The 115,343-nt window shown below is 40.7% G+C and carries 114 protein-coding genes, 1 pseudogene and 2 other annotated features (2 of these 117 only partly in view); of the genes and pseudogenes, 96 read left to right on the forward strand and 19 right to left on the reverse strand.

Translation table 11 applies throughout. From position 1 onward, the window contains the following. The 19 genes from D8801_RS01100 to D8801_RS01190 form a co-directional block, all read left to right on the forward strand. A protein-coding gene (locus D8801_RS01100) for a hypothetical protein (RefSeq protein ID WP_093584949.1) crosses the window boundary here: on the forward strand, nt 1–836 show its 3' portion. 349 nt of this gene lie to the left of the window's left edge; only the last 836 of its 1,185 coding nucleotides appear in the window; its start codon lies beyond the left edge, outside the window; its stop codon occupies nt 834–836. A 157-nt stretch (nt 837–993) separates the two neighbouring features. Beyond that, nucleotides 994–1,125, forward strand: a sequence feature (ribosomal protein L20 leader region). Between the two features lie 15 nt (nt 1,126–1,140). Next, nucleotides 1,141–1,671, forward strand: a complete 531-nt coding sequence (gene infC / locus D8801_RS01105; RefSeq protein WP_000848184.1) for a translation initiation factor IF-3 — start codon at nt 1,141–1,143, stop codon at nt 1,669–1,671. Nucleotides 1,672–1,703: 32 nt separating this feature from the next. Then, entirely contained in the window at nt 1,704–1,904 is a 201-nt protein-coding gene (rpmI, locus tag D8801_RS01110; RefSeq protein WP_001125942.1) for a 50S ribosomal protein L35, read from the forward strand. 51 nt (nt 1,905–1,955) lie between these two features. Then, on the forward strand, nt 1,956–2,315 hold the full coding sequence (gene rplT / locus D8801_RS01115; RefSeq protein ID WP_000124830.1) for a 50S ribosomal protein L20: 360 nt from the start codon (nt 1,956–1,958) through the stop codon (nt 2,313–2,315). A gap of 58 nt (nt 2,316–2,373) precedes the next feature. Beyond that, complete coding sequence (gene gloA / locus D8801_RS01120) at nt 2,374–2,754, forward strand: lactoylglutathione lyase (RefSeq protein WP_061416641.1); 381 nt, start codon at nt 2,374–2,376, stop codon at nt 2,752–2,754. 247 nt (nt 2,755–3,001) lie between these two features. After that, a complete protein-coding gene (locus D8801_RS01125; RefSeq protein ID WP_093584952.1) occupies nt 3,002–3,802 on the forward strand; it encodes a dihydroorotate dehydrogenase electron transfer subunit in 801 nt (266 codons plus the stop codon). After that, the gene (locus D8801_RS01130; protein ID WP_180364029.1) at nt 3,765–4,751 is read left to right on the forward strand and encodes a dihydroorotate dehydrogenase; all 987 of its coding nucleotides are present in this window, start codon (nt 3,765–3,767) and stop codon (nt 4,749–4,751) included. The genes D8801_RS01125 and D8801_RS01130 overlap by 38 nt, the downstream gene beginning before the upstream one ends. Nucleotides 4,752–4,882: 131 nt before the next feature. Continuing rightward, nucleotides 4,883–6,892 (forward strand): glucosaminidase domain-containing protein, encoded by a 2,010-nt coding sequence (locus D8801_RS01135; protein ID WP_093584958.1) that lies wholly within the window; start codon nt 4,883–4,885, stop codon nt 6,890–6,892. Between the two features lie 171 nt (nt 6,893–7,063). Further along, complete coding sequence (locus D8801_RS01140) at nt 7,064–8,107, forward strand: DNA/RNA non-specific endonuclease (RefSeq protein ID WP_093584962.1); 1,044 nt, start codon at nt 7,064–7,066, stop codon at nt 8,105–8,107. Between the two features lie 98 nt (nt 8,108–8,205). Next, a complete protein-coding gene (locus tag D8801_RS01145) occupies nt 8,206–9,132 on the forward strand; it encodes an aldo/keto reductase (RefSeq protein WP_093584966.1) in 927 nt (308 codons plus the stop codon). A 99-nt stretch (nt 9,133–9,231) separates the two neighbouring features. After that, nucleotides 9,232–9,468 (forward strand): DUF2829 domain-containing protein, encoded by a 237-nt coding sequence (locus D8801_RS01150; protein ID WP_000141913.1) that lies wholly within the window; start codon nt 9,232–9,234, stop codon nt 9,466–9,468. After that, on the forward strand, nt 9,461–10,159 hold the full coding sequence (locus tag D8801_RS01155; protein ID WP_125847238.1) for a 3-oxoacyl-ACP reductase: 699 nt from the start codon (nt 9,461–9,463) through the stop codon (nt 10,157–10,159). Before D8801_RS01150 ends, D8801_RS01155 begins: the two co-directional genes overlap by 8 nt. Before the next feature lie 9 nt (nt 10,160–10,168). Beyond that, a complete protein-coding gene (locus D8801_RS01160; RefSeq protein WP_125847240.1) occupies nt 10,169–10,648 on the forward strand; it encodes an NUDIX hydrolase in 480 nt (159 codons plus the stop codon). 7 nt (nt 10,649–10,655) lie between these two features. Beyond that, nucleotides 10,656–11,384, forward strand: coding sequence for a GNAT family N-acetyltransferase (locus D8801_RS01165; protein WP_125847242.1), 729 nt, complete (start codon nt 10,656–10,658; stop codon nt 11,382–11,384). A gap of 41 nt (nt 11,385–11,425) precedes the next feature. Then, nucleotides 11,426–12,274 (forward strand): putative PEP-binding protein, encoded by an 849-nt coding sequence (locus D8801_RS01170; RefSeq protein ID WP_125847244.1) that lies wholly within the window; start codon nt 11,426–11,428, stop codon nt 12,272–12,274. Next, on the forward strand, nt 12,271–12,711 hold the full coding sequence (locus tag D8801_RS01175) for an ASCH domain-containing protein (RefSeq protein ID WP_125847246.1): 441 nt from the start codon (nt 12,271–12,273) through the stop codon (nt 12,709–12,711). The genes D8801_RS01170 and D8801_RS01175 overlap by 4 nt, the downstream gene beginning before the upstream one ends. Before the next feature lie 121 nt (nt 12,712–12,832). Further along, nucleotides 12,833–15,379, forward strand: a complete 2,547-nt coding sequence (locus D8801_RS01180) for a M1 family metallopeptidase (RefSeq protein WP_125847248.1) — start codon at nt 12,833–12,835, stop codon at nt 15,377–15,379. 109 nt (nt 15,380–15,488) lie between these two features. Beyond that, on the forward strand, nt 15,489–16,163 hold the full coding sequence (gene ciaR, locus D8801_RS01185) for a two-component system response regulator CiaR (protein WP_000590630.1): 675 nt from the start codon (nt 15,489–15,491) through the stop codon (nt 16,161–16,163). Then, a complete protein-coding gene (locus D8801_RS01190; protein WP_093584981.1) occupies nt 16,153–17,490 on the forward strand; it encodes a sensor histidine kinase in 1,338 nt (445 codons plus the stop codon). Before ciaR ends, D8801_RS01190 begins: the two co-directional genes overlap by 11 nt. Before the next feature lie 66 nt (nt 17,491–17,556). On the opposite strand, the gene D8801_RS01195 is transcribed toward D8801_RS01190, so the two are convergent. After that, nucleotides 17,557–17,841 (reverse strand): DUF3270 domain-containing protein, encoded by a 285-nt coding sequence (locus D8801_RS01195; protein ID WP_093584984.1) that lies wholly within the window; start codon nt 17,839–17,841, stop codon nt 17,557–17,559. A gap of 386 nt (nt 17,842–18,227) precedes the next feature. Here D8801_RS01195 and D8801_RS01200 point away from each other — a divergent pair, with 386 nt between their 5' ends. The 10 genes from D8801_RS01200 to D8801_RS01245 all read left to right on the forward strand — a co-directional run bounded on the left by D8801_RS01200 (nt 18,228) and on the right by D8801_RS01245 (nt 27,654). After that, on the forward strand, nt 18,228–19,283 hold the full coding sequence (locus tag D8801_RS01200; protein ID WP_125847250.1) for an ABC transporter permease: 1,056 nt from the start codon (nt 18,228–18,230) through the stop codon (nt 19,281–19,283). A gap of 13 nt (nt 19,284–19,296) precedes the next feature. Continuing rightward, complete coding sequence (locus tag D8801_RS01205) at nt 19,297–19,977, forward strand: ABC transporter ATP-binding protein (RefSeq protein ID WP_125847252.1); 681 nt, start codon at nt 19,297–19,299, stop codon at nt 19,975–19,977. A gap of 128 nt (nt 19,978–20,105) precedes the next feature. Beyond that, the gene (locus D8801_RS01210) at nt 20,106–21,035 is read left to right on the forward strand and encodes a peptidase U32 family protein (protein WP_125847254.1); all 930 of its coding nucleotides are present in this window, start codon (nt 20,106–20,108) and stop codon (nt 21,033–21,035) included. 105 nt (nt 21,036–21,140) lie between these two features. Then, complete coding sequence (gene rpiA / locus D8801_RS01215) at nt 21,141–21,824, forward strand: ribose-5-phosphate isomerase RpiA (RefSeq protein WP_125847255.1); 684 nt, start codon at nt 21,141–21,143, stop codon at nt 21,822–21,824. A 23-nt stretch (nt 21,825–21,847) separates the two neighbouring features. Further along, nucleotides 21,848–23,059: a phosphopentomutase gene (locus D8801_RS01220; RefSeq protein ID WP_125847257.1), complete on the forward strand. Its 1,212-nt coding sequence runs from the start codon at nt 21,848–21,850 to the stop codon at nt 23,057–23,059. A gap of 1 nt (nt 23,060) precedes the next feature. Next, entirely contained in the window at nt 23,061–23,621 is a 561-nt protein-coding gene (locus D8801_RS01225) for a DUF1697 domain-containing protein (RefSeq protein WP_125847652.1), read from the forward strand. Then, a complete protein-coding gene (locus D8801_RS01230) occupies nt 23,618–24,427 on the forward strand; it encodes a purine-nucleoside phosphorylase (protein WP_125847259.1) in 810 nt (269 codons plus the stop codon). Before D8801_RS01225 ends, D8801_RS01230 begins: the two co-directional genes overlap by 4 nt. A 2-nt stretch (nt 24,428–24,429) precedes the next feature. Then, nucleotides 24,430–25,713 carry a chloride channel protein gene (locus D8801_RS01235; protein ID WP_125847261.1) on the forward strand — a complete coding sequence of 428 codons (1,284 nt, stop codon included), beginning with the start codon at nt 24,430–24,432 and terminating at the stop codon, nt 25,711–25,713. Nucleotides 25,714–26,067: 354 nt separating this feature from the next. Beyond that, nucleotides 26,068–26,778 (forward strand): purine-nucleoside phosphorylase, encoded by a 711-nt coding sequence (gene deoD / locus D8801_RS01240; RefSeq protein WP_000022080.1) that lies wholly within the window; start codon nt 26,068–26,070, stop codon nt 26,776–26,778. Nucleotides 26,779–26,922: 144 nt separating this feature from the next. Beyond that, nucleotides 26,923–27,654, forward strand: a complete 732-nt coding sequence (locus D8801_RS01245) for an NAD-dependent protein deacylase (protein ID WP_125847263.1) — start codon at nt 26,923–26,925, stop codon at nt 27,652–27,654. A 200-nt stretch (nt 27,655–27,854) separates the two neighbouring features. On the opposite strand, the gene pavA is transcribed toward D8801_RS01245, so the two are convergent. Beyond that, nucleotides 27,855–29,510: an Rqc2 family fibronectin-binding protein PavA gene (gene pavA, locus D8801_RS01250; RefSeq protein WP_125847265.1), complete on the reverse strand. Its 1,656-nt coding sequence runs from the start codon at nt 29,508–29,510 to the stop codon at nt 27,855–27,857. Nucleotides 29,511–29,614: 104 nt separating this feature from the next. On the opposite strand from pavA, the gene ybeY reads away from it, so the two are divergent. The 30 genes from ybeY to D8801_RS01400 all read left to right on the forward strand — a co-directional run bounded on the left by ybeY (nt 29,615) and on the right by D8801_RS01400 (nt 59,237). Next, nucleotides 29,615–30,112: an rRNA maturation RNase YbeY gene (ybeY, locus tag D8801_RS01255; RefSeq protein WP_093585018.1), complete on the forward strand. Its 498-nt coding sequence runs from the start codon at nt 29,615–29,617 to the stop codon at nt 30,110–30,112. Then, complete coding sequence (locus D8801_RS01260; RefSeq protein ID WP_125847267.1) at nt 30,093–30,488, forward strand: diacylglycerol kinase family protein; 396 nt, start codon at nt 30,093–30,095, stop codon at nt 30,486–30,488. The genes ybeY and D8801_RS01260 overlap by 20 nt, the downstream gene beginning before the upstream one ends. A gap of 16 nt (nt 30,489–30,504) precedes the next feature. Beyond that, entirely contained in the window at nt 30,505–31,404 is a 900-nt protein-coding gene (era, locus tag D8801_RS01265) for a GTPase Era (protein ID WP_125847269.1), read from the forward strand. 48 nt (nt 31,405–31,452) lie between these two features. Next, entirely contained in the window at nt 31,453–32,277 is an 825-nt protein-coding gene (mutM, locus tag D8801_RS01270) for a DNA-formamidopyrimidine glycosylase (protein ID WP_125847271.1), read from the forward strand. Beyond that, complete coding sequence (gene coaE / locus D8801_RS01275; RefSeq protein ID WP_125847273.1) at nt 32,277–32,882, forward strand: dephospho-CoA kinase; 606 nt, start codon at nt 32,277–32,279, stop codon at nt 32,880–32,882. Before mutM ends, coaE begins: the two co-directional genes overlap by 1 nt. Further along, on the forward strand, nt 32,869–34,068 hold the full coding sequence (locus D8801_RS01280; protein ID WP_125847275.1) for a multidrug efflux MFS transporter PmrA: 1,200 nt from the start codon (nt 32,869–32,871) through the stop codon (nt 34,066–34,068). The genes coaE and D8801_RS01280 overlap by 14 nt, the downstream gene beginning before the upstream one ends. Continuing rightward, entirely contained in the window at nt 34,068–34,217 is a 150-nt protein-coding gene (rpmG, locus tag D8801_RS01285; RefSeq protein WP_084943637.1) for a 50S ribosomal protein L33, read from the forward strand. The genes D8801_RS01280 and rpmG overlap by 1 nt, the downstream gene beginning before the upstream one ends. A gap of 39 nt (nt 34,218–34,256) precedes the next feature. Then, entirely contained in the window at nt 34,257–34,490 is a 234-nt protein-coding gene (gene secG / locus D8801_RS01290; protein ID WP_007519515.1) for a preprotein translocase subunit SecG, read from the forward strand. Between the two features lie 94 nt (nt 34,491–34,584). Continuing rightward, a complete protein-coding gene (rnr, locus tag D8801_RS01295) occupies nt 34,585–36,939 on the forward strand; it encodes a ribonuclease R (RefSeq protein ID WP_125847276.1) in 2,355 nt (784 codons plus the stop codon). Beyond that, nucleotides 36,902–37,369, forward strand: a complete 468-nt coding sequence (gene smpB, locus D8801_RS01300; RefSeq protein ID WP_125847278.1) for an SsrA-binding protein SmpB — start codon at nt 36,902–36,904, stop codon at nt 37,367–37,369. The genes rnr and smpB overlap by 38 nt, the downstream gene beginning before the upstream one ends. A gap of 14 nt (nt 37,370–37,383) precedes the next feature. Next, on the forward strand, nt 37,384–38,244 hold the full coding sequence (tehB, locus tag D8801_RS01305) for an SAM-dependent methyltransferase TehB (RefSeq protein ID WP_125847280.1): 861 nt from the start codon (nt 37,384–37,386) through the stop codon (nt 38,242–38,244). A 177-nt stretch (nt 38,245–38,421) separates the two neighbouring features. Further along, nucleotides 38,422–39,570 carry a PDDEXK family nuclease gene (locus D8801_RS01310; protein WP_125847282.1) on the forward strand — a complete coding sequence of 383 codons (1,149 nt, stop codon included), beginning with the start codon at nt 38,422–38,424 and terminating at the stop codon, nt 39,568–39,570. A 76-nt stretch (nt 39,571–39,646) separates the two neighbouring features. Next, nucleotides 39,647–40,603: a competence protein CoiA gene (locus tag D8801_RS01315; protein ID WP_125847285.1), complete on the forward strand. Its 957-nt coding sequence runs from the start codon at nt 39,647–39,649 to the stop codon at nt 40,601–40,603. A gap of 18 nt (nt 40,604–40,621) precedes the next feature. Further along, a complete protein-coding gene (gene pepF, locus D8801_RS01320) occupies nt 40,622–42,424 on the forward strand; it encodes an oligoendopeptidase F (protein ID WP_125847286.1) in 1,803 nt (600 codons plus the stop codon). Nucleotide 42,425: 1 nt separating this feature from the next. Continuing rightward, nucleotides 42,426–43,139: an O-methyltransferase gene (locus tag D8801_RS01325; RefSeq protein ID WP_125847288.1), complete on the forward strand. Its 714-nt coding sequence runs from the start codon at nt 42,426–42,428 to the stop codon at nt 43,137–43,139. 65 nt (nt 43,140–43,204) lie between these two features. Next, a complete protein-coding gene (gene prsA, locus D8801_RS01330) occupies nt 43,205–44,146 on the forward strand; it encodes a peptidylprolyl isomerase PrsA (RefSeq protein ID WP_125847290.1) in 942 nt (313 codons plus the stop codon). Nucleotides 44,147–44,335: 189 nt separating this feature from the next. Further along, a complete protein-coding gene (gene ftsW / locus D8801_RS01335) occupies nt 44,336–45,559 on the forward strand; it encodes a cell division peptidoglycan polymerase FtsW (RefSeq protein WP_125847291.1) in 1,224 nt (407 codons plus the stop codon). A 23-nt stretch (nt 45,560–45,582) separates the two neighbouring features. Beyond that, entirely contained in the window at nt 45,583–48,279 is a 2,697-nt protein-coding gene (gene ppc / locus D8801_RS01340) for a phosphoenolpyruvate carboxylase (RefSeq protein ID WP_125847293.1), read from the forward strand. Nucleotides 48,280–48,374: 95 nt separating this feature from the next. Then, nucleotides 48,375–48,590: a binding site (T-box leader), on the forward strand. 113 nt (nt 48,591–48,703) lie between these two features. Next, a complete protein-coding gene (trpX, locus tag D8801_RS01345; protein WP_125847295.1) occupies nt 48,704–49,699 on the forward strand; it encodes a tryptophan ABC transporter substrate-binding protein in 996 nt (331 codons plus the stop codon). Nucleotides 49,700–49,764: 65 nt separating this feature from the next. Further along, complete coding sequence (locus D8801_RS01350; protein WP_000637255.1) at nt 49,765–50,631, forward strand: ABC transporter permease; 867 nt, start codon at nt 49,765–49,767, stop codon at nt 50,629–50,631. Further along, a complete protein-coding gene (locus D8801_RS01355; protein WP_125847297.1) occupies nt 50,628–51,386 on the forward strand; it encodes an ABC transporter ATP-binding protein in 759 nt (252 codons plus the stop codon). The genes D8801_RS01350 and D8801_RS01355 overlap by 4 nt, the downstream gene beginning before the upstream one ends. Before the next feature lie 196 nt (nt 51,387–51,582). Beyond that, nucleotides 51,583–53,343: a DNA primase gene (dnaG, locus tag D8801_RS01360; protein WP_125847299.1), complete on the forward strand. Its 1,761-nt coding sequence runs from the start codon at nt 51,583–51,585 to the stop codon at nt 53,341–53,343. 2 nt (nt 53,344–53,345) lie between these two features. Continuing rightward, nucleotides 53,346–54,455, forward strand: a complete 1,110-nt coding sequence (gene rpoD, locus D8801_RS01365) for an RNA polymerase sigma factor RpoD (RefSeq protein ID WP_000201893.1) — start codon at nt 53,346–53,348, stop codon at nt 54,453–54,455. Between the two features lie 14 nt (nt 54,456–54,469). Beyond that, nucleotides 54,470–54,799, forward strand: a complete 330-nt coding sequence (locus tag D8801_RS01370) for a metal-sulfur cluster assembly factor (protein WP_000331932.1) — start codon at nt 54,470–54,472, stop codon at nt 54,797–54,799. A 113-nt stretch (nt 54,800–54,912) separates the two neighbouring features. Beyond that, on the forward strand, nt 54,913–55,956 hold the full coding sequence (locus D8801_RS01375; protein ID WP_185758479.1) for a glycosyltransferase family 4 protein: 1,044 nt from the start codon (nt 54,913–54,915) through the stop codon (nt 55,954–55,956). An 8-nt stretch (nt 55,957–55,964) separates the two neighbouring features. After that, nucleotides 55,965–57,281: a glycosyltransferase family 4 protein gene (locus tag D8801_RS01380; RefSeq protein WP_061416721.1), complete on the forward strand. Its 1,317-nt coding sequence runs from the start codon at nt 55,965–55,967 to the stop codon at nt 57,279–57,281. A 22-nt stretch (nt 57,282–57,303) separates the two neighbouring features. Further along, nucleotides 57,304–57,495 carry a PspC domain-containing protein gene (locus tag D8801_RS01385; RefSeq protein ID WP_185755603.1) on the forward strand — a complete coding sequence of 64 codons (192 nt, stop codon included), beginning with the start codon at nt 57,304–57,306 and terminating at the stop codon, nt 57,493–57,495. A gap of 43 nt (nt 57,496–57,538) precedes the next feature. Continuing rightward, nucleotides 57,539–57,673 (forward strand): DUF4044 domain-containing protein, encoded by a 135-nt coding sequence (locus tag D8801_RS01390; protein ID WP_000863854.1) that lies wholly within the window; start codon nt 57,539–57,541, stop codon nt 57,671–57,673. A gap of 70 nt (nt 57,674–57,743) precedes the next feature. Then, complete coding sequence (gene obgE, locus D8801_RS01395) at nt 57,744–59,054, forward strand: GTPase ObgE (protein WP_125847301.1); 1,311 nt, start codon at nt 57,744–57,746, stop codon at nt 59,052–59,054. 9 nt (nt 59,055–59,063) lie between these two features. Further along, entirely contained in the window at nt 59,064–59,237 is a 174-nt protein-coding gene (locus D8801_RS01400; protein WP_125847303.1) for a hypothetical protein, read from the forward strand. A 55-nt stretch (nt 59,238–59,292) separates the two neighbouring features. Here the strand turns inward: D8801_RS01400 and D8801_RS01405 are convergent, their stop codons facing one another. Together D8801_RS01405 and D8801_RS01410 are read right to left on the reverse strand one after the other, a co-directional pair. After that, nucleotides 59,293–59,763, reverse strand: a complete 471-nt coding sequence (locus D8801_RS01405; RefSeq protein WP_001043007.1) for an arginine repressor — start codon at nt 59,761–59,763, stop codon at nt 59,293–59,295. Nucleotides 59,764–59,779: 16 nt separating this feature from the next. Further along, complete coding sequence (locus tag D8801_RS01410; protein ID WP_125847305.1) at nt 59,780–62,053, reverse strand: Xaa-Pro dipeptidyl-peptidase; 2,274 nt, start codon at nt 62,051–62,053, stop codon at nt 59,780–59,782. 166 nt (nt 62,054–62,219) lie between these two features. Here D8801_RS01410 and D8801_RS01415 point away from each other — a divergent pair, with 166 nt between their 5' ends. The 9 genes from D8801_RS01415 to sdbB all read left to right on the forward strand — a co-directional run bounded on the left by D8801_RS01415 (nt 62,220) and on the right by sdbB (nt 73,518). Continuing rightward, nucleotides 62,220–65,321 carry a DNA polymerase III subunit alpha gene (locus tag D8801_RS01415; protein WP_125847307.1) on the forward strand — a complete coding sequence of 1,034 codons (3,102 nt, stop codon included), beginning with the start codon at nt 62,220–62,222 and terminating at the stop codon, nt 65,319–65,321. Nucleotides 65,322–65,401: 80 nt separating this feature from the next. Further along, nucleotides 65,402–66,409: a 6-phosphofructokinase gene (gene pfkA / locus D8801_RS01420; RefSeq protein ID WP_125847309.1), complete on the forward strand. Its 1,008-nt coding sequence runs from the start codon at nt 65,402–65,404 to the stop codon at nt 66,407–66,409. A gap of 64 nt (nt 66,410–66,473) precedes the next feature. Then, nucleotides 66,474–67,979 carry a pyruvate kinase gene (gene pyk / locus D8801_RS01425; protein ID WP_125847311.1) on the forward strand — a complete coding sequence of 502 codons (1,506 nt, stop codon included), beginning with the start codon at nt 66,474–66,476 and terminating at the stop codon, nt 67,977–67,979. A 174-nt stretch (nt 67,980–68,153) separates the two neighbouring features. After that, nucleotides 68,154–69,413, forward strand: a complete 1,260-nt coding sequence (locus tag D8801_RS01430; RefSeq protein ID WP_125847313.1) for a UDP-N-acetylglucosamine 1-carboxyvinyltransferase — start codon at nt 68,154–68,156, stop codon at nt 69,411–69,413. Nucleotides 69,414–69,428: 15 nt separating this feature from the next. Then, nucleotides 69,429–69,980: a GNAT family N-acetyltransferase gene (locus D8801_RS01435; RefSeq protein WP_125847315.1), complete on the forward strand. Its 552-nt coding sequence runs from the start codon at nt 69,429–69,431 to the stop codon at nt 69,978–69,980. Beyond that, on the forward strand, nt 69,973–71,250 hold the full coding sequence (spxR, locus tag D8801_RS01440; protein ID WP_125847317.1) for a CBS-HotDog domain-containing transcription factor SpxR: 1,278 nt from the start codon (nt 69,973–69,975) through the stop codon (nt 71,248–71,250). The genes D8801_RS01435 and spxR overlap by 8 nt, the downstream gene beginning before the upstream one ends. A gap of 15 nt (nt 71,251–71,265) precedes the next feature. Then, nucleotides 71,266–72,126 (forward strand): methionyl aminopeptidase, encoded by an 861-nt coding sequence (locus tag D8801_RS01445; protein WP_061453536.1) that lies wholly within the window; start codon nt 71,266–71,268, stop codon nt 72,124–72,126. A 127-nt stretch (nt 72,127–72,253) separates the two neighbouring features. Next, nucleotides 72,254–72,961, forward strand: coding sequence for a thiol-disulfide oxidoreductase-associated membrane protein CcdA2 (gene ccdA2, locus D8801_RS01450; protein WP_125847319.1), 708 nt, complete (start codon nt 72,254–72,256; stop codon nt 72,959–72,961). Between the two features lie 11 nt (nt 72,962–72,972). Then, the gene (sdbB, locus tag D8801_RS01455; protein ID WP_125847321.1) at nt 72,973–73,518 is read left to right on the forward strand and encodes a thiol-disulfide oxidoreductase-associated lipoprotein SdbB; all 546 of its coding nucleotides are present in this window, start codon (nt 72,973–72,975) and stop codon (nt 73,516–73,518) included. A 40-nt stretch (nt 73,519–73,558) separates the two neighbouring features. On the opposite strand, the gene pbp3 is transcribed toward sdbB, so the two are convergent. After that, nucleotides 73,559–74,803, reverse strand: a complete 1,245-nt coding sequence (pbp3, locus tag D8801_RS01460) for a D-alanyl-D-alanine carboxypeptidase PBP3 (RefSeq protein WP_125847323.1) — start codon at nt 74,801–74,803, stop codon at nt 73,559–73,561. A gap of 104 nt (nt 74,804–74,907) precedes the next feature. Here pbp3 and D8801_RS01465 point away from each other — a divergent pair, with 104 nt between their 5' ends. From D8801_RS01465 to ffh, 4 genes are all read left to right on the forward strand, one after another. Then, complete coding sequence (locus D8801_RS01465) at nt 74,908–76,023, forward strand: AI-2E family transporter (RefSeq protein ID WP_125847325.1); 1,116 nt, start codon at nt 74,908–74,910, stop codon at nt 76,021–76,023. Nucleotides 76,024–76,256: 233 nt separating this feature from the next. After that, complete coding sequence (gene tuf, locus D8801_RS01470) at nt 76,257–77,453, forward strand: elongation factor Tu (RefSeq protein ID WP_093585106.1); 1,197 nt, start codon at nt 76,257–76,259, stop codon at nt 77,451–77,453. Between the two features lie 141 nt (nt 77,454–77,594). Then, nucleotides 77,595–77,927: a putative DNA-binding protein gene (locus D8801_RS01475; RefSeq protein WP_125847327.1), complete on the forward strand. Its 333-nt coding sequence runs from the start codon at nt 77,595–77,597 to the stop codon at nt 77,925–77,927. 11 nt (nt 77,928–77,938) lie between these two features. Beyond that, entirely contained in the window at nt 77,939–79,510 is a 1,572-nt protein-coding gene (gene ffh, locus D8801_RS01480) for a signal recognition particle protein (protein ID WP_061409165.1), read from the forward strand. Nucleotides 79,511–79,592: 82 nt separating this feature from the next. On the opposite strand, the gene D8801_RS01485 is transcribed toward ffh, so the two are convergent. The 6 genes from D8801_RS01485 to guaA form a co-directional block, all read right to left on the reverse strand. Continuing rightward, entirely contained in the window at nt 79,593–80,591 is a 999-nt protein-coding gene (locus D8801_RS01485; RefSeq protein WP_125847329.1) for a sensor histidine kinase, read from the reverse strand. Then, entirely contained in the window at nt 80,581–81,264 is a 684-nt protein-coding gene (locus D8801_RS01490) for a response regulator transcription factor (RefSeq protein WP_125847331.1), read from the reverse strand. Before D8801_RS01490 ends, D8801_RS01485 begins: the two co-directional genes overlap by 11 nt. 32 nt (nt 81,265–81,296) lie before the next feature. After that, nucleotides 81,297–83,174, reverse strand: a complete 1,878-nt coding sequence (locus D8801_RS01495; protein WP_260468131.1) for an ABC transporter permease — start codon at nt 83,172–83,174, stop codon at nt 81,297–81,299. Between the two features lie 166 nt (nt 83,175–83,340). Beyond that, on the reverse strand, nt 83,341–84,114 hold the full coding sequence (locus tag D8801_RS01500) for an ABC transporter ATP-binding protein (RefSeq protein ID WP_125847335.1): 774 nt from the start codon (nt 84,112–84,114) through the stop codon (nt 83,341–83,343). Nucleotides 84,115–84,624: 510 nt separating this feature from the next. Beyond that, complete coding sequence (locus D8801_RS01515; protein WP_125847337.1) at nt 84,625–85,398, reverse strand: class I SAM-dependent methyltransferase; 774 nt, start codon at nt 85,396–85,398, stop codon at nt 84,625–84,627. Nucleotides 85,399–85,672: 274 nt separating this feature from the next. After that, a complete protein-coding gene (gene guaA / locus D8801_RS01520) occupies nt 85,673–87,235 on the reverse strand; it encodes a glutamine-hydrolyzing GMP synthase (protein WP_125847339.1) in 1,563 nt (520 codons plus the stop codon). A gap of 140 nt (nt 87,236–87,375) precedes the next feature. Between guaA and D8801_RS01525 the strand changes: the two genes are divergently transcribed. The 11 genes from D8801_RS01525 to D8801_RS01575 all read left to right on the forward strand — a co-directional run bounded on the left by D8801_RS01525 (nt 87,376) and on the right by D8801_RS01575 (nt 96,391). Beyond that, nucleotides 87,376–88,074: a GntR family transcriptional regulator gene (locus D8801_RS01525; RefSeq protein WP_125847341.1), complete on the forward strand. Its 699-nt coding sequence runs from the start codon at nt 87,376–87,378 to the stop codon at nt 88,072–88,074. A 137-nt stretch (nt 88,075–88,211) separates the two neighbouring features. After that, nucleotides 88,212–89,498, forward strand: a complete 1,287-nt coding sequence (locus D8801_RS01530) for a peptidase U32 family protein (protein WP_000169099.1) — start codon at nt 88,212–88,214, stop codon at nt 89,496–89,498. A 14-nt stretch (nt 89,499–89,512) separates the two neighbouring features. After that, nucleotides 89,513–89,824, forward strand: a complete 312-nt coding sequence (locus tag D8801_RS01535; RefSeq protein ID WP_125847343.1) for a CHY zinc finger protein — start codon at nt 89,513–89,515, stop codon at nt 89,822–89,824. Between the two features lie 234 nt (nt 89,825–90,058). Beyond that, on the forward strand, nt 90,059–90,259 hold the full coding sequence (locus D8801_RS01540; protein WP_001054552.1) for a F0F1 ATP synthase subunit C: 201 nt from the start codon (nt 90,059–90,061) through the stop codon (nt 90,257–90,259). A gap of 35 nt (nt 90,260–90,294) precedes the next feature. Continuing rightward, complete coding sequence (gene atpB, locus D8801_RS01545) at nt 90,295–91,011, forward strand: F0F1 ATP synthase subunit A (RefSeq protein ID WP_125847345.1); 717 nt, start codon at nt 90,295–90,297, stop codon at nt 91,009–91,011. A 13-nt stretch (nt 91,012–91,024) separates the two neighbouring features. Beyond that, entirely contained in the window at nt 91,025–91,519 is a 495-nt protein-coding gene (atpF, locus tag D8801_RS01550) for a F0F1 ATP synthase subunit B (RefSeq protein ID WP_125847347.1), read from the forward strand. After that, nucleotides 91,519–92,055 carry a F0F1 ATP synthase subunit delta gene (locus tag D8801_RS01555; protein WP_125847349.1) on the forward strand — a complete coding sequence of 179 codons (537 nt, stop codon included), beginning with the start codon at nt 91,519–91,521 and terminating at the stop codon, nt 92,053–92,055. The genes atpF and D8801_RS01555 overlap by 1 nt, the downstream gene beginning before the upstream one ends. A 14-nt stretch (nt 92,056–92,069) precedes the next feature. Then, nucleotides 92,070–93,575 (forward strand): F0F1 ATP synthase subunit alpha, encoded by a 1,506-nt coding sequence (atpA, locus tag D8801_RS01560; protein ID WP_125847351.1) that lies wholly within the window; start codon nt 92,070–92,072, stop codon nt 93,573–93,575. A 15-nt stretch (nt 93,576–93,590) separates the two neighbouring features. Next, nucleotides 93,591–94,469: a F0F1 ATP synthase subunit gamma gene (locus D8801_RS01565; protein ID WP_125847353.1), complete on the forward strand. Its 879-nt coding sequence runs from the start codon at nt 93,591–93,593 to the stop codon at nt 94,467–94,469. An 85-nt stretch (nt 94,470–94,554) separates the two neighbouring features. Continuing rightward, a complete protein-coding gene (gene atpD / locus D8801_RS01570) occupies nt 94,555–95,961 on the forward strand; it encodes a F0F1 ATP synthase subunit beta (RefSeq protein ID WP_125847356.1) in 1,407 nt (468 codons plus the stop codon). A gap of 10 nt (nt 95,962–95,971) precedes the next feature. Further along, the gene (locus D8801_RS01575) at nt 95,972–96,391 is read left to right on the forward strand and encodes a F0F1 ATP synthase subunit epsilon (RefSeq protein ID WP_093585147.1); all 420 of its coding nucleotides are present in this window, start codon (nt 95,972–95,974) and stop codon (nt 96,389–96,391) included. Nucleotides 96,392–96,433: 42 nt separating this feature from the next. Here D8801_RS01575 and D8801_RS01580 read toward each other — a convergent pair whose 3' ends face one another. Then, the gene (locus D8801_RS01580; protein ID WP_125399424.1) at nt 96,434–97,447 is read right to left on the reverse strand and encodes a lactonase family protein; all 1,014 of its coding nucleotides are present in this window, start codon (nt 97,445–97,447) and stop codon (nt 96,434–96,436) included. A 143-nt stretch (nt 97,448–97,590) separates the two neighbouring features. Here D8801_RS01580 and D8801_RS01585 point away from each other — a divergent pair, with 143 nt between their 5' ends. The 5 genes from D8801_RS01585 (at nt 97,591) to D8801_RS01605 (ending at nt 102,261) form a co-directional block, all read left to right on the forward strand. Next, nucleotides 97,591–98,757, forward strand: a complete 1,167-nt coding sequence (locus tag D8801_RS01585) for an AI-2E family transporter (RefSeq protein ID WP_125399425.1) — start codon at nt 97,591–97,593, stop codon at nt 98,755–98,757. Beyond that, nucleotides 98,747–99,976 (forward strand): tetratricopeptide repeat protein, encoded by a 1,230-nt coding sequence (locus D8801_RS01590; protein ID WP_185758480.1) that lies wholly within the window; start codon nt 98,747–98,749, stop codon nt 99,974–99,976. Before D8801_RS01585 ends, D8801_RS01590 begins: the two co-directional genes overlap by 11 nt. A 149-nt stretch (nt 99,977–100,125) precedes the next feature. Then, complete coding sequence (locus D8801_RS01595; protein ID WP_000120844.1) at nt 100,126–100,767, forward strand: amino acid ABC transporter permease; 642 nt, start codon at nt 100,126–100,128, stop codon at nt 100,765–100,767. A 9-nt stretch (nt 100,768–100,776) separates the two neighbouring features. Continuing rightward, nucleotides 100,777–101,406: an amino acid ABC transporter ATP-binding protein gene (locus D8801_RS01600; protein WP_125399426.1), complete on the forward strand. Its 630-nt coding sequence runs from the start codon at nt 100,777–100,779 to the stop codon at nt 101,404–101,406. A 15-nt stretch (nt 101,407–101,421) separates the two neighbouring features. Next, nucleotides 101,422–102,261, forward strand: a complete 840-nt coding sequence (locus D8801_RS01605; protein ID WP_125399427.1) for an amino acid ABC transporter substrate-binding protein — start codon at nt 101,422–101,424, stop codon at nt 102,259–102,261. A gap of 73 nt (nt 102,262–102,334) precedes the next feature. Here D8801_RS01605 and lysS read toward each other — a convergent pair whose 3' ends face one another. From lysS to D8801_RS01630, 5 genes are all read right to left on the reverse strand, one after another. After that, complete coding sequence (gene lysS / locus D8801_RS01610) at nt 102,335–103,825, reverse strand: lysine--tRNA ligase (RefSeq protein WP_061416767.1); 1,491 nt, start codon at nt 103,823–103,825, stop codon at nt 102,335–102,337. A 138-nt stretch (nt 103,826–103,963) separates the two neighbouring features. Then, entirely contained in the window at nt 103,964–104,587 is a 624-nt protein-coding gene (locus D8801_RS01615) for a histidine phosphatase family protein (protein WP_125847358.1), read from the reverse strand. Beyond that, entirely contained in the window at nt 104,587–105,069 is a 483-nt protein-coding gene (locus D8801_RS01620; protein ID WP_125847360.1) for an aminoacyl-tRNA deacylase, read from the reverse strand. Before D8801_RS01620 ends, D8801_RS01615 begins: the two co-directional genes overlap by 1 nt. Continuing rightward, nucleotides 105,069–105,911, reverse strand: coding sequence for a DUF368 domain-containing protein (locus D8801_RS01625; RefSeq protein ID WP_125847362.1), 843 nt, complete (start codon nt 105,909–105,911; stop codon nt 105,069–105,071). Before D8801_RS01625 ends, D8801_RS01620 begins: the two co-directional genes overlap by 1 nt. Before the next feature lie 106 nt (nt 105,912–106,017). Next, a complete protein-coding gene (locus D8801_RS01630; RefSeq protein ID WP_125847364.1) occupies nt 106,018–106,818 on the reverse strand; it encodes a glycoside hydrolase family 25 protein in 801 nt (266 codons plus the stop codon). A 158-nt stretch (nt 106,819–106,976) separates the two neighbouring features. Between D8801_RS01630 and glmU the strand changes: the two genes are divergently transcribed. From glmU to D8801_RS01665, 7 genes are all read left to right on the forward strand, one after another. Next, on the forward strand, nt 106,977–108,356 hold the full coding sequence (glmU, locus tag D8801_RS01635) for a bifunctional UDP-N-acetylglucosamine diphosphorylase/glucosamine-1-phosphate N-acetyltransferase GlmU (RefSeq protein WP_125847366.1): 1,380 nt from the start codon (nt 106,977–106,979) through the stop codon (nt 108,354–108,356). 9 nt (nt 108,357–108,365) lie between these two features. Further along, entirely contained in the window at nt 108,366–108,911 is a 546-nt protein-coding gene (locus D8801_RS01640) for an NUDIX hydrolase (protein ID WP_125847368.1), read from the forward strand. An 11-nt stretch (nt 108,912–108,922) separates the two neighbouring features. Further along, nucleotides 108,923–109,234, forward strand: coding sequence for a cell wall synthase accessory phosphoprotein MacP (gene macP / locus D8801_RS01645; RefSeq protein ID WP_125838666.1), 312 nt, complete (start codon nt 108,923–108,925; stop codon nt 109,232–109,234). A 15-nt stretch (nt 109,235–109,249) separates the two neighbouring features. Further along, nucleotides 109,250–109,942, forward strand: a complete 693-nt coding sequence (locus D8801_RS01650; protein WP_125847369.1) for a 5'-methylthioadenosine/adenosylhomocysteine nucleosidase — start codon at nt 109,250–109,252, stop codon at nt 109,940–109,942. Between the two features lie 76 nt (nt 109,943–110,018). Further along, nucleotides 110,019–110,513, forward strand: a complete 495-nt coding sequence (rocS, locus tag D8801_RS01655; protein ID WP_000021247.1) for a chromosome segregation protein RocS — start codon at nt 110,019–110,021, stop codon at nt 110,511–110,513. Between the two features lie 81 nt (nt 110,514–110,594). Next, nucleotides 110,595–111,185, forward strand: coding sequence for a 3'-5' exonuclease (locus D8801_RS01660; protein ID WP_125847371.1), 591 nt, complete (start codon nt 110,595–110,597; stop codon nt 111,183–111,185). A gap of 8 nt (nt 111,186–111,193) precedes the next feature. Continuing rightward, complete coding sequence (locus D8801_RS01665; protein WP_125847372.1) at nt 111,194–112,957, forward strand: glycerophosphoryl diester phosphodiesterase membrane domain-containing protein; 1,764 nt, start codon at nt 111,194–111,196, stop codon at nt 112,955–112,957. A 46-nt stretch (nt 112,958–113,003) separates the two neighbouring features. On the opposite strand, the gene D8801_RS01670 is transcribed toward D8801_RS01665, so the two are convergent. After that, complete coding sequence (locus tag D8801_RS01670) at nt 113,004–113,303, reverse strand: YbaB/EbfC family nucleoid-associated protein (protein WP_000981527.1); 300 nt, start codon at nt 113,301–113,303, stop codon at nt 113,004–113,006. Between the two features lie 71 nt (nt 113,304–113,374). Further along, a pseudogene (locus tag D8801_RS01675) lies at nt 113,375–113,772 on the reverse strand (site-specific integrase); the annotation flags it as partial. Nucleotides 113,773–114,744: 972 nt separating this feature from the next. Between D8801_RS01675 and cas6 the strand changes: the two are divergent. Beyond that, nucleotides 114,745–115,343 carry the 5' portion of a CRISPR-associated endoribonuclease Cas6 gene (cas6, locus tag D8801_RS01680; RefSeq protein ID WP_125847374.1) on the forward strand. The gene runs 130 nt beyond the window's last position, so the window shows 599 of its 729 coding nt (coding positions 1–599); the start codon lies at nt 114,745–114,747; its stop codon lies off the right edge, out of view.

The raw sequence follows: 115,343 nt of genomic DNA on the forward strand, positions 1-115,343 counted from the left end.
CTGAGGAAAAGAGTTATGAAATTGTATCGAAGCAACCGACTTCTAGCTCTGACTTTAAAATGGCGGTTGACCGCCAACGGAAGATTTATCAAGCCCTGTATCCCCTGAACATAAAAGCACATACTTTGGAGTTTCCGACCCACGGGATTGATCAGATTGTCTGGATTTTAGAGGTTATCATCCCAACCTTATTTGTGATTGGTATTATTTTTATGCTAACACAACTGTTCGCAGAAAGATATCAAAATAATCTCGATACAGCTCAGTTATATCCTTTTTCAAAAGTGACATTTGCCATGTCCTCTCTTGGAGTTGGGGTGAGTTATGTAACCGTGCTGTTTATCGGAATCTGTGGATTTTCTTTTCTAGTGGGAAGTCTGATAAGTGGTTTTGGACAGTTAGACTATCCCTACCCGTTCTATAGCTTAACCAATCAAGAGGTAACTATTGGGAAGATACAAGATGTGTTATTTCCTAGCTTGCTCTTAGCTTTCTTAGCCTTTATCGTCATTGTGGAAGTCGTCTACTTGATTGCTTACTTTTTCAAGCAAAAAATGCCTGTCCTCTTTCTTTCCCTCATTGGGATTGTTGGCTTGTTGTTTGGTATCCAAACGATCCAGCCTCTTCAAAGGATTGCACATCTGATTCCCTTTACATACTTGCGTTCAGTGGAGATTTTATCTGGAAGATTACCTAAGCAAATTGATAATGTCAATCTAAATTGGAGCATGGGGCTAGTCTTACTTCCTTGCCTGATTATCCTTTTGTTAGCGGGGATTCTATTTATCGAAAGATTGGGAAGTTCACGTAAAAAGGAAGTTTTTAATAGGTCTTAGCGTTTCTATACTGAAGGTGAGGAAAAAACTAACACAGGGAGGGAACCAACTAGGTTCTCTCTTTTTGATGCGGACATCAAGAAGAAAACAGAAAGTTTTTTTTAAAAATAACTTTTTATCTTGACAAGGGATAGAAAACTTGGTATCATATAAAAGTTGAGAAAAGCAGAAGTGAGAGCTTCTCGCCTTGTGACATCAAGTTGCCTGGCCCTACGGATGAAAAGTTTCTAAGAAACGCTATCATAACGTGCGGGCTTGTATTATTACGAGCCCGCTCTTGTTTTTCTCTAATAATAAAAAAGAGGTGAAAACCATAGCAAAGCAAGACTTATTCATCAATGATGAAATTCGTGTACGTGAAGTTCGCTTGATCGGTCTTGAGGGAGAACAGCTAGGCATCAAGCCACTCAGTGAAGCGCAAGCATTGGCTGATAGTGCAAATGTTGACTTAGTATTGATTCAACCCCAAGCCAAACCGCCTGTTGCTAAAATTATGGACTACGGCAAGTTCAAATTTGAGTACCAGAAAAAGCAAAAAGAACAACGTAAAAAACAAAGTGTTGTTACTGTGAAAGAAGTTCGTCTGAGTCCAACTATTGACAAGGGAGACTTTGACACAAAACTTCGCAATGCACGTAAATTCCTTGAAAAAGGAAATAAAGTTAAGGTATCTATTCGCTTTAAAGGGCGTATGATCACCCATAAAGAGATTGGTGCAAAAGTTTTAGCCGAGTTTGCTGAAGCAACACAAGATATTGCGATCATCGAACAACGAGCTAAGATGGATGGACGCCAAATGTTCATGCAGTTGGCGCCAGCAACTGACAAAAAATAATTGTCAGAAAGTTAAATAAAGGAGAAAAAATCATGCCAAAACAAAAAACACACCGCGCATCAGCTAAACGTTTCAAACGTACAGGTTCTGGTGGACTTAAACGTTTCCGTGCTTACACTTCTCACCGTTTCCACGGAAAAACTAAGAAACAACGTCGTCATCTTCGTAAAGCATCTATGGTGCATTCAGGAGATTTCAAACGTATCAAAGCAATGCTTACTCGCTTGAAATAGTAGCCTAACAGTAAGTAAACAATTCTAGGAAATATTTGGAGGAAATAAAACATGGCACGTGTTAAAGGTGGCGTTGTATCACGCAAACGTCGTAAACGTATTCTTAAACTAGCAAAAGGTTACTATGGAGCTAAACACATCTTGTTCCGTACTGCAAAAGAACAAGTAATGAACTCTTACTACTATGCATACCGTGACCGTCGTCAGAAAAAACGTGACTTCCGCAAATTGTGGATCACTCGTATCAACGCGGCAGCTCGTTTGAACGGACTTTCATACTCACAATTGATGCATGGTTTGAAATTGGCTGAAATCGAAGTTAACCGTAAAATGCTTGCTGACTTGGCTGTTAACGATGCAGCAGCTTTCACAGCTCTTGCAGATGCAGCTAAAGCAAAACTTGGTAAATAATTACTTTTAAGACTGGAACAGGATTGTCCCAGTCTTTTTAGAAATAAAGGAGAAAGCTATGGCTTCAAAAATGCTACACACTTGCTTGCGAGTAGAAAACCTTGAAAAATCAATCGCATTTTATCAAGACGCTTTTGGTTTTAAAGAATTACGTCGCAAGGATTTTCCAGATTATGCCTTCACCATTGTCTATCTAGGACTTGATGGTGACGACTACGAGTTGGAATTGACCTATAACTATGACCACGGCCCTTACGTGGTAGGTGATGGCTTTGCCCATATCGCTCTCAGCACACCTGACCTCGAGGCACTTCATCAAGAACATAGCGCCAAAGGCTATGAGGTTACAGAGCCAAAAGGCCTACCAGGAACCCCACCAAACTATTACTTTGTCAAGGATCCTGATGGCTACAAGGTTGAAGTCATTCGTGAAAAATAATCCCGTACAGTCAAGTAGAATGTTCGTTTTCTACTTGACTTTTTTACTTTGAAAGAGTATACTAATACAAATTTAACCTTTAAGGGGAGTCCAGAGAGACTCACAAGGTGTCAGATAAAAGGGATAGGGGGTTCTCTGTGGGGACTTTTTAAGTGTGCGCATGAGTTCTAGCCTAACCCAACTGAGGCCTTGCATTAGCAAGGCCTTTTCTTTATCTGGTCCCCTTAAAATTTAAGGAGGAAAAGTCATGAATCCCACATGTAAGAAGCGTTTGGGTGCCATTCGTTTGGAAACCATGAAGGTGGTCGCACAAGAGGAAATTGCGCCAGCAATCTTTGAATTAGTCCTAGAAGGGGAGATGGTTGAAACCATGCGAGCAGGTCAATTTCTACATCTGCGCGTGCCTGATGATGCCCATCTCTTGCGCCGTCCTATTTCAATTTCGTCTATCAATAAGGATAAGAAGCAGTGTCATCTCATTTATCGGATTGAGGGTGCTGGGACCGCCATTTTTTCAACATTAAGTCAGGGTGATACTCTTGATGTGATGGGGCCTCAGGGAAATGGTTTTGACTTGTCTGACTTGGACGACCAGAACCGAGTTCTCCTCGTTGGTGGTGGGATTGGTGTTCCACCCTTGCTCGAGGTAGCCAAGGAATTGCATGCGCGTGGGGTGAAAGTAGTGACAGTCCTCGGTTTTGCCAACAAGGATGCTGTTATTCTCGAAACCGAATTGTCCCAATATGGTCAGGTCTTTGTAACGACAGATGATGGTTCGTATGGCATCAAGGGAAATGTGTCAGTCGTCATCAATGATTTAGACGGTCAATTTGATGCTGTTTACTCATGTGGGGCTCCGGGAATGATGAAGTACATCAATCAAAGATTTTATGATCATCCAAGAGCCTACCTATCTCTGGAATCTCGTATGGCTTGTGGGATGGGGGCTTGCTATGCCTGCGTCCTAAAAGTTCCAGATAGTGAGACTGTCAGTCAACGCGTCTGTGAAGATGGCCCTGTTTTCCGCACAGGAACAGTTGTATTATAAGGAGAAAGTCATGACTACAAATCGCTTACAAGTTTCTCTACCAGGCTTGGACTTGAAAAATCCTATCATACCAGCATCAGGCTGTTTTGGTTTTGGTCAAGAATATGCCAAGTATTATGATTTAGACCTTTTAGGCTCTATTATGATCAAGGCGACGACACTTGAACCCCGTTTTGGCAATCCTACTCCTAGGGTGGCAGAAACAACTGCTGGTATGCTCAATGCAATCGGCTTGCAAAATCCTGGTTTAGAAGCTGTTTTAGCTGAAAAGTTGCCTTGGTTGGAAAGAGAATACCCAAATCTTCCTATCATCGCAAATGTTGCAGGCTTTTCAAAACAAGAGTACGCTGCTGTTTCTCGAGGAATTTCCAAGGCTACAAATGTAAAAGCTATCGAGCTCAATATCTCTTGTCCGAATGTGGATCACGGCAATCATGGACTTTTGATTGGGCAAGATCCTGACTTGGCTTATGAAGTGGTAAAGGCAGCTGTGGAAGCTTCCCATGTGCCAGTTTATGTCAAGTTAACCCCTAGTGTGACGGATGTTGTCACCATTGCCAAAGCCGCAGAAGATGCAGGAGCAAGTGGCTTAACCATGATCAATACCCTTGTTGGTATGCGCTTTGACCTCAAAACTAGAAAACCAATCCTAGCCAATGGAACAGGTGGAATGTCAGGTCCAGCAGTCTTTCCAGTAGCCCTCAAACTCATCCGCCAAGTCGCCCAAACAACAGGCCTTCCCATCATTGGAATGGGGGGAGTGGATTCGGCTGAAGCAGCCCTAGAAATGTATTTGGCAGGAGCATCTGCTATTGGTGTTGGAACAGCCAATTTTACCAACCCTTATGCTTGTCCTGATATCATCGAACATCTGCCAAAAGTCATGGACAAATATGGCATTAGCAGTTTGGAAGATCTCCGTCGAGAAGTTAAAGCCAGTCTGAGATAAACTAGGTCTTCCTTATCGTCAACAAGACATAGAATCTTCATCAATTTGTAATATTTTCGTTAGTCAACTATGTTACAATAGGTTTTATAAAATAGTAATAGTGTAGATAGTTTTCTACTGAGGAGAATAAAATGAAGAAGATACTACTTGCAAGTACTGTTGTTCTTTCTATGGCAGGATTTGCAAAGACATCTGTACATGCTGAAGAATCTCAGGTTACGAAAAAAACTCAGACCACAGATGTAGTCGAGAAAAAAGAGGAAGCTGCTCCCAAGAAAGAAGTTCCTAAAGTCGAGGCGAAGAAAGAGCCAGCTGTAAAAGAGGAAAATCCTTCCAAAAAGGAAAAAAAAGAGGAAGTTATTAAGGAAGGTTGGAAAAAAGAGCAAGGAAACTGGCGTTTTTATGAAAATAACCAGCCTGTCGTAAACTGGAAAAAAATTAGTGGTACTTGGTATTACTTTGACAAAAACGGTATTATGCTCAGCAATACTATAGTTGATGGTTACCTTATCAAAGGTAACGGTACTATGGCAGAAAATGTTTGGGTGAAAATATCTGACAAGTGGTACTATGCTACAGCTTCGGGAAAGATTTCTCGCGACAAATGGGAAAATATTGAAGGTAGCTGGTACTATTTTGATAAAAACGGAATCATGCTTAGTCGCACCATCTATAATGACTATCTCTTCCAAGGTAGTGGCGCAATGGCAGAAAATGATTGGGTAAAAATATCTGACAAGTGGTACTATGCAACAGCTTCGGGCAAGATTTCTCGCAATAAGTGGGAAAAGATTGAAGGTTCTTGGTATTACTTTGATAAAGATGGTGTCATGCTTAGTCGCACCATCTATAATGACTATCTCTTCCAAGGTAGTGGCGCAATGGCAGAAAATGATTGGGTAAAAATATCTGACAAGTGGTACTATGCAACAGCTTCGGGCAAGATTTCTCGCAATAAATGGGAAAAAATCAAAGGAACATGGTACTATTTTAATAGCGATGGTGTGATGGCAAGTAGCCAGTGGAAAAGTGACTACTTTCTGAAAGATAGTGGCGCTATGGCGGAAAAAGAGTGGATTTTTGATAAATCCTACAATAGCTGGTTCTACTTGAAGTCAGGTGGGGCCTACGCTTCCCGTGAATGGATTGGCTCATACTACCTTAAATCTGGTGGCTATATGGCCAAAAATGAATGGATTTTTGACAAAGATTACGATGCTTGGTACTATCTAAAAGATGATGGTCGATATGTAACAGGTACTTTTAAGATCAAAGGTAAAGAGTATTCCTTTCAGAATAATGGGAAGTGGATCTCAGAGGCAAAATATTACAAAGTAAAACCGATTACTGCTTATGTTTATAGTGCTTCTGGTGAAAGATTGAGTTATGTATCACAGGGAACCATCGTCTCGCTTGGAGATGCCCAATCTAAAAAAGATAGTCAAATACCAGTCAATATTTCTGGTTTATCCGGCTTCATGAATAAAAGTGATTTAGTAGCTATTGATAAAGATAGTGAATTTGTCCCTCATTATACAAGTGATGGCAAGTATTTTTACCATGAGTTATCACCTTATGTAAGTCTCCGTGTTGCGCCACATAGCTCAGCTATGACTATTGGTAAGAAATATTATTCAACTGATGGAATTCATTTTGATGGTTTCACCATTGAAAATCCCTTCCTCTTTAGAAATTTAACTAAACCAAGTAATTACAGCGCAGCTGAATTGGATAAAATTTATTCTTTGATGAATATTCGGGATAGTCGCCTCGCTGGTAAGGGAGCTGTTTTTAAGGAAGCTGAGGAACGATATGGTGTAAATGCTCTTTACCTAATGGCTCATAGTGCACTTGAGAGTGCTTGGGGGCGGAGCCAGATTGCCAAGGATAAGAATAACTTCTTTGGAATTGCGGCTTATGATTCGAGCCCATATGCCTCAGCCAAAAAATTTGACGATGTGGACAAGGGAATTCTCGGAGCGGCCAAGTGGATTCGTGAAAATTACATTGACTATGGCAGAGACCACCTTGGAAACAAAGCGACAGGAATGAATGTTCGCTATGCTTCTGATCCATACTGGGGTGAGAAAATAGCCAGCATCATGATGACCATTAACAGCAAACTTGGTGGGAAAGACTAATCAAAAGAAATCAACGGTAACTACTGAAAAGTGGTTATCGTTTTTGTTTTGGACATTGGAAGAAAAATAGTATAATAACGGCCTCTTTATTCTTGAATAATTAACAAAATGATAGTAGAATGAAAGAGGAGATGTTAATCTAATTACTATATGAAAACAAAGGAGACTTTCATGAAAAAGTTACTATCCTTCTCAATTGCCTTGCTTTCGATTACAACACTAGTTGCATGTTCTGGACATAAGGTAGAATCAAAGGTTCCAGAAGAAAAAATTGAACAGAAGCAAATTAAGTTCGATGAAAAGTTATTTAAAGAAGCTGGACTCTTGCCTTTTAAAAATGAAAAGCAACTAGAACTTGGGGAATTGGATTCTAAATCACGCGCGACGGGTGCTCATATTCAACTCAAGGACAGCGATGAACCAACTGAGAAGAGAGAGCCTAAGATAAGTTATAACCCAGTTGGTTGGCACAATTATAATTTTTATTATGGAGATGGCTCTAAAAAGGCTTGGTTGATGAATCGTGGTCATTTGATTGGGTACCAGTTTAGCGGATTGAACGATGAAAAGAAAAACTTGGTTCCTATGACTAACTGGCTCAATGCTGGTACATATTATGGTACAGATAACACAAATCAAGAAAGCATGCTTTATTACGAAAATCGATTGGACTCTTGGTTGGCCAATCATCCGAACTACTATCTTGACTACAAGGTGACCCCAATCTATCAGAAAGATGAATTGATTCCGAGACAAATTGAATTGCAGTATGTGGGAATTGATGAAAATGGCAAACTCTTGGAAATCAAGTTGGGTGGTAGTAAGGAAAAGATTGATCAGTATTCTGTGACGCATGTCGTTTTAGACAATGTTTCAGCTAATGCGGAAATCAATTACTTGGACGGTACGGCTAAAAATACAGTTGAAAACAAAGAAGAAAAAGCTAAAAAAGAAGCTGAAGAAAAGGCCAAGAAGGAAGCTGAGGAAAAAGCCAAGAAAGAGGCTGAAGAAAAAGAAGCAGCTGAAAAGAAAGCAAAAGAAGAAGAACAGGAAAAAGCACGTCAGGCCGCACAAGAAAAGGAAGAAAGCCAAGAATCAAACTCGCAATCAACTAATTCAGGTGGCTACTTTAGAGATAAAAACGGAAGATGGCACAGACCAAATGGTAAATTTGCTTCTAAGAAAGAAATTAGAGAAGCGGGATTGCAGTGGTAGGAAGAATTTAGTAGATATACAGTCAAAAAGCCGTTGGAAAACGGTTTTTTGTTATAATTAATTAAATGAAGAATTTAGCATTAAAGGAGAAAAACTTGATGAGATACATAACTCTTGGTCAAGATGACAAAGAATTATCAGAAATTGTTCTCGGAATGATGAGAATAAAAGATAAGTCTGTAAAAGAAGTTGAAGAGCTTGTAGAAACAGCACTTTCTGTTGGAATCAATGCTTTTGACTTGGCTGATATTTATGGTCGTGGTCGTTGTGAAGAACTGTTAGGTATTGTCCTAAAAAATCGTTCAGATTTAAGAGAAAAGATGTGGATTCAGTCCAAATGTGGCATTCGCATTGAAGAATTTACCTATTTTGATTTTTCTAAGGACTATATTATAAAATCAGTTGACGGAATTTTGCAAAGATTGAAGATTGATCATCTAGATAGCTTGCTTCTTCATCGACCAGATGCTTTGATGGAATCTGACCAAGTAGCAGAAGCCTTTGATCTTCTTTATAAACAAGGTAAGGTCCGAGATTTTGGAGTTTCTAATCAAAATCCTATGATGATGGAGTTGCTTAAAAAAGATGTCAAGCAGCCGTTAGCTGTTAATCAACTACAATTGAGTGCGGCTTTTACTCCAGGATTCGAATCAGGTTTTCATGTTAATATGGAAGATAGTCAAGCAACTATGCGAGATGGCAGCGTTTTTGAATATTGCAAATTACACGATGTGGTCATTCAAGCATGGTCTGTCTTACAATTCGGGTATTTTAAAGGGAACTTTGTTGGTAATGAGAAATTTCAAGCTTTGAATCAAGTACTTGATCGTCTAGCTTTTAAATATGGAGTAACCCCTTCAACTATTGCCATTTCTTGGATATTGCGTTATCCAGCAAAAATGCAGGCAGTCGTAGGTACAACAAATCCTAAGCATTTGAGAGAAGTTAGCCAAGCGGCAAACTTTAGCTTAACAAGAAAAGAATGGTATGAAATTTATCTTGCAGCAGGGAATAATTTGCCGTAAGTAGAAGCAGATTTAAATAAATCACAGTCAAAAAGCCGTTGTAAAGCGGTTTTTTTGTTATAATGAAGGGGAGAATTATTGATATTAAAGGAGAAAAACATGACTTTTGAAGAAATCCTGCCTGGCTTAAAGGCTAAGAAAAAATATGTACGTACTGGTTGGGGAGGGGCTGAAAACTATGTCCAACTTTTTGATACCATTGAGCAAAATGGTGTAGCTCTTGAGGTGACGCCCTATTTCCTAATCAATGTGTCTGGAGAAGGGGAAGGCTTTTCCATGTGGAGTCCGACACCTTGTGATGTTTTGGCGACGGATTGGGTAGAAGTGCATGACTAGACGCGTTTTAATCACGGGAGTGAGTTCAGGTATTGGACTAGCTCAAGCTCGCCTCTTTTTAGAGAATGGCTATCAAGTTTATGGTGTGGATCAAGGAGAAAAGCCAGATTTAGATGGTGGTTTCCACTTTTTACAGAGAGATTTAACTCTTGATTTAGAGCCAGTTTTTGACTGGTGTCTTCAGGTGGATGTTTTGTGCAATACTGCTGGAGTTTTGGATGATTACAAACCCCTTTTGGAACAATCAGTCCAGGAAATTCAAGAGATTTTTGAAATCAATTACGTGACTCCAGTTGAGCTGACTCGACATTATTTGACACAAATGCTGGAAAGTAAAAAGGGAATCATAATCAATATGTGTTCTATTGCTTCAAATCTAGCAGGAGGTGGTGGTCACGCCTATACTTCCTCTAAGCATGCCTTGGCTGGATTTACCAAGCAGTTGGCTCTAGACTATGCTGAAGCTGGGATTCGGGTCTTTGGGATTGCTCCCGGAGCAGTCAAGACAGGTATGACTACTGCGGACTTCGAACCCGGTGGCTTAGCAGACTGGGTAGCTAGTGAAACTCCTATCAAGCGCTGGATCGAGCCAGAGGAAGTAGCAGAGCTTAGCCTTTTCTTAGCAAGTGGAAAAGCAAGTGCCATGCAAGGACAAATCATTACAATAGATGGTGGTTGGAGTTTGAAGTAGGGGGATCTGATGGAAATCAAAAATCACTTTGGTGTCTATGGCGTTTGCTTTGAAAATGGGAAGTTACTCTGCATTGAGAAAACGAGAGGTCCTTATCGACATCGTTTTGATCTACCTGGTGGTAGTCAGGAAGTAGGTGAAGGGCTGACAGAAACCCTTAAGAGAGAAGTTCTGGAAGAGACAGGATATAAGCTTAAAGGTTACGCTAATCCTAGGATTTATGATGTGCTGGTTCAAGAAGATGGGCAAGACTTTGCAGTACATCATATCATGGCCTTTTATGATATAGTACTCGATTTTGAACACTCTCAAAATTCAATTTCTCAGGAGGTTCTTGATGGAAGTAATGATTCAGCAAATGTACTTTGGTTGAATTTGGAAGAAATTACTACAGAAAATGCTTCTCCTTTAGTGTTGCAGGTTAAGGCAGAGTTACTAGGATTTCCAGAATTAGATATGACAAGCTATAGAAATTGGAAGGTGAAGTAGGGGGATAATGGAACTATTTAAAACATGGAAGAAAAATATGGTTCTCTATGGTCTTAAATCTCAAATCGGAACTGTCTACCGAAATAGTGATAGGACAACAAGCTTTTATGATGTTGGGAATTTTCTATACCTAGCAGGGGAGTTGGATTCCAGGTTTTGGGAAGATTTTGTTAGAAAATATGGTTTAGATTATAAGATTATTATTTCAGAAAATACCAATTGGCAAGATTTTCTGCATCGGAAAGTAGGGCTAAATTCTTTTACTCGCTATTCTTTTAAAGATAAGGCAAATTTTCAAGTTGAATTTCTAAATGATCTAGTTACTCATTTAGAGGAAGGTTACAATCTTGTGCCTATTGATAATCATATTTATAACTGCTTTTCTGAGGAAGAATGGTCACAAGATTTACAGGGGGATTTTGAGTCCTATCAGGATTTTGTTTTAAAAGGTGGATTTGGCTTTGTGATTCTTAAAAATAATGAACTGATTGCTGGGATTTCCTCAGGGTTAGTTTACCGTGGAGCAGTTGAAGTGGAAGTTGCAACTAGACCAAACGAACAAGGGAATGGATTTGCTAAAAACCTTGGTGCTGCAATGATTCTAGAGAGTTTAAATAGAGATATGTTTCCACTTTGGGATGCTCATAACGAGGCTTCCAAAAAAGTAGCAGAATTTTTAGGATATGAGTTAGTTGAACCTTATGAAGCTTTTGAACTAGAGGAAAGTTTCATATAATGATATTTGATATTGTATCTTTTAAGACGAGGTGAATGGCTATGAAAAACCAGTTAGCCCTTAGTGGCGAGAAAATCGCTGAAAAAGTTTACCCACAACTATTTCACCATGTTGGTATGATTCGTGGGGAATACTTGTTGAGAGAGCTCAATCAAAACATACTATTACCAAGTTGTCAGCAATTTGTGAAAGATTATCTGAACTCTATTTGCTCCTTGTACTCAGACGATGAGGTCTGGTATCGTTTTTCAGAATTAACGAATATAGAAGCAAATTTTTTAGAGGGGACTAAAGAGCATTTTGATGAAAATCATCCCTTGTTTGGTTATAGAGGAACTAGGCGCTTGCTGGCGTGTCCGGATGAATTTCAGGCTGAAGTACATGTCGTTACAGAAGTTTATCAAACAAATCCCAATCTGTCTGTTATCTTTCCTTTTGTCAATGATGCTGAGCAGTTAAAGCAAGCTATTAGAGTATTGCGTCAGCAGGGTTTTACTGGGAAAATTGCCACGATGATTGAATTGCCGTCAGCTTATTTTGACTTGGATAGAATAATAGAAACGGGTATTTCAAAGATTATAGTTGGAATGAATGATTTAACTTCTTTTGTTTTTGCGACTGTGAGAAATAGTCAATGGCATGATATGGAAAGTCCAATAATGTTAGATATGCTAAGACAGATGCTGGATAAAGCAAGTATGAAAAAGATTGACTTTGCTGTAGCAGGCTATCTGAATGCTTCTTTCATACAAAAAATGAATCAGATGGGTATCAAATGCCTTATCCACTACAGTTCTATTCCAGAGATTTTTGATTTAGAGATTGACCATCCAGACCACCTCAAAAGTATAAAAGAAGTAAGTAAAAAATTACAAAGGAGCAACCCATGACACCGCAAGAAATGTGGAATGCGTATAAGCAAATTAACCCCTCTATCGGAGATGAGATAGATGCCTGGGCTTTTGGAGTGGAAGCAGATACCTTGGCAGATTTGGTTTTAAAAGGCGAAAAGACAGCAACTGCCTCAGCCTATGACCTCTATGCACTAGAAGCCGAACCTCTTCCGCGAGAAGGTACCTTTGACGTCATTTTAGACAGTCAAGATCAGGCTGTCTGCATTGTCGAAATTACAAAGGTTTCTGTTCAGCCTTTCAATCAAGTTTCTGCTGACCATGCCTACAAGGAAGGGGAGGGGGACAAATCTTTGACCTATTGGCGTCAGGTTCATGAGGACTTTTTCACCGAGTGGATGAGGGAAGCCGGACTGACTTTTTCCCCTGACAGCAAGGTTGTTTTAGAAGAATTTTGCAAGGTCTACCCACTCTAGGCTGCAGAAGGAAGAAAGTTTTGGAAATTACCGTCCAATCCTTTTTTCTTAAGCAAAACATGATATAATAAGTTTGTTTGAAGAAGAGTAGCAGCTCTTAAACTTAGAATAGGAGAAAACTATGCAAGCAGTTGAACATTTTATTACGCAATTTGTTCCTGAACACTATGATTTATTTTTAGACTTGAGTCGTGAGACCAAAACGTTTTCTGGTAAGGTGACCATTACTGGTCAAGCACAGAGTGACCGTATTTCCCTTCACCAAAAAGACTTGGAAATCACTTCTGTAGAAGTCGCGGGTCGGGCTCGTCCATTTACAGTTGATCATGACAATGAAGCACTTCATATCGAATTAGCTGAGGCTGGTCAAGTTGAATTAGTCATTGCTTTTTCAGGAAAAATCACAGACAACATGACAGGGATTTACCCTTCTTACTACACAGTAGATGGTGTCAAGAAGGAAGTCTTGTCTACTCAGTTTGAGAGCCATTTTGCGCGTGAAGCCTTTCCGTGTGTAGATGAGCCAGAAGCCAAAGCAACCTTTGATCTCGCTCTTCGTTTTGATCAGGCAGAAGGTGAGTTGGCCTTGTCAAACATGCCTGAAATTGATGTTGAAAACCGCAAGGAAACAGGTATCTGGAAGTTTGCGACAACACCTCGTATGTCTTCCTACTTGTTGGCTTTTGTTGCTGGTGACTTGCAAGGGGTGACCGCTAAAACTAAAAATGGTACCCTCGTAGGAGTATACTCAACCAAAGCACATCCACTTTCTAACCTTGATTTCTCATTGGACATCGCCGTTCGCTCGATTGAGTTCTACGAAGATTACTACGGAGTTAAATATCCAATTCCTCAATCACTCCACATCGCCCTTCCTGACTTCTCAGCTGGTGCCATGGAAAACTGGGGTCTGGTAACCTACCGTGAAGTTTACTTGGTTGTGGATGAGAACTCGACCTTTGCCAGCCGTCAACAGGTAGCCCTTGTCATCGCACACGAGCTTGCCCATCAATGGTTTGGTAACCTCGTTACTATGAAATGGTGGGATGACCTCTGGCTCAATGAAAGCTTCGCTAACATGATGGAATACGTCTGTGTCGATGCCATCGAGCCAAGTTGGAATATCTTTGAAGACTTCCAAACAGGTGGTGTGCCGGGAGCACTTAAACGTGATGCGACTGATGGCGTTCAGTCTGTCCACGTCGAAGTCAAACACCCAGATGAAATCAATACCCTCTTTGACGGAGCTATCGTCTATGCCAAAGGAAGCCGTCTCATGCACATGCTTCGTCGTTGGCTAGGTGATGCTGATTTTGCTAAAGGTTTGCATGCTTACTTTGAAAAGCACCAATATGGAAATACCATTGGTCGTGATCTATGGAATGCTCTCGGACAAGCGTCAGGACGTGATGTTGCAGCCTTCATGGACTCTTGGTTGGAACAGCCTGGTTATCCAGTTCTCACTGTCAAAGTTGAAAATGATGTCTTGAAGATTTCACAAAAACAATTCTTTATCGGTGAGCACGAAGACAAGAACCGTCTCTGGGTGGTGCCACTGAACAGCAACTGGAAAGGTTTGCCAGATACACTCGAAACTGAAAGTATTGAAATCCCTGGCTACGCAGCTCTTCTTGCTGAAAATAAAGGAGCCCTTCGTCTCAACACTGAAAATACAGCCCACTACATTACCGACTATCAAGGAGACTTGTTAGAAGCTGTTCTTGCTGAGCTAGAGACACTTGATAACACAAGCAAACTGCAAATCGTTCAAGAACGTCGTTTGTTGGCTGAAGCAGGGCACATTTCTTATGCTGACTTGCTCCCAGTCCTTGATAAACTTGCTAAGGAAGAGTCTTACCTTGTCGTTTCAGCTGTTTCTCAAGTTATTTCTGCCCTTGAGCGCTTTATCGATGAAGGAACAGAAACTGAGAAAGCCTTTAACTGTCTGGTTGCTAAATTGGCTCGTCACAACTATGATCGTCTTGGTTTTAAAGCCAAAGATGGTGAATCAGATGAGGATGAATTGGTTCGTCAGTTAACTATTTCCATGATGGTTCGCTCCAATGATGCAGGAGCTAGTCAAGTCGCTAGCCAAATCTTTGCAGCTCACAAGGAAAATCTTGCAGGACTTCCAGCAGCCATCCGTGCACAAGTTCTCATCAATGAAATGAAACACCATGAGACCAAGGACTTGGTCGCAACTTATCTGGACCTCTACACTCATGCGACAGATGCTGTTTTCAAACGCCAGTTGGCAGGAGCTCTAGCATACAGTACAGATGCTGACAATATCCAAACCTTGATTCGTTCATGGAAGGATAAGTTTGTTGTGAAACCACAAGACTTGTCTGCTTGGTATTACCAGTTCCTAGATCATCAAACAACTCAAGAAACTGTTTGGGTCTGGGCGCGTGAAAACTGGGATTGGATCAAGGCAGCTCTTGGAGGAGATATGAGCTTTGATAGCTTTGTTATCCTACCTGCCCATGTATTTAAGACAGAGCAACGCTTGGCAGAGTACAAGGAATTCTTTGAGCCACAGCTCTCTGACCTTGCTCTTAGCCGTAACATTCGCATGGGGATCAAGGATATCGCAGCGCGTGTTGACTTGATTAAGCGTGAGAAAGCAGCAGTAGAAGCTGTTGTAGCACAATATGCTAAAGCTTAATTCGTTCGAAATGTAAATAAAAACTCAACTTTCTATCTGAAAACAAGAGAGAGTTGAGTTTTTTTTAAGGCAATTTTGGTATAATAATTATAACAAGGAGGAGTTTCTGATGATAAAAATCTTATTAGTAGAAGATGACCTAGGTCTGTCAAACTCAGTATTTGACTTTTTAGATGATTTTGCAGATGTCATGCAGGTCTTTGATGGAGAAGAAGGTCTCTACGAAGCTGAAAGTGGCGTCTATGACTTGATTTTGCTTGACCTGATGTTGCCTGAAAAAAATGGATTCCAAGTCTTGAAAGAGTTGCGCGAAAAAGGAATTACGACACCAGTCCTGATCATGACTGCTAAGGAAAGTTTGGATGACAAGGGACATGGTTTTGAGTTGGGAGCGGATGACTACCTCACCAAACCTTTCTACCTAGAAGAACTCAAAATGCGGATTCAAGCTCTTCTCAAACGTTCAGGTAAGTTTAACGAAAACACCTTGACCTATGGAGATATTGTCGTCAACCTTTCAACGAATGAAGTTAAGGTGGAAGACACTCCTGTGGAACTGCTCGGAAAAGAGTTTGAGTTATTGGTTTACTTCCTTCAAAATCAAAATGTCATTCTTCCCAAGACACAAATTTTTGATCGTCTATGGGGATTTGATAGCGATACGACTATTTCCGTTGTAGAAGTCTATGTCTCAAAAGTTCGTAAGAAATTGAAGGGAACAGCCTTTGCTGAAAATCTTCAAACCTTGCGTAGTGTCGGGTATATTTTAAAAGATGTTCAATAAACTAAAAAAAACATGGTATGCGGATGATTTTAGCTATTTCATTCGAAACTTTGGAGTGTTCACCCTGATCTTCTCTGCTATGACCTTGATTATCCTTCAGGTCATGCACTCGAGTCTCTACACTTCTGTAGATGAAAAACTACAAGCCCTTAGTAGTAGTCCCCAAGCGGTTATCCAGTTAGCCCTTAATCGGGCAACCGAAGAGGTCAAGGATATTCAACCAGCAACAGCGGATGCAAGCAAGGCTGAAATCAAGCCCAATGTCAGCTCCAATACGGAAGTCTTGCTCTTTGACAAGGATTTTAACCAGCTCTTATTGGGCAATCGCTTTTTAGGCTTGGACAAGATCAAGCTGGACAAGAAAGAGTTGAATCATATTCGGCAAATCCAAGTTGTCAATAGCTACGGTCAGGAAGAAACCTACCGGATGATCTTGATGGAAACAAATTCGTCCACTGTTTCAAGCAACGTCAAATATGCGGCGGTTTTAATCAATACCAGTCAGCTTGAGCAAATCAGCCAAAACCATGAGCATTTAATCGTAGTGGTCATGGCCAGTTTCTGGCTTCTGTCTTTAATTGCTAGTGTTTACCTTGCCCGTGTCAGTGTCAAACCCTTGCTGGAAAGTATGCAAAAGCAGAAGTCCTTTGTTGAAAATGCGAGCCACGAACTGAGAACGCCTTTGGCTGTTTTACAAAATCGTTTAGAAAATCTCTTTCGAAAACCAGAAGCGACGATCATGGAATCCAGCGAAAGTATTGCTTCTAGCCTCGAAGAAGTTCGCAACATGCGCTTCCTTACAACCAACCTTCTCAATTTAGCACGTCGAGATGATGGACTTAAGCCAGAAATAGCAGAAGTTTCTCCACAATTCTTTAAAACCACCTTTACAAACTATGAGTTAATTGCTTCTGAAAATGATCGAGTTTTTGACTATGAAAATCGGATTTATCGTCCCTTCATGACCGATCAGTTGCTCTTAAAACAACTCATGACCATCTTGTTTGATAATGCCATCAAGTATACCGAAGAAGATGGAAAAATTGAGTTTGTGGTTTATGCTACAGATCGCCACCTCTATCTAACAGTAGCGGATAATGGGATTGGAATCTCAGCTGCTGACAAGAAGAAAATCTTTGACCGTTTTTACCGTGTAGACAAGGCGAGAACCCGTCAGAAAGGTGGCTTTGGCCTTGGATTATCTTTGGCCAAGCAGATTGTTGATGCTTTACGAGGAACGATTAGCGTCAAAGATAACAAGCCTAGAGGAACGATTTTTGAAGTTAAAATCGCTATCCAATCTCCTCCAAAACGAAAGAATAAATAAAAAAGACAGTTTTGAGAAACTGTCTTTTTAGATAACAAGAAAAGAGGTTGGTAGTAGTACCAACCTTTATTTTGAAAGTTTTCGTTTAATCATCTTTCGTTGAAGTTGTAAGAGGACGAAACTTGTTCCCATTGCAGCGATAAAAGATAAAGCTGTATTTAATTTTAAGGCTAAAAAGATAAAGCTAAAAAGTGCCATAAAAATACAGAAACAAGCGATATTTACAAAAAATAAAATCTCTTTTAGGTTAGGGCCGACTGGGGCTTCAGGTGTGTAATCTTGGTAAAGCGGAGTTTGTTTCGATTCGGGAATTTGTTCAAACTCATAAGCTTCTAATTTTCTTGCGGGCATGATTCTCTCCTTAACAGTACCTAACTATTTTATCATTTTTTATGCAGAGAATTGTTACAGAATGGTTACAAAACTACTAAAGTCTCTTATCATCTTCTAAGTCACTCTTCTTGACACCTACTAGGGAAAGTGATAGCATGGATGTTACACTTAAAACAGATGACCTAACCTTCTCTATTATAAATATACTGAGAAAGGAAAGGATAACTTATATAAATTGATAGCAAGCTGAGGCTTTTTCCTAAGATGATTTGTTGAGTTGCTACCTGGATACTTTTGAAGAGTTTTGGTAGAAGTTGTTTTGAATGGATGGAAGGACAGCGATTCTGTCTATTGGTCTGGGTGGCTTTTAAACTACCTCTGGGGAAAAGTTAAAGGAGATAAGCATGTATCTTGCTATCAAAGAAATAGTACGAAATAAACTTCGATATAGTTTGATTCTAACTACCATTTTTCTTATCGCTTTCATGGTCTTTTTTATGACCAGTTTAGCTCTTGGGCTTGTGCGGAACAACCGGGCCGCTATTGATAATTGGCAAGCAATGGGTGTCGTTTTATCCGACTACGCAAATGATAATTTGACAGCATCCTTTATTCCTGAAAAGGACTACAAGGATAAGAGTTCTGAAGAGGCTGCTCCATTGGGCTATATGTTCGCTGTGACCAATCTAGTCGATGGTAGTGAAAAGGTCAATGTTTCCATTTTTGCTCAAGACTGGGACGCTTTTATCTCTCCTAGTTTGACGGAGGGTCGTTATCCTGAAGGAGATGATGAGGTTGTCGTGGATCAGTCTTTTGAAAACTATGGGATTAAGCTAGGCGATGCCATTCAGCTCAATGGAAGCGAGGCAAGTTACAAGATTGTAGGCCTGACTCAAGGAAATAAATTTTTCACTGAGCCTGTTGTCTTTACGAGTCTGACAACTTACTGGACCTTACAAGGAACCTTGAAAGCCAATCGTTCTATCTCTGCCTTGGTATTGAAAAATGATATAGAAGTGGTCGGGGATGGACTGAAACAGATTTCTATTCCAAGAATGATATCGAAAATTCCTGGTTACACACCTCAGGTTAATGTATTTTCAGGGATGATTCTCGCTATGATTGTTATCACAGGCTTGATTGTGGGTATTTTTGTTTATATCATTACTATCCAAAAACTAGGTCTTTATGGAATAATGCGGGCTCAGGGAATACAGACCAAAACCATTGTATGGTCCCTTTTCTGTCAAATCTTCCTCCTAGCTGGTATGGGGATTGCTTTAGCCTTGCTGGCAATCGGAGGAGTGATTTTAGTCTTACCAGCTACCTTCTTTTTCTACCCGAGTTGGATAGCCTACTCTGTCCTAAGCTTGGTAATTTCCTTGATGGCCCTTCTAGGTGGTGTCATTTCACTTCCACGCTTGCTAAAGGTGGACCCGATTACTGCAATTGCAGAATGATAAGGAGAATAGTATGACAGCATTGATTGAAATGAATCAAGTGACAAAAACCTACGGGGAAGGAAAGATGAAAGTCGTTGCCCTGCATGAGACGCATTTTCAGCTAAATGCGGGAGAGTTCGTAGCTATCGTTGGGCCCTCAGGTTCTGGAAAGACGACCTTTCTAACAACTCTAGGACAACTACAGGAAGCATCGAGTGGAAAGATTTTGGTAAAGGGGAAGGAAACAGGCAGTTTGACGGAGAAGGAAAAAACAGACCTCCGTTTTAGAGAGTTTGGTTTCATTCTCCAGGCTTCAAACCTAATTCCTTTTCTAACAGTCAAGGAACAGCTGGATTTGATTGACAGACTGGATAAGGGAAAAAATAGTAAAAGTGACCGAAAAGAGCTCTTTGACTTGTTGGATTTGGAAAAAGTACAAGATCATTATCCCAAGGCTCTATCAGGTGGCGAACGTCAACGTGCCGCGATAGCTAGAGCGCTTTATAACAATCCAAGCATCGTGCTTGCAGATGAGCCGACAGCCAGTCTGGATACCGAGCGTGCTTACCAAGTAACGGAAATGTTAGCTGCCATTGCCCATGAACAAGGTAGAGGAGTTGTCATGATTACACATGATACTCGTCTTCTTGATAAGGTTGACCGTATTTATGTTATGAATGATGGCCACCTAGTTGAAGAAAAACACGCATAAAAAAGAAAGTGGACGGTGCTGCTTACTGTTCACTTTTTTGATTGCAAACTTTAAAAAATGACGTTGACTTTTTATAAAATTCCTGGTATTCATAGCTGATTTTTGAGAATTGTGGTATAATTTTTCTTATGGAAAAGATTATCATTACAGCAACTGCTGAAAGTATTGAACAAGTTGAACAACTACTCGAAGCTGGCGTAGACCGTATCTATGTCGGTGAGAAAGATTTTGGTCTTCGTCTGCCAACAACCTTTAGTCATGACCAATTGCGTGAGATTGCTAAGTTGGTTCATGAAGCAGGCAAGGAATTGATTGTTGCGGTTAATGCCCTCATGCACCAAGATATGATGGACCGAATCAAGCCCTTTCTAGACTTTTTGGAAGAAATCAAGACAGACTATATTACTGTTGGGGATGCAGGTGTCTTTTACGTGGTCAACCGTGATGGCTATTCCTTTAAGACCATCTACGATGCTTCAACCATGGTGACAAGCAGTCGTCAGATTAACTTCTGGGGTCAAAAGGCTGGCGCATCCGAAGCTGTTTTAGCACGTGAAATTCCATCTGCTGAACTCTTCAAGATGCCCGAGATTTTGGAAATTCCTGCTGAAGTCTTGGTTTACGGAGCTAGCGTCATTCACCATTCTAAGCGTCCGCTCTTACAAAACTACTACAACTTCACGCACATCGATGACGAAAAGACGCGTAAACGTGATCTCTTCTTAGCAGAACCAAGTGATCCAGAGAGCCATTATTCCATCTTTGAAGATAATCATGGTACCCATATCTTTGCTAACAATGACCTTGATTTGATGACCAAATTGATAGAATTGGTGGAGCATGGTTTTACCCATTGGAAGCTAGAAGGGCTCTACACACCAGGTCAAAACTTTGTTGAGATTGCTAAACTCTTTATCCAAGCGCGTAGCTTGATTCAAGAGGGGAATTTCAGCCATGACCAAGCCTTCTTTTTAGATGAGGAAGTGCGCAAGTTACACCCTAAAAACCGTTTCCTCGATACAGGATTCTATGATTACGATCCTGATATGGTTAAATAGGACACGAAAACCCGAAATAAAAATGTTCGGGTTTTTCAAGTGTATTCATGAAATAAAAACGGATACATGTTATAATAAAAGTAGCTCTTTAATGGAGGTGCTTAAGTGGAGAATCTGAAAAAGATGGCAGGTATCAAGGCTGCTGAGTTTGTCAAGGATGGTATGGTTGTCGGACTGGGAACTGGCTCTACTGCCTATTATTTCGTAGAAGAAATCGGTCGTCGTATTAAGGAAGAAGGATTGCAGATTACTGCTGTAACGACTTCCAGTGTGACCAGTAAACAGGCTGAAGGTCTTAAAATCCCGCTCAAGTCGATTGATCAAGTAGACTTTGTCGATGTGACAGTCGATGGAGCAGATGAAGTGGATAGCCAGTTTAATGGGATCAAAGGTGGTGGTGGTGCCCTTCTGATGGAGAAGGTTGTGGCAACGCCCTCAAAAGAATACATTTGGGTGGTTGATGAAAGCAAACTAGTAGAGAAACTAGGTGCTTTTAAATTGCCAGTAGAAGTGGTTCAGTATGGATCAGAACAGGTCTTTCGTCGGTTTGAGCGAGCTGGCTACAAACCAAGTTTCCGTGAAAAAGACGGCCAACGTTTTGTGACAGATATGCAGAACTTTATCATTGATCTAGCCTTGGAAGTCATCGAAGACCCAATTGCTTTCGGACAAGAATTAGACCATGTCGTTGGTGTCGTGGAGCATGGCTTGTTTAACCAAATGGTGGATAAGGTCATCGTAGCGGGACGGGATGGGGTTCAGATTTTAACTTCAACAAAAGCAAGATAACTAAAATAATAAGGAGACAGATTATGTCAAAATTTAATCGAATTCACTTGGTGGTACTGGATTCTGTCGGAATTGGTGCTGCACCAGATGCTAATAACTTTGTCAATGCAGGGGTTCCAGATGGAGCTTCTGATACACTGGGACACATTTCCAAAACAGTTGGTTTGAATGTTTCAAACATGGCTAAAATCGGTCTAGGAAATATTCCTCGTGAAACGCCTTTGAAGACTGTACCAGCTGAAAGTAATCCAACAGGTTATGCAACGAAATTGGAAGAAGTATCTCTTGGTAAGGATACTATGACTGGACACTGGGAAATCATGGGACTTAACATTACGGAGCCTTTCGATACTTTCTGGAATGGATTCCCGGAAGAAATCTTGACAAAAATCGAAGAATTTTCAGGACGCAAGGTCATTCGTGAAGCCAACAAACCGTACTCAGGAACAGCTGTTATTGATGACTTTGGACCACGCCAAATGGAAACTGGCGAGTTGATTATCTATACTTCAGCTGACCCTGTCTTGCAAATCGCTGCCCACGAAGACATCATTCCTCTGGATGAACTATACCGTATCTGTGAATATGCTCGTTCGATTACTCTTGAGCGCCCAGCACTTCTAGGTCGTATCATTGCCCGTCCTTATGTAGGTGAGCCTGGTAACTTCACTCGTACAGCTAATCGTCGTGACTTGGCAGTTTCGCCATTTGCACCAACTATTTTGGATAAATTGAACGAAGCAGGTATTGATACTTATGCTGTTGGAAAAATAAATGATATCTTTAACGGTGCTGGTATCAACCATGACATGGGTCATAACAAGTCAAATAGTCATGGAATTGATACACTTTTGAAGACTATGGGACTTGCTGAGTTTGAAAAAGGATTCTCCTTCACAAACTTAGTTGACTTTGATGCCCTTTATGGCCACCGTCGTAATGCTCATGGTTACCGTGATTGCTTGCATGAGTTTGATGAACGCTTGCCTGAAATTATCGCAGCCATGAGAGAGAATGACCTTCTCTTGATTACAGCGGACCATGGAAATGACCCAACCTATGCAGGAACAGACCACACTCGTGAATATATTCCACTTTTAGCTTACAGTCCATCCTTTAAAGGAAATGGTGTCATTCCAGTTGGACATTTTGCAGATATCTCAGCGACTGTTGCGGATAACTTTGGTGTTGAAACAGCCATGATTGGGGAAAGTTTCTTAGATGAATTGGTATAATATTACGCGATATGCTTTACTTGTTCGGGGGATTAATGTCGGTGGGAAAAATAAAGTTGTCATGGCGGATCTTCGTCAAGAATTGACAGAGTTGTGTTTGGAGAAGGTTGAAACCTACATCAACAGTGGCAATATTTTCTTTACTTCGACAGATCCCAAAGCCCGATTGGTTGAAAAGTTAGAGGCTTTCTTTGAAGTCCATTATCCATTTATTCAGAGCTTTTCTTTGCTGAGTCTAGAGGACTTTGAGGCGGAACTTGAAAATCTGCCAGAATGGTGGACCAAAGATTTGGCACGAAAGGATGTCCTCTTTTACACGGAGGGCTTGGATGTGGGTCAAGTCATTGAGAAAGTTGAAAGTTTAGAACTGAAAGATGAAGTGGTTCATTTTGGAAGACTTGGGATTTTCTGGGGGAAATTCTCTGAAGAATCCTACTATGCAACTGCCTATCACAAGTACTTGCTCAAGATGCCTTTTTATCGCAACATCACCATTCGCAATGCCAAAACCTTTGACAAAATCGGTCAAATGCTAAAAAATAATAAAGGAGACACACAATGACATTTTTAGATAAGATCAAGGAAACAGCTGCTTTCCTGAAAGACAAGGGAATCCAAGCACCTGAGTTTGGTTTAATCCTTGGATCGGGTCTTGGAGAACTTGCAGAAGAAATCGAAAATCCTGTTGTAGTAGACTATGCTGAGATTCCAAACTGGGGCCGCTCTACAGTAGTTGGTCATGCTGGTAAATTGGTATATGGTGACCTTGCAGGTCGCAAGGTCTTGGCTCTTCAAGGTCGTTTCCATTTCTACGAGGGAAATCCTCTGGAAGTGGTGACTTTCCCAGTACGTGTGATGAAAGTTCTCGGATGTGAAGGTGTCATTGTAACCAATGCAGCTGGAGGTATTGGATTTGGTCCTGGTACCTTGATGGCTATCTCAGACCATATCAATATGACGGGGCAAAACCCATTGATGGGTGAAAACTTAGATGATTTTGGTCCACGTTTCCCAGATATGTCTAAAGCCTACACTCCAGAATATCGTGCTACTGCCCATGAAGTGGCTAAAAAACTCGGTATCAAGCTTGATGAAGGTGTCTATATCGGTGTAACTGGTCCGACTTATGAAACACCTGCAGAGATTCGTGCCTATAAGACATTGGGAGCAGATGCAGTTGGTATGTCCACTGTTCCTGAAGTTATTGTGGCAGCCCACTCAGGCTTGAAAGTTCTAGGAATTTCATGTATCACTAACCATGCTGCTGGTTTCCAAGAAGAACTCAACCACGAAGAAGTTGTAGAAGTGACTGAACGTGTTAAAGGCGACTTCAAAGGCTTGCTTAAAGCGATTCTTGCTGAATTGTAATCATGTTAATAGAATTGAGGAGTATTTTTCGAAAAATCCCTTATAATTTTAGATTATTCATAGCAGTAATTCTGCAAGGAATAGTTTCGGGTTTATCTGGTATATTTCTCCATTATCTTTTAGAGATGGTGGAGGGGCTAGCTTTTGGTCAGTCAGAGCATCATAGTGGATTTTTGACAGATGGAGTTTCCTCCTCACGGATAGGACTAAGTTTAATAATCGTGGGTCTTAGCTCGTCCTTAGTCTGGTACTTCTTGCAAAAAGGGTCGAAGATTTATTCCATCAAAGCTCAGATGAAGGATGAGACTTCACAATACAAGCTTCATTTTTTAAGACAGCTATTTCATTCAATTTGGCAGATTATTGCAGTTGGAGGGGGAGCACCTATTGGCAAAGAAGCTGCGCCACGAGAGATTGGAACTCTATTTGCCGGGCCAATTGGAAAAATATGTATACTGTCTATGAAGGATCGCATCTTTCTCCTTGCTTGTGGTGCTGGTGCTGGTTTAGCGGCTGTCTATCAGGTTCCATTAACAAGTGTTTTCTTCGTTTTTGAGACTCTAGGAATTACTCTATCTATCAAGCGATTTGTCTTAGTCGGTTTGACTACCTATGTGTCAACCTATACAGCAGGATTGGTTATTTCAGATCATGCTCTCTACCAGATTCCAGCTATTGCATGGTCATTAAAGGAAGTGTGGTTTGTCCCTTTATTAGTTCTTTTCTTAACCCCCCTAGCTTGGCTTTTTGGTCGTTCAAGTAAAGAAGTGTCTTCAAACAGGATAAAAGATCAACGAATACTTCTCACATTGCCCTCAGCTTTTCTTTTTCTTGTTGGTCTGGCAAGTTACTTTCCGCATCTACTTGGCAATGGACGCATGATGGCTCAGGAAATTTTAAATGGTAGCAGTGGTCAAACAGTGCTTCTCATGTTTTTCCTAAAAGCAGTGGTCGTTCTTATTTTCCTTTGGGCAGGGGCCTATGGTGGTACTCTTACGCCATCTTTTGCCTTGGGGATGGCTGGAGCTGCTCTCTTGGGCATGATTCTAGGTTTGGACAGCCAGCCAAGCATTTTGCTTTTGGGATCGGTTTGCTTTTTATCTGTGACCTTGAGGGCACCCATTTCTGCAACCGGATTAGTTATAGGTTTCACTGGGCTAGGTATAGATTCTCTTCCGTATCTCTTAGTATCTGCTTTCCTAGCTTATGGTTTTGCAAAAGTGTTAGACCGTTTTCCTTGGGCTAGCATACTGTGTAAGATGTCAAAGAATAAAGTAATTAGGTAGGAAATGCCCGTTTCTTCTAATCAAGGATTTATCTTAAAAGATTAAAAAGTATTGTCAGTTTATCAATAACTGTTTTAAATAAAAATGTAGTAGGCTTATCGGAGTCATGATTGAATACGATTTTTCCTAGCTATGAAATATAAAAATAAAAAAAAAGAAAGGTAGAGCGTGTGTTCTGATTTGAACACGAGCGGAAAACTTTTCATAACAATAAAAGAAAGGATGGGTAAACCGTATTTGCTGAACTGAATACGGGCGGAGAACTGTGTAAAAAAGATAAACTGTCTAGCATCTGCGATGCTTCGTCAGTTTCCTATTTTTACTTTGTTCTCTGTCGCCCTTTATATCTTAATTATGTCTATCCATATTGCTGCTAAGCAGGGTGAAATTGCTGATAAAATTCTTCTTCCTGGGGATCCTCTTCGTGCGAAATTTATTGCGGAGAACTTCCTTGAAGATGCTGTTTGTTTTAACGAAGTGCGTAACATGTTTGGTTACACTGGTACTTATAAAGGCCACCGTGTATCTGTCATGGGAACTGGGATGGGAATGCCGTCTATTTCGATTTATGCACGTGAGTTGATTGTGGACTATGGTGTGAAAAAATTGATCCGCGTGGGAACTGCTGGTTCGTTAAACGAGGATGTCCATGTCCGTGAATTGGTTTTAGCGCAAGCAGCTGCAACCAACTCAAACATCATTCGCAATGACTGGCCACAGTATGATTTCCCACAAATCGCTAGCTTTGATTTGCTTGACAAGGCCTACCATATCGCCAAAGAACTTGGTATGACCACCCACGTTGGAAACGTCTTGTCATCTGATGTCTTTTACTCAAACTACTTTGAAAAGAACATCGAGCTTGGTAAATGGGGAGTCAAAGCTGTGGAAATGGAAGCGGCAGCTCTTTACTACTTGGCTGCCCAACACCACGTTGATGCACTTGCTATCATGACCATCTCCGATAGTTTGGTCAATCCAGATGAAGACACTACTGCAGAAGAACGCCAAAATACCTTCACTGATATGATGAAGGTTGGTTTGGAAACCTTGATTGCAGAGTAATCAGAGAATAGATTTTCAATTACATTAGTTACAAGAACTGTTGTAAGTGATTTATTTTCAATATCTTAGCAATGATAAAGAAAGAGTTGAAAATCCAACTATTGATTTTCAACTTTTTTAGAACTCAGCTTAAGGAGAGATGTGATGGATAAAATAGAACTATTACAAGACTTGATAGATCAAAGCCAACGGATTGTTTTCTTTGGAGGGGCAGGAGTGTCAACCGAGTCTAATATCCCAGATTTTCGTAGTTCAGATGGTCTTTATAGTCATCAGTTAGGCCGTCATTTTACGGCAGAGCAACTCGTTTCTCGCACCATGTTTGAGCGCTATCCAGAAGATTTTTTTGACTTCTATAAAAAATACCTGATTTATCCAGAAGCCAAGCCTAATGCTGCTCACACTTATCTAGCTGCTTTGGAAAAGACAGGTAAGCTAAAGGCTGTTGTGACACAAAATATCGATAGTCTTCATGAAATGGCTGGCTCCCAAAAGATCTTTAAATTGCATGGGAGTGCGGACCGGAATTACTGCCTAGGTTGTCAACGTTTCTATGACTTAACTGCTTTTCTGGCCCTCGAGGGACCTGTTCCCCATTGCTTAGACTGTGGCAAGGTGGTCAAGCCTGACGTGACCTTGTATGAAGAATCACTTGACATGGATGTCTTTAGTCAAGCTGCACAAGCTATTCGGCAAGCAGACTTGCTGATTATTGGTGGGACTTCCTTGGTTGTTTATCCTGCAGCTAGCCTAGTAAACTATTTTTCTGGAACAAATCTGGTCCTTATCAATAAAACCAGTATTCCACAAGACAGCCAAGCTACATTGGTCATTGAAGGCAAGATTGGGGAAGTCTTTTCGAAATTGAGACAATAAAAGAATTTTAGAAGATAGCAACAAAACCTTGTTACTTGAAAGAGAAAACTATCTCATTTATTGACCAAAATCTCGCTCTTTAAGAGTTACTAAAAACTGGCTGAGAAAATCAAAACACCTTCACTGATATGATGAAGGTCGGCTTGGAAACCTTGATTGCAGACTAAAATTGTAATAGAAAATCCTGATTTCAAGTTGAATCAGGATTTTTTCATAGATGCGATTTTTTCTGGGTCTGGTGTGACACGGAGGGTCTTTTGTCCAGTGTAGGTCACAAAGCCAGGTTTTCCACCAGTTGGTTTGTTGAGTTTTTTGACTTCTATCATATCCACTTGCACGAGATTTGACAAGCGCCCTTTGGAGAAGTAGGCAGCTAGTTCGGCCGCATCCGTCTTAACTTCATCAGATGGGTCAAGATTTCCTGAGATGACGACATGGCTTCCAGGGATGTCCTTGGCGTGGAACCAAAGTTCCTCCTTGCGAGCCATTTTAAAGGTTAGTTCCTCGTTTTGCAGGTTATTGCGTCCGACATAGATGATAGTCTTGCCATCGCTCGCCAGATATTGTTCTGGTTTTTTGCGTTTCTGGATTTTTTCACGTTGGCGTCTTCTAATAAAGCCAGTTTGGATCAATTCTTCACGGATTTCAGCGATTTCTTCCAGTCCAGCTTGATTGAGGACGGTTTCCACACTTTCCAGATAGAGAATGGTTGCCTTGGTTTCTTCAATCAGATCAGTCAAGTATTTGACAGCTTCTTTGAGTTTCTGGTAACGTTTGAAATAGCGTTGGGCATTCTGGCTGGGAGTTAGAGCTTTATCAAGAGCAATGATGATAGGCTGGTTGGTGTAGTAGTTATCCAAGACAACCTGGTCTTGGTCATTGGGAACTTGGTGGAGGAAGGTTGTCAGCAATTCGCCTTTTTGGCGAAACTCCTCAGCGTTGTCTGTGGCCAGTAATTCTTTTTCTTGTTTTTTGAGTTTGTGGCGGTTTTTCTGAAGCTCATTTTCAACGCGCCGAATCAGTTCACTAGCTTGCTGTTTGACACGATCGCGCTCAGCCTTGTCCTTAAAGTAGCTATCCAAGAGCTCTGATAGGCTGGCAAAAGGCTCTCCCACCTGATTTGCAAAAGGAACTGGACTAAAAGAAGTCTCAGTCAAGAATGGCTTGGTTTCTTGACTGAAAAAGTTTCGGAAGGTGGACAGTTTATCATGAACCAATAGACTTTCCAGTTCGTTTGCCGTATCGCGTCCTAGACCTTGAAAGAGACTTTGAAGATTTTTAGCTGTTAGTTCCTGTGTTTGCAGGATTTCAAAGAGTTTCTCGTCCTTGACTGTGAAAGGATTGAGAGACTCGGTGGTTGGCGGAGCGATATAGGTCGAGCCTGGCAGCAAGGTGCGGTAGCTATTCTGTGAAAAGCCAACGTGTTTGATGACTTCGAGGATTTTATGGTTACTTTTATCCACGAGGAGAATATTGCTGTGTTTGCCCATGATTTCGATAATTAAGGTAGCCCGGATATGGTCTCCAATCTCATTTTTATTGGAAACCGTAATTTCCACGATACGGTCATTTTCGATTTGCTCGATGGACTCAATTACGGCGCCCTGTAAATACTTTCTCAAAACCATGATAAAAGTAGAAGGTTGGGCTGGGTTTTCAAAGGTCGTTTGGGTCAGCTGAATGCGCCCAAAAACTGGATGAGCAGAGAGGAGCAGGCGATGGCTTTGGCGATTGCTGCGGATTTGCAAGACCAACTCTTGTTCAAAAGGTTGATTGATCTTCTGAATGCGACCATTGACCAACTCTCTTCGCAACTCCTCAACCATGTGGTGTAAAAAAAATCCGTCAAATGACATCGTTCTCTCCTTGTGATTGTATTCCATAGTATTATATCAAAAAGGTAGAATAAAATCATGGAAATATGGTATAATAAAGCCAAGTAAAGAGAATCGAGAAGTACATGTATATTGAAATGGTAGATGAAACTGGTCAAGTTTCACAAGAAATCTTGCAACAAACCCAAGAAATTTTGGAATTTGCAGCCCAAAAAATAGGAAAAGAAGACAAGGAGATGGCAGTCACTTTTGTGACCAACGATCGTAGCCACGAACTCAACCTCGAGTACCGTGATACGGATCGTCCGACAGATGTCATTAGCCTTGAATATAAGCCAGAATTGGATATTGCCTTTGATGAAGAAGATTTGCTTGAAAATCCTGAATTAGCAGAGATGATGTCTGAGTTTGATGCCTATATTGGGGAGCTTTTCATCTCTATTGATAAAGCGCATGAGCAGGCTGAGGAATATGGCCACAGCTTTGAGCGTGAGATGGGCTTCTTGGCGGTACACGGCTTTTTACATATCAACGGCTACGATCACTACACTCCGGAAGAAGAAGCGGAGATGTTCGGTTTACAAGAAGAAATTTTAACAGCCTATGGACTCACAAGACAATAAACGAAAATGGAAAAATCGTGACCTGGTATCCAGTTTAGAATTTGCCCTTACAGGAATTCTGACTGCTTTCAAGGAAGAACGCAATATGCGAAAACATGCAGTGACGGCTCTAGTAGTCATCCTTGCAGGTTTTGTTTTTCAGGTGTCACGGATCGAATGGCTCTTTCTCCTAATGAGCATTTTCTTGGTAGTAGCGTTTGAAATTATTAATTCTGCTATCGAAAATGTGGTGGATCTAGCCAGTCACTATCACTTTTCTATGTTGGCAAAGAAAGCCAAGGACATGGCGGCAGGAGCCGTGCTGGTGGTCTCTCTTTTTGCTGCAGTGACAGGTGCACTTATCTTTCTCCCACGCATTTGGGATTTATTATTTTAAACACTAAGAGGAAATTATGACATTTAAATCAGGCTTTGTAGCCATTTTAGGGCGTCCCAATGTTGGGAAATCAACCTTTTTGAATCACGTCATGGGACAAAAGATTGCTATCATGAGTGATAAGGCGCAGACAACGCGCAATAAAATCATGGGGATTTACACAACGGATAAGGAGCAAATCGTCTTTATCGATACACCGGGGATTCACAAGCCTAAGACGGCTCTTGGAGATTTCATGGTGGAATCAGCCTACAGCACCCTTCGTGAAGTAGACACTGTTCTATTCATGGTGCCAGCTGATGAGCCACGTGGTAAGGGCGACGATATGATTATCGATCGTCTGAAAGCTGCCAAGGTTCCTGTGATTCTGGTGGTGAATAAGATTGACAAGGTCCATCCAGACCAGCTTTTGGCTCAGATTGATGACTTCCGTAACCAGATGGACTTTAAGGAAATTGTTCCTATCTCAGCCCTTCAGGGAAATAACGTTTCTCGACTAATCGATATTTTGAGTGAAAATCTGGAGGAAGGTTTCCAGTACTTTCCGTCTGATCAAATCACAGACCACCCAGAGCGATTCCTAGTTTCAGAAATGATTCGTGAGAAGGTCTTGCACCTAACTCGTGAAGAGATTCCTCACTCAGTTGCCGTAGTAGTCGACTCTATGAAGCGTGATGAGGAGTCTGACAAGATTCATATCCGTGCAACCATCATGGTGGAACATGATAGTCAAAAAGGGATTATCATCGGAAAAGGTGGCGCTATGCTCAAGAAAATTGGAACTATGGCTCGTCGTGATATCGAACTCATGCTAGGAGATAAGGTTTTCTTAGAAACTTGGGTTAAGGTCAAGAAAAACTGGCGTGATAAAAAGCTAGATTTGGCTGACTTTGGCTATAATGAGAAAGAATACTAAGTAGAGGTGGGCTCATGCCTGCTTCTTGTTTTTACAGAAGGAGGAACTATGCCCGAATTACCTGAGGTTGAAACGGTTCGTCGTGGCTTAGAAAAATTGATTTTAGGAAAGAAGATTTCTAATATAGAGATTGCCTATTCTAAGATGGTCAAGACGGATTTGGATGAGTTTCAAAAGGAATTGCCTGGTCAGATTGTTGAGTCCATGGGGCGCCGTGGAAAATATTTACTTTTTTACCTGACAAACAAGGTCTTGATTTCCCATCTGCGGATGGAGGGCAAGTATTTTTACTATCCAGACCAGGTTCCTGAACGCAAGCATGCCCATGTTTTCTTCCAGTTTGAGGACGGGGGAACGCTTGTATATGAGGACGTACGCAAGTTTGGTACTATGGAACTATTGGCGCCTGACCTTTTGGAAGCCTACTTTGTTTCTAAAAAACTAGGGCCTGAGCCAAGAGAGCAGGACTTTGATTTGCAGGTCTTTCAAGTTGCTCTATCCAAGTCTAAAAAGCCTATCAAATCCCATCTCCTAGATCAAACCTTGGTAGCTGGCCTTGGCAATATCTATGTGGATGAGGTCCTCTGGCGAGCTCAGGTTCATCCATCTAGACTTTCCCAGACTTTGACGGCAGAAGAAGCGTCAGCTATTCATGACCAGACCATTGCTGTTTTGGGACAGGCAGTTGAAAAGGGCGGCTCTACCATTCGAACCTATACCAATGCCTTTGGGGAAGACGGAACTATGCAGGATTTTCATCAGGTCTATGATAGGACTGGTCAAGCATGTTCACGCTGTGGTACCATCATTGAGAAAATCCAGCTTGGTGGACGTGGAACTCATTTTTGTCCTCAGTGTCAAAGGAGGGGCTGATGGGAAAAATCATTGGAATCACAGGAGGAATTGCCTCTGGGAAGTCAACTGTGACAAATTTTCTAAGACAAAAAGGCTTTCAAGTTGTGGATGCTGATCAACTTGTTCACCAGTTACAAAGACCTGGTGGGCGTCTATATCAGGTCTTAGTTCAGCATTTTGGACAGGAAATTATCTTAGAAAATGGAGAACTCAATCGCCCTCTCCTAGCTAGTCTTATCTTTTCAAATCCTGAAGAGCGGGAATGGTCTAAGCAAACCCAAGGAGAGATTATTCGTGAGGAATTGGCTGCACTGAGAGAACAGTTAGCCCAGACAGAAGCGATTTTTTTCATGGATATTCCTCTGCTTTTTGAACAGAACTATGCCAACTGGTTTGATGAAACGTGGCTGGTCTATGTGGACCATGATATCCAATTAGAACGTTTCATGAAACGGGATCATCTTTCTAAGGAAGTAGCTGAGTCCCGTCTGGCAGCCCAGTGGTCTTTAGAAGAAAAGAAAAGTTTGGCGAGTCATATATTAGATAATAATGGCAGTCGTGACCAGCTTGTGGGGCAAGTAGTGAAGTTACTTGAAGGAGGAGATAGCTGTGCAAGAGATTAGTTGGAAAGATAATCTTCGTGTCGCCTGGTTCGGTAGTTTTCTAACGGGAGCCAGTATTTCCTTGGTCGTCCCTTTTATGCCTATCTTTGTAGAGCAGTTGGGAATCGAGAGTGACCAAGTTGCTTTCTATGCTGGATTAGCCATCTCAGTTTCGGCTGTTTCAGCAGCTTTGATTTCTCCTATCTGGGGTATTCTTGCTGACAAGTACGGTCGTAAACCCATGATGATTCGAGCTGGCCTTGCCATGACCATCACTATGGGAGGTTTGGCCTTCGTGCCGAATATCTATTGGTTAATCTTTCTTAGATTACTAAATGGCGTATTTACAGGTTTCGTACCGAATGCGACAGCTTTAATAGCCAGTCAAGTCCCCAAGGATAAGTCTGGCTATGCTTTGGGGACTTTATCAACTGGAGTAGTAGCTGGAACCCTAACCGGCCCCTTTGTAGGTGGCTTGATTGCTGAAATTTTTGGTATTCGCAATGTTTTTTTATTGGTAGGTGGCTTCTTGTTTTTAGCCGCAATCTTAACCATTTTCTTTATCAAGGAAGATTTTCAGCCAGTAGCTAAGGAGAAGGCAATACCAACAAAAGAGTTGTTTAGTTCTATTAAACACTCTCATCTTTTGATTAATTTGTTTTTAACCAGCTTTGTCATTCAATTTTCAGCTCAATCAATTGGTCCTATCCTGGCTCTCTATGTGCGGGACTTAGGGCAGACTGAAAATCTCCTCTTTGTATCTGGTTTGATCGTATCCAGCATGGGATTTTCTAGCATGATGAGTGCTGGAGTGATGGGAAAACTAGGAGATAAGGTGGGAAATCATAGACTTTTAGTTGCAGCGCAGGTTTATTCAGTCATCATTTACCTTCTTTGTGCCCATGCAACCAGCCCCATTCAACTTGGCTTGTATCGTTTTCTATTTGGTTTGGGAACGGGTGCTCTGATACCAGGTGTTAATGCATTGCTTAGTAAGATGACTCCCAAAGCAGGCATTTCAAGGATTTTTGCCTTTAACCAAGTCTTTTTCTACCTTGGGGGTGTTGTTGGTCCCATGACTGGTTCAGCAGTAGCAGGGCAATTTGGCTACCACTCTGTTTTTTATGCGACAGCAGCCTGTGTGGCTTTCAGTTGTTTATTTAACTTAGTTCAATTTAGATCATTATTAAAAGTAAAGGAAATCTAGTGCGAGTAAAAATTAATCTCAAATGCTCCTCTTGTGGCAGCATGAATTATCTAACTAGTAAGAACTCAAAAAACCATCCAGATAAGATTGAAGTTCTAAAATATTGTCCCAAGGAAAGAAAAGTAACCCTACATCTTGAATCTAAGTAGAATTTATGGTAAAATAATAGGGATTTTAAGGAGTTTGATATGTACAACCTATTATTAACCATTTTATTAGTATTATCTGTTGTGATTGTGATTGCGATTTTCATGCAACCAACTAAGAACCAATCCAGCAATGTATTTGATGCCAGCTCGGGTGATTTGTTTGAACGTAGTAAAGCGCGTGGTTTTGAAGCCGTGATGCAACGTTTGACAGGTGTTTTAGTCTTTTTCTGGCTAGCCATTGCCTTAGCATTGACGGTATTATCAAGTAGATAAGAAATGGGCGAGACTAGGTCTTTGCCTATTTTTATTTTTAACGACACTTATAAAGTTATCAATCAAAAAAATTATAAAAATCTAGAAAGAAAACATGAAAGATAAAATTAAAGAATATTTGCAAGAGAAGGGGCGAGTGACGGTAAATGACCTGGCTCAGGCTCTCGGAAAGGATGGATCCAAGGATTTCCGTGAGTTGATTAAAACCCTGTCTCTGATGGAAAGAAAGCACCAGATTCGATTTGGAGAAGATGGTAGCCTCACCTTGGACCAGAAGAAGAAACATGAAATTACCCTCAAAGGGATTTTTCATGCCCATAAAAATGGCTTCGGCTTTGTCAGTCTGGAAGGCGAGGAGGATGATCTTTTTGTTGGAAAAAACGATGTCAACTATGCCATTGATGGCGATACCGTTGAGGTGGTCATCAAGAAAGTTGCTGACCGTAACAAGGGAACAGCTGCAGAAGCCAAAATTATTGATATCCTAGAACATAGCCTGACGACGGTTGTCGGCCAAATTGTTCTGGATCAGGAAAAGCCCAAGTATGCCGGCTATATCCGTTCCAAAAATCAGAAAATCAGCCAACCTATTTATGTGAAGAAACCAGCCCTCAAACTTGAAGGAACAGAAGTTCTAAAGGTCTTTATCGACAAATACCCAAGTAAGAAACATGATTTCTTTGTTGCTAGTGTGCTGGACGTGGTGGGACACTCGACTGATGCTGGGATTGATGTCCTTGAAGTCTTGGAGTCTATGGATATTGTTTCAGAATTTCCAGAAGCTGTTCTCAAGGAGGCGGAAAGTGTGCCTGATGCTCCCTCAGAAAAGGATATGGAAGGGCGTCTGGATTTAAGAGATGAGCTTACCTTTACCATTGACGGCGCGGATGCCAAGGACTTGGACGATGCAGTTCACATCAAGCCTTTGAAAAATGGCAATATCGAACTCGGAGTTCACATTGCGGATGTTTCCTACTATGTGACAGAGGGTTCTGCCCTTGACAAGGAAGCCCTTAATCGCGCGACTTCTGTCTATGTGACAGACCGAGTGGTTCCAATGCTTCCAGAGCGCTTGTCAAACGGTATCTGCTCTCTCAATCCTCAAGTAGATCGCTTGACCCAGTCTGCCATTATGGAGATTGATAAACATGGTCGTGTGGTTAATTACACCATTACCCAAACAGTTATCAAGACAAGCTTTCGTATGACCTATAGCGCTGTTAATGATATTCTAGCAGGTGACGAGGAAAAGAGACAAGAGTTTAAGAAAATTGTTCCTAGTATCGAACTCATGGTCAAGCTTCATGAAATTCTAGAAAATATGCGAGAGAAACGTGGTGCTCTTAATTTTGATACCAGTGAAGCTAAGATTTTGGTGGATCAAAAAGGCAAGCCTGTGGATATCGTTCTTCGCCAACGAGGCATTGCAGAGCGCATGATTGAGTCCTTCATGTTGATTGCCAACGAAACGGTTGCTGAGCACTTTAGCAAGTTGGATCTACCTTTCATCTATCGGATTCACGAGGAGCCCAAGGCTGAAAAAGTTCAGAAGTTTATTGATTATGCTTCGAGCTTTGGTTTGCGAATTTATGGAACTGCCAGTGAGATTAGCCAGGAGGCCCTCCAAGACATCATGCGTACTGTTGAGGGAGAACCCTATGCGGATGTATTGTCCATGATGCTTCTTCGCTCCATGCAACAGGCTCGCTATTCGGAGCACAATCACGGTCACTATGGACTAACAGCTGACTATTACACTCACTTTACTAGTCCGATTCGCCGTTATCCTGACCTCCTTGTTCACCGTATGATTCGAGACTATGGGCGTTCTAAGGAAGTAGCAGAGCATTTTGAGCAAGTGATTCCAGAGATTGCGACCCAGTCTTCCAACCGTGAGCGTCGTGCCATCGAGGCGGAGCGTGAAGTCGAAGCCATGAAAAAAGCTGAGTACATGGAAGAATACGTGGGTGAAGAGTACGATGCAGTTGTATCCAGCATCGTCAAATTCGGTCTCTTTGTTGAATTGCCAAATACAGTCGAAGGCTTGATTCATATCACTAATCTGCCTGAATTTTATCATTTCAACGAGCGTGACTTGACACTCCGTGGGGAGAAATCGGGTACAACCTTCCGTGTAGGACAGCAGATTCGCATTCGGGTTGAAAGAACCGATAAGATGACAGGTGAGATTGATTTCTCTTATATTCCAAGTGAGTTTGATGTCATCGAAAAAGGCTTGAAACAAGCTAGTCACAAAGACAGAAGTCGTGGCATAAGTCGTCGTTCAGATAAGAAGGAAGATAAGAGAAAATCAGGACGCTCAAATAATAAGCACAAGCATTCACAAAAAGACAAGAAGAAAAAGGGCAAGAAACCTTTTTACAAAGAAGTAGCTAAGAAAGGAGCCAAGCATGGCAAAGGGAGAGGGAAAGGTCGTCGCACAAAATAAAAAAGCGCACCACGACTATACAATCGTAGATACGCTAGAGGCAGGGATGGTCCTAACCGGAACTGAAATCAAGAGCGTTCGAGCCGCTCGAATCAATCTCAAGGACGGCTTTGCCCAAGTAAAAAATGGGGAAGTCTGGCTGAGCAATGTTCATATCGCTCCTTACGAAGAGGGCAATATCTGGAACCAGGAACCAGAACGCCGTCGTAAACTCCTGCTCCATAAGAAGCAAATTCAAAAATTGGAACAAGAGACCAAAGGGACAGGAATGACCCTTGTTCCCCTTAAAGTCTATATCAAAGATGGCTACTCCAAACTCCTTTTAGGACTTGCCAAAGGGAAGCACGACTATGACAAACGAGAGTCGATCAAGCGACGTGAACAAAACCGCGACATCGCGCGTGTCATGAAAGCTGTCAACCAGCGTTAAGAAGAGGAAGTGAAATGGAAAAACTAATTGCCTATAAACGGATGCCCTTGTGGAATAAACAGACCATGCCAGAAATTGTCCAGCAAAAACACAATACCAAGGTCGGCACTTGGGGAAAAATTACTGTCTTGAAGGGGACACTCAAGTTTATTGAGTTGACAGAAGATGGTGAGGTTCTAGCTGAACATCTCTTTGAAGCAGGAGCCGACAACCCTATGGCGCAACCACAAGCCTGGCACCGAGTAGAGGCTGCCACTGATGATGTAGAATGGTACTTGGAATTTTATTGTAAATCTGAGGATTATTTCCCTAAGAAATACCAGACCAATCCAGTCCATTCAGAGGTTCTAGAAGCCATGCAAACGGTGAAACCAGGTAGAGCCCTGGATTTGGGTTGTGGTCAAGGCCGTAACTCTCTCTTTCTTGCTCAGAAAGGTTTTGATGTGACAGCTGTGGATCAAAATGAATTGTCCCTTGAAATCTTGCAAAGCATTGTGGAACAAGAGGATCTAGACATGCCTGTCGGACTTTATGATATCAATTCAGCCAGTATTAGCCAAGACTATGATTTCATCGTTTCAACAGTTGTTTTAATGTTTCTACAAGCGGACCGCATTCCAGCTATTATCCAAAATATGCAGGAGCACACCACGGTCGGTGGCTATAATCTTATCGTCTGTGCTATGGACACGGAGGATTATCCTTGCTCAGTCAACTTTCCATTCACCTTTAAAGAAGGGGAGCTGGCCGACTACTACAAGGATTGGGAATTAATTAAGTACAATGAAAACCCAGGACATCTGCACCGTCGTGATGAAAATGGCAATCGCATTCAACTACGCTTTGCGACCATGTTAGCCAAAAAAGTCAAGTAAATCAAACATCTACAAGCGAATAGTAACCACTTTGCAAGGTTTCTATTCGTTTTTATTTGCGTTGGTTGATTGGGGCGAGCAGGATTTTATGCTATACTAGAAGTAGGAAAAGCGAGCAGTAGAAGTGTGTTACTGCCTCTTTCAGCGCAAGAAGTTGTATATGATGGAGGTGATCCAATGACGAGTCTTTTGGTGGAGCTGTATGATCGGCATGTATTGGAAAAGAATGTCTACCAAGCTTTTGTCAGTGATTGTGACGAGATTCTTTTTCTATCTTTGACGAAAATAAGTAATAACGATAAACTTTCACTGCGCCATTTTATCCTGGATGAAGTCCCCCATATCCAACGAGTGACCTTTCGTCAGTTATCCTTAGAACAACTAGCAAACCAGTTAGATTATTGCTTGGCTGAGTATGACCAGGTTCTTCTTGATGTTTTTGGTGGGGATTCGCTACTCGCCCTATCTCTCTATCAATACGGCTTGGATCGCCACCTTCCCATCGTTGCAATGGATGTCGAGCGGGGAAAACAATACAAGTGGGTAGCTGGTCAGTTGGAAAAAGAAGATTTGGACATTCCTACCCTAAGCATCCAACAGCTGATAGCCTTGCGTGGTGGAAAAATACTCAAATCAAAACGCCCTATCCACTCAGTTCAGCAAATTGCTGCCATCAAAAAACTAGCCAGCTCGGCTATTACCAATCCAGCCCACTGGTATCAAGTGACCCAATTTTTCTCTCTAGCTAAGACCAATGACCTTCATGCTGAGACAGAAAAGATTCTGGAAAACAACGGCAAGTATTATCACTATCCAGAATCCCTTATCCCCTTACTAGTGGAAGCGGGGATGCTTCGCATTGAAGGCGAGGACAAGGAGCGAGTAAGCTACAGCTTTCCAACTCAAGAAGCTCAAATCTTTTGTCGCAACAAAGGGCACATTTTAGAATTGTATCTCTATCTCTTGGCGCTTGAATCTCAGCTGTTTGATGAATGCATGATAGGTGGTGAGATTGATTGGAATGGTATCTTTCCAGAGGCGGACAATGTTCAAAATGAGATTGATGTCATTCTGAGAAAGGGGCGCTCGATTACCTTTATCTCTTGCAAGATGACAGATTTGTCAGTTGAAGCCATCAACGAACTAGAAGTCTACGCCAATCATTTTGCTGGGGAGAGTTGCCTCAAGTTAATTGTCTGTACGGGGAAAATCAATCCTGTTTATGCCAATCGCTGTCAGGAATACGGCGTGCTGGTCATTAGAAGTGAGCAGATTTCCAATCTCATTCCCATGCTAAAAAAATATTCTAAGAGACAAAAAAGATAAGAAATAATATCATGAAAGGCTGGCATTCCAGTCTTTTTTACTTATTTTTCGAATAAATGAGAAAAGGAGGTAGACCATGTTTGTAGCCAGAGATGCCAAGGGAAATTTGGTGAATGCCCTCGAAAAAGAAGTGACCAAGCAAGCTTATACTTGTCCAGCCTGTGGGGGCGGACTACGATTACGCCAAGGACAGAGTATTCGAACGCACTTTGCCCATGAAAGGTTAAGGGATTGTATAGCTATTTTTGAAAATGAAAGTCCAGAACACTTGGGCAACAAAGAGGCCCTTTATCACTGGGCCAAGAAGGACAATCAGGTCGCCTTAGAATATAATCTGCCCGATATTCAGCAGATAGCGGATGTTCTCGTCAATGAGAAACTAGCGTTGGAGGTTCAGTGCAGCCCTTTGTCTCAAAAGCTTTTAGGCGATAGAAGCCAAGGCTACCGTAGTCAGGGATACCAGGTTATCTGGCTACTGGGAGAAAAACTCTGGTTAAAAGAGCGATTAACACAACTGCAAAGGGGATTCCTCTATTTTAGTCAAAATATGGGATTCTATGTTTGGGAACTAGATCTCAAAAAGCAAGTTTTGAGACTCAAATATCTTCTGCATCAGGACCTACGTGGCAAGCTTCATTTTCAGGTTAAGGAATTTCCCTATGGACAAGGAAATCTCTTGGAAATTCTACGATTTCCTTATCAAAAACAAAAAATGCCTCGTTTTGCAGTTGTCCAAGATCCCACTATCTGTCACTATATTCGCCAGCAGTTGTACTACCAAACGCCTTACTGGATGAAGAAGCAGGAGGAAGCATATCATCAAGGAAACAATCTATTAAACCGTCAACTGGACGATTGGTATCCCCAAATCAGACCAATAGAGTCAGGTGATTTTTTGCAGATTGAAACGGATTTGACTAGCTATTATAGAAATTTTCAGGCTTACTATCAAAAAAATCCGAAAAATAATCGCCAAAAGCTCTATCCACCAGCTTTTTATCACTTATATTTCTCAAAAAATGTGGTAAAATAGAAAGGATGGAGGAATCTTATGGTATTACAACGACATGAAATAAATGAAAAAGATACATGGGATCTTTCGACAATCTACCCAACAGACCAGGCTTGGGAAGAAGCCTTGAAAGACTTAACTGAAAAAGTACAAACAGCATCTCAGTATGAGGGGCATCTCTTGGATAGCGCGGACAGTTTGCTTGAGATTACAGAATTCTCACTTGACTTGGAACGCCAAGTTGAAAAGCTTTATGTCTATGCACATATGAAAAATGACCAGGACACGCGTGAAGCCAAGTATCAAGAGTACTATGCTAAGGCAATGACCCTATACAGTCAGTTAGAACAAGCCTTTTCATTTTATGAACCTGAGTTTATGGAGATGAGTGAGGAGCAGTATGCGGCCTTCCTAGAAGCTCAACCAAAACTCCAAGTTTACAAGCACTTTTTTGACAAGCTCTTGCAGAAGAAAGACCATGTTCTTTCGCAACGTGAGGAAGAATTACTTGCTGGAGCAGGAGAGATCTTTGGCGCTGCTAGTGAAACTTTCGCTATTTTGGACAATGCGGATATTAGCTTCCCATATGTTCTTGATGATGAAGGCAAGGAAGTGCAACTCTCACACGGTACTTACATCCGTTTGATGGAGTCTAAAAACCGTGAAGTGCGTCGTGGTGCCTATGAAGCCCTTTATGCGACATACGAGCAATTCCAACACACTTATGCTAAGACTTTGCAGACAAATGTTAAGGTGCAAAACTACCGCGCAAAAGTTCGCAACTATAAGAGTGCTCGCCATGCAGCTCTCGCAGCAAACTTTGTTCCAGAAAGTGTCTATGACAATCTAGTAGCAACAGTTCGCAAGCATTTGCCACTCTTGCATCGTTACCTTGAACTTCGTTCTAAAATCTTGGGGATTTCTGATCTCAAGATGTACGATGTATACACACCACTATCTTCAGTAGAATACAGCTTTACTTACGAAGAAGCCTTGAAAAAAGCAGAAGAGGCCTTGGCGGTCTTGGGTGACGACTACTTGAGTCGTGTCAAATGTGCCTTTAGCGAGCGTTGGATTGATGTCTATGAAAACCAAGGCAAGCGTTCTGGTGCCTACTCTGGTGGTTCTTATGATACTAATGCCTTCATGCTTCTCAACTGGCAGGACAATCTAGATAATCTCTTTACCCTTGTCCATGAAACAGGTCACAGTATGCACTCAAGCTATACTCGTGAAACGCAGCCTTATGTTTACGGAGATTACTCTATCTTCTTGGCTGAGATTGCCTCAACGACCAATGAAAATATCTTGACAGAGAAATTGTTGGAAGAAGTAGAAGACGATGCGACACGCTTTGCTATTCTCAATAACTTCCTAGACGGTTTCCGTGGAACAGTCTTCCGTCAAACTCAATTCGCTGAGTTTGAACATGCCATCCACCAAGCAGACCAAAATGGAGAAGTCTTGACCAGCGATTTCCTCAATAAACTCTACGCTGACTTGAACCAAGAGTACTATGGACTCAGCAAGGAAGACAATCCTCAGATCCAATACGAGTGGGCGCGCATTCCACACTTCTACTATAACTACTATGTTTATCAGTATTCAACAGGTTTTGCAGCTGCTTCAGCCTTAGCTGAGAAGATTGTCCATGGTAGTCAAGAAGATCGTGACCGCTATATCGACTACCTCAAGGCTGGTAAGTCTGACTATCCGCTCAATGTTATGAGAAAAGCGGGTGTTGATATGGAAAAAGAAGACTATCTTAACGATGCCTTTGCAGTCTTTGAACGTCGCTTGAACGAGTTTGAAGCTCTTGTTGAAAAATTGGGATTAGCATAAGATGGTAGAGTCTTATAGTAAAAATGCCAATCACAATATGCGACGTCCAGTCGTCAAGGAAGAAATCGTAGAACTCATGCGCCAGCGTCAAAAGCAGGTGACAGATTCCTTGAAAGAATTGGAAATCTTCGCTCGCAAGGAAAACATTCCCATCATTCCCCATGAAACGGTCGCTTACTTTCGATTTCTCATGGAGACCATACAGCCCAAGAACATTTTGGAGATTGGAACGGCAATTGGCTTCTCAGCTCTCCTGATGGCGGAACATGCCCCAAATGCTAAGATTACAACTATTGACCGTAATCCTGAGATGATAGGCTTTGCCAAGGAAAACTTTGCCCAGTTTGACAGTCGTAAGCAAATCACTCTTTTAGAGGGGGACGCAGTCGATGTCCTATCAACCTTGACAGAAACCTATGATTTTGTCTTTATGGATTCGGCCAAGTCCAAATACATCGTCTTTCTGCCTGAAATCCTCAAGCACTTGGAAGTCGGTGGAGTAGTGGTCTTGGATGATATTTTCCAAGGAGGCGATGTTGCCAAGGATATCATGGAAGTCCGTCGGGGTCAACGCACCATTTATAAAGGTTTGCAGAGACTTTTCGATGCAACTTTGGACAATCCAGGTCTAACAGCAACTCTAGTTCCGCTCGGGGATGGGATTCTCATGCTGAGAAAAAATGTAGCAGATGTCCAACTTCCTGATAGTGGATGATTTTTAGAAAAATTTAAGACAATTTAGTAAAATAGAGAAGGTAACTTACCATAAAAGGAGTAAACATGAAGAAAAAACTATTGGCAGGAGCCATTACCTTATTATCTGTAGCGACTTTGGCTGCTTGTTCAAAAAGTTCTGAAGGAGCTGACCTCATCAGCATGAAGGGTGATGTCGTCACTGAACATCAATTTTATGAACAAGTCAAAAATAACCCAACTGCGCAACAAGTTTTGCTTAATATGACCATTGAAAAAGTTTTTGAAAAACAATATGGTTCAGAAGTGACTGACAAAGAGGTGGATGATGCTGTTGCTGAAGAGCAGAAGAAATACGGTGATAGTTATCAAAATGTTCTTTCACGTGCGGGTATGACTCCTGAGACTCGTAAAGCTCAAATTCGCACAAGTAAGTTGGTCGAATTGGCAGTTAAAAAAGCAGCAGAAAATGAACTGACTGACGAAGCTTACCAAAAAGCTTTTGAGTCTTATACACCAGATGTAACAGCTCAGATCATCCGTATGGATAATGAAGCCAAGGCAAAAGAAGTGCTTGAAAAGGCAAAAGCCGAAGGAGCTGACTTTGCCCAGTTGGCAAAAGACAACTCAAATGATGACAAGACAAAAGAAAATGGTGGCGAAATCACTTTTGACTCTGCTTCAACAGAACTTCCAGAACAAGTCAAGAAGGCGGCCTTTGCCTTGGATGTGAATGGTGTCTCTGATGTTATCACAGCGACTGGAACACAAGCCTACAGTACCCAATACTACATTATTAAGCTAACCAAGAAAACAGAAAAATCATCAAACCTAGATGACTACAAAGAAAAATTGAAAACGGTCATCCTGACTCAGAAACAAAACGATTCATCTTTCGTTCAGAGCGTTATCGGAAAAGAATTCCAAGCTGCCAATATTAAAGTGAAAGATCCTGTTTTCCAAAATATCTTTGCCCAATACGTTGGTGGTGCAGACTCAAACTCAAGCAGTAGCTCATCAGCAGAATAAAAAAGAAAATACAAACTTTGTCTTGAAGTTTGTATTTTTTAGTAATCAGTTTCGGCCAAATAGCAAAATTCGAAGGATTGGAGGATAAGAGTTTTTTTCTTTCTGAAAAAATGGTATAATAGCAATCAAAACTAGAAAATAAAACGGAATTAGGAACAGTTTTCTCTGTTTCTATTAGAGTGGTGACATATGAAAATTAGTAAAAGGCACCTATTGAACTATTCCATTTTGATTCCTTACCTCCTTTTATCGATTTTGGGTCTAATTGTTGTTTACTCAACGACGAGTGCTACCTTGATCCAAGAAGGGAAAAGTGCTCTTCAGTTAGCTCGGAACCAAGGAATGTTTTGGGTAGTTAGTTTGGTTTTGATTGCCTTAATTTATAAACTGAAACTTGGTTTTTTAAGAAATGAACGCTTGATTTTTATCGTTATGTTTGTAGAGATGATTCTCCTAGCTTTGGCTCGGCTAATTGGAACACCCGTCAATGGTGCCTACGGTTGGATTTCTGTAGGACCTGTAACGATTCAGCCTGCAGAGTATCTTAAGATTATCATTATTTGGTACCTAGCCCATCGATTCTCAAAACAGCAAGATGAGATAGCTGTTTATGATTTCCAAGTCTTGACTCAGAATCAGTGGTTGCCTCGAGCTTTTAACGACTGGCGTTTCGTTTTACTGGTTTTGATTGGTAGTTTGGGAATTTTCCCTGACTTGGGAAATGCGACCATTCTGGTCTTGGTGTCGCTGCTTATGTACACAGTTAGTGGAATCGCCTATCGTTGGTTCTCGACTATTCTAGCTCTCTTAGCAGGAAGTTCCATTTTAGCCTTGTCTGTCATTCGTCTTGTTGGGATTGAGAAGTTTTCTCAAATTCCGGTATTTGGTTACGTTGCTAAACGTTTCAGCGCCTTCTTTAATCCTTTCAATGACTTGGCAGGCGCAGGGCACCAGCTTGCAAATTCTTACTATGCCATGGTTAATGGTGGTTGGTTTGGACTAGGTTTAGGAAATTCCATTGAGAAACGTGGTTATTTGCCAGAAGCCCATACGGACTTCGTCTTTTCGATCGTCATCGAGGAGTTTGGATTTGTAGGAGCGAGTATGATTTTGGCACTCCTCTTCTTCTTGATTTTGAGAATCATCCTAGTCGGTATTCGAGCTAAGGATCCCTTTAACTCTATGGTTGCTATCGGTGTCGGAGGGATGATCCTTGTTCAGGTCTTTGTCAATATCGGTGGGATTTCCGGTTTGATTCCTTCTACAGGGGTAACCTTCCCCTTCCTTTCACAAGGGGGGAATAGCCTCCTAGTCTTATCTGTAGCCATTGCCTTTGTACTAAATATCGATGCTAGTGAAAAACGTGCCAAACTTATCAGAGAATATGAAGGTCAAACTTCTGTTACTCTATAAGGATTGAATGGAAAGGAAAGTTTATGTCACTTCAAAAATTAGAAAACTATAGCAATAAAGCCGTCGTCCAAGAAGAAGTCTTGATTTTGACAGAGCTGTTAGAAGACATCACTAAAAATATGCTAGCGCCAGAGACTTTTGATAAAATCATGCAGTTGAAGGACTTGTCTACAAGCGAAAACTATCAAGGACTCAATAAATTGGTGACCAGCCTTTCAAACGAGGAAATGATCTATATTTCTCGCTATTTCTCAATCCTTCCACTCTTGATCAATATCTCTGAAGATGTGGATTTGGCTTATGAGATCAATCACCAAAATAATGTGGACCAAGACTATCTAGGAAAACTGTCAACAACGATTAAGATGGTAGCTGAAAAAGAAAATGCAGCCGAAATTTTAGAAAAGTTAAATGTCGTTCCTGTCTTGACCGCCCATCCAACGCAAGTACAACGTAAGAGTATGCTGGACTTGACCAATCATATCCACACTCTCCTACGTAAGTACCGTGATGTCAAACTTGGCTTGATTAATAAAGAAAAGTGGCACACAGATCTTCGTCGTTACATTGAAATTATCATGCAAACCGACATGATTCGTGAGAAGAAATTGAAAGTAACCAACGAAATCACCAACGTGATGGAGTACTACCAAAGTTCTTTCCTGAATGCTGTTCCACGTTTGACGGCTGAGTATAAAAAATTAGCTAAAGAACAAGGTATCGAGCTCCAACATCCAAAACCGATTACAATGGGGATGTGGATCGGAGGAGACCGTGATGGAAATCCTTTCGTAACAGCGGAAACCCTCAACAAATCAGCCTTGACTCAGTGCGAAGTCATCATGAACTACTACGATGAGAAGATTTATAACCTCTATCGTGAATTCTCACTTTCAACCAGTATTGTGAATGTTAGTGACAAGGTTCGTGAGATGGCGCTCAAGTCTCAAGATAATTCCATTTATCGTGAAAAAGAACTCTATCGTCGTGCTCTTTTTGACATCCAAGCTAAGATGCAGGCAACCAAGACCTATCTTATCGAAGATAAGGATGTTCATCCAAGATATGCTACCGCAGATGAATTTTACCAAGATTTATTGGCCATCCGAGATTCTCTATTAGAGAACAAAGGTGAGTACCTGATTTCAGGAGAATTTGTAGAGTTGATGCAGGCGGTTGAAATCTTTGGCTTCTATCTTGCCTCTATCGACATGCGCCAAGATTCTAGTGTTCATGAAGCCTGTGTGGCAGAATTGCTAGCATCCGCAGGTATCAACGACCATTATAGTGATCTTTCTGAAGATGAAAAATGTAGCCTCCTTTTAAAAGAGTTGGAAGAAGATCCTCGTATCCTCTCAGCCACTCATGCTGAAAAGTCAGAACTGCTTGAAAAAGAACTGTCTATCTTTAAAGCTGCGCGCAAGTTGAAGGATAAACTGGGCGAAAATGTCATTCGTCAAACGATTATCTCTCATGCAACCAGTGTGTCCGATATGCTAGAATTAGCCATCATGCTCAAGGAAGTTGGCTTGGTGGATGCCCAAAAAGCCCGTGTTCAAATCGTTCCCCTCTTTGAAACAATTGAGGACTTGGATCACTCGGAAGAAACCATGAGAAGATATTTCTCTCTTCCTTTGGCTAAAAAATGGATTGCTTCAAAAGACAACTACCAAGAAATCATGCTAGGCTACTCTGATAGCAACAAAGACGGTGGTTACCTGTCATCATGTTGGACTCTATATAAAGCGCAACAGCAACTGACTGCTATCGGTGACGAATTTGGTGTTAAAGTTACCTTCTTCCATGGTCGTGGTGGTACTGTGGGTCGTGGTGGTGGACCAACTTATGAAGCTATCACATCCCAACCACTCAAGTCTATTAAGGACCGCATCCGTCTGACTGAGCAGGGAGAAGTGATTGGAAACAAATACGGAAACAAAGACGCTGCCTATTATAACCTTGAAATGTTGGTTTCTGCAGCTATTAACCGTATGATTACCAAGAAGAAGAGTGATACTAACACATCAAATCGTTATGAAGCTATCATGGATCAAGTAGTGGACCGCAGCTACGATATCTACCGTGATTTGGTCTTTGGAAATGAACATTTCTATGACTATTTCTTTGAATCAAGTCCAATCAAGGCTATTTCAAGCTTTAATATCGGTTCGCGTCCAGCAGCTCGTAAGACTATTACAGAAATCGGTGGTTTGCGTGCCATCCCTTGGGTCTTCTCGTGGTCACAAAGTCGTGTCATGTTTCCTGGATGGTACGGTGTGGGATCAAGCTTTAAAGAATTTATTGATCAAGATCCAAAGAATATTGAGATTCTCCGTGACATGTACCAAAACTGGCCTTTCTTCCAATCTCTGCTCTCTAATGTGGACATGGTCTTGTCTAAGTCCAACATGAACATTGCCTTTGAATATGCCAAGCTCTGTGAGGATGAAGAAGTGCAAGCCATCTATTACACCATTTTAGATGAATGGCAATTGACCAAGGACGTTATTCTAGCCATCGAAGGTTATGACGAACTCTTGGCGGAGAACTCTTACCTAAAAGACAGTCTAAACTATCGTATGCCTTACTTTAATATCCTTAACTACATCCAGTTGGAGTTGATCAAACGTCAACGTCGTGGTGAATTGTCAGCAGACGAAGAAAGACTGATTCATACAACTATTAACGGAATTGCAACCGGTTTGCGTAATTCAGGCTGATATTCTACAAACTTTCTCTTTTTCAAGGGGAAGTTTTTGAATTGTTTAAAAAATTCTAAAAATAAGCTTGACAAGTAGTTGAAAAATGATATAATTTAAACATTCAGAAAGTAATCATGCTCATTTTTTAGAGAGTCTGTGGTTGGTGAAAGCAGATAGATGAAATTGATGAAATTGGGCTGAATGTACTTAAGAATTTGAAATCATAAAAATTCGGTGAGCACACCTTATAGTGCAACTCGTGAATGCGAGAAAGAGCGATAGGGATATTCCCTATAATTGAGGTGGCACCGCGCATCGACGTCCTCACACAAGTTTTTTGTGTGAGGACTTTTTGTTGGAGGAGACTTATGGAATTTAAACGATGGCGTCGCTTGTTTTGTTTAAAAGAGCATTATACAAGTGATTTAAAAGGAGAAAAAATATGAAAAATAAACGTTTAATTGGAATTATCGCTGGATTAGCAGTATTGGTAGTAGCTAGTTTGATCTATTCATCTATGAACAAGCCAGCAGCTAAGGTGGAGCAAAAAGTTGCTAAGGTTGGTGTCCTTCAGTTTGTTAGCCACCCCTCTTTAGACTTGATTTACCAAGGAATTCAAGATGGACTAGCTGAAGAAGGCTATAAGGACGACCAAGTAAAAATCGACTTTATGAACTCTGAAGGTGATCAGAGCAAGGTTGCAACCATGAGTAAACAGTTAGTAGCAAATGGAAACGACGTTGTTGTTGGGATTGCGACACCAGCTGCTCAAGGACTCGCTAGTGCTACAAAAGACCTACCTGTTATCATGGCTGCTATTACAGACCCAATCGGTGCTAACTTGGTCAAAGATTTGAAAAAACCAGGTGGCAACATTACGGGAGTATCAGACCACAACCCAGCTGAACAACAAGTAGAGTTGATAAAAACTCTCACACCAAATGTCAAAACAATCGGAGCTCTTTACTCAAGTAGCGAAGATAACTCAAAAACACAGGTAGAAGAATTCAAGGCTTATGCTGAAAAAGCAGGTTTGACAGTCGAAACCTTTGCTGTTCCATCAACAAATGAAATTGCTTCAACAGTCAATGTTATGACCAGCAAGGTCGATGCGATTTGGGTTCCAATTGACAACACCATCGCATCAGCATTCTCAACAGTTGTTTCAAGCAACCAAACAGCTAAAAAGCCAATCTATCCAAGTGCCACTGCCATGGTAGAAGCAGGAGGATTAGCATCTGTAGTAGTTGACCAACACGATCTTGGAGTGGCTACTGGTAAAATGATTGCCAAAGTTTTGAAAGGTGAAAAACCAGCTGATACGCCAGTTAATGTCTTTTCAACTGGTAAGTCAGTGATTAATAAAAAACTAGCGCAGGAACTTGGTATCACCATTCCTGAGTCCGTTCTAAAAGAAGCAGGACAAGTGATTGAATAAAGATAAAGGAGGAGCTGGGTACATCTCCTCCCATTTTTACTAAAGAAAGAAATGAGTGAAAGATTATGATAGTATCCATTATTTCTCAGGGGATGGTCTGGGCGATTTTAGGTTTGGGAATCTTTATGACTTTCCGAATTTTGAATTTCCCTGATATGACTACTGAAGGTTCTTTTCCTCTTGGGGGAGCAGTAGCTGTAACCTTGATAACACAGGGAGTCAATCCATTCTTAGCGACCTTAGCTGCAGTAGGAGCGGGATGTCTAGCTGGAATGGCGACGGGACTCTTATATACCAAAGGAAAAATCCCAACCCTCTTATCAGGGATTCTGGTCATGACTTCCTGCCATTCCATCATGCTCATGATTATGGGGCGTGCCAATCTGGGGCTTCTTGGAACCAAGCAAATTCAGGATGTCTTGCCTTTCGATTCAGACCTTAACCAACTCCTGACTGGATTAATCTTTGTAGCTCTTGTTATTGGTCTCATGCTCTTTTTCCTAGATACCAAACTAGGTCAGGCCTACATCGCTACAGGTGACAATCCCGATATGGCACGTAGCTTTGGTATCAATACGGGACGTATGGAACTCATGGGCTTGGTTCTCTCAAATGGGATTATCGCGCTTGCAGGAGCCTTAATTGCTCAACAAGAAGGATACGCGGATGTTTCTCGAGGAATTGGCGTGATTGTCGTAGGGCTTGCTAGCTTGATTATTGGTGAGGTTTTGTTCAAGAGTTTGACCCTGGCAGAGCGACTCATGACCATCGTTGTAGGGTCTATTGCTTATCAGTTCCTCGTTTGGGGAGTGATTGCTCTTGGGTTTAATACAAGTTATCTTCGTTTGTACAGCGCCTTGATTTTGGCAGTTTGCCTCATGATTCCAACCTTCAAAAGCAAATACCTGAAAGGAGTCAAGTTTAGCAAATGACAGCAATTGTAGAATTAAAAAATGCTACCAAAGTCATCACGAATGGCTTTGATGAGGAAAAAATCATTCTGAATGATGTTTCTCTTGAAATTTTCGAACATGATTTCATTACCATCCTAGGGGGAAATGGAGCAGGGAAATCAACGCTTTTTAACACTATTGCAGGTACCTTGCCTTTAACAAGTGGAAGTATCCGTATCATGGGCGAGGACGTGACGCATTTTTCACCTGAAAAGCGGGCTAAGTACTTGTCTCGTGTCTTTCAGGATCCTAAGATGGGTACGGCTCCCCGTATGACGGTGGCGGAAAATCTCTTGATTGCCAAGTTTCGTGGTGAGAAGAGAGGACTCCTTCCTAGAAGGCTATCAAGTCATCGGGAAGAGTTTCAGGCTACCATTGAAAAAGTGGGAAATGGTCTTGAGAAACATCTCGACACTCCGATTGAGTTTCTTTCAGGTGGACAACGTCAGGCCTTGAGTCTCTTGATGGCAACCTTGAAGCGACCAGAGTTGCTCTTGTTGGATGAACACACAGCGGCTCTTGACCCAAAAACAAGTGTGGCCTTGATGGAGTTAACTGATGAATTTGTCAGCAAGGATTATCTGACAGCCTTGATGATTACCCACCATATGGAAGATGCACTGAAGTATGGAAATCGTCTGATTGTCATGAAGGAAGGTCGTATCATCCAAGACCTCAATAAAGAAGAAAAAGCTAAGATGAAAATCTCAGACTACTATCAATTATTTGAATAGATGAGTTAAATAATCATCAAAAAATAGTGAAAATTAACTTAGAAACATGGAAGTGTTTCTGAGTTTTTTATCTCCTCTTTCTATATAGAAGAATAAGGCAAAGAGAATTACGGAAAGCGTATGAAATGGTTTACTTTTTTTCAGAAATAAGCTATACTAGTTTACGTGAAACTATGATAAGATGGAGGTATTGTGTATGGTTGACAAGCAAGTCATTGAAGAAATCAAAAACAATGCCAACATTGTGGAAGTCATAGGTGATGTGATTTCTTTACAAAAGGCTGGACGGAACTATTTAGGGCTCTGTCCTTTTCATGGTGAAAAGACCCCCTCTTTCAATGTTGTGGAAGACAAGCAGTTTTATCACTGTTTTGGCTGTGGGCGCTCAGGAGATGTCTTTAAGTTCATTGAAGAATATCAAGGTGTGTCCTTTATGGAAGCCGTTCAGCTCTTAGGTGAGCGCGTCGGTATTCAACTGGCTATGCCCGTACAGTCTCGTCCTCATCAGGCTTCCCCTCATCAAGCTCTATATGATATGCATGAAGAAGCTGCTCGTTTTTACCATGCAATCCTCATGACGACCAAGATGGGAGAAGAAGCAAGGGCTTATCTCTACAAACGTGGATTGACAGATGATGTTCTGAAGCACTTCCAGATTGGATTGGCTCCAGCAGAGAGAACTTATCTCTATCAACGTTTGGCTGACAAGTTTGAGGAAAAGGATTTATTGGATTCGGGCTTGTTTTATCTGTCAGATGGTAATCAATTTTATGATACTTTTTTTGGACGGATCATCTTTCCTTTGACCAATGACAAGGGACAGGTTATTGCATTTTCAGGTCGTATCTGGCAAGAAACTGACAGTCAGACTGCCAAATATAAAAATAGTCGCTCGACTGCAATTTTTAACAAGAGTTACGAATTGTATCATTTGGACAAGGCAAAAAAGGGAACAGGTAAGATTACAGAGCTCTATCTGATGGAAGGCTTCATGGATGTGATCGCAGCCTACCGTGCTGGTATAGAAAATGCTGTGGCTTCCATGGGGACAGCCTTAAGCAAGGAGCATGTTGACCACCTTAAACGCTTTACCAAAAAAATTGTTCTCAGCTATGATGGTGACAAGGCAGGACAGGCAGCGACAGCCAAAGCTCTGGAAGAATTAAAAGATTTCTCAGTGGAAGTTGTCCGAGTACCTGATGCCATGGACCCAGATGAGTATTTACAAAAGAATTCTCCTGAAGATCTGGCCTACCTCTTAACCAAGACACGTATCAGTCCCATAGAGTTCTATATTCACCAACTCAAACCTGAAAATAGTGATAACTTACAAGCGCAAATCGAGTTCATTGAAAAGATTGCGCCCTTAATTGCCAAAGAAAAGTCGATCACTGCCCAGAATTCTTACATCCACATTCTGGCGGATAACCTACCTTCCTTTGATTACCAGCAGGTAGAACAGATTGTAAATGAAAGTCGCATTGTTCAAAGGCAGGAGAGGGTCAAGGAGCAACCTACACCAGTAGCGATTAGTTTACCTGTGACGCGGCAACTAACAGCAGTCATGAGAGCAGAGGCTCATCTCCTTTATAGAATGGCTGAGAATCCACTTGTTTTGAATGACTATCGATTAAGAGAAGATTTTTTCTTTGATACCCCAGAATTTCAGATTCTTTACGAATTATTAAGTGTAGAGGGAGAAATCGGCTCAGAGGAGCTTTCTCATCAGACACCTGAGGTTGAAAATGCTTGGTACCACGTGCTTAGTCTGGATTTGCCAGCTGAGATGTCGCCTCAAGAGCTAGCGGAAGTCGAAGCGACTCGAAACCGTTCCCTCCTCAGCAAGGACAATTTAAGAATTAAAAAGAAAGTGCAGGAAGCTAGTCATGTAGGAGATACAGACACAGCCTTGGAAGAATTGCAACGATTGATTTCCCAAAAGAGAAGAATGGAGTAATAATGGCAACAAAACAAAAAGAAGTAACTACATTTGATGTGCAAGTAGCAGACTTTATCCGTAACCACAAAAAAACAGGAACAGCAACAGACGACGAAATCAATTCAAGTCTGGTTATTCCTTTTACCCTAGATGCAGACGGCATTGAAGACCTTTTGCAACGGATTCAAGATGCTGGAATTTCTATCACAGACAACGAAGGAAATCCAAGTGCGCGTGTTCTTAGTACAGAAGAAGAACCAGAACTCAGTGATGAGGACTTGATTGGCTCAACTTCTGCCAAGGTTAATGACCCTGTCCGTATGTATTTGAAGGAAATCGGGGTTGTTCCTCTCTTGACCAACGAAGAGGAAAAAGAATTGGCCTTAGCAGTTGAGGCAGGTGATATCGAAGCCAAACAACGTCTTGCCGAAGCCAACCTTCGTTTGGTGGTTTCTATCGCTAAGCGCTATGTAGGGCGTGGCATGCAGTTTCTTGACTTGATCCAAGAAGGAAACATGGGCTTGATGAAGGCTGTTGACAAGTTTGACTATTCAAAAGGTTTTAAGTTTTCAACTTACGCAACTTGGTGGATTCGTCAGGCGATCACTCGTGCCATCGCTGATCAAGCTCGTACCATCCGTATCCCTGTTCACATGGTTGAAACTATCAATAAATTGGTTCGTGAACAGCGTAATCTTCTTCAAGAATTGGGACAAGATCCAACACCTGAACAAATCGCTGAGCGTATGGATATGACACCTGACAAGGTACGCGAAATCTTGAAAATCGCCCAAGAGCCAGTATCGCTTGAAACACCGATTGGTGAAGAGGACGATAGTCATCTTGGGGACTTTATCGAAGACGAAGTGATTGAAAATCCAGTAGACTACACAACTCGTATCGTTTTGCGTGAGCAGTTGGATGAAGTCTTGGATACTCTTACAGACCGTGAAGAAAATGTCTTGCGCTTGCGTTTCGGTTTGGACGATGGGAAAATGCGTACTCTTGAAGATGTTGGTAAAGTCTTTAACGTGACTCGTGAACGTATTCGTCAGATTGAGGCTAAGGCTTTGAGAAAACTACGTCAACCAAGTCGCAGTAAACCCCTTCGTGATTTTATTGAAGACTAAGAGTGAGGAATAACATGGCTTATACAGAAGAGCAAATTGAAACAATTAAAACACGTATTTTAAATGCCTTGGAAGAAGTAATTGACCCTGAGTTGGGGATTGATATTGTCAACCTAGGTTTGATTTATGAAATTCGTTTTGATGGTGAAACTGGTCACACTGAAATTGATATGACCTTAACAACTATGGGCTGCCCACTGGCTGACCTCTTAACAGACCAGATACACGATGCGATGACAGAGGTGCCTGAGGTAACCAATACCGAAGTTAAATTGGTCTGGTATCCAGCTTGGACGGTTGAAAAAATGAGCCGATATGCACGTATCGCCCTAGGAATTAAATAAAGACTAAGAAAAATGCGAGAGACGATTGGAAAATGAGGAAATTCCCTTCTTTTTCCTCTGGTCTCTTCTTTCTTTTGCTGATTTTCTGGAAATAAAATGGTATAATGAATGGTATGGAAAACGAAAAATTGCGTGTCAATATGCTAAGTTCAAGTGAAAAAGTGGCTGGTCAGGGAGTATCAGGTGCCTACCGTGAGTTGGTACGCCTTCTACATCGAGATGCCAAAGACCAGTTGATTGTTACAGAGAATCTTCCTGTAGAGGCAGATGTAACCCACTTTCACACCATTGATTTCCCCTATTATTTATCTACATTCCAAAAGAAGCGATCTGGGAGAAAAATTGGCTATGTGCATTTCTTGCCTGATACGCTTGAGGGGAGTTTGAAAATTCCATTTTTCTTAAAGGGAATTATCAAACGCTATGTATTTTCTTTTTACAACCGAATGGAACACTTGGTAGTGGTCAATCCCATGTTTATCGAGGATTTGGTGGCAGCTGGTATTCCACGTGAAAAAGTGACTTATATTCCAAACTTTGTAAATAAAGAAAAATGGCATCCACTGCCAGCTGAACAAGTTGCTCAACTCCGTAAAGAAATGAATCTAGCGGAAGATCAGTTTGTCGTAGTCGGTGCAGGTCAGGTTCAGAAACGTAAAGGAATTGATGACTTTATCCGCCTTGCGGAGGAATTGCCAGAAATTACTTTTATCTGGGCTGGTGGTTTTTCATTTGGCGGGATGACAGATGGTTATGAACGCTATAAAAAAATCATGGAGAATCCACCTAAAAATCTAATTTTCCCAGGTATTGTTCCTCCAGAGCGAATGCGGGAGCTCTACGCTTTGGCGGATCTGTTCTTGCTACCAAGTTACAACGAATTATTCCCGATGACTATCCTAGAGGCAGCTAGTTGTGAAGCACCGATTATGTTGAGGGATTTAGATCTATACAAGGTCATCCTTGAAGGGAATTATCGTGCTACAAGTGATGTTTCAGAGATGAGAGAAGCCATTCTCGAATACAAAGATCATCCTGAAAAGTTGAAAGACTTGAAAGAAAAAGCTAGAGAGATTTCTAAAGAGTATTCCGAGGAGCATTTATTGGAAATCTGGTTGAAGTTCTATCGGGAGCAGGCGGCTCTAGGCAAAAAGTGAGGTAATCTATGCGAATTGGTTTATTTACTGACACCTATTTTCCTCAGGTTTCTGGGGTTGCGACCAGTATTCGAACCTTGAAGACAGAGCTTGAAAAGCAAGGACATGCAGTTTTTATCTTTACAACAACAGATAAAGATGTGAACCGATACGAGGATTGGCAAATTATTCGCATTCCGAGTGTCCCTTTCTTTGCGTTTAAGGATCGACGATTTGCCTACCGAGGTTTTACAAAGGCACTTGAAATTGCCAAGCAGTATCAACTCGATATCATTCATACCCAAACAGAATTTTCACTCGGTTTGTTAGGGATTTGGATTGCGAGAGAATTAAAAATTCCAGTTATTCATACCTACCATACCCAGTATGAAGACTATGTGCATTACATTGCTAAGGGCATGCTGATTCGGCCAAGTATGGTAAAATATTTGGTGCGTGGCTTCCTTCATGATGTAGATGGCGTGATTTGCCCTAGTGAGATTGTTCGTGACCTTTTATCTAAATACAAAGTCAAGGTTGAAAAGCGTGTCATCCCAACTGGAATTGAGCTGGCTAAGTTTGAACGACCTGAGATCAAAAAGGAAAACTTGCAAGAACTTCGTTCGAAGTTAGGTATTCAGGAAGGCGAGAAAATGTTACTGAGTCTTTCTCGTATCTCCTATGAGAAGAATATCCAAGCAGTCCTAGATGCCTTTGTTGAGGTATTGAAAGAAGAAGACAAGGTGAAACTTGTTGTTGCAGGTGATGGTCCTTATCTGGACAGTCTGAAGGAACAAGCAGTGAAATTGCAGATCCAAGATCATGTGATTTTTACTGGTATGATTGCTCCAAGTGAGACAGCCTTATACTATAAAGCGGCTGATTTCTTTATCTCTGCATCCACTAGTGAAACCCAAGGCTTGACTTATCTAGAGAGTCTAGCCAGTGGAACGCCTGTTATCGCTCATGGCAATCCTTATCTGGATAATCTGATCAGTGACAAAATGTTTGGAACCCTCTACTATGGAGAGCACGATCTTGCAGGTGCAATCTTGGAGGCCTTGATCGCCACTCCAGATATGAATGAGCAGAAGTTGGCTGACAAGTTGTACGAGATTTCGGCTGAGAATTTTGGGAAGCGAGTTCATGAGTTTTATCTCGATGCGATGATTTCAAATAAATTTGAGCAGGAACTACGTGGCGACGAACCCATGACACAGCGATTCTTAAAAACTATTTTGTACTTACCTCAGCAGGCTGTTTCAGCTCCAGTTAAAGAGTCCAAACGAATATTAAAGGCTTCTAAAGAGCAATTGTCTAGCATCCGGGATTACTGGAGAGATTAGTAAAAATATAGGAGAATAAAATATGGCAAAAAAATTTATGAGAAGTGGTAGAGATCAAAAAATTGGAGGCGTTTGCGCAGGTGTAGCCCACTATTTTGATATTGACCCTACCATTGTCCGTGTGATTTGGGGCGTTCTTGCCTTTTGTTATGGGGCAGGGATACTTGCTTACTTGATTTTGTGGGCAATTGCGCCTGTTTCTAGCGAATATTAAAAGAGAATCAGAATAGAACAAAGAGAAATAAAAAGGAGTCCAGATGGCTTTTGGAGATAATGGAAAACGTAAAAAAACAATGTTTGAAAAAGTAACGCTTTTTGTCGTGCTAATTATGTTGTTTGTAACCCTTGCTGGCATCTTTGCGACAGCGCTTGGAGCTTTTAGCAGATTCTAAGCAAGTTGCTAGGATAGAAACAATAACTAATGACTGGGATTTCCCAGCCTTTTTAAAGCGAGAAGAAAATATGAGTATGTTTTTAGATACAGCCAAGATCAAAGTCAAGGCTGGTAATGGTGGCGATGGTATGGTTGCCTTTCGCCGTGAAAAATATGTCCCTAATGGCGGTCCTTGGGGTGGTGATGGCGGACGTGGTGGTAACGTTGTTTTCGTTGTGGACGAAGGCTTACGTACCCTGATGGATTTCCGCTATAATCGTCATTTCAAGGCTGATTCTGGTGAAAAAGGAATGACCAAAGGAATGCACGGACGTGGTGCAGAAGACCTTCGTGTTCGCGTTCCACAGGGAACGACTGTACGTGATGCAGAGACAGGAAAAGTCATTACAGACTTGATTGAGCACGGTCAAGAATTTATCGTAGCTCATGGTGGTCGAGGTGGCCGAGGAAATATTCGTTTTGCGACTCCAAAAAATCCTGCACCTGAAATCTCTGAGAATGGAGAACCAGGTCAAGAACGTGAGTTGCAACTGGAATTAAAGATCTTGGCGGATGTCGGTTTGGTCGGTTTCCCCTCTGTCGGAAAGTCAACTTTGCTTAGTGTCATCACTTCAGCTAAACCCAAAATCGGTGCTTATCATTTTACAACGATTGTCCCTAATTTGGGCATGGTTCGTACGCAGTCAGGCGAATCTTTTGCAGTAGCAGATCTTCCAGGTTTGATTGAAGGGGCTAGTCAGGGAGTCGGCTTGGGAACTCAGTTCCTTCGGCATATTGAGCGTACACGCGTGATTCTGCATATCATTGATATGTCTGCTAGCGAAGGTCGTGATCCTTACGAAGATTATCTTGCTATCAATAAAGAGTTGGAATCATACAACCTTCGTCTTATGGAGCGTCCGCAGATCATCGTAGCCAACAAGATGGATATGCCTGAAAGTCAGGAAAATCTTAAAACTTTCAAGAAGAAATTGGCAGCAAACTACGACGAGTTCGAGGAACTTCCAGCTATCTTCCCTATTTCTGGATTAACCAAGCAAGGTTTGGCTACTCTTTTGGATGCGACAGCTGAATTGTTGGATAAGACTCCAGAGTTCTTGCTCTATGACGAGTCTGATATGGAAGAAGAAGCTTACTATGGCTTTGATGAGGAAGAAAAAGCCTTTGAAATTAGTCGCGATGATGATGCTACATGGGTACTTTCTGGTGAAAAACTCATGAAACTCTTTAACATGACCAACTTTGACCGTGACGAATCAGTTATGAAATTTGCCCGCCAGCTTCGTGGTATGGGGGTTGACGAAGCCCTTCGTGCGCGTGGAGCCAAAGATGGCGATTTGGTCCGAATTGGTAAATTTGAATTTGAATTTGTAGACTAGGAGATTGATATGGGAGATAAACCGATATCATTCCGAGATGCAGATGGAAATTTTGTTTCTGCAGCAGATGTATGGAATGAAAAGAAACTAGAAGAATTGTTTAATCGTCTCAATCCCAAACGTGCTCTTAGATTAGCACGAGAAAAAAAAAGCAATGAGAAGGCTGATAAAGAAGAAAAATAGCCTATCGACATTGATAAAACAGAACCCCGTGATTGTATTCATCACGGGGAATTTTTTAGTCATTGAAGAAAAATGGTGGCGCAAATTTTTTAAGAATTTCAAAGCAAGTCTGTGCTTCTTCAGCATTTTCACAGATAAGAAGGCAGACGTCATCACCACATACTGTGGCAATGATTTGTTTAAAATTGAGAGCATCGAGAACAGCTCCAAACGATTGGGCAAGGCCTGGCAAGGTTTTGAGGACAACCTGATGCTGGACAGGACGTAGCATGACTAAGCCATCTTCCATATAGTTTTCCAAGCGTTTTTCCCATTTGGAGATGGAACCAGTATTTAAAACATAGTAAGAATGTTCTGCTTCGCGAACCTTTGAAAGGTTCATAGTCTTGATATCGCGTGAGAGAGTAGCCTGTGTGACTTGGATGTCGTTTTCAGCTAGTAAAGCTTGCAACTCTGCCTGTGTATGAATCTTATTTTTAGCTACAAGTGCACGGATGAGTTGGTGTCTATGTTCGGATTTATTCATATGAGGCTGACTCCTTTTATGAGGGGATGGTGATGGAGGATTGTGTGAGATCGACTGTTAAGTGATAGTCTGTATTATCACGGACAGTGATTTCAAAGTCTGTTGTATAGAGGACTAAACGGAGAGTATCTCCTTCTTTTAACTTGTAAATAGTTGGTTGCAGTTCTAATTGCACATCCATCCATTCATCTGTAGTAATATCCTCTACTAACAGTAAGTCATTTCTATTTTGTAAATTAAGGTAGCCTTTGGTGATGACACGTTGGTCACTTGGGTTGAATGGTAGTTCGCAGAGATTTTCTAACATGTGGTAACGGCCATTATCAATGGTTCTAGCACTTAAAACAGCTGGATAAGGCTGCAGATATTTCTTTTGTCCAAGTTCTAACAGTTGAGCAGATAATAAGCCCTTGTTTGTACTTGATTTGACACGAAGTTTCAGCTCCACTCGCCCATTTAAGTGAATGTCTTGACTTACTGGAAGGTCAATGGTGATCTGATTAGCTTTTCCTTGGTAAAGTTCTGTGTTGAAAGTCTGGTAAGTCTTGCCATAACGTTCAAAATCTTTTGGATCATACTGGTTTTGAATCACTTTTTCCTCAGTTCCAAGTGAGAAAGTATGCAATTTATCTTCTTTGCCAAAGTCATCAAGGCACTGCCACGTCTGAGGTTCAGTATTATCTTGCCAGATGACAGTAGGAAGTTGATAGCTTGAGTCAAGTCCTAACAATTTCTTGCTTAAGAGGGCATTCATGGATTCGCGGAAGTCAATTGACTGCCAGTTATTCATATAAACATGAGCCCCATGATGGAAAAATAGGTGCTTATTGATATTAGTTGGAAGAGCATGAAACATCTGGTAAACATGAAGAGGTTTGACATTCCAATCCTGAGAACCATGCGTAAAGACGACCTCAGCTTGAACCTTGTGAGCATTGAGTAGATAGTTGCGGTCATGCCAAAATTGATTGTAGTCACCAGTCTTGCGATCCAGTTGCTCTTTTACTTTTTCTAAGTCCGCTTGATGAGCTTCATTAGCACGAATATAGTCACCAGCTAGGAGATTGCGGGAGTAGGTAAGCTCAGCAAGTGAGTCAAAATCCTCACCTGGATAACCACCAGGGCTGGTTACCAGACCATTTTCACGATAGTAGTTATACCAAGAGGAAATACCTGCTTCAGCGATAATCACTTCTAAGCCATCAACACCTGTGGTCGCGAGACCATTGGACATGGTACCTAGATAGGAAATTCCTGTTGTTGCGACTTTTCCGTTTGACCAGTCAGCCTTAACTTGGCGCTTGCGCGTGTGGTCCGTGAAAGCACGACAACGACCATTGAGCCAATCAATGACATTTTTATATGCTTCAATCTGCTGGTAGTCCCCATTGGTCATAAGTCCTTGAGAATCTTTGGTACCAACACCCGATACATAGAGATTGACAAATCCTCGGGGGAGGAAGTAATCGTTGAGAGTGTATGAACTATTGATATGAGATAGCTTTTCTTCAGCTTCTGAGACGACTTCTGCTTGACCATGAGGTTCGACTACATTCAGCTTAGGTTCCTCAAGTTTAATGGTGTGGGCAGGTTTGACCTCAAGCTCTCCTTCCATTTTGTAGAGAGCCTTGTCGCTGGCTTTATCATTGGTGCCTTGGTGATAAGGACTGGCAGTCATAAGAGCAGGGACTTGTCCATCATAACGTGGACGAATAATGCTGACCTTGACTAAATCAGGGAGTCCGTCTTTATCAGTATCCACACGACTCTCGACATACACGACTTCACGAATGACATCATGAGTAGAGAAGGTTGCCAAGCTTTTACCGTTAAAGTAGTGGTAGTGATTATCTTCTGAAATGAGTCCATCACTAACAAGCTGGTCGATGAGCGTATTTCCCTTTTTAGTTCGCGTATTTAGCAATTGGTAAAGATTTTCAATGAGATCCCCATAAATAATAGGAAATCCAGTCTCCTTACGAAATTGCTCAGCATCCTCAAAGTCAATAAGATAGCTGAAGCCTAAAAGTTGAAAAACTACGGTATAGAAAATATCAGCTGTCAACTCTTTATCAGACTGAAAGAAGCTTAGTAGATCCGTTTCTCTATCTGCAGCTAGGGTGGATAGAGCATAATCGGTATTGGTATAAGTGAAAAAACTCCAGCGGACAAATTGTTCAAGTTGTTTTTTTGATGCTTGCTCTGGTACCAGCTTCAAACCAAGTTGGGATAACTCGTCCAAAACTTGCGAATGAGAAACAGGCAAGTAGCTGAATTGATTAAAACGCATGGCACTCTCCTTTGAAAATATTCTAAATTTAGTATATCAAAAATAAGGTAAAAAAGATATTGTTGACCTGTGATGAAGTCACTTTAAAAGGAATGGTCTTATACCTTTTCATTCTAGTTTTTAAAATGGTATAATAGTGCTATATATAAAGCAAGGGGGAGAAGAAATGATTGCGCAGCTCGACACCAAGACTGTTTACAGTTTTATGGAAAGTGTGGTTTCGATTGAAAAATATGTACAAACAGCTAAAGTGTATGGCTATTCTCACCTTGCAATCATGGATGTGGATAATCTCTATGGGGCTTATCATTTTTTAGAAGTGACTCGAAAATATGGAATCCAACCTTTAATTGGTCTTGAAATGTCCTTGATCAAAGATGAGGAGAATATTTCTTTCCGTTTTCTAGCTCTATCCACTAAAGGGTATCAAGAGTTGATGAAGTTATCCACTTTAAAAATGACTGGACGGAAAAATTGGTCTGACTTCACCCCCCACCTTGAAGATGTAGCCATTATTGTTCCCTATTTTAATGGGGTCGAACAGCTGGATTTGGGGCATGATTATTTTATCGGTGTCAGTCCAGATGCTCCTCAAGAAGTCTTTACCAGACCCATTCTTCCACTCTACCAAGTTAACTCTTTTGACAAAGAAGACCTACAGGTTTTACAAATCTTGTCAGCAGTCAAGGACAATGTCAGCCTAAGAGAAGTAGATTTGCATTCACAACAAGGGATTTTTTTACCTGCCTCAGACTTGGAAGCACGGTTTAAAAATCGCTTTCCTCAGGCACTTGCCAATCTTCAAGATTTGATAGAGAATGTTAGCTACCAACTTGATCCAAGTTTAAAACTCCCTCGCTTTAACCCTGAAAGGCTTGCAGTAGAAGAACTTAGAGAGAGGGCTAAACAAGGCTTGATAGCCAAGGGGTTAACCTCAGTTCTCTATCAAAATCGACTGAATGAAGAGTTGGCTGTTATTCATGATATGGGCTTTGATGACTATTTCCTAGTTGTTTGGGATTTGTTGCGTTTTGGACGATCCCAAGGTTACTATATGGGAATGGGGCGTGGGTCTGCAGTGGGTAGTTTGGTCGCCTACTCACTTGACATCACAGGGATTGATCCGGTTGAGAAGAACCTGATTTTCGAGCGCTTTTTAAATCGTGAGCGTTACACCATGCCCGATATCGATATCGACATTCCAGACCTTTATAGACCAGAGTTCATTCGCTATGTTCGTGATCGCTATGGTAGTCAACATGTGGCACAGATTGTCACTTATTCGACCTTTGGAGCAAAACAGGCAATTCGTGATGTTTTCAAACGTTATGGTGTCCCTGAGTATGAATTAACTAATATTACGAAAAAAATCAGTTTTCGGGACACACTAACGACGGCCTATGAAAAGAATTTGCAATTTAGACAGGTTATCAATAGTAAGATTGAATACCAAAAAGCTTTTGAGATTGCTCGAAAGATTGAAGGGTATCCTCGTCAAACCTCTATCCATGCTGCCGGAGTCGTTATGAGTGACCAAGATCTGACAAACTATATCCCGCTCAAATACGGCGAGGATATGCTCATCACTCAGTATGATGCTCATGGTGTTGAAGCCAATGGACTTCTAAAAATGGATTTCCTCGGTTTGCGAAACCTGACCTTTGTTCAAAAAATGCAGGAATTACTTGCGGATTCAGAGGGTGTCCATCTCAAAATCGAAGAGATTGATCTGGAAGACAGTGAAACTTTAGCCCTCTTTGCGGCTGGAAATACGAAAGGTATTTTCCAATTTGAACAACCAGGAGCCATTCGACTCTTAAAACGAGTCAAGCCACAAGTCTTCGAAGAAGTGGTAGCAACGACATCCCTTAACAGACCAGGTGCAAGTGATTATATCGATAATTTTGTAGCTCGCAAGCATGGCAAAGAAAAGGTGACGGTACTAGATCCTGCCTTGGAGGACATCCTGTCTTCAACCTACGGTATCATGCTCTATCAAGAGCAAGTCATGCAGGTAGCCCAGCGCTTTGGAGGATTCAGTCTTGGGAAAGCCGACATTCTCAGACGTGCCATGGGTAAGAAAAATGCTAAAGAGATGCATTTGATGAAGGAAGATTTTATCGCTGGCGCAGTCAAACTCGGCCATTCAGAAGAAAAAGCCAACCAAGTTTTTGCAGTGATGGAAAAGTTTGCAGGCTATGGATTTAATAGATCTCACGCCTACGCCTACTCAGCCCTGGCTTTCCAGCTTGCCTATTTCAAGACGCACTATCCTGCTATTTTCTTTCAAGTCATGTTGAATTATTCTAGCAGTGATTACATTGTAGATGCATTGCAGATGGGCTTTGAAGTAGCTCCGTTAGCAATAAACAGCATTCCCTATCATGATAAAATTGCTCAGAAGAAAATCTATCTTGGTCTAAAAGCCATTAAGGGCATGCCAAGAGATTTGTCTTACTGGACTATTGAAAATCGTCCTTTCACAAGCATTGAAGATTTCGTCACACGTCTTCCTAAGAATTACAAGAAACTATCGCTTTTGACTCCTTTGGTTGAACTGGGACTTTTTGATGAATTTGACAAGAATCGCCAGAAAATCCTAGTGAATCTGCCCAATTTGTTTGTTTTTGTTGAGGAGTTAGGAGGACTCTTTGCGGATGCAAACTATAGTTGGACTGAGGCTGATGATTTTACAGAGGCAGAAAAATTTTATAAGGAGCAGGAACTGATTGGAGTTGGAATCAGTGCCCATCCTCTACAAACTCTTGCCAAACAAGCCCTTTATCCAACGACACCCATTGCTACTCTCACTGAGGGGAGTCAAGCAACACTTCTAGTTGAAGTGCAAAAAATAAAAGTCATTCGAACTAAGAAAGGCGAGAGTATGGCCTTTCTACAGGTTCATGATAGTAAGTCTAGGCTGGATGTAACTGTATTTTCTGACCAATATCGAAAATTCGCTTCCATTTTATCCGAAGGAAAATTCTACTATATCAATGGCAAGGTTCAATCTCGAGATGGTCGTCTGCAAATGATTGCACAAGATTTGAAAGAAGCAGTCGCTGAACGATTCTGGATTCAAGTTAAAAATCACGACAACGATAAAGAGATTTCAAATATCTTGGAACAATATAAAGGCCCTATTCCTGTTATTATCAGATATGTAGAGGAAGAAAAAACAATTGTTTCCTCCCGTCATTTTGTAAAAAAAGACCCTGCTTTACAGGAAAAATTAGAGGGAATTGCTATGAAAACGATTTATCGCTAAAAATATGAAAAATAGAAGAATTTTCAAATGAAATGTGGTATAATCAATAAGAATGTTAAAAGAAAAAGGAGCAAAACCAAATGAAACGTATTGCTGTTTTGACCAGTGGTGGAGACGCCCCTGGTATGAATGCTGCCATCCGTGCAGTAGTTCGCCAAGCAATCTCAGAAGGAATGGAAGTTTTTGGTATCTATGATGGGTACGCAGGTATGGTTGCCGGTGAAATTTATCCACTTGATGCTGCTTCAGTAGGAGACATCATTTCACGTGGTGGTACTTTCCTTCACTCTGCTCGTTACCCTGAGTTTGCACAACTTGAAGGCCAACTTAAAGGGATTGAGCAGTTGAAAAAACACGGTATCGAAGGTGTCGTTGTTATCGGTGGAGATGGTTCTTACCACGGAGCTATGCGCTTGACTGAGCATGGATTCCCTGCTATCGGACTTCCAGGTACAATCGATAACGATATCGTAGGTACTGACTTCACAATCGGATTTGATACTGCAGTTACTACTGCAATGGATGCCATCGATAAGATTCGTGATACATCATCAAGTCACCGTCGTACTTTCGTTGTAGAAGTAATGGGACGTAACGCTGGTGATATCGCACTTTGGGCAGGTATTGCAACTGGTGCTGATGAAATCATTATCCCTGAAGAAGGCTTCAAGATGGAAGATATCGTAGCTAGCATCAAAGCTGGTTACGAATGCGGTAAAAAACACAACATCATCGTTTTGGCCGAGGGGGTTATGTCTGCCGATGAATTCGGTAAGAAACTCAAGGAAGCAGGAGATACTAGTGACCTTCGTGTGACTGAGCTTGGACATATCCAACGTGGTGGTTCACCAACCGCTCGTGACCGTGTATTAGCGTCACGCTTGGGAGCACATGCTGTTAAACTCCTCAAACAAGGAATCGGTGGTGTCGCTGTTGGTATTCGTAATGAGAAAATGGTTGAAAATCCAATTCTTGGGACAGCAGAAGAGGGAGCTTTGTTTAGCTTGACTGAAGATGGCAAAATCGTTGTTAACAACCCTCACAAAGCTGACCTTGGACTTGCTAGCTTGAACAAGAGCTTGTCCTAATCAACTTTAACTAATCTGGTAAAATGACCATAAAAGGTCAAATTATATAAAGGAGTCACAAATCATGAATAAACGTGTAAAAATCGTTGCAACTTTGGGTCCTGCGGTAGAAATCCGTGGTGGTAAAAAATTCGGTGATGACGGATACTGGGGAGAAAAACTTGACGTTGAAGCTTCAGCTCAAAATATTGCGAAATTGATTGAAGCAGGAGCAAACACTTTCCGCTTCAACTTCTCACACGGTGACCACCAAGAACAAGGTGAGCGTATGGCAACTGTTAAACTTGCTGAAAAACTTGCAGGTAAAAAAGTTGGTTTCCTTCTTGATACTAAAGGACCTGAAATCCGTACTGAGTTGTTCGAAGGTGAAGCTAAAGAGTACTCATACAAAACTGGTGAAAAAATCCGTGTTGCAACTAAACAAGGAATCAAATCAACTCGTGAAGTGATTGCTTTGAATGTTGCTGGTGCTCTTGACATCTATGATGACGTTGAAGTTGGTCGCCAAGTATTGGTTGACGATGGTAAACTTGGTCTTCGCGTTGTTGCTAAAGACGATGCAACTCGTGAATTTGAAGTTGAAGTTGAAAACGACGGAATTATCGCTAAACAAAAAGGTGTAAACATCCCTAACACTAAAATTCCTTTCCCAGCACTTGCTGAACGTGATAACGATGATATCCGTTTCGGTCTTGAGCAAGGTATTAACTTCATCGCGATCTCATTCGTACGTACTGCAAAAGACGTGAATGAAGTTCGTGCAATCTGTGAAGAAACTGGAAACGGGCATGTTCAATTGTTCGCTAAAATCGAAAACCAACAAGGTATCGACAACTTGGATGAAATCATCGAAGCTGCTGATGGTATCATGATTGCTCGTGGTGACATGGGTATCGAAGTACCATTCGAAATGGTTCCAGTTTACCAAAAAATGATTATCACTAAAGTTAACGCAGCTGGTAAAGTTGTTATCACAGCAACAAACATGCTTGAAACTATGACTGAAAAACCACGTGCCACTCGTTCAGAAGTATCAGACGTATTTAACGCTGTTATCGACGGTACTGACGCGACTATGCTTTCAGGTGAGTCTGCAAACGGTAAATACCCACTTGAATCTGTTCGTACAATGGCAACAATTGACAAGAATGCTCAAACCCTATTGAAAGAATACGGTCGTTTGTCATCAGTTAACTTGGCACGTAATTCTAAGACTGAAGTTATGGCATCAGCTGTTAAGGATGCAACTAACTCAATGAACATCAAGTTGATTGTTACCCTTACTAAGACTGGTCACACTGCACGCTTGATTTCTAAATACCGCCCAGATGCAGATATTTTGGCAATCACTTTCGATGAATTGACTCAGCGTGGATTGATGTTGAACTGGGGTGTTATTCCAGTAACAACTGAACGTCCATCAAACACTGATGATATGTTCGAACTTGCTGAAAAGATTGCAGTGGAACAAGGTTTGGTAGAATCTGGTGATGATATGATTATCGTTGCAGGTGTACCACTTGGAGAAGCTGTCCGTACAAACACAATGCGTATCCGTACAGTACGTTAATTTAAACTTTTAAAAGCCTATCATACCAAGCTTTTGTGCTTGTATGATAGGTCTTTTTTCTATTTTAAAAGATAAAAAGAGAGAGATTTTTATTAAACAGAAATGGGAAAAATAAGAGAACTATGGTATAATAGAATGTAAAGACCTTTTTAGTAAATTTTGAAAGAGTATAACATGAGAAAAATTGTCATCAATGGTGGACATCCATTGCAAGGTGAGATCACCATTAGCGGTGCTAAGAATAGTGTTGTAGCATTAATCCCTGCTATTATACTGGCAGATGATGTTGTCACTTTGGATTGTGTCCCAGATATTTCAGACGTTGCTAGTCTTGTCGAAATTATGGAAATCATGGGAGCAAAAGTAAAACGCTACGATGATGTTCTGGAGATTGATCCTAGAGGTGTTCAGAATATTCCAATGCCTTATGGCAAGATCAATAGCCTTCGTGCATCTTATTATTTCTATGGAAGTCTGTTAGGTCGCTTTGGTGAAGCTACAGTTGGACTTCCTGGTGGATGTGATTTGGGACCTCGTCCGATTGACCTTCACTTAAAAGCTTTTGAAGCCATGGGAGCTAAGGTGAGCTATGAGGGAGACAATATGAATTTGTCTGCTCAGGGTAAGGGACTTCACGGCGCAAGTATCTATATGGATACTGTCAGCGTTGGTGCAACTATTAACACCATGATTGCTGCAGTAAAAGCTAAGGGACGTACTGTCATTGAAAATGCGGCCCGTGAACCAGAAATCATCGATGTAGCTACCCTTTTGAATAACATGGGGGCTCACATTCGTGGTGCAGGGACTGATATTATCATCATCGATGGTGTCGAGCAACTTCATGGGACGCGTCATCAAGTCATTCCAGACCGCATTGAAGCAGGAACCTATATTTCACTTGCTGCAGCGGTTGGTAAAGGAATTCGTATTAACAATGTTCTCTATGAGCATTTAGAAGGTTTTATCGCCAAACTAGAGGAAATGGGCGTTCGCATGACAGTCTCTGAGGATAGTATCTTCGTTGAAGAACAGTCTGATTTGAAGGCCATCAATATCAAAACAGCTCCCTATCCAGGGTTTGCAACCGATTTGCAACAGCCTATCACGCCACTTTTACTAACTGCTCAAGGTCGTGGAACTATTATTGATACCATTTACGAAAAACGTGTCAACCATGTCTTTGAGTTAGCAAAAATGGATGCGAATATTACGACTACAAATGACCATATTTTCTACACTGGTGGGCGTGTTCTACATGGTGCCAAGGTGAAAGCTACAGATCTTCGTGCTGGTGCTGCACTTGTCATCGCTGGTTTGATGGCTCAAGGTCAGACTGAAATTACAAATATTGAGTTTATCCTTCGTGGTTACTCAGATATTATTGAAAAATTACGTAGTCTTGGAGCGGATATTACACTCGTTGAAGACTAAGCCGTTGAGGTGATTATGAATATTTGGACCAAATTAGCAATGTTTTCTTTCTTTGAAACGGAGCGCTTGTATTTGCGTCCTTTCTTTTTTAGTGACAGTCAAGCTTTTTATGAGATTGCTTCGAATCCTGAAAATCTGCAATTTATTTTTCCTTGCCAAGCAAGTTTGGAGGAGAGTCAATATGCTCTTGCTAACTATTTTATGAAGGCTCCTCTGGGTGTCTGGGCAATTTGTAGCAAAGACAATCAGGAAATGATTGGTTCCATCAAGTTTGAAAAAATAGACGAAATCAAAAAAGAAGCTGAGATTGGATATTTCTTAAAAAAAGATTCTTGGTCACAAGGTTTTATGACAGAAGTAGTTACCAAACTTTGTCAGCTTTCATTTGAAGAATTTGATCTCAGACAGCTGTCAATTATCACCCATTTGGAAAATGAGGCTAGCCAAAAAGTGGCTCAAAAAGCAGGTTTTAGTCTTTTTCGCCAATTCAAGGGGAGCGATCGCTATACACGTAAAATGAGAGACTACCTTGAATTTCGATACGTTAAAGGAGAATTCAGTGAGTAAACACCAAGAAATCTTAAGTTATCTGGAAGAGCTACCAATTGGTAAGAGAGTTAGTGTTCGTAGTATTTCAAATCACCTAGGTGTCAGTGATGGGACGGCTTATCGTGCCATTAAAGAAGCTGAAAACCGTGGAATTGTAGAAACTCGACCTCGTAGTGGGACCATTCGTGTCAAATCTCAGAAAGTGGCTATTGAAAAACTGACCTATGCAGAGATTGCAGAAGTAACCTCATCTGAAGTTTTGGCTGGTCAAGAAGGGCTGGATAGAGAATTTAGCAAATTCTCCATTGGGGCTATGACTGAGCAGAATATCTTGTCCTATCTGAATGATGGTGGTTTGTTAATCGTCGGAGACCGTACTCGTATTCAACTTTTAGCTCTGGAAAATGAAAATGCGGTCCTTGTAACGGGTGGCTTTCATGTGCACGAGGATGTACTAGCTCTTGCCAATCAGAAAGGTATCCCTGTTTTACGAAGCAAGCATGATACTTTTACAGTAGCGACCATGATCAATAGAGCTCTCTCAAATGTGCAGATTAAGACAGATATTTTAACCGTTGAAAAGCTCTATCGTCCAAGTCATGAGTATGGTTTCTTAAGAGAAACGGACACAGTGAAAGACTATCTAGACTTGGTACGTAAGAACAGAAGTAGTCGTTTCCCAGTCATCAATCAGCACCAAGTGGTTGTTGGGGTTGTTACCATGCGTGATGCAGGAGACAAATCCCCCAGCACGACGATTGATAAGGTGATGACGCGCAGCATTTTTGTGACAGGATTAGCGACCAATATTGCCAACGTCAGTCAACGGATGATAGCAGAAGACTTTGAAATGGTTCCGGTAGTGAGAAGCAATCAAACTTTGCTCGGAGTTGTAACGAGACGAGATGTCATGGATAAGATGAGCCGCTCTCAAGTTTCGGCTTTGCCGACTTTTTCAGAGCAAATTGGACAAAAGTTGTCTTATCATCACGACGAAGTTGTGATTACAGTTGAACCCTTTATGCTTGAGAAAAACGGGGTTTTAGCAAATGGTGTTCTTGCTGAAATTTTAACTCATATGACACAGGATTTGGTGGCAAATAGTAGACGCAATCTCATCATCGAGCAGATGCTAATTTACTTCTTACAGGCTGTGCAGATAGATGATACTCTGCGGATTCAGGCACGTATTATTCACCACACGAGACGCTCAGCTATTATTGATTATGATATTTATCATGGTCATCAGATTGTTTCAAAAGCAAATGTTACAGTTAAAATCAATTAGAATCTAGGAGAAAAAATGATAACTTTAAAATCAGCACGTGAAATCGAAGCCATGGACAAGGCAGGTGATTTCCTAGCGAGTATCCATATCGGCTTACGTGATTTGATTAAGCCAGGCGTGGATATGTGGGAAGTTGAAGAGTATGTTCGTCGACGTTGTAAAGAGGAGAATTTCCTTCCTCTACAGATTGGCGTGGATGGCGCAGTCATGGATTATCCCTATGCCACTTGTTGCTCTCTTAATGACGAAGTTGCTCATGCTTTTCCACGTCACTATATCTTGAAAGATGGAGACTTGCTCAAGGTTGACATGGTACTGGGTGGTCCGATAGCAAAATCCGATCTTAATGTATCTAAACTTAACTTTAACAATGTTGAGCAAATGAAAAAATACACCCAAAGTTATACTGGTGGTTTAGCAGACTCATGTTGGGCTTATGCAGTTGGTACACCATCTGAAGAAGTGAAAAACCTGATGGACGTGACCAAGGAAGCTATGTATATAGGGATTGAGCAAGCAGTTGTTGGGAATCGTATCGGTGATATCGGTGCAGCAATTCAGGAATATGCTGAAAGTCGCGGTTACGGTGTCGTACGTGATTTGGTTGGACATGGTGTTGGACCAACTATGCACGAAGAGCCAATGGTTCCTAACTACGGTGTAGCAGGTCGTGGACTCCGTCTTCGTGAAGGAATGGTACTAACCATTGAACCCATGATCAATACTGGTGACTGGGAAATTGATACAGATATGAAGACTGGCTGGGCTCATAAGACTATAGATGGCGGCCTGTCTTGCCAATATGAACACCAGTTCGTGATTACCAAAGACGGTCCTGTTATCTTGACCAGCCAAGGTGAAGAAGGAACGTATTAAAATGAAAGGAGCTTAGCTCCTTTTTTTGTGTCAAGTTTAGATAAAACAAACAAGCGTAGCAGACTTCTTACAAATTTTTTCTTTTGTAGTAAAATAAGATTAGAATTTTGAGAAAGTAGGTAATTCGTTGGAGTCTATTATATTTTTAGTATCCGTTTTTTTAGCCGGCATTCTGTCTTTCTTTTCACCCTGCATCTTCCCTTTGCTACCAGTCTATGCTGGTATTTTACTGGATGATCAGGGAAATTCGAAAAGCTTTCGATTTTTCGGAAGAGAGGTTGCATGGTCGGGCTTAATTCGGACCTTGTGCTTTATTGCTGGAATCTCTCTTATTTTCTTTATTTTGGGATTTGGAGCTGGATTCCTAGGGCACATGCTCTATGCTGACTGGTTTCGTTATGCTATGGGGACAGTCATTATTCTTTTGGGGCTTCACCAGATGGAAATCTTGCATTTCAATAAACTGGAAGTTCAAAAGACAGTCACTTTCAAACAATCAAAGTCAAATCATTATCTATCAGCTTTTTTACTTGGGATAACCTTTAGTTTTGGTTGGACGCCTTGTATCGGACCCGTTTTAAGTTCTGTCTTGGCTCTTGCAGCTTCAGGAGGAAATGGTGCTTGGCAAGGAGCTATACTAACCTTAGTTTACACATTGGGAATGGCTCTTCCTTTCCTTGTTTTAGCCTTGGCTTCGGGCTGGATAATGCCCTATTTTAGCAAACTAAAACCCCATATGATTCTACTAAAGAAAATCGGGGGAGCTCTGATTATTTTGATGGGATTATTATTAATGCTAGGACAGTTAAATGCCTTGTCAGGAATTCTTGGATAAAAGGAGAAAAAATGAAAAAAGTTATTTTTGCTGGATTGAGCCTCATGTCTTTATTTTTGTTGATTGCCTGTGGCGAAAAAGAAACCAAACAAACGGAAAGTTCCAAACAGTCTACTGTACAACAAATCGCAGTAGGAAAGGATGCGCCAGACTTCACCTTGCAGTCCATGGATGGTAAAGAAGTCAAGTTATCAGACTATAAAGGTAAAAAAGTCTATTTGAAATTTTGGGCCTCTTGGTGTGGACCTTGTCGAAAGAGTATGCCAGAGTTGATGGAATTAGCTGCAAAACAAGATCGAGATTTTGAAATACTAAGTGTCGTCGCACCAGGTCTACAAGGTGAAAAAACAGTTGAAGAGTTTCCGAAATGGTACCAAGAACAAGGTTACAAGGATGTACCAGTTCTATATGATACCAAGGCAACTACCTTCCAAGCCTACCAAATTCGTAGTATTCCAACAGAATACTTGATTGACAGTCAAGGAAAAATCGGGAAAATCCAATTTGGTGCTATTAGCAATGCAGATGCTGAAGCAGCTTTTAAAGAGATGAAATGAATTAAAGAATACGAAAAAATCGCGAAGAATCGCGATTTTTTTATAATTTTTCATTGATAAAGCGGATGAATTGATTCCACCAAACTTTTAAGAAGAAGGCTTTTTCAATTTTCTTTTCAGAAACCATTTCAAAAGATGGTTTTTCAGAAGTGAGGTAGCCTTGACCCACCAAATCTTGGTCATCATAGGTTAGATGGCCAACAACAGTTTCAGCTTCTAGTGGCGCTGTCTCGGCCTTGGTTTTTGGAGTGAACTGCAGGCTTGATGATGCTCGACTTCCCAATCGTTGTATGACAGTGATATCAGATTTAGCAACAGCAGTTACGGTATCTTCCTTCCCATCAAGTACAGAAACTTTACTATCTTTGTAGGCCTCTCCCTTCTGGACAATCGTTTTGAGAGCATAATTAGATGTTATATAGTCCAAAAGGGAAGAAGTAGCAGTAAAGCGAGCGTAAGGATTGCTGTTTTGCTGGTCAGCGTTTAAGACAACTGTGATGATTCGCATACCTTTTTCGGTAGTTGTTCCAACGAAAGAAGCACCTGCCTTGTCTGTTGTACCAGTTTTGAGCCCATCAACTCCACCTCGATATGCTGGCATTCCTTCCAACATATAGTTAGTAGAGTGAATTTCCATACCAGCAAATGTTGATGAAGATTTCTTGGTGATTTCTAAAACTTGAGGGTAATCTCTGATGAGGTTTCGAGCGATGATTGCAACATCGTAAGCGCTTAGCTTATTCTCCTCATCCTTTTTAGAACCAGGATAGATATTATTTCCAAGTGTTTCGTTATTAAGTCCAGTAGTATTGACAATAGTAGCATCTTTGATACCCCATTCAAGAAGTTTCGCCCTCATCTTGTCAACGAAGTCTTTCTCTGAACCAGCAATTTTTTCAGCAAGAGCAATGGCTGCACTATTGGCACTTGATACTAGAGTTGCTTCCAATAATTGTTCCACTGTATACTTGCGCGCTTCCATAGGGACATTACTCGCCTCAGAATTGGTTGTGAGTTGGTATGGATAGTCAGAGATATCAACTGGGGTAGATAGGCTAATTGTACCTTGTTCCAAGGCTTCATAGACTAGGTAGACAGTGAGAATCTTGGTGATAGAGGCAATTTCAACAGCTTGAGTAGCATCTTTTTCGTAGAGAATTTTCCCAGTGTTTGCTTCAACAGCAATGGCATGCTTGGCAGCAACATCAAAATCTTGCGCAGATACAGTAGGAATGGCTGTCCCAAAAATGATAAGAGTTAGTAAGGATAAAATTATTTTCTTCATAGTAGTTTTATTCTATCACAAAGCGAAAAAATATTCTCGTTTTTATGGTAAAACCATCTTATCTTTTTGAAGAATTATGGTAAAATAAAAAGAAGGAGGCGCCTATGTTCCGTAGAAACAAGTTATTTTTTTGGACAGCTGAAATTTTACTATTAACTCTTATTTTCTACCTTTGGAGAGAGATGGGAGCGATTGTCACACCTTTTGTGATGGTAGCTAATACCATTATGATTCCATTTTTGCTCGGAGGATTTTTCTATTACCTGACAAATCCCATCGTAACATTTTTAGAAAAGAAATGTAAAGTCAATCGTTTGATAGGTGTGCTCATCACTCTTTGTGCCTTGATTGGTACAATAGTAGTAGGGGTAGTCTACTTGCTACCGATTTTGATCAATCAGTTGACAAGCTTGATTATTTCTAGCCAGAATATCTATAGCCGCTTGCAAGATTTGATATATGATTTATCAATGAATCCAATCTTTCAAAATATTGATATTCAAAAAACCATTCAACAGTTGAATTTATCTTACATTGATATTTTACAAAACATTCTCAACAGTGTGAGCAATAGTTTAGGCAGCGTTCTTTCAGCTTTGTTTAGTACTGTTTTGATTCTCATTATGACACCAGTCTTTTTGATTTATTTCTTACTTGATGGTCATAAGTTTCTTCCAATGTTGGAACGAACAGTCCTAAAACATGATAAATTAAACTTCTCCAGTCTATTGAAGAATTTGAACGCCACTATCGCACGTTATATCAGTGGGATTGCGATTGATGCTGTTATTATCGGATGTTTAGCTTATATTGGATACAGTACGATTGGTTTAAAATATGCTCTAGTCTTTGCCATTTTTTCTGGTTTGGCAAATCTGATTCCCTATGTTGGTCCAAGTATCGGTCTGATTCCTATGATTATTGCCAATGTCTTTACTGATCCGCACAGAGTTCTCATTGCAGTAATTTATATGCTGATTATTCAACAGGTGGACGGGAATATCCTCTACCCTCGTATCGTCGGAGGGGTTATGAAAGTTCATCCAATCACCATTCTGGTCCTTCTCTTACTTTCTAGCAATATTTATGGTGTTATCGGAATGATTGTAGCAGTGCCAACTTATTCTATCCTAAAAGAAATTACTAAGTTCTTGGCGAAATTATATGAAAATCATAAAGAAGCCCAAGAAAAAGAACAAGAAAAATCAGAATCAATCTAAAAATCAGGGAGACCTGATTTTTTTTGATAAAAAGACTTGAGGTTAGACTGGTCAAAAGTATTTTAAATGATTCTGTTGGAAAAGAATGGGAAATTATGAGATTTAGAATAATTCACAAAATGTGTGTAAAACACTTGCAATTTAGCTGAAATTTGATAAAATAGTAAGGAAAGTTAGACTGTATTGCCTACTGTCTATCTATAAAATATATTTTATTGGAGGCTTTTACTCAAATGGCAAAAGAAAAATACGATCGTAGTAAACCACACGTTAACATTGGTACTATCGGACACGTTGACCACGGTAAAACTACTTTGACTGCAGCTATCACAACTGTATTGGCACGTCGCTTGCCTTCAGCAGTTAACCAACCTAAAGACTATGCGTCTATCGATGCTGCTCCAGAAGAACGCGAACGCGGTATCACTATCAACACTGCGCACGTTGAGTACGAAACTGAAAAACGTCACTATGCCCACATCGACGCTCCAGGACACGCGGACTACGTTAAAAACATGATCACTGGTGCCGCTCAAATGGACGGAGCTATCCTTGTAGTAGCTTCAACTGACGGACCAATGCCACAAACTCGTGAGCACATCCTTCTTTCACGTCAGGTTGGTGTTAAACACCTTATCGTCTTCATGAACAAAATTGACTTGGTAGACGACGAAGAATTGCTTGAATTGGTTGAAATGGAAATCCGTGACCTCTTGTCAGAATACGACTTCCCAGGTGACGATCTTCCAGTTATCCAAGGTTCAGCTCTTAAAGCCCTTGAAGGTGACTCTAAGTACGAAGACATCATCATGGAATTGATGGCTACTGTTGATGAGTACATCCCAGAACCAGAACGTGACACAGACAAACCATTGCTTCTTCCAGTCGAAGACGTATTCTCAATCACTGGACGTGGTACAGTTGCTTCAGGACGTATCGATCGTGGTACTGTTCGTGTCAACGATGAAATCGAAATCGTTGGTATTAAAGAAGAAACTCAAAAAGCAGTTGTTACTGGTGTTGAAATGTTCCGTAAACAACTTGACGAAGGTCTTGCTGGAGATAACGTAGGTGTCCTTCTTCGTGGTGTTCAACGTGACGAAATCGAACGTGGACAAGTTATCGCTAAACCAGGTTCAATCAACCCACACACTAAATTCAAAGGTGAAGTTTACATCCTTACTAAAGAAGAAGGTGGACGTCACACTCCATTCTTCAACAACTACCGTCCACAATTCTACTTCCGTACTACTGACGTTACAGGTTCAATCGAACTTCCAGCAGGTACTGAAATGGTAATGCCTGGTGATAACGTGACTATCGACGTTGAGTTGATCCACCCAATCGCCGTAGAACAAGGTACTACATTCTCTATCCGTGAGGGTGGACGTACTGTTGGTTCAGGTATGGTTACAGAAATCGAAGCTTAATTCGATTTAGTTCCCAGAAGAACAATTATTTAAGTCAGACACTAAAAGAATCTTGCTTTGCAAGGTTCTTTTTTTGTTCTTGCTCCATTTGAAGTGATTCTACTCTAGCAGTATAATCGTTTTTTTGGTATAATAAAAGTTATGGAAATCGAAAAAACCAATCGCATGAATGCGCTTTTTGAATTTTATGCTGCGCTTTTGACAGATAAGCAGATGAATTATATTGAACTCTACTATGCAGATGATTACAGTCTTGCGGAGATTGCTGAAGAGTTCGGTGTCAGTCGTCAGGCTGTCTATGATAATATCAAGCGGACGGAAAAGATTCTAGAAGATTATGAGATGAAACTGCACATGTATTCGGACTACATTGTTCGCGGTCAGATTTTTGACCAGATCTTGGAGCGTTATCCCAAGGATGAATTTCTGCAGGAGCAAATAGAAATTTTAACAAGCATTGATGATAGAGAATAAGAGGAAGAAAAATGGCATTTGAAAGTTTAACGGAACGTTTGCAGAACGTCTTTAAAAATCTACGTAAAAAAGGAAAAATCTCTGAGGCTGATGTCCAAGAAGCAACCAAAGAGATTCGCTTGGCCTTGCTGGAAGCCGACGTTGCTTTGCCAGTTGTAAAGGACTTTATCAAGAAGGTTCGTGAACGTGCAGTCGGACACGAGGTCATTGATACCCTTAATCCAGCACAACAGATTATCAAAATCGTTGATGAGGAATTGACAGCCATTTTAGGATCTGATACGGCTGAGATTATCAAGTCACCTAAGATTCCTACGATTATCATGATGGTCGGTTTGCAAGGAGCTGGTAAAACGACCTTTGCTGGTAAGCTGGCTAATAAACTCAAGAAGGAAGAAAATGCTCGTCCTTTGATGATTGCGGCGGATATTTATCGTCCAGCAGCCATCGATCAGCTGAAAACACTTGGACAGCAGATAGATGTGCCTGTCTTTGCACTTGGAACAGAGGTTCCGGCTGTTGAGATTGTTCGTCAAGGTTTGGAGCAAGCTCAAGCCAATCACAACGACTATGTCTTGATTGATACGGCAGGGCGTTTGCAGATTGATGAACTCTTGATGAATGAGCTTCGTGATGTTAAGGCCTTGGCTCAACCAAACGAAATCCTGCTTGTCATTGATGCCATGATCGGTCAGGAAGCGGCCAATGTCGCCCGTGAGTTTAATGCTCAGTTAGAAGTGACTGGTGTTATCCTTACCAAGATTGATGGGGATACTCGTGGTGGTGCAGCTCTATCTGTTCGTCACATCACTGGAAAACCAATCAAGTTCACTGGTACTGGTGAAAAAATCACGGATATTGAAACCTTCCATCCAGATCGTATGTCAAGCCGTATCCTTGGTATGGGGGATATGCTGACCTTGATCGAGAAAGCTTCTCAGGAATACGATGAGCAAAAAGCCCTTGAAATGGCTGAGAAGATGCGTGAAAACACCTTTGATTTCAATGATTTCATTGATCAATTGGATCAGGTGCAAAATATGGGTCCGATGGAAGACTTGCTCAAGATGATTCCAGGTATGGCTAACAATCCAGCCCTTCAAAATATGAAGGTGGATGAGCGCCAGATTGCTCGCAAACGTGCCATCGTATCTTCGATGACACCTGAAGAGCGTGAAAATCCTGATTTGTTAAATCCAAGTCGCCGTCGACGTATCGCTGCAGGTTCTGGGAATACCTTTGTCGAAGTCAATAAATTTATCAAGGACTTTAATCAGGCTAAACAGCTCATGCAAGGTGTCATGTCTGGAGATATGAACAAAATGATGAAGCAGATGGGAATCAATCCAAACAATCTTCCAAAAAACATGCCAAATATGGGAGGAATGGATATGTCTGCCCTTGAAGGCATGATGGGACAAGGTGGTATGCCTGATATGTCAGCTCTAGGAGGAGCAGGAATGCCAGATATGAGCCAGATGTTTGGTGGTGGACTCAAAGGTAAAATCGGCGAATTTGCTATGAAACAGTCTATGAAACGTATGGCCAACAAAATGAAAAAAGCTAAGAAGAAACGCAAATAAAAAGGGAAGCAGAAGTGCTTTCCTTTTTTATATAAAATATGTGCTTTCTATGATTAGGCAATTTTCTTAATCGAAAAATTGACTAAATAGAAAGAGTGATTTCAAACCCTTGCATCCATTCGGAATTTACTGTGATTTCGATTTTTAAAGCATCTGCTAATTGTTTGACCAGATAGAGGCCCATGCCTGTTGATTTTTTCCTTGTATCACCTGAATCACCTGTAAATCCTTTTTCAAAGATATGAGGGAGGTCGCAAGCTTTAACTCCGCAGCCATTATCCCTAATAATCAGACTTGTGCGCTCCTTATCCTTTGACATAGAAATACTGAGTTCGGGCTTGTCAGAGCTATATTTAAGGGCATTGGCGAGAATTTGAGAGAGGATAAATTCAAAACTGCGTTGATCGGTGTAGCAGGTGCTTTGTATGTTTTCTAACTTAATCGTAAAATTCTTTTCTTTGAGCAAGGGATCAAAGTTTTCCAAAAGTTTCTGAATACACTCTTGTAGGTCAAGGTCTTCAAATAGAAAATCATTTTTCTCACTTTTCACCCTGTAGTAGAATAGGATCTGCGATACATTTTCTTGGATTTGATTTCTCACATAGTCCAACTTAAAAGCTGTATCCTTCGGCAACTGGTCGCTTTGATTGTCTAAAAGGAGAGAAAGAAGTGATAGAGGGAGTTTAATCTCATGTGCCCATTTTTCAACATAGTCCTCATACTCGGCTAGTAATGAGTTGAGCTTTCCTATTTCAGCTTGCTTTTGATAAAGTATATCTGCCATTTTTTCAATGCTTTCTTTCTCTGAGGCACTTGATAAATGCAATAATTCCAGCTCAGTATCGACCTTGGGATTGGCTATGAAGGCTTTATAGGCAGCGGATTTTTTTCTTTCTTTTCTTATAAGTAGAAATGATAGGATGAAAAAGAGCAGGACGGTGGCTAAAATATAGAGAAGGATGAGGGCTTGAAACATTCTCACATCTGAAAGCCAAAGCAGAATTGCTGTAAATAGATCAAATGCTAAGAGAACAAGTAACCAAGGCAGATAGGCAGCTAGATATTTTAGATTAGGTTTCATCTGGACTTACCTCTTCTAGCTTGTAACCAATACCTCTGACGGACTTAACTTGAAGGGCAATACCAGCCTGTTTCATCACCTTTTTCAGCCTTGCAATATTTACTTGTAGGGCATTTTCATCGATGAACTCAGTTGTATTCCACAGTTTCATGCTTAGTTCTTCTTTTGTGACGACAGAATCAGTTGCCACTAATAAGGTTTCTAACAATTTCCCTTGATTTTGGGGTAGTAAAATCGAATGTCCGTTGATATAAAGGGTATAGGTCTGTCTATCCAGCAGAAAATTATCTTTTTCAAGTAGATTTTGTCTGCCTTCATAGCGTTTCAAGATATTTTCTATACGTGCCAAGAATCTTTCTTTTTTGAAAGGTTTTGTTAGGTACTCATCTGCCCCTAATTTTAGGGCGTAGATCTCATCTTTTAGTTGTTCACGGGAGGTGAGAACCAATATAGGCACAGAGCATTTTGACTTGAGATTTTTACAAATTTGAAAACCTGTTTCTCCTGGCAAATTCAAATCCAGTATGATTAGATCTGTATCGTATTGCAGCACTTGCTGGCTTGTTTCTTTGAAGTCAGTCAACTTATCAACTTGATAACCTGCTTTCTCTAACAAGATAACAATTTCATCTCGAATCAAGGCTTCATCTTCAATTACCAGAATATGCTTCATATCGGTTCCTCCTTTTTCTAATTTATTCTACCTTATTCATCTCTTTTGGGTTCCATTAAGGACAATAAGTACTTGTTGCTATTTTTCTTTACAATTCTGATATAGATGACTTCAAAGCCTGCTAAGAGCAGTACTATCAGCATGGCTGTGATAAATTTCTGTCCCATGACCATTCTTGCACTAGCTGGTACTATTCCTGTGAGGAGGGAGCTCACTCCAAAGCTACTACTGATAAGTGCAAGGGCTATTGGCAGACCGAAATACCAATTGATTTGCTTTTCTGACGATTTACAAAGAGTTTCGTAGTTGGCTCCAAGATGGATCAAGGTTTGGTATCGTCTGTAGGATTGTCTCTGACCCATCAAAAATTGAACGCCAATGATTGTATTTGCCACAACAAGGAAGATGATAGCTAGATAGATAGTGATATAGCTGGCAGAGATAATGTAAAATAGTTGTCTTCCCATATTTTGTATATAGCTTTCATAGCCAAGAGAGGTTTGATTTAGCTTTTCATTGGTATCTGAGATAGCTCTCATCAAGCCTTTTTCCTTGACCAGCTCAGGAGCCAAGATACCGCTGACATAGTTCGAATAGTGACCATCTGTATAGCTCATAAAGGTCTCATCTGGGACTATGAGGGCAACAGAGAGGGTGATCTCACGATCCGTTACGATTGGCAAAGACTCCACCTCTCCAATCAATTTTACATCATTTTCCATGACTTTGATTTGAGGCTTTGTCTTTAGGACAGAGTTGACGAGACTTTCATCTGGCAGAAAATCTTTCCCCATATACAAATATGCTTCCTTACTAGTTAATTCTAGAGGAGGGAGATTGGCAGCCTTTCTAAGTTCATTGTATTCGGAAACAGGCATGAGGTGGGAATTAGTAGACTGTTTAAATTTATGGAGCAAAATTTCCTTGTTCTTGCTGTCTTTTTGCTTTTTCAACTCCTTGATGACCTCTTCGAAGGACACGGACTTGTGTTCTTTAGGTGTGCCTACTTTGATTTGCAGAATCTTTGAAAACTGTGATACTAGTCCGGCATCTTCAAGCTCTTTTTTAACTGCATTTACATCAAGATTTTCATCTGTTTCCTGCTTGCTATCTCTAAATGTATAATCCAATACGTGGGTTTGATTGCCTGAATTGCCACTTGCAATAGCAACACCTGCTCCAAAGAGGCACAAGGCAGAGAAGATTAAGAGGGAGCAGACAGCCAGTATAGTTGAGCGCTGGATAACTAATTCCTGAATCTGTCTAAAATTATAGGCATGAAGTTTTCGATTGTTTCCAAGTTTGACCAAAAAGTCTATAAATAAACGCATACCAAAGAAGAGTAGGATAGTTCCCAGAGTTCCTAAGAGAACGGTGATGCCCATGGTTATGACACTCTCCCAAGCTCGTCCACTCATACCCATGTAATAGGCTGTTCCTAGAAGCAAAATTCCGAGGACAGAAGCAAGAAGGTACACACCCTTTGGGAGTAGTTTTTTCATCCCAGAAGGAGAATAGGATAGCAGGTTTCCGATTTCCTTATTGGCCGTCTTTGCACTTAAAAGGACAAAGACAGCTAATTTGACGGCTAGGAAGCCGATGACTGTATAGAGTAGAGCTGTAGTAGATAGAGAAAATTGATGCTCAATAATCCCTAGCCCCACAATTTTAGCGGTTATTAGGCTAATCAGTTCTGAAATTAAGATGGAAATAGGAAGGCCTATTCCAAGGGCAAGGACACTATTTCTCAAATCCTCGAGCAGAAGTAGCAAGAACAGTTTGCTTCTTCGCATTCCCAGTGTGAGATAGACACCAAATTCATGTTTTCTCCTTTCCATCTGCATACTGCTTGCGAAGTAGACTAGAAAAAAGAGAATAAAGAGTGTTGCTACATAAAGAATGGGAATCATGCTAAAAAGTTTATCTACAGCATGACTCTCTATTTGTTTTAGAAATACCATCACATCTTGATGAGACAAAGAAAGGATGATGTAAAAGGAGATGATAGAAAGAACCATGGAACTGAAATACAAGCCATTATTCTTTCGATCCCTCTTGCTGTTTCTTGAAATTAATTTAGAAAACATTGCCATCACCTCCAGCCAGCGTAGCCATGACCTTTAGTATTCTGTGGTAAAAATCTTCCTGACTCTCTCTTGGATAATCGCGTCGGATTTCATGGAATAGTTTTCCATCTTGGATAAACAAGATGCGGTTGCAAAAGCTGGCAGCGATGGAATCGTGAGTCACCATAAGAATGGTGGTCTCTTCCAATTGATTCATTTCAGCTAATTTTTGCATCAAAATGGTCGCATTTTTTGAATCCAAAGCTCCTGTGGGCTCATCTGCAAATACAATCTTAGGGTCTAAAATCAAAGCACGCGCAGCAGCCACCCTTTGCCGTTGACCACCTGATAATTGAGAAGGGAACTTATCCAGAAGTTCAGAAATATCCAGATATTGGGAAAGTAATTCTAACCGAACCTTGCTTTCGTTGGCATCTACCTTGTGCAAAGACAAGGGAAGTAAAATATTTTCTTTGGCTGTCAGATTGTCCAAAAGCTCAAAATTCTGAAAGAGGTAGCCGATTTCCTTACCACGATAATCAGCTAACTGACTACCTTTTAACTGACCTAAGTCCTTTTCTTGCATTTGAATGGACCCGTCAGTTGGCTTGATGATAGTGGCGAGACAGTTAAGAAGGGTTGTTTTCCCAGATCCACTACTCCCCATAATCCCTAAGAACTCACCTTTGACAACTTGAAAAGATATACCGTTCAAGGCCTTGGTGATATTCGGCTCTTTTCCATAATGCTTTTTTAATGATTCTACTCGTAAAATTGTTTCCATGTGAAACACCTCCATCTTTTGTTACTTTCATTATAGTATGAATCAGAGTAGAATAACACTTACGGATGATGTAAGAAATCTTTATCGCTGACTTTTATAGTCAGGTTATTGGACTTGTACTTATTATATTATATCATGGTTTTAGGGATTTAAAAAGGGAGTCTCGGAAGATACTCCAATTTAAAAGCAAATGCTATGAGAGAAGAAGTAACCAGAATGGCTGGAAAAGTAGTGGTGAGTGATAATAATATCAGAAAGAGTAAATTTAATTACAATCAGTATATTAAAAAGATTCGATCTAAAGTTTTGTCTGACTAATGAGGTCGATCTGATTAAACTTTTGATTCCTAATAATTCAAAAAATGTTGAAATAGAAATTTCATTTTCTCCCTTTCAAATCTAAAAAGTTGAGATTTTGATATAGAATCAGCTATAGCATGCTTAAAGAATATTCGATTAATTTTCTAAAATATCGAAAAGCTCTCTGTAATGTTTCACAATTTAGTCCCCTTAATTTTCTTTTCGAGCTATAAACATGCCATATTCTTTAGGAATGACTAACACACCATTATTAAACTCCCTTTCCAATCTTTTACGAATAATTCCCTCTTCTAGTGAACCTATTTCTGAAATTCCTTTCAAGGATTGAATATATTGAACTAGATCGTCTATACTTGTTACCTGTAGCTCGTCATCATAAATTAATTTTTCCACAGTGTCAAAATGCCTATTTAAATAAGTCTTTCCATTTTGTAAAGTAAAAGTTTTATTTTCTAAATCTTGAACAACCTCATCTTTAAATAAGCTTGCCAAATAATCTACAACCCCATTTTCACCAAATGTAGCACAATAAAAAATGCCCCCGTTTTTTAAAACTCTATTCACTTCAGAGAGAGCTTTAGGAATGTCATTTACATGATGTAGAAGCATATTAGCAATAACAATATCAAACGTTTCTTTCTCAAAAGAAACATTTTGGATATCCATTATTTCATAATTGACATTGTCTCTATTTCCAATCACTGCCCTAGTAGTTTCTACCATGTCACTAGAAAAATCCGTAATTACCAATTGCTTCATCTTGTTTATAGAATCAAGATTACTTTTCCACAGTTCTCCTGTGCCGCATCCCAATTCTAGAACGTTAATTTCATCGGTAATTTGGTAGTTAGAAAAAATCCAATTATTAAAGCCCAATTTATTTTTTGAATACTTCTTATGTAGTTTTACTCTAATGTCAAGATTATCTTGTTTTGCATATTGTTCAATTACTCTATTAATCATTTTAAATTACCTCCACTTTATAATTTGACATTATATCACAAAAATAAAGGTAGCGTAAAATAAGTTGTATAAATACAAAAAGGAATAAATCAGTTATAGTAGAGTTGCAACACATTACTAGAAAGAGATTCATTACTATAACTCAGTTTACCACATATTCTCCAACGTATAAAAGCTGAGTATAGTTTAGAGGAAGAATTTTAGTATTTGTTGTTAAAGCAAAATAAAAAGCCTTAGAAATATTGATTTCTAGGGCTTTTTTAGCTCATTAACTCTATTCCCACTCAACGGTTGCAGGTGGTTTACTTGTGATATCGTAGACGATACGGTTAACGTGGTCGACTTCATTAACGATACGAACAGAGATTTTTTGAAGGACTTCCCAAGGAATTTTGGCAAAGTCAGCAGTCATACCATCGATAGAGGTGATAGCACGAATGGCAATTGTATAGTCATATGTACGACCATCACCCATAACACCGACTGAACGAACGCCTGTGTTGACAGTGAAGTATTGCCAGATATCACGGTCAAGTCCTGCTTTAGCGATTTCTTCACGAAGGATTGCGTCTGATTCACGGACTGTTTCAAGTTTTTCTTCAGTGATTTCACCCATGACACGGATAGCAAGTCCTGGTCCAGGGAATGGTTGACGCCATACGATGTGGTCTGGCATACCAAGCTCCGTTCCGAGAGCGCGAACTTCATCCTTATAAAGGGTGTTGAGTGGCTCGATAAGTTCGAACTGCATGTCTTCTGGAAGACCACCTACGTTGTGGTGTGACTTGATGGTTTGAGCTGTATCAGTTCCAGACTCAATCACGTCAGTGTAAAGTGTTCCTTGGGCAAGGAATTTCACATCTTTGAGCTTGCTTGCTTCATCATCAAAGACATAAACAAACTCGTTACCGATGATTTTCCGTTTTTGCTCTGGATCAGATACGCCTGCAAGTTTATCAAGGAAACGTTTAGCAGCATCTGCTTTGACGATGTTCAAACCAAACTTACCACCAAGCATCTCCATAACTTGGTCTGCTTCCCCTTTACGGAGAAGACCGTGGTCTACAAAGATACAGATCAATTGATCGCCGATTGCTTTCTGAAGAAGAACGCCAACGACAGAAGAGTCAACACCACCAGATAGACCGAGAAGGACACGTTTATCACCGACTGTCTCACGGATTTTCTTGATCTGCATGTCGATGAAGTTGTCCATTGACCAGTCACCCTTAGCTTTACAGATGTTAAGGGCAAAGTTGCGAAGGATATCATTTCCATAGACAGAATGGCGAACCTCTGGGTGGAATTGGATACCATAGATGTGCTTATCAGGGTTTTCAATAGCTGCATAAGGACAGTCAGCGGAAGTTCCTGTACGGACAAAGTCAGCAGGGATTTCAGTAACCGCATCACCGTGGCTCATCAGAACAATCTGTTCTTCAGGAGTCCCTTCAAAGAGGGCAGAAGTGGTATGAGTAAGTGGGGATTGACCATACTCGCGGTTTCCAGCATCACCTGCTGGGACAACCTTACCTCCAAGTTTGTGAGTAAGAAGTTGCATACCATAGCAAATTCCCAAAATTGGAATCCCAAGTTCAAAAATTTCTGGGTCAATATCAAATGAACCCTCTTCATAAACAGAATTTGGTCCACCTGAGAGAATGATTCCTACAGGGTTAATGGCACGAACCTCTGCAGCTGAAATTTTATGGCTTTTTAACTCTGAAAAAACACCAATTTCACGGATACGGCGTGAAATTAGCTGGTTGTATTGGCTACCATAGTCCAGTACGATGATTTTTTCGACATCTTGCAAATCAGTTGAAATGTTGCTCATCTTTTTCCTTTCTCAAAAGAAATATCTTTTTCAATATTTTATCACAAATGAGGGCGAATTACCAACTAAACAAGGCAAAGTTTGACTTTTTCTAATTAAATACGGTACAATAGAGAAAATAGAGAAAAGAAGTGAAAAGCATGTTACCAGCTTATATGAAAATCCACGATCAGATAAAAAAAGATATCGACGAGCATTGTTGGAAGATAGGAGAAAGGCTTCCAAGTGAACGGGATCTTGCAGACCAGTTTCAAGTTAGTCGGATGACCTTGCGACAAGCCATCTCTCTCTTGGTTGAGGAGGGAGTTTTGGAGCGTCGTGTAGGAAGCGGAACCTTTGTTTCTAGCACTCGAGTTCAAGAAAAAATGCGTGGAACCACTAGTTTTACGGAGATTGTCAAAGCCCAAGGAAAGGTTCCTTCTAGTCAGCTGATTTCTTATAGGAGAACCATTCCCAACGAGCAGGAAGTGGCAAAGCTGGGTATCTCACCAACTGAAAATATCATCCGTATGGAACGAGTGCGTTACGCTGATCAAGTTCCGCTTGTTTATGAAGTGGCTTCTATCCCCGAAAAGTTTATTAAGAATTTTAAAAAAGAAGAAGTAACCAGTCATTTCTTTCAGACCTTGCAAGAACATGATTACCGAATTGGAAAATCCCAACAGACCATTTATGCGAGATTGGCTAAGGAAAAGATTGCCCATTACTTAGGAATCGAAAAAGGACATGCCATTTTAGCCTTGACTCAGGTCTCTTATCTTGAAGATGGGACGGCTTTTGAATATGTAAAGAGTCAATACGTGGGTGAACGCTTTGAGTTTTATCTTGAAAATAACTAGTCTCAGAAGACTAGTTTTTAGTTTTTAAAAAAGATTAGAATTGTCAAAACAATCTGTCTAGACTTGATTTTATCCATTATTTACTATAAAATGGGAAGGAAAAACGTCAAACTTTTATATTGCAAATAGGAGAAAAAATGACAAAAACATTAAAACGTCCTGAGGTTTTATCACCTGCAGGGACTTTAGAGAAGCTAAAAGTAGCTGTTCAATATGGTGCGGACGCAGTCTTCATCGGTGGACAGGCCTATGGTCTTCGTAGCCGTGCAGGAAACTTCACCTTTGAACAGATGGAAGAAGGCGTGCAGTTTGCTGCTAAGTACGGTGCCAAGGTCTATGTGGCTGCTAACATGGTTATGCACGAAGGAAATGAAGCCGGTGCTGGAGAGTGGTTCCGTAAGTTACGTGACATCGGGATTGCGGCCGTAATCGTATCAGATCCAGCCTTAATCATGATTGCAGCAACAGAAGCACCAGGTCTTGAAATACACCTCTCTACCCAGGCCAGTGCCACTAACTATGAAACTCTTGAGTTCTGGAAAGAACTTGGTTTAACTCGTGTGGTTTTGGCTCGTGAAGTTTCAATGGAAGAATTGGCAGAGATTCGCAAACGTACAGATGTTGAGATTGAGGCTTTTGTCCATGGAGCCATGTGTATTTCTTATTCAGGTCGCTGTACGCTTTCAAACCACATGAGTATGCGTGATGCTAACCGTGGGGGCTGTTCTCAGTCTTGCCGTTGGAAATACGACCTCTACGATATGCCCTTTGGCCAAGAACGTAAGAGTCTTAAAGGTGAAATCCCAGAAGAATTTTCGATGTCTGCCGTTGATATGTCTATGATTGACCATATCCCAGATATGATTGAAAATGGTGTAGACAGTCTCAAGATCGAAGGTCGAATGAAGTCTATTCACTATGTTTCAACAGTAACAAACTGCTACAAGGCAGCTGTGGATGCCTATCTTGAAAGTCCTGAAAAGTTTGAAGCCATCAAACAAGACTTGGTGGATGAGATGTGGAAGGTTGCCCAACGTGAATTGGCAACAGGATTCTACTATGGTACGCCGTCTGAGAATGAGCAGTTATTTGGTGCTCGCCGTAAGATTCCTGAGTACAAGTTTGTCGCTGAAGTCGTTTCTTATGATGATGCGACCCAAACAGCGACCATTCGTCAACGGAACGTAATCAATGAAGGTGACCAAGTTGAGTTTTACGGACCAGGTTTCCGTCATTTTGAAACCTATATCGAAGATCTTCATGATTCTAAAGGCAATAAAATCGACCGCGCTCCAAATCCAATGGAACTCTTGACGATCAAGGTTCCACAACCTGTGCAAGCAGGTGACATGGTCCGTGCTCTCAAGGAAGGGCTCATTAACCTCTATAAGGAAGACGGGACAAGCGTTACAGTTCGTGCTTAGATAAGGAAAAGTGAATGATTCAAGCTCATGGTTTATTGGTAGATGATGAAAGCAGGTGTGTTCACTACCATAGTGTAAAGGATATCGTTTCCCTTCAGTGTTATGAATGCAGGAAATACTACGCTTGCTATCAGTGTCACAATGCTATGGAGACGCATATGTTTTCGCCCTATCCCTTGACGCTTTCTGAGGATCGACCGATCTTATGTGGGGTTTGTAAGAGGACAATGACTTTTCAAGAATACCAAAAACAGGTAGCTTGTCCTTATTGTAGCGCTCCATTTAATCCAGGTTGTAAACAACATCATTCATTTTATTTTAAATAGACAAAAATAGATCCAAGTTTTTAAGCTTGGGTCTTTTATTTTGCTTCAGAAACCTTAGTAAAAATACGGAATTTCTTATGGAAACAGGTTAAAAATTTCTATACAATCGTACTAAAAATAGTAAAATTAGAAATAAATTATCTGAAACGCTTTCAATGTTAGTAAAAAGTTGACAAAAACAAATTTTAGGACTAAACTAAGTAAGTAAATTTAAATAAAAAAGGAGAATTCATCATGAATTTAACATTTTTCGGTCTTTGTCTTGCCTGTATGGGTGTATCCCTTGCAGAAGGATTTTTGATGAACGGTTTGTTCAAATCAGCAGCTCGCCAACCAGACATCATTCCACAATTGCGTAGCTTGATGATCATGGGGATTGCCTTTATTGAAGGAACTTTCTTTGTAACTCTTGTCTTTTCATTTATCATCAAATAAAGAGAAGTATAAATTGGAAAAAGGGAGGATTCTAGATGGAAGAAAGTATCAATCCAACCATCAATATTGGTCCTGTTACCTTTGATTTAACCTTGACAGCCTTGACCTTGTTGTCTGTGGCAGTTATTTTTGGCTTTATCTATTGGGCAAGTCGCAACATGACTGTCAAACCCAAGGGGAAGCAAAATGTACTAGAGTATCTCTACGACTTTGTAGTCGGTTTTACAGAACCTAACGTAGGTTCACGGTACATGAAAGATTACTCACTCTTTTATTTGTGTTTGTTTCTTTTTATGGTCATCGCAAATAATCTTGGTTTGATGGCAAAACTTCAAACTACAGATGGGACAAACCTTTGGACATCGCCAACTGCAAATCTCCAGTTTGACTTGGCCTTGTCATTCGGAATTATCCTGATGACCCATATCGAAGGAATTCGTCGTCGTGGCGTTAAACAATATCTGAAAGGTTTTGTAACACCAGGTTTTATGACACCGATGAATCTCCTTGAAGAAGTCACGAATTTCTTATCACTTGCTTTGCGGGTGTTTGGGAATATCTTTGCCGGAGAAGTGATGGCAAGCTTGCTAATTATTCTTTCTCATCAGGCACTGTATTGGTATCCAGTCGCATTTGTTACCAATCTTGTCTGGACGGCATTTTCTGTGTTCATCTCCTGTGTACAGGCTTATGTGTTCACAGTATTGTCTTCTATGTATTTGGGACATAAAATAAATGATGAAGAAGAGTAGAAAGGAGTAACTGATGCACGTAACAATAGGTGAATTGATTGGTAACTTTATTTTAATTGCTGGCTCCTTTATCCTTTTGATCGTCTTAGTCAAAAAATTCGCATGGTCAAACTTGACAAGTATCTTCGAAGAACGGGCTGAAAAAATCGCTGCTGATATTGATGGAGCTGAACAAGCTCGTCAAAAGGCAGAAACTCTTGCTCAAAAGCGTGAAGATGAATTGGCTGGAAGTCGTAAGGAAGCTAAGACCATCATTGATAATGCAAAGGAAACAGCTGAGAAAAGTAAAGCTGATATCCTAGCAGAAGCCAAGCTTGAAGCTGGACGCTTAAAAGATAAAGCAAACCAAGAAATTGCACAAAATAAAGCAGAAGCTTTGCAAAGTGTTAAGGGCGAGGTAGCAGATTTAACAGTAAGTTTAGCTGGAAAAATTATCTCACAAAACCTTGATGGTCATGCCCACAAAGAACTCATTGATCAGTATATTGATCAGCTAGGAGAAGCTTAATGGACAAAAAGACAGTAAAGGTAATTGAAAAATACAGCATGCCTTTTGTCCAGTTGGTGATTGAAAAAGGAGAAGAAGACCGTATCTTTTCAGACTTGACTCAAATCAAACAAGTTGCTGAAGAAACAGACTTACCTTCTTTTTTGGCTCAGGTAGATGTTGATGAGTCTGATAAGGAAAAAACAGTAAGTTATTTCAAAGACTCTGCATCACCATTAGTACAAAACTTCATTCAAGTTCTGTTGTACAATCATCGATCAAATCTTTTTTATGATGTGATTGTAGATTGTTTGAGCCGACTTGAAAAAGAAACCAATCGATTTGAAGTGACGATTGCTTCTGCTCATCCCCTAACAGATGATCAGAAGGCGCGATTGCTTCCTTTGATTGAGAAAAAAATGGCTCTGAAAGTTCGGAGTATCAAGGAACAAATCGATGATAGTTTAATCGGTGGTTTTGTCATTATCGCCAATCACAAGACAATTGATGTGAGTATTAAACAACAACTTAAAGTTGTTAAGGAAAATTTGAAATAGAAAGTGGTGTTCTTTTGGCAATTAACGCACAAGAAATCAGCGCTTTAATTAAGCAACAAATTGAAAATTTCAAACCCAATTTTGATGTGACTGAAACAGGTGTCGTAACCTATATCGGGGACGGAATTGCGCGTGCCCACGGACTTGAAAATGCCATGAGTGGAGAGCTCTTGATTTTTGAAAACGGCTCTTATGGTATGGCGCAAAACTTAGAATCAACAGATGTTGGTATTATCATTCTTGGAGACTTTACTGATATCCGTGAAGGCGATACTATTCGTCGTACAGGGAAAATCATGGAAGTCCCAGTTGGTGATAACTTGATTGGACGTGTTGTGGATCCGCTAGGTCGCCCAGTTGATGGTCTCGGAGAAATCCACACTGATAAAACTCGTCCAGTAGAAGCTCCAGCTCCTGGTGTTATGGAGCGTAAGTCTGTATCAGAACCATTGCAAACAGGTTTGAAAGCTATTGATGCCCTTGTACCGATTGGTCGTGGTCAGCGTGAGTTGATCATCGGTGACCGTCAGACAGGGAAAACAACCATTGCGATTGATACTATCTTGAACCAAAAAGGTCAAGATATGATTTGTATCTATGTAGCGATTGGTCAAAAAGAATCAACTGTCCGTACACAAGTAGAAACACTTCGTCAGTACGGTGCCTTGGACTACACCATCGTTGTGACAGCCTCTGCTTCACAACCTTCTCCATTGCTCTTCCTTGCTCCTTATGCTGGGGTGGCTATGGCTGAAGAATTTATGTACCAAGGTAAGCATGTTTTGATTGTTTATGATGATCTTTCAAAACAAGCGGTAGCTTATCGTGAGCTTTCCCTCTTGCTTCGTCGTCCGCCAGGTCGTGAAGCCTTTCCAGGGGATGTTTTCTACCTCCACAGTCGTTTGCTTGAGCGCTCAGCTAAAGTTTCTGACGAGCTTGGTGGTGGATCAATCACAGCCCTACCATTTATTGAGACGCAAGCTGGAGATATCTCTGCCTACATCGCAACCAACGTAATTTCAATCACAGATGGACAAATCTTCCTTGGAGATGGTCTCTTTAATGCAGGCATTCGTCCAGCCATTGATGCGGGTTCATCTGTATCTCGTGTAGGTGGTTCCGCTCAGATTAAAGCCATGAAGAAGGTTGCTGGTACACTTCGTATCGACCTTGCTTCATACCGTGAGTTGGAAGCCTTCACTAAGTTCGGTTCGGACTTGGATGCAGCAACACAGGCTAAGTTGAATCGTGGTCGTCGAACGGTAGAAGTATTGAAACAACCAGTTCACAAACCATTGCCTGTTGAGAAACAAGTAACGATCCTGTATGCTTTGACACATGGTTTCTTGGATACAGTTCCTGTAAATGACATTGTTCGCTTTGAGGAAGAGTTCCATGCCTTCTTTGATGTTCAACATCCAGAGATTTTGGAAACTATTCGTGAAACAAAAGACTTGCCAGAAGAAGCAGTCTTGGATGCTGCGATTACAGAGTTTCTCAATCAATCCAGCTTCCAATAAGAATAGAGGTGTCAGATGGCAGTATCTCTAAATGATATTAAAACAAAAATCGCCTCAACAAAAAATACGAGTCAAATCACCAATGCCATGCAAATGGTATCAGCAGCTAAGTTAGGCCGCTCTGAAGAAGCAGCTCGAAACTTTCAAATATACTCTCAAAAGGTTCGTAAACTGTTGACAGATATCCTTCATGGAAATGGAGCTGGTGGTTCAACCAATCCTATGTTGATTAGTCGTCCAGTTAAAAAGACAGGCTATATTGTCATCACTTCAGATCGTGGTTTGGTTGGGGGCTACAATGCTTCTATCCTTAAAACTGTTATGGAGTTGAAAGAAGAATATCATCCAAATGGAGATGACTTTGAAGTCATCTGTATTGGTGGTATGGGAGCTGACTTTTTCAAGGCTCGTGGCATTCAACCAATCTATGAATTACGTGGCTTGGCCGACCAACCTAGTTTTGATGAAGTTCGTAAAATTATTTCAAAAACGATTGAAATGTATCAAAATGAACTTTTTGATGAACTCTATGTCTGTTATAATCACCACGTTAATACACTTACTAGTCAAATGCGTGTGGAACAAATGCTTCCGATCGTTGACTTGGATCCAAACGAAGCAGATGAAGAGTATAGCTTGACATTTGAGTTGGAAACAAGCCGAGAAGAAATTTTGGAGCAATTGTTGCCACAGTATGCTGAAAGTATGATTTATGGAGCCATTATCGATGCCAAGACAGCTGAAAATGCCGCTGGTATGACAGCTATGCAGACAGCGACTGATAATGCCAAGAAAGTCATCAATGATTTGACCATCCAGTATAACCGTGCCAGACAGGCGGCGATTACACAAGAAATTACAGAAATCGTAGCAGGTGCTAGTGCCTTAGAATAAGGCTTTACCCTGTACGTATCAAAATGAACTTAGGCCCTAGGTAAACTAGGAACCGACAGTATCTTATATAGAATAGGAGAAGGAGATGAGTTCAGGTAAAATTGCTCAGGTTATTGGACCCGTTGTAGACGTTTTGTTTGCGGCAGGGGAAACACTTCCTGAGATTAACAATGCACTTGTCGTCTACAAAAATGACGAAAGAAAAACAAAAATCGTCCTTGAAGTAGCCTTGGAGTTGGGTGATGGTATGATCCGTACGATCGCCATGGAATCAACAGATGGTTTGACTCGTGGAATGGAAGTATTGGACACAGGCCGTCCAATCTCCGTTCCAGTAGGTAAAGAAACTTTGGGACGTGTCTTCAACGTTTTGGGAGATACCATTGACTTGGATGCTCCTTTCGCTGAAGACGCTGAGCGTCAGCCAATTCATAAAAAAGCTCCAACTTTTGATGAATTGTCTACCTCATCTGAAATTTTGGAAACAGGGATTAAGGTTATCGACCTTCTTGCACCTTACCTTAAAGGGGGGAAAGTTGGACTCTTCGGTGGTGCCGGAGTTGGTAAGACTGTCTTGATCCAAGAATTGATTCACAATATTGCCCAAGAACACGGTGGTATTTCAGTATTTACTGGTGTTGGGGAACGTACTCGTGAGGGGAACGACCTTTACTGGGAAATGAAAGAATCAGGCGTTATCGAGAAAACCGCAATGGTATTTGGTCAGATGAATGAACCACCAGGAGCACGTATGCGTGTTGCCCTTACTGGTTTGACAATCGCTGAATACTTCCGTGATGTAGAAGGTCAAGACGTTCTTCTCTTCATTGACAACATTTTCCGTTTCACACAAGCTGGTTCAGAAGTATCTGCCCTTTTGGGTCGTATGCCATCAGCCGTTGGTTACCAACCAACACTTGCTACGGAAATGGGTCAATTGCAAGAACGTATCACTTCAACCAAGAAGGGTTCTGTAACCTCTATCCAGGCTATCTACGTGCCAGCGGATGACTATACTGACCCAGCGCCAGCGACAGCCTTCGCTCACTTGGATTCAACGACTAACTTGGAACGTAAGTTGGTACAGTTGGGTATCTACCCAGCCGTTGACCCTCTAGCTTCAAGCTCACGTGCCTTGGCACCTGAAATCGTTGGTGAGGAGCACTATGCAGTTGCTGCTGAAGTCAAACGTGTCCTTCAACGTTACCATGAATTGCAAGATATCATTGCCATCCTTGGTATGGATGAGCTTTCTGATGAAGAAAAGACTTTGGTTGCTCGTGCCCGTCGTATCCAGTTCTTCTTGTCACAAAACTTCAACGTTGCGGAGCAATTTACTGGCCAACCTGGTTCTTATGTACCAGTAGCAGAAACGGTTCGTGGTTTCAAGGAAATCCTTGAAGGGAAACATGACCACTTGCCAGAAGATGCCTTCCGTGGAGTTGGTTCAATCGAAGACGTCATTGCTAAGGCAGAGAAAATGGGATTTTAAGAGGTGATCTATGGCTCAGTTAACTGTCCAGATCGTGACACCAGATGGCCTCGTCTATGATCACCATGCCAGCTTTGTATCGGTACGAACTCTGGATGGTGAGATGGGGATCTTGCCACGACATGAAAATATGATTGCGGTTTTAGCGGTTGATGAAGTAAAGGTAAAACGAATCGATGATGATACTCATGTGAACTGGATTGCAGTGAACGGAGGGATTATCGAGATTGCCAATGACATCATTACCATCGTAGCAGACTCAGCAGAGCGTGCTCGTGATATCGATGTCAGCCGTGCTGAACGTGCTAAACTTCGCGCCGAACGTGAAATTGAAGAAGCTCAAGACAAGCACTTAATTGACCAAGAACGACGCGCTAAGATTGCTCTTCAACGTGCCATTAACCGTATTAATGTCGGAAATAAACTATAATCAAAAAATGAACTTGAATCTCAAGTTCATTTTTTGATTATCTTAGTTCGCAAAGTGGATGCAGACTGCTTCTGGGACATGGAAATCGTTAGAAAGTTCTGCAAGACGACCACTTTCAGGATTACGCTTAAAGACGGTTGCGTTATCAGAATCTTGGTGAACAGCAATGAGAAACTCTTGATCAGGAGTTAGGTCGAAATCACGTGGATTTTGTCCATGTGTTGGTACTATCTCTAATAATTCCAGACTGCCATCAGCGAGAATTGTATAGACGGCAATGGAATCATGGCCTCGATTGGATGCATAAAGGTATTTCCCATCTTTTGAAAGACGAATGGCTGCAGTAGCATTGAATCCCCCATAGCCGTCTGGTAAGGTTGAAATGACTTGCATGCGTTCAAATTCACCAACCCCATCGTAAATCAAGACTTCAATGGTACTATTTAGTTCGCAGATGAGATAGGCAATCTTATAGTGGTGGTGGAAAACGATGTGGCGAGCACCTGCTCCAGGCTGGCTGTGATAAGTGTGGAGCTTACTTATTTTTCCTTCTGGGCTAACATCATAGGTCGTCACCTCGTCAGTACCTAGGTCACATGTGATGAGATACTGGTCAGGTGTTAGATTCGTAAAGTGAACATGTGGGGAAGTTTGGTTTTCATGAGGACCATGTCCACTATGTTGATCCAGATCCGTTTGGATGAGACTACCATCTGCTTGGCGCTGATAAACCAGAACTTGGCCTTTGTGGTAGTTGGCTCCGTAAACGAGACTGCGCTTTTCATCAACTGCCACATAACAATGGGGAGCGCCTTCTTCAACCACATGATTTAACAAAGTACCATCGGTCTTGTAAGCAGCGATTCCCCCCAAGCCATCCTGACTCCCTACGGTGTATATGTGTTGCTGTTGGTCAAAGGCAAGGTAGGTCGGACTTGGTTCAGCAGCAAAGAGTTCAAGGTTTGCAAGCTGGCCTGTTTCTGTATCAAAATCTGCCTTGTAAATCCCTTTAGATAAGCGACGAGTGTAAGTTCCAAAATAAACAGTTTCTTTCATGTCCATACCTCTTAATAATGATAAGTTCATTATACCATAAAATGACAGTCAGGAAGTGTTCGTTTAATCTATGTAAGCACTTTAATAAGAGTTATTTTAGATTAAAAATGGTATAATGAAATAATGACAGAAAGGATGTATTTATGGAACATAAAGAGAAACATTTTAGCCTATCTTGGTTTTTTAAGTGGTTTTTAGATAATAAAGCCATCACTGTATTTTTAGTAACCTTGTTACTGGGGCTAAACATTTTTATTTTAAGTAAGATTAGTTTTATATTTTTACCCGTTTTAGACTTTCTTGGGGTTGTCATGTTACCAGTTATTTTATCTGGTTTACTCTATTACCTCCTCAATCCGATTGTTGACTGGATGGAGAAACACAAGATCAATCGTGTTCTTGCCATTAGTATTGTTTTTGTTATTATTGGACTCTTTATCATTTGGGGGCTGGCAGTCGCAATTCCAAATTTCCAACGCCAAGTCTTAAATTTTGCAAAGAATGTGCCGACTTATCTTAAGGATGCTGATATGGTTATCAATGACCTTGTAACCAAACGCTTGCCAGATGATTTTAGACCACAGTTGGAGCAGGTTCTTGCCAATGTTTCTACAGAAGCAACGATATGGGCCAGCAAAATTTCTTCTCAAGCCGTTAACTGGGTCAGCGCCTTTATCAGTAGCGTTTCTCAGGTGATTGTAGCGGTCATTATCGTACCCTTTATGCTCTTTTATCTTTTGAGAGATGGAAAAGGCTTGCGTGATTACTTGACTAAATTCATCCCAACCAAGTTAAAAGAACCTGTGGGTGAAATCCTATCAGATGTCAATAAACAGCTATCAAACTATGTTAGAGGACAAGTTACAGTAGCTATTATTGTAGCTATCATGTTTATTATCTTCTTTAAGATTATCGGTTTACGCTACGCTGTCACTCTAGGTGTAACGGCTGGTATTCTAAATCTAGTCCCTTATCTAGGTAGTTTCCTCGCCATGCTGCCTGCCCTTGTTTTAGGTTTAATCGCAGGCCCTGTGATGCTTTTGAAAGTAATTATTGTCTTTATTGTTGAACAAACGATTGAAGGTCGCTTCGTTTCTCCGCTTATTTTAGGTAGTCAGCTAAACATCCATCCGATCAATGTCCTCTTTGTTCTCCTAACTTCAGGTTCTATGTTTGGTATTTGGGGAGTCTTGCTGGGAATTCCTGTCTATGCTTCTGCCAAGGTCGTTATCTCAGCTATCTTTAACTGGTATAAAAAAGTCAGCGGTCTGTATGAAGAAGAAGGGGAGGAAATCAAGAGTGAACAATAGTCAACGCATGCTCCAGGCTTTGGATGAGCAGGATTTAACCAAAGCGGATCAGTATTTTCACAAAGCCCTCGAAACAGATTCAAGTGAGGTTCTTTACGAACTAGCAAGCTATCTAGAGAGAATTGGCTTTTATCCTCAAGCAAAAGAAATTTATCAAAATATCGTTACAGAATTTCCAGAAGTGAATCTGAACTTAGCAAGCATTGCTAGCGAGGATGGCAATGTTGAGGAAGCTTTTGCTTACCTTGAGGAAATCACACCCGAAAGTGACTGGTACGTATCGGCCTTGGCCTTGAAGGCAGACCTCTATCAGTTGGAAGGATTGACAGATGTAGCACGCGAAAAGTTACTGGAAGCCTTAAATTACTCAGATGATGCCTTATTAGTTTTTGGTTTGGCTGAGTTGGATAGCGAGTTAGGAAATTATCAGGAAGCCATTCAGGGCTATGCTCAATTAGACAATCGCTCCATCTATAAGCGAACGGGTGTCTCAACCTATCAACGAATTGGCTACGCTTATGCCCAGTTAGGCAAGTTTGAAGCTGCAACTGAGTTCTTAGAAAAAGCCTTAGAACTAGAATACGATGACCAAACTGCCTTTGAACTGGCTAGTCTTTACTTTGATCAAGAAGAGTATCAAAAATCTGTTCTTTACTTTAAGCAGATTGATACCATCTCACCAGATTTTGAAGGATATGAGTATGGTTATAGTCAAGCCTTGCATAAGGAACATCAGGTGGAAGAGGCCCTTCGTATCGTTAAACAAGGTTTGGAGAAAAATCCATTTGAAACTCGGCTCTTACTAGCTGCTTCTCAGTTTTCGTATGAATTGCATGATCCTAGTGCTGCAGAGCAGTTTCTCCTTACTGCTAAAGAAGATGCAGAGGATACAGAAGAAATTTTTCTTCGCCTCGCAACCATTTATATGGAACAAGAGCGATTTGAGGATATTATTGCTCTTCAAAGTCAAGAACCTGAAAACCTTCTGACCGAGTGGATGATTGCCCGTTCTTACCAGGAAATCGAGGATTTAGATAAGGCCTATGAGCTCTATCAAGAACTGTCGTCTGACCTCAAGGACAATCCAGAGTTTCTGGAACAATATACTTATCTCTTGCGTGAATTGGGGTATTTTGAAGAAGCTAAGACTCAAGCAGAGGCATATTTAAAACTGATTCCAGATGATGTTCAGATGCAAGAACTGCTAGAAACACTTTAAAAATATCCTATAAAGCAAAACTGTATCTAGTCATTTTGATGGATACGGTTTTTTTTATTTTCAAAAAGAAATAGAATTTTTTTACAATAACCCTTGCTAAATTGTTTATTTATGCTATAATAGGAACAATTATTTTTAGGAGGTGCAGTATGTCTTATTTGTTTGAGATATTACCGAGTTTATTGAGCGGTGCAAGCATGACTTTACAGGTTTTTGTACTGGTCTTGATTTTTTCTATTCCCTTGGGCGTTTTGATTGCCTTTGCCTTGCAAGTCCATTGGAAACTCCTCCATTATCTGATCAACATTTATATCTGGATCATGCGGGGAACACCCTTGCTCTTGCAATTGATCTTTATCTATTATGTGCTCCCAAATATTGGGATTCGTTTGGATCGCCTTCCTGCGGCTATTATTGCCTTTGTTTTGAATTATGCAGCTTACTTTGCTGAAATCTTCCGTGGGGGGATTGATACTATTCCTAAGGGTCAATATGAGGCTGCTAAGGTCTTGAAGTTTAGCCCTTTTGCCACAGTTCGCTATATTATCTTACCACAGGTGACCAAAATTGTTCTACCTAGTGTATTTAATGAAGTCATGAGTTTGGTCAAGGATACTTCTCTGGTCTATGCTCTAGGCATTTCAGACCTTATCTTGGCTAGTCGAACAGCTGCCAACCGTGATGCTAGTCTGATTCCTATGTTCTTGGCAGGAGCAATTTACTTGATTTTGATTGGTATTGTGACTATCCTTGCCAAAAAAGTTGAGAAGAAGTACAGTTACTATAGATAGGAGGTTGCCATGTTAGAATTACGAAACATCAACAAGGCCTTTGGTGGCAAACAAATCTTAACCAATTTCAGCCTATCAATTCCTGAAAAGCAAATCCTGGCAATCGTAGGTCCATCAGGAGGCGGAAAAACAACCTTGTTGCGTATGTTAGCTGGACTGGAAACTATCGATTCTGGAGAAATCTACTATAACGGTGAATCTCTAGCTTTAGACGAACTAGAAAAGCGCAACCTACTAGGATTTGTCTTCCAAGATTTTCAACTTTTCCCTCATTTATCAGTTCTGGACAATCTGACCCTATCGCCTGTGAAAACTATGGGGATGAAGCAGGAAGAGGCTGAGAAGAAGGCGCGTGGACTCTTGGAACAGTTAGGACTAGCAGGGCACGCAGATGCTTATCCCTTCTCACTATCAGGTGGGCAAAAGCAGCGGGTGGCTTTGGCGCGTGCTATGATGATTGACCCAGAAATCATTGGTTACGATGAACCAACTTCTGCCTTGGATCCAGAATTACGCTTGGAAGTGGAAAAACTGATTTTGCAAAATAGAGAACTTGGGATGACGCAAATTGTGGTTACCCACGATTTACAATTTGCTGAAAATATTGCTGATCAGATTCTTAAGGTTGATCCAGAATAGGAGTAGGAGGTGCCTATGAAGAGAAAGAAAATTGTCCTTGTACTTGCTCTGTTCTTTAGCTTCTTCCTGACGGCCTGTACTCAGAAGGCAAGTGATCCAAATCAGGATAATTGGGCCAAATATCAAAAGCAGGGTAGCATTACTATTGGCTTTGACAATACCTTTGTTCCCATGGGATTTGAGGAAAAGAATGGCCAGTATGCGGGCTTTGATATTGACCTAGCCCAAGCTGTCTCTGAAAAGCTAGGAATTCAGATTAAATTTCAACCCATCGACTGGGATATGAAAGAAACCGAACTACAAAACGGTACTATTGATGCCATCTGGAATGGCTATACAGCTACAGATGAACGAAAAGAGAAGGTTGCTTTTACCATTCCTTATATGGAAAATCAACAAGTTTTAGTTTCTAAAAAGTCTCAAAATATCCACTCAGTTCAGGATATGACTGACAAAGTTTTAGGGGGCCAGGCAGGATCTTCTGGTTATTTGGATTTTGAAGCCCAGCCAGACTTATTGAAAAATCGTGTCAAAGACCATAAAGCCAACCAATACCAAAGTTTCAATGAAGCCTTGATTGATTTGAAAAATGATCGGATTGATGCTTTGTTGATTGACCGGGTATATGCCAATTATTATCTCCAGTCTGAAGGGATATTAAACGACTACAATATCTTTTCAGCAGGGTTTGAAAGTGAAGCTTTTGCAGTTGGAGCACGTAAGGAAGATACAACTCTGGTTAATAAGATAAATGAAGGATTTTCTAGTCTTTACAAGGATGGTAAGTTCCAAGAAATTAGTCAAAAATGGTTTGGGGAAGATGTAGCCACCAGTCAGGTGAAAAATCAAGAATAAGAAAAAGAGATTGAGTGTACCTCAGTCTCTTTTAGTCTTAAAAATCCTCTGGTAATCACCAGAGGACATTAGTTTATTTCATTGTTGGGAAGAGCAATACGTCACGGATAGTGGTTGTATCAGTGAGGAGCATGCAGAGACGGTCAATACCGATTCCCAAACCACCTGTTGGTGGCATACCATATTCAAGGGCTTCGATGTAATCGTAGTCGATGCCTGTTGCCTCGTCGTCACCAAGTTCTTTAGCTTTAGCTTGAGCTTCAAAACGGCTAAGCTGATCGATTGGGTCGTTCAACTCGGTAAAGGCATTACCATATTCCTTGGTCATAATGAAGAGCTCGAAACGGTCAGTAAAGCGTTCGTCTTCAGGATTTTTCTTAGCGAGCGGTGAGACAGCTACTGGATGACCATAGACAAAGGTTGGTTGGATCAAGGTTTCTTCAACGTACTCTTCAAAGAAAGCGTTGATGATGTGACCAACTTCAGTGTAGTGTTTTTCAACTGGAACTTTCTTCTCAGCAGCGATAGCTTTTGCTTCCTCGAAGGTCATGTCTTGCCAGAAATCTACGCCAGTAATTTCCTTGATAGCATCCACCATGTGAACACGTTTAAATGGTTCATTGATTTTGATTTCAGTACCTTGATAGTTTACTGGGCCATCACCTTTGACTGATTTAGCAGCGTGCTGGATAATACCCTCCGTCAAGTCCATGATATCTTGGAAGTCAGCATAAGCTTGATAAACTTCGATAGAAGTGAACTCAGGGTTATGAGTGGCGTCCATTCCTTCGTTACGGAAGATACGGCCAATCTCGTAAACACGTTCCATACCACCAACGATAAGACGTTTCAAGTGAAGCTCAGTCGCGATACGAAGTACCATGTCGATGTTTTGTGCATTGTGGTGAGTGATAAATGGACGAGCCGCAGCACCACCGGCTTCGTTGTGAAGAACAGGTGTTTCCACTTCAAGGAAACCTTTTTGGTCGAGGTAACGACGGATTTCAGAGATGATTTTTGAACGAGTGACAAAACGCTCAAAGCTTTCGCGGTTAGAAATCAAGTCAAGGTAACGTTTACGGTAAATTGTTTCAACATCAGTCAAACCGTGGAATTTCTCGGGAAGCGGGCGAAGTGCTTTAGACAAGTGTGTAATGTGAGTTGCCTTGATAGAAAGTTCTCCCATATCGGTACGCATGACTTCACCTTCGACACCAAGGAAGTCACCGAGGTCAGCCTTTTTGAAGATTTCGTAGTTTTCTTCACCGACTTCGTCTTTACGAACGTAGATCTGGATTTGACCTTCTCGGTCTTGAAGATGGGCAAAGCCGACTTTCCCTTTACCACGTTTAGTTACTAAACGTCCAGCGATAGTAGCAGTTTCGTTTAATTCATGTAATTGTTCTTTATCAAGTTCTGCAAATTTGTCTTTTAGTTCTTGAGAGTTAGCAGTACGTTCAAAACGTTTTCCGAAGGGATCGATTCCTTGTTCACGGAGCGCAGCCATTTTTTCACGGCGAACGATCTGCTGGTCATTTAGTTCTTCCATATGTTCTGTAGACATGGGTTCCTCCTAATTTTACTCAAAATTGAATACGATGAGTCATTTTTTGCGATACTCCCATTTTATCATAAATAGCAGAGAAATTCACGGATATTCTTTGAAAACTAAAAAGAACTTGACTATTAAGATCAAGTCCCATTATTTTCTTTGATAGGAAGTGTCATTCCATCTTTCTAGAATGAAGGTTTCAAAATCATCAGTCTCTAAAATTGTCAAACTAGCATTTGCCAAGCCTCCATCTTTGCGAAGGTGAGCCTCTTTATAGCCTAGAAGAGTACGTAGGCTAGCAGTGAGATTTGCACCATGACCGACGATTAGAATGTTTTCAGTCGGACTTCCTTTCAGAGATTTGATAAATTGAATGGTGCGTTTGGTAGTACTGTAAAGGGATTCCGCTTCAAACATCCTTGTATCAAACTGGGCAAGATTGGAGCGAAAGGCCTTGATTTGTTGTGGATAGATGGCATTGAGCGTTGCGATTTTTAAACCTTCAAGTTTTCCAAGTTGCCATTCGCGTAGGTCTGGAATACTTTCTAAAGGACAGGGGGCCTGGAGTTGACTTTGGATAATTTCAGCAGATTTAACAGCTCTGGGTAAATCACTTGAATATATCTTATCAAAAGGAATATCCTTAAGATACTGGCCAAGTTGTTTTAGGGTGTCAATGGCTTCCGGAAGAAGGGGTGAGTCGCCACTAGCACCTTGAAAACGTCCTTCAAGATTCCAGAGAGTGCGACCATGACGAACAAAATAGAGTTTCATTACTTACTTTCCTCCAAGATATCAGCAAAATCCGCTTTTACAAAATTGACTAAGTCTTGGGGATCAATGATAATACTATGCCCGACTTCCCCAGCAGATACGATCATTTGCTCCAAATCCAAAGCAGTCTTATCAATAAAAATTGGATAATTGTGTTTTTGGCGAATGCCGACGGGGTTATTAGCCCCATGAATATAGCCTGTCGTTTTTTCTAGATCTTTTTGTGGAATCATACTCACTTTTTTATTGCCAGAAACCTTTGCTAGTTTTTTCTCGGCAAGGTGTTCTGTTATGGGAACAATTCCAATAATCGGTCCTGTCTTGTCTCCCAAAAGAGCCAAGGTTTTAAAAATCTGTTTTCGGTCGTATTCAGGAGGTAGTTCTCCTTCAAGTGCATTGATTTGAATACCAGTATGGTCAATACCTGCCTTGGTCAAGATTTGTTCGACCAAGGTTTTTTTAATCTTGACTTTTTTTGCCATTATTTATACTTATCCTCCAACTGACTCATCCAGATACCAAGCCAAATGCCAAGCGCAAAGAAGAAGGCAACGAGTACATAGCTCACAATAGAAAGTCCAGTGTATTGGATACTTTCAGCATTTCCAGCATTTGGAATCAAAATTAAGAGGGTGCTTGATAGAACAATCCCAATGATAAAGTGATAAACACGGGAGTGATAGTTGTTCAAGGCATGGTCCATTAGTTTTGAAAAGATAATGAGGGTTGCTCCTGCACCAATCCCGATAGGAAGGAAGGTACCAAACAAATCAAAGGTCTTAAAACCAGTGAGCATTGGAGCGTACAGTCCCAAAATCAAAAGTAGATTTGACGGACTTAAACCAGGCACCAAGACACCAAGAGCTAAAAGAACACCTGCCAAGATGAAGTTTGCAAAACTAGCACTGAGTGATCCTACGACAAAATTGAGAGCGTAAAGCCCCAACCCAGAAATGATAAAGGTAGCCCAGAACCAGACTAGGTCAATCTTATCACGATCAGATTCTCGAGTAGATTCTTTAAGGAGGCTAGGAACTGTACCGATGATAGCTCCCGCAAAGCTCCACAAAACATAGACTTGGTAATTTTCTAGCAAATACTCGATCGGATAGGAAAACAAACCAATCCCTAGCAACATCCCGATAGCTACTGGGATAAAGTAAAGGACATTCTCTTTAAAATCCTTAAAGGGATGAGCCAGAAAGCCAATCATTCGCTCGTAAATTCCCAAAATAGCTGCTAAAACACCGCCAGAAATTCCTGGTAGGATAAACCCTAATGCGATGACGATTCCTTTAATAACTCGTGCAATCCATGAAAACATAATAAAATCCTCAATTTCATAAAATTCTTTCTCTATGCTATCAATTATAACACAGACAGGGAGAAAATGAAAAAACAAGTGAAAAAGTTTGTTATTTTCACTTGTCTTATGGCCTTAAAAATAGTTTTCTGAAGGTTTCTTCCTTCTCTTTAGCAGTAGAAATCAGATTGATGTCCAAATGATGTTCAAATCCTGCAATTCTTCCTTTAGATGTGTACTGGTGGAGATCGTAGTCCAGATCAGTATTTGGCTTCGTTTCAAAATAACCAGAGTCCGTTCCATAGGAAGGGATCCAAATAGCAGTGAACTTTTCTGTATTGATACTATGCTCTTGCATGAAGTAAACTCCAACGTAGATGCCGATGTTTTTAGCGCCGAGAGCTGCCAGTTTGGCGCGAAAGGCCTCAACACCTTCATTCATATCAGACATTGTTTTTTCTTCAACATCTAACCAGTAGTAGCTAGGATTGTAGGGAGAAGCAGCATTGTAGAAGACTTCAGCAGCCTTCTCCATATCTTCTTTGCTTTTTCCAGCAACGTAAGCATAAACACCCACAGGGACATTCCGTTTTTGGAATTCTGATATGTGATTTTTATAAGCTTTATCGACACCATTGATAAAGGCAGCATCATTTGCTTCAGTATGCTGAGCCCCATTGTGCACGCGAACGATAACACCAGAAATGTTTTGAGATAAGGTATCGTAGTTAATCTCCTCAGGTCTTTGCCAACCAGAGACGTCGATAATGGGTTTGTCAAGATTATGCAAGGCTTGTGTTTCAACTTGAAGAGCATTTGGTTTTGTTTTGATAGGATGGTCCTCAAAACTTGGTCTATTGAGGAGTAAAATCGCTATGAAAATTCCAAATAAACTAAAAATAATAGCTGGATGAATTTTTTTTCTCATACTTATTTAGTTTATCGTAAAAATTTAAAAAAATCAAAGGAAACAGTTTAGAAATGTAGACAAGTAGGGGATATTTTCAGGAAAGCACCTGTTTGTTTGTTCTTTAAAAGTAAAATTATGGTATAATATAAGGGAATTTTTACAGAAAAGAGAATAGTATGTCAAATTATGCCATTATTTTAGCAGCGGGTAAGGGTACTCGCATGAAATCAGATCTTCCCAAAGTACTTCATAAAGTAGCAGGAATTTCGATGTTGGAACACGTTTTTCGTAGTGTTGGTGCTATTCAACCTGAAAAAAAAGTCACTGTAGTTGGTCACAAGGCGGAGTTAGTTGAGCAAGTCTTGGCTGGACAGACAGACTTTGTTACCCAGTCAGAACAGTTAGGAACAGGTCATGCTGTCATGATGGCAGAGCCCATTCTCCAAAATCGTTCTGGACATACCTTGGTTATCGCTGGGGATACTCCTCTGATTACAGGTGAAAGCTTGAAAAATCTCTTGGATTTCCATATCAATCACAAAAATGTAGCGACTATTTTAACAGCTGAAGCAGCTGATCCTTTTGGGTATGGTCGTATCGTCCGTAACGATAATGCTGAAGTTCTTCGCATTGTGGAGCAAAAGGATGCGACTGATTTTGAAAAACAAATCAAAGAAATCAATACTGGAACTTACGTATTTGACAATGAACGTCTTTTTGAAGCTCTCAAAAGCATCAACACTAACAATGCTCAAGGTGAGTATTATATTACAGATGTAATTGGTATTTTCCGTAATGCGGGTGAGAAGGTTGGTGCCTATACTCTTAAGGACTTTGATGAAAGCCTTGGAGTAAATGACCGTGTAGCTCTTGCTACTGCGGAAGCAGTGATGCGCCGCCGTATCAATCAAAAACATATGGTCAATGGTGTCAGCTTTGTTAATCCAGAAGCGACTTACATTGACATTGATGTTGAGATTGCTCCTGAAGTTCAAATCGAAGCCAACGTTACCTTAAAAGGTCAAACGAAGATTGGTGCGGAGACTATTTTAACAAATGGAACTTATATCGTGGATAGCACTATTGGAGCTGGAGCCGTGATTACGAATTCTATGATTGAGGAGAGTAGTGTTGCGGACGGTGTGACAGTCGGTCCTTATGCCCATATCCGTCCAGGTTCAAGCCTAGCTGCCCAAGTTCACATTGGAAACTTTGTTGAAGTAAAAGGGTCGTCCATCGGTGAAAATACCAAGGCTGGTCATTTGACCTATATCGGAAACTGTGAAGTAGGTAGCCATGTTAACTTCGGTGCTGGTACCATTACAGTTAACTATGACGGGAAAAATAAGTACAAAACTGTCATTGGTAACAATGTCTTTGTTGGCTCAAACTCAACCATTATTGCTCCAGTTGAATTAGGTGACAATTCTCTCGTTGGAGCTGGTTCAACCATTACCAAGAATGTTCCTGCGGATGCCATTGCTATCGGTCGTGGACGACAAGTTAACAAAGATGAATATGCGACTCGCCTCCCTCATCATCCCAAGAATCAGTAGGAGTTTGTCATGGAATTTGAAGAAAAAACGATTAGTCGTAAGGAAATCTATCAAGGTCCTATTTTCAAACTAGTACAAGACCAGGTGGAACTACCAGAAGGAAAGGGGACTGCCCAACGTGACTTAATTTTTCACAATGGAGCTGTTTGTGTACTAGCTGTGACAGCTGAAGACGAAATCGTTCTTGTTAAGCAATACCGAAAGGCAATCGAGGCGGTTTCTTATGAGATTCCTGCTGGTAAACTAGAACTTGGTGAAAATGCTGATCCAATGGCAGCGGCACTTCGTGAATTGGAAGAAGAGGTTGCCTACACTGGTAAGTTAGAACTGTTGTACGATTTCTATTCTGCGATTGGATTTTGTAATGAAAAACTAAAACTCTACCTCGCTAGTGATTTGGTCAAGGTAGAAAATCCTCGTCCGCAAGACGATGATGAAACCTTGGAAGTTCTAGAAGTGAGTCTAGAGGAGGCCAAGAACCTGATCCAGTCAGGTCATATCTGTGATGCCAAGACTATTATGGCGATCCAGTACTGGGAACTACAAAAGAAATAGAGGAGAAACCCATGGGAAAACCTTTATTAACAGACGAAATGATTGAACGTGCCAACCGCGGTGAGGAAATATCAGGGCCACCTCTTCAAGATGATGAGGAAACAAAGATCCTACCAACGTCTTCACAACATTTTAGTTATTCACGTTCTAGAGACCACGGTTTTAGTCAAGATACACTTACAATCGAAGTAGAGCCAACGATTCATAAGAGCCGTCGCATTGAGAACACTAAGAGAAATGTCTTCAACTCAAAACTCAACCGAGTCTTGTTTGTGGTGATTTTACTTTTGATTTTGCTAGTTTTGGCGATGAAACTCTTGTAATTGAAAGGACATGAAATGAAAATTGGAATCATTGCTGCCATGCCAGAAGAGCTGATACATTTGATTCAGAATTTGGACAAACCACAAGAAGTCCAAGTCATGGGAAATAGCTACTACACTGGCACTATTGGCAAGACAGAAGTTGTCCTAGTTCAGAGTGGGATCGGGAAGGTCATGTCGGCTATGAGTGTAGCTGTCCTAGCTGACCATTTTCAAGTAGAAGCCATCATCAATACAGGATCTGCAGGTGCTCTTGCAGAAGGGATTGCCGTTGGTGATGTAGTGATTGCGGATAAACTAGTCTATCATGATGTGGACGTGACTGCATTTGGCTATGCTTATGGTCAGATGGCTGGTCAACCCCTCTACTTTGAATCTGATAAGAACTTTATCACTAGGATTCAAGAAAGTTTATCTCAATTAGAGCAGACTTGGCACCTAGGCTTGATTGCTACAGGGGACAGTTTTATAGCTGGAGATGATAAGATTGCTACTATCAAATCCCACTTTCCAGATGTTTTAGCAGTTGAAATGGAAGGGGCAGCCATTGCTCAAGCGGCTCAGGCTCTTGACCTACCTTTCCTCGTCATTCGCGCTATGAGTGACAATGCCAATCACGAGGCCTCTATCTCATTTGATGAGTTTATTATCGAAGCTGGACGTCGTTCGGCCCAAGTCTTACTAGCCTTTTTAAAGGCCTTGAATTAAGCGGAAATTTGACAGTTTATCTAGCTTATGATAAGATTTAAATAAAGAAAAGCTAGAAAACGTTTCAGAGGATATTATGAGTATTGAAATGACCGTCAGCGAGATTGCAGAGGTCTTAGGACTATCTCGTCAGGCAATCAACAATCGTGTCAAAGAACTTCCAGAAGAGGACACGAAAAAAAATGACAAAGGTGTAACAGTAGTTACTCGAAGTGGCTTAATCAAGCTAGAAGAAATCTATAAAAAAACGATTTTTGAAGATGAACCAGTCAGTGATGATGTCAAACAACGCGAACTGATGGAAATCTTGGTCGATGAGAAAAATGCTGAAATTCTTCGTTTGTACGAGCAACTCAAGGCCAAGGATCAGCAACTGGCAGAAAAAGATGAGCAGATGCGCATCAAAGACCGCCAGATTGCAGAAAAGGACAAACAATTGGATCAACAACAACAGTTGACTCTTCAAGCTATGAAGGATCAAGAAAGCTTGAAACTCGAGTTGGACCAAGCAAAAGAAGAAGTCCAAGCAACCAAAAAAGGCTTTTTTGCTCGCCTGTTTGGAGGAAAATAAAGAAGCTGTTTGGGTTATTCACTAACCTGATGGCTTCTTTTATTATTTATAGTTTAAATTGAGTCGGAATTGAGGTAAATGATGGAAAAATTAAGAGACTATATCGCCTTTGACTTAGAATTCAATCAACACGAAGGGATTACCCATTTAATTCAGGTATCAGCAGTTCGCTTTCAAGATGGTCAAGAGATAGGTGCTTTTGATTCTTATGTCCATACCAGCGTGCCTTTAAAGAGTTTTATCAATGGTTTGACAGGAATTACAGCTGAAACTTTGAAAGATGCGCCAATGGTGGAGCAAGTTTTAAAGGACTTTCAGGCATTTGTTGGCAATTCACCTATCGTTGGCTACAATGCAGCCAAGAGTGATTTGCCTATTCTCTTGGAGCATGGCTTGGACTATCGTGACCAGTACAAGGTCGACCTATATGATGAGGCTTTTGAACGTCGTAGTTCCGATCTACACGGCATAGCTAATCTCAAATTGCAAACTGTAGCTAATTTCTTAGGCTTTCATGGTAAGTCACATAATAGTTTAGAAGATGCCCGCATGACAGCGCGTGTTTATGAAGCCTTTCTGGAGTCTGACGAAGGAAAACTATTGTTAGAAGAACAGAGTAATCTATCCATGAATCCCTTTGGTGGGCTAGACTTATCTCAATTTCTAGACTAGGAGTGCTTATGAAACCTGAAAAACCTAAAAAACTAGGTTTTAGGAAAATTTACCTCAACCTAGATAAAGTTCTCTTCCTCTTTTTCTTAATTTTCATGATGGTGGAATATCTGTGGTTACCTCTCAATTCTTTTCTTGCTGGTCTTTTACTCAGCCAGACAGGCTATTTGTTTATTTCTTACAATAATATTTTTGCCATTATCACGAGTTCTCCTTTAATCAGTCTTGCCTTTCTCGTCTTGATTGTAATCAATCTTTTGGTGGCCTATTTCCAGATTTGCCTCCTCTTTATTGGGGCGCGCCACCTTCTCTACCACGAAAAGAGAACCTTGATTGAGTACAGTCGCAAAGTTTTCCAGCAAAGTATTCTGTTCATGAAACGCTTGAGTTTCTGTAAGATGGCCTTTGTATTCTTCTACGTAGCCATGCTCTTTCCTTTCATCAGGAAAATTTTAAAAATTTATTACTTAAATAAAATCGTTATTCCAGACTTTATTGTGACTTATCTGGAAGACAAATACTGGCTAGTGGGCTTGATGATTTTTGCCTCTGCTTGGATTTTGCTCTATGTGTCTGTCCGACTTATGTTTGCCCTTCCGAAGATTCTCTTTGAAAAGAGGACTGTGAGAGAAGGAGTAAAATATAGCCTACAAAAGACAAAAAAACAAGTTCTCTTTTATGCTTGGAACTTGCTACTCATTATTATTAAAACCTATCTCTTTTTCTTCCTTCTCTTGACTCCTTTGCTAATAGGGCAGATTGTAATTGACAATTTAACACAGAAAGAATCACTGATTCTTGGAGTTATCAACTTTGTCTTGATAAAAAACATCCACTATATGGCGTTGACCTATTTCCTTGTTAAGTTTGTCTCCTTTTTGACCGGTGAGGAACTGGAGATTATGCCAAGAAGAAAAAAAGACCATTTGATGAGATGGGGAGTTATGGGCTGCGCTAGTATCTTTTTTGCGCTGGAAGGTTATATCTATCTGGAAGCTCCTGTGACAAATACCCCTTTAGTCATTTCACATAGGGGCGTTTCAAATAAAAATGGTGTACAAAATACTGTCCAGTCTTTGGAAAAAACAGCGCAACTGAAACCAGATTTGATTGAAATGGATGTACAGGAGACCAAAGATGGTCAGTTTGTGATGATGCATGACGCCAATCTTAAGAACTTAGCAGGTATCAATGCCAGACCTCAAGACTTGACTTTGGAGGAGTTGACAGGGTTAGATATTTCTGAAAATGGCTATCGAACCAAGATATCTAGTTTTGATGACTATCTCAATCGCGCGAATGAACTTCATCAAAGATTGTTGATTGAAATCAAAACCAGTAAAAAAGACAGTCCACAAATGATGGAACGTTTTCTAGAGAAGTATGGAACGATTATCAAGCAGTATGGTCATCAGATGCAATCACTAGACTATCATGTGATTGACCAAGTTTTGAAATATGATTCGACTATTCCAGCTTATTTCATCTTGCCTTATAATAGTATTTTCCCAAAAACCAAGGCAACGGGCTATACCATGGAGTATTCAACATTGGATGAATATTTTGTTACTAAACTTTGGTATACAGAACAAAAGCTTTACGTATGGACCATCAATAGCTCTGACGCACTTGATAAATCGTTGCAGTTGTCAGTGGATGGGATGATTACAGATGACATGGAGATGCTACAGGAGACTTTAGCAGCAGCTCAGGAAGATCCAGAATACACCGATCTCCTTTTGAAAAAAGCTACGGAGTTCTTTAATTTCTAACATAGAAAAAAGGAGAAGTGAACCTTCCTCCTTTTTCTGTAGGTGATTAGAATGGTAATTTTCCAGCGAAAGCACCTAGTTTTTTCTTAGTCGTTTCATCGATTTGTTCTAGAGCAGCGTTGATGGCTTGAACGGTCATATCAGACAAGGTTTCTAGGTCTTCTGGATCTACAACTGCTGGACTGAAGTCAATACTAACAACTTTTTTATCTCCAGTTAAGGTCGCTTGGACAAGGTCTTGAGCAGATTTTCCAACAAATTGCATAGCAGCGAGTTCTGCTTGGCTTTGTTCCATTTGTTTTTGAAGTTTTTGTGCTTGACGCATCATGTTTTGCATGTTCATCATAAGATTTTTAAGATTCCTTTCGTATCAAGGCTTTGAGCCTTGTTTTATAAATTTTTTTGCCATTTTTTGCCCTAGAAGTTGTCAAAAGCATTGGCAATTTCTTTTTGTTGAGTTGGGAATAGGTGCGAGTAGATGTTAATAGTTGTATTAATGCTACTGTGTCCAAGTCGTTTCATAAGTGTAAAAAATATATAATCTTTTCCCTCACCGTTTCTGAGTCCTTTTGAAACTAGAAATGCTGCATGTGAGTGTCGGAAATCGTGATTACGAATCATTTTTAATGACGCAGGCATTCTTTTTTCAATTTAATCTTTTGATTAGAAACCATTGGAGTAGTCAGTTGTAAAGGACTGTCTTGAAAGATTTGTAAGTTTTCTGTATTGTCCGTAAACTCTACTAATAGGTGAGCTTGTTTTTCTTTCCATTGCGTTAGTTCTTGAACGAATGCTTTATGAATGTAAATTCGACGTATAAAAAGCACCACGCTTATCCTCTTTTAAAATATTTTCTTACGTAGAAATCTCACAAAGATACTCAACAGATATTTTAAATGTTACTTGGTTAAGCTATGAAGTCTATACTTAGATTCGTATTACTCGAACTCTACTCTTGTGGAGGTTCCCTCGCTTTCTATGACATATTTTCTCACCTGTCAGTTTACTGAAATCGTGGCTAATATTAACTCACTAGCTTTGGTTGAGACAGTATCATTGAAGTACATTATTGATTATATCATTTTTGAACTCTATTGAAAAGCCAAATTTTCTCCAATAGAACTTACTGAAATACGTCCAATTCTTTTATTATTATAAATTATATAAAGTTTTACAAACTAGTTCGTTCATTCTTCCATTTGTAACAAGAACAAAACATGCATTTTGTCAATATTCTAAACACATTTTTGGAAAACTAGTCATCTTTTAATGAAGAAGTTTAGGTAACTAAACAATTTATTATTCAAAACAACTCTGATGAGGATAATCCGATTTACTAAGTCTATTCGTGAATTATAGAAAATATCTATGTATTGGGGAATGTAAGCGTATCAGTTTTGAAGCCTTTATGCTCAATACTGATTGTTATATAAAATGATTCAAAACTGCTATTACCGTGTGGAAAGTCTTTATCACCATTTGAATGTTGAATACGATGACTCACTAGCAAATTGTCCAAAATAGACTTTTTCTTCAATCTGAAATAACTGCTAAGTTACTCTCGTCTATTTTAATTTTGTATTAGCTAAATCTACCACAAAATTTTTGAATGCTGAATTATTGGTATCAACAAGTTGTAGCACTATTTATTTGATCTGAAGAGCAAGCAGTGATTTCACAGTTGATTTAAGATGATAAAATATAACAATATAATTTGACAGCGGTTACAAAATTTTGTAATATCTATAATATAAGAAGATGTATTTTAATTCAGGGAGGAATGTAGGATGCAATTATTAATTGAACTGCAAAAAATTGATCAGTTTATCTTGCCAGTAAACTATAATTATCTTCTTCAATCGATGATTTATAATTTATTGAAAAATAAGGAAGACTTGTCTGCGCAACTTCATGAGATAGGTCATCAGTTTGAGGACAAACATTTTAAGTTGTTTACATTTTCATTGTTGCAAGGTCAATATAAAATGCGAGGAAAACGAATAGAGTTTCTTGATAAGGTGCGTTTTGAAATTAGAACGATTGATCAATCCATTTTATTCACTATTGCAGAGGCTTTGTCAAATCTAGATGAATTGCGAATTGGTCGAAACCTTGTAAAAATTTTAAATGTAAAAATTGAGCAAAAAAAATTAACGGAGACTTCTTATAAGACTCGGATGATTTCTCCCTTGGTGGTTCGTTCTACAGATCCTGAGACTAAAAAAACATTGTATTACAATCCATTTGATACGGAATTTAAGAGCAGAATCATGGAGAATCTTGAGAGAAAATATCAAGCTTATTATCATAAAGTACCGACAGGTAGATTTGATATAGAGCCGATAAATTTTTCTTTAAAGAATAAATTTGTTACCAAATACAAAGA

Source organism: Streptococcus oralis (assembly GCF_003943415.1).
Taxonomy (GTDB): Bacteria; Bacillota; Bacilli; order Lactobacillales; family Streptococcaceae; genus Streptococcus; species Streptococcus oralis_BJ.

Bases quoted from the DNA above. Each gene is read 5' to 3' on its own strand.
- D8801_RS01445 (WP_061453536.1), top strand. From the start codon at position 71,266: ATGATAACTTTAAAATCAGCACGTGAAATCGAAGCCATGGACAAGGCA.
- trpX (WP_125847295.1), top strand. From the start codon at position 48,704: ATGAAAAATAAACGTTTAATTGGAATTATCGCTGGATTAGCAGTATTG.
- rpmI (WP_001125942.1), top strand. From the start codon at position 1,704: ATGCCAAAACAAAAAACACACCGCGCATCAGCTAAACGTTTCAAACGT.
- D8801_RS01540 (WP_001054552.1), top strand. From the start codon at position 90,059: ATGAATTTAACATTTTTCGGTCTTTGTCTTGCCTGTATGGGTGTATCC.
- D8801_RS01605 (WP_125399427.1), top strand. From the start codon at position 101,422: ATGAAGAGAAAGAAAATTGTCCTTGTACTTGCTCTGTTCTTTAGCTTC.
- D8801_RS01135 (WP_093584958.1), top strand. From the start codon at position 4,883: ATGAAGAAGATACTACTTGCAAGTACTGTTGTTCTTTCTATGGCAGGA.
- ffh (WP_061409165.1), top strand. From the start codon at position 77,939: ATGGCATTTGAAAGTTTAACGGAACGTTTGCAGAACGTCTTTAAAAAT.
- D8801_RS01615 (WP_125847358.1), bottom strand. From the start codon at position 104,587: ATGAAACTCTATTTTGTTCGTCATGGTCGCACTCTCTGGAATCTTGAA.
- D8801_RS01625 (WP_125847362.1), bottom strand. From the start codon at position 105,911: ATGTTTTCATGGATTGCACGAGTTATTAAAGGAATCGTCATCGCATTA.
- D8801_RS01325 (WP_125847288.1), top strand. From the start codon at position 42,426: ATGGTAGAGTCTTATAGTAAAAATGCCAATCACAATATGCGACGTCCA.
- D8801_RS01620 (WP_125847360.1), bottom strand. From the start codon at position 105,069: ATGGCAAAAAAAGTCAAGATTAAAAAAACCTTGGTCGAACAAATCTTG.
- D8801_RS01235 (WP_125847261.1), top strand. From the start codon at position 24,430: ATGTTAATAGAATTGAGGAGTATTTTTCGAAAAATCCCTTATAATTTT.
- pepF (WP_125847286.1), top strand. From the start codon at position 40,622: ATGGTATTACAACGACATGAAATAAATGAAAAAGATACATGGGATCTT.
- D8801_RS01435 (WP_125847315.1), top strand. From the start codon at position 69,429: ATGAATATTTGGACCAAATTAGCAATGTTTTCTTTCTTTGAAACGGAG.
- D8801_RS01475 (WP_125847327.1), top strand. From the start codon at position 77,595: ATGGAAATCGAAAAAACCAATCGCATGAATGCGCTTTTTGAATTTTAT.
- D8801_RS01400 (WP_125847303.1), top strand. From the start codon at position 59,064: ATGGGAGATAAACCGATATCATTCCGAGATGCAGATGGAAATTTTGTT.
- secG (WP_007519515.1), top strand. From the start codon at position 34,257: ATGTACAACCTATTATTAACCATTTTATTAGTATTATCTGTTGTGATT.
- D8801_RS01125 (WP_093584952.1), top strand. From the start codon at position 3,002: ATGAATCCCACATGTAAGAAGCGTTTGGGTGCCATTCGTTTGGAAACC.
- rplT (WP_000124830.1), top strand. From the start codon at position 1,956: ATGGCACGTGTTAAAGGTGGCGTTGTATCACGCAAACGTCGTAAACGT.
- ciaR (WP_000590630.1), top strand. From the start codon at position 15,489: ATGATAAAAATCTTATTAGTAGAAGATGACCTAGGTCTGTCAAACTCA.
- atpD (WP_125847356.1), top strand. From the start codon at position 94,555: ATGAGTTCAGGTAAAATTGCTCAGGTTATTGGACCCGTTGTAGACGTT.
- D8801_RS01140 (WP_093584962.1), top strand. From the start codon at position 7,064: ATGAAAAAGTTACTATCCTTCTCAATTGCCTTGCTTTCGATTACAACA.
- D8801_RS01640 (WP_125847368.1), top strand. From the start codon at position 108,366: ATGGAATTTGAAGAAAAAACGATTAGTCGTAAGGAAATCTATCAAGGT.
- ftsW (WP_125847291.1), top strand. From the start codon at position 44,336: ATGAAAATTAGTAAAAGGCACCTATTGAACTATTCCATTTTGATTCCT.
- macP (WP_125838666.1), top strand. From the start codon at position 108,923: ATGGGAAAACCTTTATTAACAGACGAAATGATTGAACGTGCCAACCGC.
- D8801_RS01150 (WP_000141913.1), top strand. From the start codon at position 9,232: ATGACTTTTGAAGAAATCCTGCCTGGCTTAAAGGCTAAGAAAAAATAT.
- D8801_RS01485 (WP_125847329.1), bottom strand. From the start codon at position 80,591: ATGAAACCTAATCTAAAATATCTAGCTGCCTATCTGCCTTGGTTACTT.
- glmU (WP_125847366.1), top strand. From the start codon at position 106,977: ATGTCAAATTATGCCATTATTTTAGCAGCGGGTAAGGGTACTCGCATG.
- D8801_RS01310 (WP_125847282.1), top strand. From the start codon at position 38,422: ATGACGAGTCTTTTGGTGGAGCTGTATGATCGGCATGTATTGGAAAAG.
- D8801_RS01155 (WP_125847238.1), top strand. From the start codon at position 9,461: ATGACTAGACGCGTTTTAATCACGGGAGTGAGTTCAGGTATTGGACTA.
- D8801_RS01495 (WP_260468131.1), bottom strand. From the start codon at position 83,174: ATGATTCCCATTCTTTATGTAGCAACACTCTTTATTCTCTTTTTTCTA.
- pavA (WP_125847265.1), bottom strand. From the start codon at position 29,510: ATGTCATTTGACGGATTTTTTTTACACCACATGGTTGAGGAGTTGCGA.
- D8801_RS01200 (WP_125847250.1), top strand. From the start codon at position 18,228: ATGTATCTTGCTATCAAAGAAATAGTACGAAATAAACTTCGATATAGT.
- D8801_RS01430 (WP_125847313.1), top strand. From the start codon at position 68,154: ATGAGAAAAATTGTCATCAATGGTGGACATCCATTGCAAGGTGAGATC.
- D8801_RS01350 (WP_000637255.1), top strand. From the start codon at position 49,765: ATGATAGTATCCATTATTTCTCAGGGGATGGTCTGGGCGATTTTAGGT.
- gloA (WP_061416641.1), top strand. From the start codon at position 2,374: ATGGCTTCAAAAATGCTACACACTTGCTTGCGAGTAGAAAACCTTGAA.
- D8801_RS01245 (WP_125847263.1), top strand. From the start codon at position 26,923: ATGGATAAAATAGAACTATTACAAGACTTGATAGATCAAAGCCAACGG.
- D8801_RS01525 (WP_125847341.1), top strand. From the start codon at position 87,376: ATGTTACCAGCTTATATGAAAATCCACGATCAGATAAAAAAAGATATC.
- ppc (WP_125847293.1), top strand. From the start codon at position 45,583: ATGTCACTTCAAAAATTAGAAAACTATAGCAATAAAGCCGTCGTCCAA.
- D8801_RS01585 (WP_125399425.1), top strand. From the start codon at position 97,591: ATGGAACATAAAGAGAAACATTTTAGCCTATCTTGGTTTTTTAAGTGG.
- atpB (WP_125847345.1), top strand. From the start codon at position 90,295: ATGGAAGAAAGTATCAATCCAACCATCAATATTGGTCCTGTTACCTTT.
- pfkA (WP_125847309.1), top strand. From the start codon at position 65,402: ATGAAACGTATTGCTGTTTTGACCAGTGGTGGAGACGCCCCTGGTATG.
- D8801_RS01170 (WP_125847244.1), top strand. From the start codon at position 11,426: ATGAAAAACCAGTTAGCCCTTAGTGGCGAGAAAATCGCTGAAAAAGTT.
- D8801_RS01665 (WP_125847372.1), top strand. From the start codon at position 111,194: ATGAAACCTGAAAAACCTAAAAAACTAGGTTTTAGGAAAATTTACCTC.
- D8801_RS01370 (WP_000331932.1), top strand. From the start codon at position 54,470: ATGGCTTATACAGAAGAGCAAATTGAAACAATTAAAACACGTATTTTA.
- obgE (WP_125847301.1), top strand. From the start codon at position 57,744: ATGAGTATGTTTTTAGATACAGCCAAGATCAAAGTCAAGGCTGGTAAT.
- era (WP_125847269.1), top strand. From the start codon at position 30,505: ATGACATTTAAATCAGGCTTTGTAGCCATTTTAGGGCGTCCCAATGTT.
- coaE (WP_125847273.1), top strand. From the start codon at position 32,277: ATGGGAAAAATCATTGGAATCACAGGAGGAATTGCCTCTGGGAAGTCA.
- pyk (WP_125847311.1), top strand. From the start codon at position 66,474: ATGAATAAACGTGTAAAAATCGTTGCAACTTTGGGTCCTGCGGTAGAA.
- D8801_RS01230 (WP_125847259.1), top strand. From the start codon at position 23,618: ATGACATTTTTAGATAAGATCAAGGAAACAGCTGCTTTCCTGAAAGAC.
- D8801_RS01575 (WP_093585147.1), top strand. From the start codon at position 95,972: ATGGCTCAGTTAACTGTCCAGATCGTGACACCAGATGGCCTCGTCTAT.
- D8801_RS01555 (WP_125847349.1), top strand. From the start codon at position 91,519: ATGGACAAAAAGACAGTAAAGGTAATTGAAAAATACAGCATGCCTTTT.
- deoD (WP_000022080.1), top strand. From the start codon at position 26,068: ATGTCTATCCATATTGCTGCTAAGCAGGGTGAAATTGCTGATAAAATT.
- D8801_RS01160 (WP_125847240.1), top strand. From the start codon at position 10,169: ATGGAAATCAAAAATCACTTTGGTGTCTATGGCGTTTGCTTTGAAAAT.
- D8801_RS01260 (WP_125847267.1), top strand. From the start codon at position 30,093: ATGGACTCACAAGACAATAAACGAAAATGGAAAAATCGTGACCTGGTA.
- pbp3 (WP_125847323.1), bottom strand. From the start codon at position 74,803: ATGAAGAAAATAATTTTATCCTTACTAACTCTTATCATTTTTGGGACA.
- D8801_RS01670 (WP_000981527.1), bottom strand. From the start codon at position 113,303: ATGATGAACATGCAAAACATGATGCGTCAAGCACAAAAACTTCAAAAA.
- D8801_RS01315 (WP_125847285.1), top strand. From the start codon at position 39,647: ATGTTTGTAGCCAGAGATGCCAAGGGAAATTTGGTGAATGCCCTCGAA.
- rnr (WP_125847276.1), top strand. From the start codon at position 34,585: ATGAAAGATAAAATTAAAGAATATTTGCAAGAGAAGGGGCGAGTGACG.
- D8801_RS01580 (WP_125399424.1), bottom strand. From the start codon at position 97,447: ATGAAAGAAACTGTTTATTTTGGAACTTACACTCGTCGCTTATCTAAA.
- tehB (WP_125847280.1), top strand. From the start codon at position 37,384: ATGGAAAAACTAATTGCCTATAAACGGATGCCCTTGTGGAATAAACAG.
- rocS (WP_000021247.1), top strand. From the start codon at position 110,019: ATGAGTATTGAAATGACCGTCAGCGAGATTGCAGAGGTCTTAGGACTA.
- D8801_RS01205 (WP_125847252.1), top strand. From the start codon at position 19,297: ATGACAGCATTGATTGAAATGAATCAAGTGACAAAAACCTACGGGGAA.
- D8801_RS01465 (WP_125847325.1), top strand. From the start codon at position 74,908: ATGTTCCGTAGAAACAAGTTATTTTTTTGGACAGCTGAAATTTTACTA.
- D8801_RS01390 (WP_000863854.1), top strand. From the start codon at position 57,539: ATGGCTTTTGGAGATAATGGAAAACGTAAAAAAACAATGTTTGAAAAA.
- D8801_RS01130 (WP_180364029.1), top strand. From the start codon at position 3,765: ATGGCCCTGTTTTCCGCACAGGAACAGTTGTATTATAAGGAGAAAGTC.
- D8801_RS01410 (WP_125847305.1), bottom strand. From the start codon at position 62,053: ATGCGTTTTAATCAATTCAGCTACTTGCCTGTTTCTCATTCGCAAGTT.
- ybeY (WP_093585018.1), top strand. From the start codon at position 29,615: ATGTATATTGAAATGGTAGATGAAACTGGTCAAGTTTCACAAGAAATC.
- prsA (WP_125847290.1), top strand. From the start codon at position 43,205: ATGAAGAAAAAACTATTGGCAGGAGCCATTACCTTATTATCTGTAGCG.
- D8801_RS01530 (WP_000169099.1), top strand. From the start codon at position 88,212: ATGACAAAAACATTAAAACGTCCTGAGGTTTTATCACCTGCAGGGACT.
- D8801_RS01165 (WP_125847242.1), top strand. From the start codon at position 10,656: ATGGAACTATTTAAAACATGGAAGAAAAATATGGTTCTCTATGGTCTT.
- D8801_RS01600 (WP_125399426.1), top strand. From the start codon at position 100,777: ATGTTAGAATTACGAAACATCAACAAGGCCTTTGGTGGCAAACAAATC.
- D8801_RS01220 (WP_125847257.1), top strand. From the start codon at position 21,848: ATGTCAAAATTTAATCGAATTCACTTGGTGGTACTGGATTCTGTCGGA.
- D8801_RS01180 (WP_125847248.1), top strand. From the start codon at position 12,833: ATGCAAGCAGTTGAACATTTTATTACGCAATTTGTTCCTGAACACTAT.
- D8801_RS01660 (WP_125847371.1), top strand. From the start codon at position 110,595: ATGGAAAAATTAAGAGACTATATCGCCTTTGACTTAGAATTCAATCAA.
- D8801_RS01375 (WP_185758479.1), top strand. From the start codon at position 54,913: ATGGAAAACGAAAAATTGCGTGTCAATATGCTAAGTTCAAGTGAAAAA.
- D8801_RS01415 (WP_125847307.1), top strand. From the start codon at position 62,220: ATGATTGCGCAGCTCGACACCAAGACTGTTTACAGTTTTATGGAAAGT.
- D8801_RS01175 (WP_125847246.1), top strand. From the start codon at position 12,271: ATGACACCGCAAGAAATGTGGAATGCGTATAAGCAAATTAACCCCTCT.
- D8801_RS01490 (WP_125847331.1), bottom strand. From the start codon at position 81,264: ATGAAGCATATTCTGGTAATTGAAGATGAAGCCTTGATTCGAGATGAA.
- sdbB (WP_125847321.1), top strand. From the start codon at position 72,973: ATGAAAAAAGTTATTTTTGCTGGATTGAGCCTCATGTCTTTATTTTTG.
- D8801_RS01210 (WP_125847254.1), top strand. From the start codon at position 20,106: ATGGAAAAGATTATCATTACAGCAACTGCTGAAAGTATTGAACAAGTT.
- D8801_RS01355 (WP_125847297.1), top strand. From the start codon at position 50,628: ATGACAGCAATTGTAGAATTAAAAAATGCTACCAAAGTCATCACGAAT.
- D8801_RS01515 (WP_125847337.1), bottom strand. From the start codon at position 85,398: ATGATTAATAGAGTAATTGAACAATATGCAAAACAAGATAATCTTGAC.
- rpoD (WP_000201893.1), top strand. From the start codon at position 53,346: ATGGCAACAAAACAAAAAGAAGTAACTACATTTGATGTGCAAGTAGCA.
- D8801_RS01650 (WP_125847369.1), top strand. From the start codon at position 109,250: ATGAAAATTGGAATCATTGCTGCCATGCCAGAAGAGCTGATACATTTG.
- D8801_RS01190 (WP_093584981.1), top strand. From the start codon at position 16,153: ATGTTCAATAAACTAAAAAAAACATGGTATGCGGATGATTTTAGCTAT.
- D8801_RS01595 (WP_000120844.1), top strand. From the start codon at position 100,126: ATGTCTTATTTGTTTGAGATATTACCGAGTTTATTGAGCGGTGCAAGC.
- D8801_RS01380 (WP_061416721.1), top strand. From the start codon at position 55,965: ATGCGAATTGGTTTATTTACTGACACCTATTTTCCTCAGGTTTCTGGG.
- D8801_RS01405 (WP_001043007.1), bottom strand. From the start codon at position 59,763: ATGAATAAATCCGAACATAGACACCAACTCATCCGTGCACTTGTAGCT.
- dnaG (WP_125847299.1), top strand. From the start codon at position 51,583: ATGGTTGACAAGCAAGTCATTGAAGAAATCAAAAACAATGCCAACATT.
- lysS (WP_061416767.1), bottom strand. From the start codon at position 103,825: ATGTCTACAGAACATATGGAAGAACTAAATGACCAGCAGATCGTTCGC.
- mutM (WP_125847271.1), top strand. From the start codon at position 31,453: ATGCCCGAATTACCTGAGGTTGAAACGGTTCGTCGTGGCTTAGAAAAA.
- D8801_RS01500 (WP_125847335.1), bottom strand. From the start codon at position 84,114: ATGGAAACAATTTTACGAGTAGAATCATTAAAAAAGCATTATGGAAAA.
- smpB (WP_125847278.1), top strand. From the start codon at position 36,902: ATGGCAAAGGGAGAGGGAAAGGTCGTCGCACAAAATAAAAAAGCGCAC.
- D8801_RS01535 (WP_125847343.1), top strand. From the start codon at position 89,513: ATGATTCAAGCTCATGGTTTATTGGTAGATGATGAAAGCAGGTGTGTT.
- D8801_RS01195 (WP_093584984.1), bottom strand. From the start codon at position 17,841: ATGCCCGCAAGAAAATTAGAAGCTTATGAGTTTGAACAAATTCCCGAA.
- D8801_RS01385 (WP_185755603.1), top strand. From the start codon at position 57,304: ATGGCAAAAAAATTTATGAGAAGTGGTAGAGATCAAAAAATTGGAGGC.
- D8801_RS01630 (WP_125847364.1), bottom strand. From the start codon at position 106,818: ATGAGAAAAAAAATTCATCCAGCTATTATTTTTAGTTTATTTGGAATT.
- atpF (WP_125847347.1), top strand. From the start codon at position 91,025: ATGCACGTAACAATAGGTGAATTGATTGGTAACTTTATTTTAATTGCT.
- D8801_RS01565 (WP_125847353.1), top strand. From the start codon at position 93,591: ATGGCAGTATCTCTAAATGATATTAAAACAAAAATCGCCTCAACAAAA.
- D8801_RS01145 (WP_093584966.1), top strand. From the start codon at position 8,206: ATGAGATACATAACTCTTGGTCAAGATGACAAAGAATTATCAGAAATT.
- guaA (WP_125847339.1), bottom strand. From the start codon at position 87,235: ATGAGCAACATTTCAACTGATTTGCAAGATGTCGAAAAAATCATCGTA.
- tuf (WP_093585106.1), top strand. From the start codon at position 76,257: ATGGCAAAAGAAAAATACGATCGTAGTAAACCACACGTTAACATTGGT.